Source organism: Curtobacterium sp. MCBD17_019 (assembly GCF_003234555.1).
GTDB lineage: Bacteria > Actinomycetota > Actinomycetes > Actinomycetales > Microbacteriaceae > Curtobacterium.
The window spans coordinates 1-112423 of record NZ_QKTT01000005.1 but is presented as its reverse complement, the minus strand read 5'-3'; the positions used below and the strand labels follow the sequence as shown (position 1 = coordinate 112423).

115 protein-coding genes, 1 tRNA gene and 1 riboswitch (1 of these 117 cut by a window edge) are annotated in these 112423 nt (G+C 72.5%); of the genes, 69 read left to right on the top strand and 47 right to left on the bottom strand.

Annotated features, from left to right (window positions below; translation table 11 throughout):
* The 3 genes from DEI82_RS06650 to DEI82_RS06640 all read left to right on the top strand — a co-directional run.
* Positions 1–510: the 3' portion of a hypothetical protein gene (locus DEI82_RS06650; protein WP_111036214.1), read on the top strand. The gene continues 378 nt to the left of window position 1, outside the view; only the last 510 of its 888 coding nucleotides appear in the window; the start codon falls outside the window, past its left edge; it ends in the stop codon at positions 508–510.
* Between the two features lie 114 nt (positions 511–624).
* Positions 625–1566 carry a sugar phosphate isomerase/epimerase gene (locus DEI82_RS06645; protein WP_111010637.1) on the top strand — a complete coding sequence of 314 codons (942 nt, stop codon included), beginning with the start codon at positions 625–627 and terminating at the stop codon, positions 1564–1566.
* A 104-nt stretch (positions 1567–1670) separates the two neighbouring features.
* Positions 1671–1865: a hypothetical protein gene (locus tag DEI82_RS06640; RefSeq protein ID WP_111010638.1), complete on the top strand. Its 195-nt coding sequence runs from the start codon at positions 1671–1673 to the stop codon at positions 1863–1865.
* Between the two features lie 4 nt (positions 1866–1869).
* On the opposite strand, the gene DEI82_RS06635 is transcribed toward DEI82_RS06640, so the two are convergent.
* Both DEI82_RS06635 and DEI82_RS06630 read right to left on the bottom strand, forming a co-directional pair.
* Positions 1870–4416: an ATP-dependent DNA ligase gene (locus DEI82_RS06635; protein ID WP_111036212.1), complete on the bottom strand. Its 2547-nt coding sequence runs from the start codon at positions 4414–4416 to the stop codon at positions 1870–1872.
* Positions 4417–4418: 2 nt separating this feature from the next.
* The gene (locus DEI82_RS06630; protein WP_111036211.1) at positions 4419–5309 is read right to left on the bottom strand and encodes an SDR family oxidoreductase; all 891 of its coding nucleotides are present in this window, start codon (positions 5307–5309) and stop codon (positions 4419–4421) included.
* A 135-nt stretch (positions 5310–5444) separates the two neighbouring features.
* Here DEI82_RS06630 and DEI82_RS06625 point away from each other — a divergent pair, with 135 nt between their 5' ends.
* Positions 5445–6185: a S9 family peptidase gene (locus DEI82_RS06625; protein WP_146242850.1), complete on the top strand. Its 741-nt coding sequence runs from the start codon at positions 5445–5447 to the stop codon at positions 6183–6185.
* 203 nt (positions 6186–6388) lie between these two features.
* A complete protein-coding gene (locus DEI82_RS06620; protein WP_111036207.1) occupies positions 6389–6643 on the top strand; it encodes a hypothetical protein in 255 nt (84 codons plus the stop codon).
* Positions 6644–6656: 13 nt separating this feature from the next.
* Here the strand turns inward: DEI82_RS06620 and DEI82_RS06615 are convergent, their stop codons facing one another.
* Together DEI82_RS06615 and DEI82_RS06610 are read right to left on the bottom strand one after the other, a co-directional pair.
* Positions 6657–8018, bottom strand: a complete 1362-nt coding sequence (locus DEI82_RS06615; protein WP_111036205.1) for an MFS transporter — start codon at positions 8016–8018, stop codon at positions 6657–6659.
* Positions 8015–8638, bottom strand: coding sequence for a helix-turn-helix domain-containing protein (locus tag DEI82_RS06610; RefSeq protein WP_181434744.1), 624 nt, complete (start codon positions 8636–8638; stop codon positions 8015–8017). The genes DEI82_RS06615 and DEI82_RS06610 overlap by 4 nt, the downstream gene beginning before the upstream one ends.
* 141 nt (positions 8639–8779) lie before the next feature.
* Here DEI82_RS06610 and DEI82_RS06605 point away from each other — a divergent pair, with 141 nt between their 5' ends.
* Positions 8780–9787 carry a Ku protein gene (locus tag DEI82_RS06605; RefSeq protein ID WP_111036202.1) on the top strand — a complete coding sequence of 336 codons (1008 nt, stop codon included), beginning with the start codon at positions 8780–8782 and terminating at the stop codon, positions 9785–9787.
* 116 nt (positions 9788–9903) lie between these two features.
* Positions 9904–10671 (top strand): SDR family NAD(P)-dependent oxidoreductase, encoded by a 768-nt coding sequence (locus tag DEI82_RS06600; protein WP_111036200.1) that lies wholly within the window; start codon positions 9904–9906, stop codon positions 10669–10671.
* A 45-nt stretch (positions 10672–10716) separates the two neighbouring features.
* Here DEI82_RS06600 and DEI82_RS06595 read toward each other — a convergent pair whose 3' ends face one another.
* Positions 10717–11238, bottom strand: coding sequence for a DUF6328 family protein (locus DEI82_RS06595; protein ID WP_111013012.1), 522 nt, complete (start codon positions 11236–11238; stop codon positions 10717–10719).
* A 65-nt stretch (positions 11239–11303) separates the two neighbouring features.
* Positions 11304–12272 carry a glycosyltransferase family 9 protein gene (locus DEI82_RS06590; protein WP_111036198.1) on the bottom strand — a complete coding sequence of 323 codons (969 nt, stop codon included), beginning with the start codon at positions 12270–12272 and terminating at the stop codon, positions 11304–11306.
* A 102-nt stretch (positions 12273–12374) separates the two neighbouring features.
* On the opposite strand from DEI82_RS06590, the gene DEI82_RS06585 reads away from it, so the two are divergent.
* The 8 genes from DEI82_RS06585 (at position 12375) to DEI82_RS06550 (ending at position 20217) form a co-directional block, all read left to right on the top strand.
* Positions 12375–13043: an HAD-IIIA family hydrolase gene (locus tag DEI82_RS06585; RefSeq protein ID WP_111013014.1), complete on the top strand. Its 669-nt coding sequence runs from the start codon at positions 12375–12377 to the stop codon at positions 13041–13043.
* Positions 13040–14098 carry a glycosyltransferase family 9 protein gene (locus DEI82_RS06580; RefSeq protein ID WP_111036196.1) on the top strand — a complete coding sequence of 353 codons (1059 nt, stop codon included), beginning with the start codon at positions 13040–13042 and terminating at the stop codon, positions 14096–14098. Before DEI82_RS06585 ends, DEI82_RS06580 begins: the two co-directional genes overlap by 4 nt.
* Before the next feature lie 97 nt (positions 14099–14195).
* Positions 14196–15263: a glycosyltransferase gene (locus DEI82_RS06575; RefSeq protein ID WP_111036194.1), complete on the top strand. Its 1068-nt coding sequence runs from the start codon at positions 14196–14198 to the stop codon at positions 15261–15263.
* Positions 15260–16570, top strand: a complete 1311-nt coding sequence (locus DEI82_RS06570; RefSeq protein ID WP_111036192.1) for a glycosyltransferase — start codon at positions 15260–15262, stop codon at positions 16568–16570. Before DEI82_RS06575 ends, DEI82_RS06570 begins: the two co-directional genes overlap by 4 nt.
* On the top strand, positions 16567–17205 hold the full coding sequence (locus DEI82_RS06565; protein WP_111013017.1) for an SIS domain-containing protein: 639 nt from the start codon (positions 16567–16569) through the stop codon (positions 17203–17205). The genes DEI82_RS06570 and DEI82_RS06565 overlap by 4 nt, the downstream gene beginning before the upstream one ends.
* Positions 17202–18590 (top strand): PfkB family carbohydrate kinase, encoded by a 1389-nt coding sequence (locus DEI82_RS06560; protein WP_111036190.1) that lies wholly within the window; start codon positions 17202–17204, stop codon positions 18588–18590. The genes DEI82_RS06565 and DEI82_RS06560 overlap by 4 nt, the downstream gene beginning before the upstream one ends.
* Positions 18591–18687: 97 nt before the next feature.
* On the top strand, positions 18688–19392 hold the full coding sequence (locus DEI82_RS06555) for an SDR family oxidoreductase (protein ID WP_111010658.1): 705 nt from the start codon (positions 18688–18690) through the stop codon (positions 19390–19392).
* A 225-nt stretch (positions 19393–19617) separates the two neighbouring features.
* On the top strand, positions 19618–20217 hold the full coding sequence (locus tag DEI82_RS06550; protein ID WP_111036335.1) for an antibiotic biosynthesis monooxygenase: 600 nt from the start codon (positions 19618–19620) through the stop codon (positions 20215–20217).
* On the opposite strand, the gene DEI82_RS06545 is transcribed toward DEI82_RS06550, so the two are convergent.
* On the bottom strand, positions 20183–21364 hold the full coding sequence (locus DEI82_RS06545; RefSeq protein ID WP_258371990.1) for a glycosyltransferase family 9 protein: 1182 nt from the start codon (positions 21362–21364) through the stop codon (positions 20183–20185). The two genes, DEI82_RS06550 and DEI82_RS06545, sit on opposite strands and share 35 nt — an antisense overlap.
* A gap of 199 nt (positions 21365–21563) precedes the next feature.
* Positions 21564–22148, bottom strand: coding sequence for a TetR/AcrR family transcriptional regulator (locus DEI82_RS06540; RefSeq protein WP_111036188.1), 585 nt, complete (start codon positions 22146–22148; stop codon positions 21564–21566).
* 78 nt (positions 22149–22226) lie between these two features.
* Here DEI82_RS06540 and DEI82_RS06535 point away from each other — a divergent pair, with 78 nt between their 5' ends.
* Positions 22227–23129, top strand: a complete 903-nt coding sequence (locus tag DEI82_RS06535) for an aldo/keto reductase (protein ID WP_111036333.1) — start codon at positions 22227–22229, stop codon at positions 23127–23129.
* Positions 23130–23176: 47 nt separating this feature from the next.
* Here DEI82_RS06535 and DEI82_RS06530 read toward each other — a convergent pair whose 3' ends face one another.
* Positions 23177–24631 carry a cation:proton antiporter gene (locus DEI82_RS06530; RefSeq protein ID WP_220037241.1) on the bottom strand — a complete coding sequence of 485 codons (1455 nt, stop codon included), beginning with the start codon at positions 24629–24631 and terminating at the stop codon, positions 23177–23179.
* 325 nt (positions 24632–24956) lie between these two features.
* Between DEI82_RS06530 and DEI82_RS06525 the strand changes: the two genes are divergently transcribed.
* From DEI82_RS06525 to DEI82_RS06460, 16 genes are all read left to right on the top strand, one after another.
* The gene (locus DEI82_RS06525) at positions 24957–26384 is read left to right on the top strand and encodes an aldehyde dehydrogenase family protein (RefSeq protein WP_375334613.1); all 1428 of its coding nucleotides are present in this window, start codon (positions 24957–24959) and stop codon (positions 26382–26384) included.
* On the top strand, positions 26381–27934 hold the full coding sequence (rfaE2, locus tag DEI82_RS06520; protein WP_111036183.1) for a D-glycero-beta-D-manno-heptose 1-phosphate adenylyltransferase: 1554 nt from the start codon (positions 26381–26383) through the stop codon (positions 27932–27934). The genes DEI82_RS06525 and rfaE2 overlap by 4 nt, the downstream gene beginning before the upstream one ends.
* Positions 27931–28836, top strand: coding sequence for a glycosyltransferase family 2 protein (locus DEI82_RS06515; RefSeq protein WP_111010664.1), 906 nt, complete (start codon positions 27931–27933; stop codon positions 28834–28836). Before rfaE2 ends, DEI82_RS06515 begins: the two co-directional genes overlap by 4 nt.
* A 77-nt stretch (positions 28837–28913) precedes the next feature.
* Entirely contained in the window at positions 28914–29108 is a 195-nt protein-coding gene (locus tag DEI82_RS06510; RefSeq protein WP_111010710.1) for a DUF2795 domain-containing protein, read from the top strand.
* Between the two features lie 141 nt (positions 29109–29249).
* Positions 29250–29690, top strand: a complete 441-nt coding sequence (locus tag DEI82_RS06505; RefSeq protein WP_111036181.1) for a MarR family winged helix-turn-helix transcriptional regulator — start codon at positions 29250–29252, stop codon at positions 29688–29690.
* Positions 29691–29836: 146 nt separating this feature from the next.
* Positions 29837–30481, top strand: a complete 645-nt coding sequence (locus DEI82_RS06500; RefSeq protein ID WP_111036179.1) for an MBL fold metallo-hydrolase — start codon at positions 29837–29839, stop codon at positions 30479–30481.
* Positions 30482–30545: 64 nt separating this feature from the next.
* Positions 30546–31223 carry an HAD family hydrolase gene (locus DEI82_RS06495; protein WP_111010670.1) on the top strand — a complete coding sequence of 226 codons (678 nt, stop codon included), beginning with the start codon at positions 30546–30548 and terminating at the stop codon, positions 31221–31223.
* A 4-nt stretch (positions 31224–31227) separates the two neighbouring features.
* On the top strand, positions 31228–31710 hold the full coding sequence (locus DEI82_RS06490; protein WP_181435125.1) for a DUF2382 domain-containing protein: 483 nt from the start codon (positions 31228–31230) through the stop codon (positions 31708–31710).
* 49 nt (positions 31711–31759) lie between these two features.
* Positions 31760–32248 (top strand): GNAT family N-acetyltransferase, encoded by a 489-nt coding sequence (locus DEI82_RS06485; RefSeq protein WP_258371988.1) that lies wholly within the window; start codon positions 31760–31762, stop codon positions 32246–32248.
* Positions 32249–32256: 8 nt separating this feature from the next.
* Positions 32257–33246, top strand: a complete 990-nt coding sequence (locus DEI82_RS06480; protein ID WP_111036176.1) for a nucleoside hydrolase — start codon at positions 32257–32259, stop codon at positions 33244–33246.
* A gap of 59 nt (positions 33247–33305) precedes the next feature.
* The gene (locus DEI82_RS06475; RefSeq protein WP_111036331.1) at positions 33306–34238 is read left to right on the top strand and encodes a ribokinase; all 933 of its coding nucleotides are present in this window, start codon (positions 33306–33308) and stop codon (positions 34236–34238) included.
* A gap of 58 nt (positions 34239–34296) precedes the next feature.
* Positions 34297–35259 carry an SDR family NAD(P)-dependent oxidoreductase gene (locus tag DEI82_RS06470; protein ID WP_111036175.1) on the top strand — a complete coding sequence of 321 codons (963 nt, stop codon included), beginning with the start codon at positions 34297–34299 and terminating at the stop codon, positions 35257–35259.
* A 332-nt stretch (positions 35260–35591) separates the two neighbouring features.
* Entirely contained in the window at positions 35592–39857 is a 4266-nt protein-coding gene (locus tag DEI82_RS06465; protein ID WP_146242849.1) for an RHS repeat-associated core domain-containing protein, read from the top strand.
* Between the two features lie 759 nt (positions 39858–40616).
* Positions 40617–40901, top strand: a complete 285-nt coding sequence (locus DEI82_RS15960; RefSeq protein ID WP_146242848.1) for a hypothetical protein — start codon at positions 40617–40619, stop codon at positions 40899–40901.
* Positions 40902–41108: 207 nt separating this feature from the next.
* The gene (locus DEI82_RS16185; RefSeq protein WP_181435124.1) at positions 41109–41285 is read left to right on the top strand and encodes a hypothetical protein; all 177 of its coding nucleotides are present in this window, start codon (positions 41109–41111) and stop codon (positions 41283–41285) included.
* 182 nt (positions 41286–41467) lie between these two features.
* A complete protein-coding gene (locus DEI82_RS06460; protein WP_111036173.1) occupies positions 41468–41716 on the top strand; it encodes a hypothetical protein in 249 nt (82 codons plus the stop codon).
* 121 nt (positions 41717–41837) lie between these two features.
* Here the strand turns inward: DEI82_RS06460 and DEI82_RS06455 are convergent, their stop codons facing one another.
* On the bottom strand, positions 41838–42053 hold the full coding sequence (locus DEI82_RS06455; RefSeq protein ID WP_111036172.1) for a hypothetical protein: 216 nt from the start codon (positions 42051–42053) through the stop codon (positions 41838–41840).
* A 24-nt stretch (positions 42054–42077) separates the two neighbouring features.
* Here DEI82_RS06455 and DEI82_RS06450 point away from each other — a divergent pair, with 24 nt between their 5' ends.
* Entirely contained in the window at positions 42078–42278 is a 201-nt protein-coding gene (locus DEI82_RS06450; RefSeq protein WP_111036171.1) for a hypothetical protein, read from the top strand.
* A 1403-nt stretch (positions 42279–43681) separates the two neighbouring features.
* Here DEI82_RS06450 and DEI82_RS16485 read toward each other — a convergent pair.
* Genes DEI82_RS16485 through DEI82_RS06440 form a run of 3 tightly spaced genes read right to left on the bottom strand, consistent with a single transcriptional unit; the run spans position 43682 to position 45672 of the window.
* On the bottom strand, positions 43682–43804 hold the full coding sequence (locus DEI82_RS16485) for a hypothetical protein (protein WP_258370120.1): 123 nt from the start codon (positions 43802–43804) through the stop codon (positions 43682–43684).
* A 42-nt stretch (positions 43805–43846) separates the two neighbouring features.
* Positions 43847–44731 (bottom strand): glycosyltransferase, encoded by an 885-nt coding sequence (locus DEI82_RS06445; RefSeq protein ID WP_111036330.1) that lies wholly within the window; start codon positions 44729–44731, stop codon positions 43847–43849.
* 59 nt (positions 44732–44790) lie between these two features.
* Positions 44791–45672 carry a manganese catalase family protein gene (locus DEI82_RS06440; RefSeq protein WP_111010678.1) on the bottom strand — a complete coding sequence of 294 codons (882 nt, stop codon included), beginning with the start codon at positions 45670–45672 and terminating at the stop codon, positions 44791–44793.
* Between the two features lie 374 nt (positions 45673–46046).
* Between DEI82_RS06440 and DEI82_RS06435 the strand changes: the two genes are divergently transcribed.
* From DEI82_RS06435 to DEI82_RS06425, 3 genes are read left to right on the top strand one after another with little or no spacing between them, the layout of a single operon-like run.
* A complete protein-coding gene (locus DEI82_RS06435) occupies positions 46047–46898 on the top strand; it encodes a hypothetical protein (protein ID WP_111010679.1) in 852 nt (283 codons plus the stop codon).
* Positions 46895–47389 carry a phage holin family protein gene (locus tag DEI82_RS06430; protein ID WP_111010680.1) on the top strand — a complete coding sequence of 165 codons (495 nt, stop codon included), beginning with the start codon at positions 46895–46897 and terminating at the stop codon, positions 47387–47389. Before DEI82_RS06435 ends, DEI82_RS06430 begins: the two co-directional genes overlap by 4 nt.
* Positions 47386–47979 carry a DUF3618 domain-containing protein gene (locus DEI82_RS06425; RefSeq protein ID WP_111010681.1) on the top strand — a complete coding sequence of 198 codons (594 nt, stop codon included), beginning with the start codon at positions 47386–47388 and terminating at the stop codon, positions 47977–47979. Before DEI82_RS06430 ends, DEI82_RS06425 begins: the two co-directional genes overlap by 4 nt.
* On the opposite strand, the gene DEI82_RS06420 is transcribed toward DEI82_RS06425, so the two are convergent.
* On the bottom strand, positions 47933–48379 hold the full coding sequence (locus DEI82_RS06420; RefSeq protein WP_181435123.1) for a PqqD family protein: 447 nt from the start codon (positions 48377–48379) through the stop codon (positions 47933–47935). The two genes, DEI82_RS06425 and DEI82_RS06420, sit on opposite strands and share 47 nt — an antisense overlap.
* A gap of 259 nt (positions 48380–48638) precedes the next feature.
* Here DEI82_RS06420 and DEI82_RS06415 point away from each other — a divergent pair, with 259 nt between their 5' ends.
* The 9 genes from DEI82_RS06415 (at position 48639) to DEI82_RS06375 (ending at position 62605) form a co-directional block, all read left to right on the top strand.
* Positions 48639–49262 (top strand): hypothetical protein, encoded by a 624-nt coding sequence (locus DEI82_RS06415; RefSeq protein WP_111036169.1) that lies wholly within the window; start codon positions 48639–48641, stop codon positions 49260–49262.
* A complete protein-coding gene (locus tag DEI82_RS06410; protein ID WP_111036168.1) occupies positions 49255–50250 on the top strand; it encodes an LCP family protein in 996 nt (331 codons plus the stop codon). Before DEI82_RS06415 ends, DEI82_RS06410 begins: the two co-directional genes overlap by 8 nt.
* A gap of 1 nt (position 50251) precedes the next feature.
* Entirely contained in the window at positions 50252–51718 is a 1467-nt protein-coding gene (locus DEI82_RS06405) for a sugar transferase (protein WP_111036167.1), read from the top strand.
* Complete coding sequence (locus DEI82_RS06400; RefSeq protein ID WP_111036166.1) at positions 51718–52512, top strand: WecB/TagA/CpsF family glycosyltransferase; 795 nt, start codon at positions 51718–51720, stop codon at positions 52510–52512. The genes DEI82_RS06405 and DEI82_RS06400 overlap by 1 nt, the downstream gene beginning before the upstream one ends.
* Positions 52509–53561, top strand: a complete 1053-nt coding sequence (locus tag DEI82_RS06395) for a glycosyltransferase (RefSeq protein ID WP_111036165.1) — start codon at positions 52509–52511, stop codon at positions 53559–53561. The genes DEI82_RS06400 and DEI82_RS06395 overlap by 4 nt, the downstream gene beginning before the upstream one ends.
* Before the next feature lie 141 nt (positions 53562–53702).
* Positions 53703–55379, top strand: a complete 1677-nt coding sequence (locus DEI82_RS06390; RefSeq protein WP_111036164.1) for a polysaccharide biosynthesis tyrosine autokinase — start codon at positions 53703–53705, stop codon at positions 55377–55379.
* Positions 55376–56287: a nucleotidyltransferase family protein gene (locus tag DEI82_RS06385; protein ID WP_111036163.1), complete on the top strand. Its 912-nt coding sequence runs from the start codon at positions 55376–55378 to the stop codon at positions 56285–56287. The genes DEI82_RS06390 and DEI82_RS06385 overlap by 4 nt, the downstream gene beginning before the upstream one ends.
* Before the next feature lie 1615 nt (positions 56288–57902).
* A complete protein-coding gene (locus tag DEI82_RS06380; protein ID WP_146242846.1) occupies positions 57903–61361 on the top strand; it encodes an acyltransferase family protein in 3459 nt (1152 codons plus the stop codon).
* Complete coding sequence (locus DEI82_RS06375) at positions 61358–62605, top strand: PqqD family protein (RefSeq protein ID WP_111036161.1); 1248 nt, start codon at positions 61358–61360, stop codon at positions 62603–62605. The genes DEI82_RS06380 and DEI82_RS06375 overlap by 4 nt, the downstream gene beginning before the upstream one ends.
* Here the strand turns inward: DEI82_RS06375 and DEI82_RS06370 are convergent.
* Both DEI82_RS06370 and DEI82_RS06365 read right to left on the bottom strand, forming a co-directional pair.
* Entirely contained in the window at positions 62565–63446 is an 882-nt protein-coding gene (locus tag DEI82_RS06370; protein WP_111036160.1) for an NAD(P)H-hydrate dehydratase, read from the bottom strand. The two genes, DEI82_RS06375 and DEI82_RS06370, sit on opposite strands and share 41 nt — an antisense overlap.
* Complete coding sequence (locus DEI82_RS06365) at positions 63433–64194, bottom strand: histidine phosphatase family protein (protein WP_111036159.1); 762 nt, start codon at positions 64192–64194, stop codon at positions 63433–63435. Before DEI82_RS06365 ends, DEI82_RS06370 begins: the two co-directional genes overlap by 14 nt.
* A 130-nt stretch (positions 64195–64324) precedes the next feature.
* Here DEI82_RS06365 and DEI82_RS06360 point away from each other — a divergent pair, with 130 nt between their 5' ends.
* Genes DEI82_RS06360 through DEI82_RS06350 form a run of 3 tightly spaced genes read left to right on the top strand, consistent with a single transcriptional unit; the run spans position 64325 to position 65840 of the window.
* On the top strand, positions 64325–64909 hold the full coding sequence (locus tag DEI82_RS06360) for an RNA polymerase sigma factor (protein ID WP_111010693.1): 585 nt from the start codon (positions 64325–64327) through the stop codon (positions 64907–64909).
* A complete protein-coding gene (locus DEI82_RS06355; RefSeq protein WP_146242845.1) occupies positions 64906–65529 on the top strand; it encodes a hypothetical protein in 624 nt (207 codons plus the stop codon). The genes DEI82_RS06360 and DEI82_RS06355 overlap by 4 nt, the downstream gene beginning before the upstream one ends.
* Positions 65526–65840, top strand: a complete 315-nt coding sequence (locus DEI82_RS06350; protein WP_111013048.1) for a hypothetical protein — start codon at positions 65526–65528, stop codon at positions 65838–65840. The genes DEI82_RS06355 and DEI82_RS06350 overlap by 4 nt, the downstream gene beginning before the upstream one ends.
* A 21-nt stretch (positions 65841–65861) precedes the next feature.
* On the opposite strand, the gene DEI82_RS16480 is transcribed toward DEI82_RS06350, so the two are convergent.
* The 7 genes from DEI82_RS16480 to DEI82_RS06320 form a co-directional block, all read right to left on the bottom strand.
* Positions 65862–65993, bottom strand: a complete 132-nt coding sequence (locus DEI82_RS16480; RefSeq protein WP_258370121.1) for a hypothetical protein — start codon at positions 65991–65993, stop codon at positions 65862–65864.
* 19 nt (positions 65994–66012) lie between these two features.
* On the bottom strand, positions 66013–66639 hold the full coding sequence (locus DEI82_RS06345; protein ID WP_111036157.1) for a hypothetical protein: 627 nt from the start codon (positions 66637–66639) through the stop codon (positions 66013–66015).
* A complete protein-coding gene (locus DEI82_RS06340) occupies positions 66636–67214 on the bottom strand; it encodes a DUF6286 domain-containing protein (protein ID WP_111013050.1) in 579 nt (192 codons plus the stop codon). The genes DEI82_RS06345 and DEI82_RS06340 overlap by 4 nt, the downstream gene beginning before the upstream one ends.
* Positions 67211–67600: a hypothetical protein gene (locus DEI82_RS06335; protein ID WP_111036156.1), complete on the bottom strand. Its 390-nt coding sequence runs from the start codon at positions 67598–67600 to the stop codon at positions 67211–67213. Before DEI82_RS06335 ends, DEI82_RS06340 begins: the two co-directional genes overlap by 4 nt.
* Positions 67597–67788, bottom strand: a complete 192-nt coding sequence (locus DEI82_RS06330; RefSeq protein ID WP_111010714.1) for a hypothetical protein — start codon at positions 67786–67788, stop codon at positions 67597–67599. Before DEI82_RS06330 ends, DEI82_RS06335 begins: the two co-directional genes overlap by 4 nt.
* A 2-nt stretch (positions 67789–67790) precedes the next feature.
* On the bottom strand, positions 67791–68231 hold the full coding sequence (locus DEI82_RS06325) for an Asp23/Gls24 family envelope stress response protein (protein WP_111036155.1): 441 nt from the start codon (positions 68229–68231) through the stop codon (positions 67791–67793).
* A 155-nt stretch (positions 68232–68386) separates the two neighbouring features.
* Positions 68387–69091: a phosphonatase-like hydrolase gene (locus DEI82_RS06320; protein WP_258371987.1), complete on the bottom strand. Its 705-nt coding sequence runs from the start codon at positions 69089–69091 to the stop codon at positions 68387–68389.
* A 142-nt stretch (positions 69092–69233) separates the two neighbouring features.
* Here DEI82_RS06320 and DEI82_RS06315 point away from each other — a divergent pair, with 142 nt between their 5' ends.
* The 7 genes from DEI82_RS06315 to DEI82_RS06285 all read left to right on the top strand — a co-directional run bounded on the left by DEI82_RS06315 (position 69234) and on the right by DEI82_RS06285 (position 76793).
* Entirely contained in the window at positions 69234–70418 is a 1185-nt protein-coding gene (locus DEI82_RS06315) for a TIGR03364 family FAD-dependent oxidoreductase (protein WP_258371986.1), read from the top strand.
* A 172-nt stretch (positions 70419–70590) separates the two neighbouring features.
* Positions 70591–71751 carry an ABC transporter substrate-binding protein gene (locus DEI82_RS06310; RefSeq protein WP_111036152.1) on the top strand — a complete coding sequence of 387 codons (1161 nt, stop codon included), beginning with the start codon at positions 70591–70593 and terminating at the stop codon, positions 71749–71751.
* A 3-nt stretch (positions 71752–71754) separates the two neighbouring features.
* The gene (locus DEI82_RS06305; protein ID WP_111036151.1) at positions 71755–72705 is read left to right on the top strand and encodes an ABC transporter permease subunit; all 951 of its coding nucleotides are present in this window, start codon (positions 71755–71757) and stop codon (positions 72703–72705) included.
* Positions 72702–73649 carry an ABC transporter permease gene (locus DEI82_RS06300; protein ID WP_111010717.1) on the top strand — a complete coding sequence of 316 codons (948 nt, stop codon included), beginning with the start codon at positions 72702–72704 and terminating at the stop codon, positions 73647–73649. The genes DEI82_RS06305 and DEI82_RS06300 overlap by 4 nt, the downstream gene beginning before the upstream one ends.
* Complete coding sequence (locus DEI82_RS06295; protein ID WP_111036150.1) at positions 73646–74719, top strand: ABC transporter ATP-binding protein; 1074 nt, start codon at positions 73646–73648, stop codon at positions 74717–74719. Before DEI82_RS06300 ends, DEI82_RS06295 begins: the two co-directional genes overlap by 4 nt.
* A gap of 254 nt (positions 74720–74973) precedes the next feature.
* Positions 74974–75270, top strand: a complete 297-nt coding sequence (locus DEI82_RS06290) for a HigA family addiction module antitoxin (RefSeq protein WP_111036149.1) — start codon at positions 74974–74976, stop codon at positions 75268–75270.
* A 119-nt stretch (positions 75271–75389) separates the two neighbouring features.
* Positions 75390–76793, top strand: a complete 1404-nt coding sequence (locus DEI82_RS06285) for an MFS transporter (protein WP_181435122.1) — start codon at positions 75390–75392, stop codon at positions 76791–76793.
* Between the two features lie 3 nt (positions 76794–76796).
* Here the strand turns inward: DEI82_RS06285 and DEI82_RS06280 are convergent, their stop codons facing one another.
* On the bottom strand, positions 76797–77276 hold the full coding sequence (locus DEI82_RS06280) for an NUDIX domain-containing protein (protein ID WP_111036147.1): 480 nt from the start codon (positions 77274–77276) through the stop codon (positions 76797–76799).
* A 142-nt stretch (positions 77277–77418) separates the two neighbouring features.
* On the bottom strand, positions 77419–78960 hold the full coding sequence (locus DEI82_RS06275; RefSeq protein ID WP_111036146.1) for a hypothetical protein: 1542 nt from the start codon (positions 78958–78960) through the stop codon (positions 77419–77421).
* 224 nt (positions 78961–79184) lie between these two features.
* Here DEI82_RS06275 and nagB point away from each other — a divergent pair, with 224 nt between their 5' ends.
* On the top strand, positions 79185–79985 hold the full coding sequence (gene nagB / locus DEI82_RS06270; protein WP_111013060.1) for a glucosamine-6-phosphate deaminase: 801 nt from the start codon (positions 79185–79187) through the stop codon (positions 79983–79985).
* A 69-nt stretch (positions 79986–80054) separates the two neighbouring features.
* Here nagB and DEI82_RS06265 read toward each other — a convergent pair whose 3' ends face one another.
* Both DEI82_RS06265 and DEI82_RS06260 read right to left on the bottom strand, forming a co-directional pair.
* Positions 80055–80477 carry an organic hydroperoxide resistance protein gene (locus DEI82_RS06265; protein WP_111011529.1) on the bottom strand — a complete coding sequence of 141 codons (423 nt, stop codon included), beginning with the start codon at positions 80475–80477 and terminating at the stop codon, positions 80055–80057.
* Positions 80478–80558: 81 nt separating this feature from the next.
* Positions 80559–81005 carry a MarR family winged helix-turn-helix transcriptional regulator gene (locus DEI82_RS06260; protein ID WP_258370124.1) on the bottom strand — a complete coding sequence of 149 codons (447 nt, stop codon included), beginning with the start codon at positions 81003–81005 and terminating at the stop codon, positions 80559–80561.
* Between the two features lie 215 nt (positions 81006–81220).
* Between DEI82_RS06260 and DEI82_RS06255 the strand changes: the two genes are divergently transcribed.
* A complete protein-coding gene (locus DEI82_RS06255) occupies positions 81221–81901 on the top strand; it encodes a hypothetical protein (protein WP_111013061.1) in 681 nt (226 codons plus the stop codon).
* A gap of 75 nt (positions 81902–81976) precedes the next feature.
* On the opposite strand, the gene DEI82_RS16595 is transcribed toward DEI82_RS06255, so the two are convergent.
* From DEI82_RS16595 to DEI82_RS06235, 5 genes are read right to left on the bottom strand one after another with little or no spacing between them, the layout of a single operon-like run.
* Positions 81977–82462 carry a hypothetical protein gene (locus tag DEI82_RS16595; RefSeq protein WP_309146640.1) on the bottom strand — a complete coding sequence of 162 codons (486 nt, stop codon included), beginning with the start codon at positions 82460–82462 and terminating at the stop codon, positions 81977–81979.
* Entirely contained in the window at positions 82459–83172 is a 714-nt protein-coding gene (locus tag DEI82_RS16590) for an aminotransferase class I/II-fold pyridoxal phosphate-dependent enzyme (protein ID WP_309146639.1), read from the bottom strand. Before DEI82_RS16590 ends, DEI82_RS16595 begins: the two co-directional genes overlap by 4 nt.
* Positions 83173–83199: 27 nt before the next feature.
* On the bottom strand, positions 83200–83994 hold the full coding sequence (locus DEI82_RS06245; protein ID WP_258371985.1) for a copper homeostasis protein CutC: 795 nt from the start codon (positions 83992–83994) through the stop codon (positions 83200–83202).
* Positions 83991–85571, bottom strand: coding sequence for a M81 family metallopeptidase (locus DEI82_RS06240; RefSeq protein ID WP_111036145.1), 1581 nt, complete (start codon positions 85569–85571; stop codon positions 83991–83993). The genes DEI82_RS06245 and DEI82_RS06240 overlap by 4 nt, the downstream gene beginning before the upstream one ends.
* Complete coding sequence (locus DEI82_RS06235; RefSeq protein WP_220037240.1) at positions 85561–86742, bottom strand: ROK family transcriptional regulator; 1182 nt, start codon at positions 86740–86742, stop codon at positions 85561–85563. Before DEI82_RS06235 ends, DEI82_RS06240 begins: the two co-directional genes overlap by 11 nt.
* A 245-nt stretch (positions 86743–86987) precedes the next feature.
* On the opposite strand from DEI82_RS06235, the gene DEI82_RS06230 reads away from it, so the two are divergent.
* From DEI82_RS06230 to DEI82_RS06210, 5 genes are read left to right on the top strand one after another with little or no spacing between them, the layout of a single operon-like run.
* On the top strand, positions 86988–88802 hold the full coding sequence (locus DEI82_RS06230) for a peptide ABC transporter substrate-binding protein (protein ID WP_111036143.1): 1815 nt from the start codon (positions 86988–86990) through the stop codon (positions 88800–88802).
* Entirely contained in the window at positions 88799–89758 is a 960-nt protein-coding gene (locus DEI82_RS06225) for an ABC transporter permease (protein ID WP_111011523.1), read from the top strand. Before DEI82_RS06230 ends, DEI82_RS06225 begins: the two co-directional genes overlap by 4 nt.
* 43 nt (positions 89759–89801) lie before the next feature.
* Complete coding sequence (locus DEI82_RS06220; RefSeq protein WP_111011522.1) at positions 89802–90722, top strand: ABC transporter permease; 921 nt, start codon at positions 89802–89804, stop codon at positions 90720–90722.
* Positions 90722–92443, top strand: coding sequence for an ABC transporter ATP-binding protein (locus tag DEI82_RS06215; RefSeq protein WP_111036142.1), 1722 nt, complete (start codon positions 90722–90724; stop codon positions 92441–92443). Before DEI82_RS06220 ends, DEI82_RS06215 begins: the two co-directional genes overlap by 1 nt.
* Positions 92440–93396 carry an ROK family protein gene (locus DEI82_RS06210; protein ID WP_220037239.1) on the top strand — a complete coding sequence of 319 codons (957 nt, stop codon included), beginning with the start codon at positions 92440–92442 and terminating at the stop codon, positions 93394–93396. Before DEI82_RS06215 ends, DEI82_RS06210 begins: the two co-directional genes overlap by 4 nt.
* 3 nt (positions 93397–93399) lie before the next feature.
* Here DEI82_RS06210 and DEI82_RS06205 read toward each other — a convergent pair whose 3' ends face one another.
* From DEI82_RS06205 to clpS, 7 genes are all read right to left on the bottom strand, one after another.
* On the bottom strand, positions 93400–94566 hold the full coding sequence (locus tag DEI82_RS06205; protein ID WP_111036141.1) for an N-acetylglucosamine-6-phosphate deacetylase: 1167 nt from the start codon (positions 94564–94566) through the stop codon (positions 93400–93402).
* A complete protein-coding gene (locus DEI82_RS06200; RefSeq protein ID WP_258371994.1) occupies positions 94563–95051 on the bottom strand; it encodes a YrdB family protein in 489 nt (162 codons plus the stop codon). The genes DEI82_RS06205 and DEI82_RS06200 overlap by 4 nt, the downstream gene beginning before the upstream one ends.
* 5 nt (positions 95052–95056) lie before the next feature.
* Positions 95057–95914, bottom strand: coding sequence for a formyltetrahydrofolate deformylase (gene purU / locus DEI82_RS06195; protein WP_111036139.1), 858 nt, complete (start codon positions 95912–95914; stop codon positions 95057–95059).
* Between the two features lie 60 nt (positions 95915–95974).
* Positions 95975–97312 (bottom strand): MFS transporter, encoded by a 1338-nt coding sequence (locus tag DEI82_RS06190; protein ID WP_111036138.1) that lies wholly within the window; start codon positions 97310–97312, stop codon positions 95975–95977.
* Positions 97313–97510: 198 nt separating this feature from the next.
* Positions 97511–97942 (bottom strand): MarR family winged helix-turn-helix transcriptional regulator, encoded by a 432-nt coding sequence (locus tag DEI82_RS06185; RefSeq protein ID WP_111036137.1) that lies wholly within the window; start codon positions 97940–97942, stop codon positions 97511–97513.
* A gap of 56 nt (positions 97943–97998) precedes the next feature.
* Positions 97999–98487 (bottom strand): DUF2017 family protein, encoded by a 489-nt coding sequence (locus tag DEI82_RS06180; RefSeq protein WP_111036136.1) that lies wholly within the window; start codon positions 98485–98487, stop codon positions 97999–98001.
* Positions 98484–98762, bottom strand: a complete 279-nt coding sequence (gene clpS / locus DEI82_RS06175; protein ID WP_111036327.1) for an ATP-dependent Clp protease adapter ClpS — start codon at positions 98760–98762, stop codon at positions 98484–98486. Before clpS ends, DEI82_RS06180 begins: the two co-directional genes overlap by 4 nt.
* A gap of 93 nt (positions 98763–98855) precedes the next feature.
* Positions 98856–98941: riboswitch (ZMP/ZTP riboswitch) on the top strand.
* A 35-nt stretch (positions 98942–98976) separates the two neighbouring features.
* On the opposite strand from clpS, the gene glyA reads away from it, so the two are divergent.
* Positions 98977–100275, top strand: a complete 1299-nt coding sequence (glyA, locus tag DEI82_RS06170) for a serine hydroxymethyltransferase (protein WP_284183573.1) — start codon at positions 98977–98979, stop codon at positions 100273–100275.
* Positions 100276–100304: 29 nt separating this feature from the next.
* Positions 100305–101225: a bifunctional methylenetetrahydrofolate dehydrogenase/methenyltetrahydrofolate cyclohydrolase gene (locus DEI82_RS06165; RefSeq protein WP_111036326.1), complete on the top strand. Its 921-nt coding sequence runs from the start codon at positions 100305–100307 to the stop codon at positions 101223–101225.
* Positions 101226–101359: 134 nt separating this feature from the next.
* On the opposite strand, the gene galK is transcribed toward DEI82_RS06165, so the two are convergent.
* Together galK and galT are read right to left on the bottom strand one after the other, a co-directional pair.
* A complete protein-coding gene (galK, locus tag DEI82_RS06160; RefSeq protein WP_111036135.1) occupies positions 101360–102505 on the bottom strand; it encodes a galactokinase in 1146 nt (381 codons plus the stop codon).
* Positions 102502–103605 carry a galactose-1-phosphate uridylyltransferase gene (galT, locus tag DEI82_RS06155; protein WP_111011513.1) on the bottom strand — a complete coding sequence of 368 codons (1104 nt, stop codon included), beginning with the start codon at positions 103603–103605 and terminating at the stop codon, positions 102502–102504. The genes galK and galT overlap by 4 nt, the downstream gene beginning before the upstream one ends.
* Before the next feature lie 89 nt (positions 103606–103694).
* Here galT and DEI82_RS06150 point away from each other — a divergent pair, with 89 nt between their 5' ends.
* Positions 103695–104543: a DeoR/GlpR family DNA-binding transcription regulator gene (locus tag DEI82_RS06150; protein ID WP_111036325.1), complete on the top strand. Its 849-nt coding sequence runs from the start codon at positions 103695–103697 to the stop codon at positions 104541–104543.
* Entirely contained in the window at positions 104540–105475 is a 936-nt protein-coding gene (locus DEI82_RS06145; protein ID WP_111036134.1) for an aldose 1-epimerase family protein, read from the top strand. Before DEI82_RS06150 ends, DEI82_RS06145 begins: the two co-directional genes overlap by 4 nt.
* Before the next feature lie 48 nt (positions 105476–105523).
* Here the strand turns inward: DEI82_RS06145 and DEI82_RS06140 are convergent, their stop codons facing one another.
* The 3 genes from DEI82_RS06140 to DEI82_RS06130 form a co-directional block, all read right to left on the bottom strand.
* Positions 105524–105841, bottom strand: coding sequence for a hypothetical protein (locus tag DEI82_RS06140; RefSeq protein WP_111036133.1), 318 nt, complete (start codon positions 105839–105841; stop codon positions 105524–105526).
* A 283-nt stretch (positions 105842–106124) separates the two neighbouring features.
* Positions 106125–106328 (bottom strand): cold-shock protein, encoded by a 204-nt coding sequence (locus tag DEI82_RS06135; protein WP_111011681.1) that lies wholly within the window; start codon positions 106326–106328, stop codon positions 106125–106127.
* Positions 106329–106540: 212 nt separating this feature from the next.
* A tRNA-Lys gene (locus tag DEI82_RS06130) sits at positions 106541–106613 on the bottom strand.
* Positions 106614–106691: 78 nt separating this feature from the next.
* On the opposite strand from DEI82_RS06130, the gene DEI82_RS06125 reads away from it, so the two are divergent.
* The 3 genes from DEI82_RS06125 (at position 106692) to DEI82_RS06115 (ending at position 109427) form a co-directional block, all read left to right on the top strand.
* Entirely contained in the window at positions 106692–107321 is a 630-nt protein-coding gene (locus DEI82_RS06125) for a DNA-directed RNA polymerase subunit beta (RefSeq protein WP_111011682.1), read from the top strand.
* Positions 107322–107937: 616 nt separating this feature from the next.
* Positions 107938–108540 carry an ECF RNA polymerase sigma factor SigK gene (gene sigK, locus DEI82_RS06120; RefSeq protein ID WP_111011683.1) on the top strand — a complete coding sequence of 201 codons (603 nt, stop codon included), beginning with the start codon at positions 107938–107940 and terminating at the stop codon, positions 108538–108540.
* Positions 108537–109427: an anti-sigma factor gene (locus DEI82_RS06115; protein ID WP_111036132.1), complete on the top strand. Its 891-nt coding sequence runs from the start codon at positions 108537–108539 to the stop codon at positions 109425–109427. Before sigK ends, DEI82_RS06115 begins: the two co-directional genes overlap by 4 nt.
* Positions 109428–109520: 93 nt before the next feature.
* Here the strand turns inward: DEI82_RS06115 and pstB are convergent, their stop codons facing one another.
* From pstB to pstC, 3 genes are read right to left on the bottom strand one after another with little or no spacing between them, the layout of a single operon-like run.
* Complete coding sequence (gene pstB / locus DEI82_RS06110; protein ID WP_111013078.1) at positions 109521–110300, bottom strand: phosphate ABC transporter ATP-binding protein PstB; 780 nt, start codon at positions 110298–110300, stop codon at positions 109521–109523.
* 50 nt (positions 110301–110350) lie between these two features.
* Positions 110351–111430 carry a phosphate ABC transporter permease PstA gene (pstA, locus tag DEI82_RS06105; protein WP_111011686.1) on the bottom strand — a complete coding sequence of 360 codons (1080 nt, stop codon included), beginning with the start codon at positions 111428–111430 and terminating at the stop codon, positions 110351–110353.
* A gap of 16 nt (positions 111431–111446) precedes the next feature.
* Complete coding sequence (gene pstC, locus DEI82_RS06100) at positions 111447–112397, bottom strand: phosphate ABC transporter permease subunit PstC (RefSeq protein WP_111036131.1); 951 nt, start codon at positions 112395–112397, stop codon at positions 111447–111449.
* Positions 112398–112423 lie beyond the last annotated feature (26 nt).

Sequence of the window (112423 nt, the reverse complement as noted above, 5' to 3'; positions counted from 1 at the left end):
GGACTCGGCGCGGGGACCGTGCCCGGCGTCTTCGCGGTCGTCGGACGGCACACGGCGTCCGGCTCGACCGGTCGGGGCGTGTTCACGGTGGTCGAACCGCCGCGCCCGCGCCCGTTCGTGCTCCGCGACGACGCGAACGGCGTCCACGTCGCGATCGGGCCCGACGGCGTCGTCGCCGCGCGGGGTCCCCTCGCGGACGCTCTGGCGGCAGCGGCGTGCTTCCGGTTCCCGTTCGACCCGGGGCCGGTCGCCGACGCGATCGGGTCGATCCACGACGACGCCGGACGCTGCCTCACGCGCATCCGCCCGTCGAGCCCGTGGGCGGACCCGGTCGTCGACCTGCGGGACCCGGACGGCAGCGCGGACCAGACCTGGCACGTCGGCGCCGACCGGACCGCGTCGATCGGTGCTCCCGGCGTCGACGAGGTGTTCCTCGCGGACGCGGGCGGCGTGCGACTGACGGTCGTGCCGGCGGGTCGACCCGGCGTGCTCCGCATCGTGCTGCCGTGAGGCGCCTTCCCCGTCGTCTCCGGCCGCCCCAGCGGGTCCGGCTCCTGGGGGTGCTCCCGAGGCGTGGGGAGTAGCAAGGCCACGACGCCGGAGGCGCACGGACGGAGGGTCGACATGGAGGAACACGACCTGCTCGCGCGGTGCTGGGCACCCGCGGTCGCGGACGCGCGCTCGGGGACGGACGCGCTCGGCGCGCTCCCCGTCGCCGAGCGCATCCGGGCGGTCGCCCGGGCCGGGTTCTCCGGCATCGGGTTGGGACTCGAGGACCTCCACGAGACGCGCGTCACGATCGGCCTGGAGGCACTGCGCCGGGTCCTCGACGACGTCGGCCTGGTCTGGGTCCAGCTCGGGACGCTCGAGGACTGGTGGACGACGGGGGACCGACGCGCCCTGAGCGACCTGGACCGGATGGTCGTGCTCGAGGCGGCGGCCGCGCTCGGGGCGGCGCAGATCGTCGTCGCCGCGGACACGACGACGCCCATGACCTCCCCCACCACGATGGCCGACGACTGGCTCGCCCTCGCCGCACAGGCGGAGCAGGTCGGGGCGCAGGTCGTGCTGTCGGCAGCCCCGACGTCGAACCTCGGCACCACGGAACGTGCGGCGCGGTTCGTCCAGCAGGCGGGGCACCCGAACGGTGGCCTCGTGCTCGACATCGCCCACGCCGTCGCCGGCGGCTCCACCGTCGCGTCCCTCCGCGCCGCCATCGACCCCGCGTTCCTGTTCGCCGTCGAGCTCTCGGACGCCGCCGGCCCCGATTCGGTGTCGACACGGGCCGGAGACCGACGCGCGCTCCCCGGTGGCGGCCTGGGGGACCTCCCCGCGTTCGTGCACGTCGCCCGCGAGCTCGGCCACGGTGAGCCCTGGGGCGTCGAGGTCCGGACCGCGGTGACCGACGGCATGTCCGCGGCGGACGCCCTGCGGACGGCGGCCGCGGCGAGCCGGGCGGTCCTCGACGCGGCCGACGCGATCGGGGCGCCCGCCGCGCCACCGATGCCCTCGTCGTCCGCGCCCGCCTCGGCGGTGGACGCCGACCTGCCGTACACACCGATCTGACGCGGGCGCGCTCGTCCGACGCGCCCGAGCGCGCCGACACGGGCACGGCCGTGTCGGCCCGCGTAGCGTCGACGGGGATCCAGACCGACGATCAGGAGGCCCACATGAGCGACGACCAGCACCCCGCCGAGCAGGCCGACGAGCGCCCGCTGCAGCGGAGCCAGGACGCCATCGACGACGCGAAGCACTTCGTCGCCGAACGGCTGGAGCCCACCGAGGACGACCAGACCGGCGACGACTCGGGACTGCCGGTGACCGGTGGCGGTGCCGCTGCGGAGGAACCCGCTCCCGGCGCCTGACCCGTCAGGACTCGCGGACCACGTCCCCGGGGTCCTTGTCCGTCCGCCATCCCCGCCACGAGGGCTGCCGCAGCCGGTCGCCGTTCGTCCACTCCGCGAACTCGACCTCGCCGACCCGGACGGGATCGACCCATCGCGCATCCCGGGCGTCCGCCCGGGGCACGTCGGCGAAGGGCGGGTCGGCGCGGGCCAGGGGGCCGAGGACCGCCTCGATCTCGTCGAGGTCGCGGTCCCGGAACCCGGTGCCCACCTTGCCGACGTAGCGCAGGCGGTCCCCGTCGGGGATCCCGAGGAGGAGCGAACCCACCCCGCCCGCGCGGCGTCCGGTGCCGGGCTTCCAACCGCCGACCACGACCTCCTGCGTGGCGTGGTGCTTGATCTTCACCCAGGCATCGGAGCGGCGGCCGGTCGAGTAGCGGGAGTCGCGTCGCTTGGCGACCACGCCCTCCAGGCCGCGGCGACGGCTCTCGTCCATGGCGTCGTCGAGCGTTCCGTCGACGGCCGGGGGGACGTCGATCGGGCCCCCGGGCTCGACGACGGTGGCCAGTGCCTCCCGGCGGTGGTCGTACGGAACGCGCGTCAGGTCGTGCCCGTCCGCCTCGAGCACGTCGAACACCTCGAACCGCACCGGGGTGGTGCGCATCCCGTGCTCGACGTCCCGGGCGCGCGACAGCCCCATGCGGTTCTGGAGGTCGCTGAAGTCCGGACGGCCACGGTCGTCCAGTGCGACGATCTCGCCGTCGAGGACCGCGTCGACCCCGACCTGGTCGGCGAGGGCACGGAGTTCGGGGTACTGGCTCGTCAGGTCGTTCCCGTTCCGGCTGGTCAGGCGGACGTGTCCGTCGCGGACCTCGGCGGTCGCACGGATGCCGTCCCACTTCATCTCGAAGGCCCACCGGTCCGGCGTGAGCGCGCCCGGGGTCTTCGCCGGGCTCGCGAGCATCGGACGGAACCGCTCGGTCGCGTCGGTGTCCGCTGGCGGCGCCGTCGCCGCGGGCGGTCGGGAGGACCGGGGGGACTCCGGCGCGGACGTCGCCCCCACCTCGGCGTCGCCGTGGTCGAGCCCCTCGGGCTGCTGCTTCGTCCGGTGGATCAGCCAGTTCCGTTCGTCCCCGCCGCGCCCGCGGGTGTGCAGAAGCGCGAGTCGGCGGGTCCCGCGGCCGACGCCGTGCAGGGTGACGATGACCTCCTGGCCCTCGCGCCACTTCTCGAGCTCGTACGTGCCGTGGTCCCAGATGGTGACGCTGCCGCCGCCGTACTCGCCCTTCGGGATCGTGCCCTCGAAGCCCCCGTACTCGAGCGGGTGGTCCTCGGTCTGCACGGCCAGGTGGTTCTGGCCCGGGTCCTCGGGCTCGCCCTTCGGCAGGGACCAGCTGACGAGCACGCCGTCGTGCTCGAGTCGGAAGTCGTAGTGGAGCCGGCTCGCGTGGTGTTCCTGGATGACGAACGTCGGCCGACCGTCGGTGCGGACGGTCGGGGCGCCCTGCGGCACGGGCTCCGGCGTCCGGGAGGCGTCGCGCATCGAGCGGTAGGTGGCGAGGCGGTCCGGTGCCGCGCCTCCCGGCTGCTCGGTCCGGTGCGCGCGGTTCGGCTCGTCCTCCTTGAACGAGCCGTCCGGGTTCCGGTTGCTCTCCCAGTGGCCGTGGTCGGGCCTCCCGACCGCGAGTGCGGCGGCGGCGACCGGGTGCAGGGGGTCGCCGATGGTGTGGAGGCGCTCGACGACCTCGGCCATCGTCAGGTGCCGGAGGTCGGGGTCGTCGAGCTCGTCCCAGGTGCGGGGCGCGGCCACCGTCGGCTGGGCGCGACCACGGAGCGAGTACGGGGCGATGGTGGTCTTGTTGCCGTTGTTCTGCGACCAGTCGACGAACACCTTGCCGTTCCGGGCGGCGCGGGACATCTGCGACAGCACGAGGTCCGGCATGTCCTGTTCGAGTGCGCGGGCGAGTTCGTGCGCCACCTCACTGACCTGCGCGGACGTCGACGAGCCGTCGAGCGCCGCGTACAGGTGGATCCCCTTGCTGCCGCTCGTGACGGGCATCGGTTCGAGGCCGGCACCGTGCAGGAGCTCCCGGGCCGCGTGCGCCACCTCGACGCATTCGCGGAGGCCCACACCCTCGCCCGGGTCGAGGTCGAGGACCAGCCGGTCCGGGCGCATGGGCGTGCCGTCGGCGTCGAATCGCCACTGCGGCACGTGGAGTTCGAGGGCGGCCTGCTGGGCGACCCAGGTCAGGGTCGCGACGTCGTCGAGCAGCGGGTACTCGATGTCGTGGTCCTTGTGGTGGACGACCCGGTGGCGGATCCAGTCCGGGGCGCTGTCAGGCAGGTTCTTCTCGAAGAACACGGAGCCCTCGACGCCGTTCGCCCAGCGCTTCCGGGTCAGTGGGCGGTCCTTCGCGTGCGGGATCATCCACGGCGCCACCTCGACGTAGTAGGCGATGACGTCGCCCTTCGTCGTCCCCGTCTCCGGGTAGAGCACCTTGTCCAGGTTCGTCAGCGTGATGCGGCGGTCGCCGACCGTGATCGTCCGGCCGCGCGTCGTCGTCCCGGCCATCGCTACAGCGCCATGCCCGTCGCCCCCGCGATCGTCAGCGTCGACCCGGACGTGTAGCTCGACTCGGGGCCGGCCAGGTGCACGTACGCCGCTCCGAGCTCGACCGGTTGGCCCGGCCGCCCGAACGGTGTGCCCTCGCCGTAGTGCTCGATCTCGGCGCTGTCGTACGACGCGGGCTGCAACGGGGTCCAGATCGGCCCGGGGACGATGCAGTTCGCGCGGATGCCCTTGCTCGCGAGCTGACCGGCGAGGCCGTTCGTGAAGGTGATGATGCCGGCCTTGGTCATGCCGTAGTCGAGGAGCCGGGTCTGCGGCTGGTACGCCGCGACGGAGGCGGTGGTGACGATGGTCGAGCCGGGGGCCATGTGTGGGACCGCGGCCCGGCAGAGCCAGAACATGGCGTAGAGGTTCACCTTGACCGTCAGGTCGAAGTCCTCGGTGCTCGTCGTCGTGATGTCCTCGTTGACCTTCTGGTGGCCGGCCACGAGCACGAGCGAGTCGAGGCCTCCGAGGATGCTGACCGCCTCGGCCACGATCCGCTCACACGTGGCCTCGTCGGTGAGGTCCCCGGGCAGGATCACCGCCTTGCGTCCGAGGTCGCCGATGACGTCGCGGACCTCCTCGAGGTCCTCCTGCTCCTCGGGCAGCGCGTTCAGGGCGACGTCCGCGCCCTCCTTCGCCATCGCGATCGCCGCGGCCCGGCCGATGCCCGAGTCGGCACCGGTCACGAGCACTCGGTAGCCGGGCATCCGGCCGGTGCCGACGTAGCTGGTCTCGCCGTGGTCCGGCTTCGGGTCCATCGCGTTCGTGCCGCCCGGGAGCTCCTGCGACTGCGGCGGGTACGGGGGCTGGGGGAACTGTGTCCGGGGGTCCTGCTTGTCGAGCTGGCTCATGCGGCCATCGAACACGCCGGATGTGGTCGCTGCTCGGAGCCTCCGGCGCGATCGGTCGCACGACGGGGAGCGGGTGGCGCTCCGGCGTGTGCAGGACCGGTGGGGAGAGGGCGCGCCCCGAGTACCGTCGTGTCCATGCCAGAGCGTTCCGAGTACGGCGACGATCCCATGCAGTACGGCGTGTTCCACGTCGCCGAGGCCCCGGCACGCGGGACGGTCATCCTGATCCACGGCGGCTTCTGGCGGGGCACTCCGGAGTACTTCGACGGACCCGTCCCGCTCGCCGAGGCCCTCGTGGGCCGGGGCTGGAACGTGTGGCGGATCGAGTACCGGCAGCTGCCGAACGGTGGCGGCTGGCCGGGCACGCTCGACGACACCGCGGCCGCGATCGAGCACCTCGTCGTCGTCGCCGCGTCACTGGCCGTCGACCCGGGACCGGTCCTGACGGTCGGCCACAGCGCGGGCGGTCACCTCGCGGTGTGGGCGCTGTCCCGCCCGGACGCCGTGCTGCCGCTCGAGGGCGCCGTCAGCCTGGCCGGCGCGCTCGACCTGCGGCTCGGCGAAGCGGACCGCATCGGCGGTGGCGCGGTGGTGGACTTCCTCGGCGGCACGTCCGCGGCCCACCCCGACCGGTACGCGGCGGCCGACCCGGCGACGCGGGTCGTCCCGGAGCTGCCGGTCCGCATCGTCCACGGCGACCGCGATGACGTCGTCCCCATGAACCAGTCCGACGCGTACGTCGCCGCGGCGCGAGCGGCCGGACAGGACGCCTCGGTCCGCGTGGTCCCCGGTGACCACATGGACGTCATCGACCCCGCGCACCCGGCCTTCGCCGCGCTGCTGGCGGCGCTCGAGGAGATCCGCGCGGCAGCCTGACGCGGGCGGAGCGATCCGGTTCCTCACCAGTGAAGTCTCTGCAGCAGCTGTCCACACCGCGGTGGAATGTGATGTGTCGGCATCGGCAACGGCCGTAGATAGCCTGGTGCCGAAACCCCAGAAGGACCGCGACGTGGCCCGGTTCCTCCGGGAGCACGGGCGAGTGCCGTCGGGGTGGCGCTGGGCGAAGGAGGAGGAACGACATGACGATCGCGGCGCATCCGGTCCGTGTCCTGCGGGCCATCGCTCGGCCCGACGGGGCGTGGTGGACCGTGGAACTCGCGGAGTTGACGTCGCCGAGCCCGCTGGGAGGCGAGCCGATCATCGCGCTGGGCCAGGTGGAGCGGGACGGCGACGTCGCGGCCGCAGCGCTCGACATCGCCGCCGTCTGGCTCGACGTCGACGAGTCGACGCTCGAGGTGCGCGTGGAGTTCGGCCGCCCGCTGACGGGCGACTGACCCCCGCGTCCGGTCAACGCTCCCTGCGGGTGACGTCGGCACCCGGGGGGAGCGTCACGAACCCGAGCGCCATCGCGAGCACGTACACGCCGGCCTGGACCTCGAGCAACGGCATCGTGCCGACGACGGCCTGGAGCGCTCCAGCCGCGAGCAGGCCGACGCCCTGCCCGACCGCGACGCCGAGACCGAGCGCGGCGAACACGGCAGGCCGTGCCGCGGCCGACGCGCCCAGCTGCAGCAGGCTCGTGAGCCCGGACCCCATGACGACCCCCGGAGCACCGACCAGGGCGAAGAGCACGACGTACAGCCAGAGCGCGTGCGTCGCGAACGACGCGTTCCAGGCGACGACGGTGAGTCCGGCGAACCCGACGAGCCCGAGCAGTGCGATCCGACGGACGCGGACCCGACCGGCGATCGCGGCGAGCACGAGGCCCGCGCCGATCGCACCGACTGCCTGGACACCCCGGAGCAGGCCGACGTCGGCGTCCGAGCCGCCGAGCCGGTCGCGCACGAAGAACACGAAGAGGACGACGAACATCCCCTGGGCGATGGATGCGGTCGTGACGACGGCGAGTGCGCCGCGCGTGGCGGGGTCGCGGAATGCGCGGAGGAGGCCCTGCGGACGACGCCGGGACGCGGACGACGTCGGGACGCGGACCGCCGTCTCCGCCGCGCCGGCCGCCTCCGCCGCGCCGGCCGCCTCCGCCGCGCGGACGGCGTGGTCCGTCGTCGCCACTGCCGGCCCGGGTCGCGGGAGCCCCGCCAGCACGACGGCCGACACGACGTACGTGGCGAGGTCCACGCCCGCGACGAGCGGCAGGTCCCCGACGACGAGGAGCACGCCGCCGAGCGGCCCGCCGACCAGCCGGCCGACGTCCTGGTTCAGCCCGACGAGCGCGTTGGCGGACACCACGCGGTCGGGACCGACGAGCGTCGGGAGCAGTGTGTTCTTCGCGGGCTCGAACACCGCACTGCACACCGCCTGCAGCACGATCACCGCGCACACGACGGTCAGCGCGGTGCCGGCCGGCAGGCCCTTCCCACCCACCAGGAGCAGCGGCACCAGCCCGCAGGCCTGGACGACGTTCACGGTCACCATCAGCCGCCGGGGGTCCGTCCGGGCGAGGATCCGTGGCACCACCGGTGCCAGGAGGATCGGTGGGAGCAGTTCGAGGAGGAACGCGACGGACGTCGTCAGCGCCGAGCCGCTGAGCCGGAGGACGACGAGCGGCAGCGCGATGAACAGGAGCCAGTCTCCGCCGTCGGACACGACGCCCGCGGTCCACAGGCGTCGGAACGCGGGGACCGCGAGCGCGGAGCCCGCGAGGCGGCCTGGTGCCGGGCCTCCCGGCCGGGGCGCGGTGCGCGTGGTCATGCGGCGGGGCCGGACCGTGCGGCGGCTGGGTCGAAGCCGGGCCGCGGGAAGGCGGTGAGTGTCAGGTGGACGTGCGCGGCGTCGTCGGGCGCGACGTCGCGGATCGGCGCGATGTACGGGCGCACGATCGCGTCGATCCTGGCGACGACGTCGGCGAGTTCGTCGGGGGTGATCCGGAGTCCGTACTGGGCGTGCACGTCCGCCGACCGCCAGACCTCGGGGAGTGTGTCCCGGGTGCGGAGGTGCTCGCGCGCCAGCTGGTGGTCGAGCTGGAGCGCCGCGGCGAGCATCGCGTCGAGGCCGACACGGTCGGCGGGGTCGGTGTCGTCGTTCGTGAACCCGGTGATCGTCGCGCGCCAGGGGCGGGTCCGGCCGTCGGTGGCGTGCGCAGGCTCGACGAGTCCGTGCGCGGCGAGGACGCGGAGGTGGTAGCTGCAGTTCGAGGGCGAGTCCCCGACCGCACGAGCGCACTCCGAGGCGGTCGCGGGTCCGGCGGACATGAGGTAGGCGAGGACGTCGAGGCGCACGGGGTGAGCGAGTGCGTCGAGGACGGCGGGGTCGCTGATGTCCGGGCGGTGTTCCGCCCTCGGGGTCCGGTCGGCCTGCTCGTGCTCGTCCACGTGTGCTCCGTCCTGGTCTGAAAGAGGCTTTCGGATCGTACGGTCCATCTCGCTGATCTGCAAGGGCCTTTCAGATCCCCTCCCGCTGGTGGTCCGCGGAGAACCGGTGCGCCCTGACCCGAGCACGGGCATCATGGCCCCATGAGGTCGATCTGGAAGGGCTCCATCGCGTTCGGGCTGGTCAACGTGCCGATCAAGGTGTACGCGGCGACGGAGACCCACGACATCGCGCTGCACCAGGTCCACGACGAGGACAACGGCCGCATCCGGTACAAGCGCGTGTGCGAGCTCGGTCACGACGTCGACTACGAGCACATCCAGCGCGCCTACGACGACGGCGACAAGACGGTCGTGCTCACCGCGGACGACCTGAAGACGCTGCCCGAGGAGCAGTCCCACGAGATCGAGGTGCTCGAGTTCGTGCCGAGCGACCAGGTGGACCCGATCTCGTACGAGAAGTCCTACTACCTCGAGCCGGACTCGCGGTCGCCCAAGGCGTACGTCCTGCTCCGCGAGACCCTCGACCGAACCGACCGGACCGCCATCGTGCAGTTCACGCTCCGGCAGAAGACCCGGCTCGGTGCCCTTCGGGTGCACGACGACGTCCTCGTCTTGCAGGGGCTGCTCTGGGGGGACGAGGTCCGCGCAGCCGACTTCAAGGCCCTCGACACGGACGTCAAGGTCTCGGCGAACGAGCTGAAGATGTCGTCGTCACTCGTCGACAGCATGTCCACCGACTACGACCCGAGCAAGTACACCGACGAGTACCAGGAGCAACTGCAGCAGCTCATCGACGCGAAGCTCGAAGCGGGCGACGACGTCGACACCGCCGCGACCTTCGGTGAGCAGCCGGACGAGGACGAGGGCGACGGCGGTGACGTCATCGACCTCATGGCGGCGTTGCGCGCGTCGGTCGACCGGAACCGCGCCTCCCGGTCGAGCCGGCGTGGTCGATCGGCCGATGACGACGCGGCGGACGACGACGCGGCCGAGGACGACCCCGAGCCGCGGCGCAAGGCACCGGCCGGGAAGGCGGCCTCGAAGGCGTCGCCGAAGACGTCCGCCGCGAAGGCGTCGTCGTCGACCGCCGGTGCGAAGGGCGAGAAGAAGGCCCCTGCCGCTCGGTCCCGCTCGAAGAAGGCCAGCTGAGCGGTCCTTCACCCGACCGTCCCTCGCCCGAGGTCGGGCGGCAGCGCTCCGCGCGTACGTTCGGCGGCGCTGGTCCGAGCGTCTGCTCGACAGCTCGACGGAACGAGGAGACCGAGATGTTGCTGGACGGAACGACGATCGTGGTCACGGGTGGCAACAGCGGGATCGGCGAGCAGATCTGCCTCGCCGCGGCCGCCGAGGGGGCCAACATCGTCATCGACTACGTCGTGCACCCCGAGGCGACGGACGCCCTCATCGCGAAGATCGAGCAGGCCGGTGGCAAGGCCGTCGGCGTCGAGGCGGACATCACGAAGGCCGACGACCTGCACCGCATGGTGCAGACCGCGGTCGACACCTACGGGCGGCTCGACGTGCTCGTGAACAACGCGGGTGTCGAGGACCGCAAGTCCCTGCTCGAGGAGACCGAGGAGGGCTACGACCGCGTCATGGCGATCAACATGAAGAGCGCGTTCTTCGGCTCGCAGGCGGCGGCGAAGCAGTTCGTGGCGCAGGGCGGCGGCGGGCTCATCCTCAACATCTCGAGCGTGCACGAGGACTGGCCGATGCCGGGCAACCTCGCCTACTGCGTCGCCAAGGGCGGCATGCGGATGCTCGCCCGGAGCGGTGGCGTCGAGCTCGGGCCCCACGGCATCCGCATGGTGAACATCGCGCCGGGTGCCGTGGACACGCCGATCAACACCGCGACCACCTCGGACGCCGACAAGCTCAAGCAGCTCGACGCCGCGATCCCGCTCGGTCGGCTCGCCGAGCCGAAGGAGATCGCCGAGGTCGTCGTCTTCCTCGCGTCCGGCAAGGCCGGGTACATGACGAGCACCACCGTCACCGTCGACGGCGGGATCTCGCAGGGCAGCGTCGGGCTCTGACCGCGGGGCTCTGACCGTGGGGCTCTGACCGCGAATCCGCCGCGATCAGCTCCGAGGCACCTCGCCGTCCTCCTGGTCGTCCTGGCGAGTCCGCCGGGCCGCCAGGGGCACACCGATCCAGAGCACCGCGGTCGCGACGAACACGACGACGCCGCCGATCACACCCATCGTGTGTCCCAGGACGACGTCGAACACGAACAGGACCGTGCCGGCGAACAGCAGCGCGCTCATGACGAGACAGGCGATGAGGATCCGGTTGCCGAAGCGCACGAGGTCGTGCTTCTGCCGCTGCCCGAACAGGAGGCGGTGGGTCGAGACCGCGCCCAGCGCCAGGATCGTGATGCCGGCCGCGAGGATGACGAGCACGAGGTAGATCGCGACCTCGCCGTCGTCGAGGATGCTGAAGCGCTGTTGGAACGGCAGCGTGAGCAGGAACCCGGCGAGGATCTGCGTGCCCGTCTGCACGATCCGCAGCTCCTGCTGCATGTCGCGCCAGTTCCGGTCGTACCGCTCCGACCGGGTCTCGTTGCGTGCCCGATCCGCGGCTCCGTCGTCGGTCGTGCTCATGGCCGACCAGGGTAGCCGAGAGGGAGCCCGCACCGGACGCAGCTGTGGGCGGTGCCGACCCGCGGTCAGGACGCGACGCGCGCCGTGACCTCCGCCACCGCCTCCAGGACGTCGTCGACCGTGACCGCCAGGAGGGCCGGATCGGGCTCCGTCGCGAACACGTCACCCCGGCGGACGCTCGCGTCCGTCAGCACGACGTGCGGACCGGAGGCCGGCGGGCCCCACTCCTCCGGCGGCGCCGGGCCGAACAGCACGACGCTCGGCACGTGGTACGCCGACGCCAGGTGCGCGGCGCCCGTGTCGACGGTCACGACGACGTGCGCGGCGGCGATGACCGCGGCGAACTCCTGCAGGTCGAGCCGGCCCGCCAGCACGGCGGCCGGTGCCAGGCCGGCCCCCTCGGCGACGGCGGTGGCGCGGTCGACGTCGTCCGCGCCTCCCGTCACGACGACGTCGAGTCCCTGGGCCGCGAGCGCACGGGCGACCGAGGCGAACCGCTCGACCGGCCAGTGCCGCGCGCCGTAGAACGCGCCGACGTGCACGACGGCGGCGTCCCGGACCGCGGGCTCGAGGTCCGGCACGCGGATGTCGACCTCGTCCGGGTCGCCCTCGATCCCGAAGGCGCGGACGAGGCGGATCCACCGCTCCCGCTCGTGCATGCCGTCGAGCCAGGGCAACCCGTCCTCGCCGTGCGCGGCGTGCTTGATGGTGTGCCGGGCCTCCAGGTGCGCGATGATCGCGCGGGACTCCCCGCCGGAGCCGTGCAGGTTCACCGCAACGTCGACCGTCCCGGGCGCGATCGGCATGTCGTGGTCGAGGCCCTGCTGTGCCAGGTGCACGTCGACCCCCGGCAGCAGCTCGACGATCGGGGCGAGCCACGCGGTGGTCGCGAGCGTCATGCGGTGCTCCGGGTAGGCGCGGCGCAGGGCGTGCAGCGCGGGCACGGCGATGAGGATGTCACCGAGCTTGATCGCGCGGAGCACGACGAGCTCGGGGCGGCCGTCCGACGGCGGCAGGGCGGGGAGTGCGGGCACGGGTCGACGCTACCGGGCGTGACGGGCACCCGCCCGCGCCCCGCCTCGCTCGACGCGCCGGGCACGTGACGGGGACCGGCCGGACCGGGTACGAATCGGTGCATGAGCCTGCGCACGCACCGCCCCCCTCGCGCTGTCCTCTTCGACCGCGACGGCACCCTCGTGGTCGACGTGCCCTACAACACGGACCCGGACCTCGTGGAGCCGGTGCCGGGGGCCCGCCGCGCGGTCCAAGCGCTCCGTGCCGCGGGGGTCGCGGTCGGTGTCGTGACGAACCAGTCGGCGATCGCCCGGGGGACCGCCACCCGCGACCAGGTCGACGCGGTGAACGCCCGGGTGGACGAGCTCATCGGTCCGTTCGACGTGTGGGAGGTCTGCCCGCACGGTCCGGACGACGACTGCGACTGCCGGAAGCCCCGTCCGGGGATGGTCGTCAACGCCGCGGAACGCCTCGGCGTCGCGCCCGAGGAGTGCGTCGTCATCGGGGACATCGGCGCGGACATGGGCGCGGCGCGCAACGCGGGAGCGGCCGGCATCCTCGTTCCCACCGAGGTCACCCGGGCCGAGGAGATCGACGAGGCGGACGTCGCCACGGAGTCGCTCGTCGACGCGGTCGCGCTCGTGCTCCACTCGCTGCGCCACGGCCGCCAGGGTGACCTCGCCGCACGGGCGGAGCGCGCCGGGGCGGAGCGCGCGGCGGCAGAGCGTGCGGCGGCGGAGCGCGCCGGGGCGGAGCGCGCGGCGGCGGAACGCGCCGGGACCGGGCGGTGACGCGCCGGGTCCTCGTCGTCCGGCTCGACAGCTTCGGGGACGTCCTCGTCGGCGGACCCGCGGTCCGGGCCGTCGCGGCGGCTCCGGACACCGAGGTGTGGATGCTCTGCGGCCCGCAGGGGGCTCCCGCGGGGCGGCTCCTGCCGGGCGTGGACGAACTCCGGGTCTGGGCCTGTCCCTGGATCACCGAGACCGACCGGCCGGTCGACGCCGCGATGCTCGCCGAGTTCGACGCGATCGTCCAGGAGGCCCGGCCCGACGAGGCCATCGTCCTCACCTCGTTCCACCAGTCGCCCCTCCCGGTCGCGCTCCTCCTCCGCCTGGCGGGGGTCGCGAGGATCACCGGGGCGTCGGTCGACCACGCGGGGGCACTGCTCGACGTGCGACTCCGGCCCGGCGAGGACTTCCCCGAGGACCAGCCCGAACCCGAGCGTGCGCTGGAGATCGCCCGAGCGGCGGGGTACGCGCTGCCGGACGGGGACGACGGTCGGCTCGCGGTCGTCCACGACCCGGCGGACCTGCCCCCGGAGCTCGACGGGCTCGGACCGTACGTCGTGGTCCACCCCGGCGCGAGCGTCCCGGCGCGGTCGTGGCCGGTCGACCTGCACGCCGCGCTTGTGGAGCGGCTCGCCGCCCTCGGACACACCGTGGTCGTGACCGGCAGCCCGGGCGAGCGTGACCTCACGGCCGCCGCCGCAGGGGCCTCGGGCATCGACCTCGGGGGCCGGACGAGCCCGGCGGCACTGGCGTCGGTGCTCGCGGGCGCCGAGGTCGTCGTCGTCGGGAACACGGGTCCGGCCCACCTCGCCGCGGCCGTCGGGGTCCCGATCGTCAGTCTGTTCTCGCCGGTGGTGCCCGCGGTCCGGTGGGCGCCCTACGGCGTGCCCGTGGAACTGCTCGGCGACCAGCAGGCGCCCTGCCGACTGAGCCGCGCCCGCGAGTGTCCGGTGCCGGGACACCCGTGCCTCCGCTCCGTCCGCCCGGAGGCCGTGGTCGCCGCGTGCGCGCGCCTCGCTGGCTGGGAACGGGGCACGTCCGGGGTACAACACTCCTGAGAAGCAGTCCCACCGGGAGGCGAGCAGCAGGAGGAGTGCGTATCGTCCGAATTCCCGGCGTTCCCTCAGCCGGGGACGGACGAGCAGGAGGTATGGCGTGCGGATCCTGGTGTGGCACGTGCACGGCGGCTGGATGGACGCGTTCGTCCGGGGTCAGCACGACTACCTCGTCCCCACCACCCCCGCCCGTGACGCCTGGGGCCTCGGTCGCGCCGACCGGCTCTGGCCCGAGAACGTCGTCGAGATCGCGCCGGAGGCCGTGCGCGACGCCGACGTCGACGTCGTCGTCCTGCAGCGCACCGAAGAGCTCGCCGAGGCCGAACGCCTGCTCGGTGCCCGTCTCGGCCGCGACGTCCCGGCGGTCTTCGTCGAGCACAACGCCCCCCGGGTCGACGTCCCCGCGTCCCTGCACCCGCTGCGCGACCGGGACGACGTCCTCATCGCGCACGTCACGCACTTCAACGCCCTCATGTGGGACTGCGGCACGACCGCCACGACGGTGATCGAACACGGCGTCGTCGACCCCGGTCCGCGGTACACCGGCACGCTCGCGCGGTTCGGGGTCGTGGTCAACGAGCCCGTCCGCCGGACGCGCGTCGCCGGGACCGACCTCGTGCCGCGGTTCGCGGCGGTCGCCCCCGTCGACGCGTTCGGGATGGGCACCGACCAGCTCCCGGACGCCCTCGGACTCGGTCCGGACCGGCTCGGCGTGATGGGGGACGTCAAGCCCGACCCGATGCACACGCAGCTCGCCGAGCGCCGCGCCTACCTGCACCTCAACCGCTGGACGTCGCTCGGGCTGTCCCTGCTCGAGGCGATGCACATGGCGATGCCGGTGGTCGTCCTCGGCACGACCGAGGCGGCCCGTGCGGTCCCCGCCGAGGCCGGCGCGATCTCGACCGACGTGGAAGACCTCGTCGCCACCGCCCGACACCTCGTCGCCGACCCCGACGAGGCGCGTCGCCGCGGCCTCGTCGCCCGGGAGGCCGTGCTCGCGCGCCACTCCCTGGAGCGGTTCCTCGGCGACTGGGACGACCTCCTCAACGGCGTGCAGGAGCGTCACCTCGCAGCACACCACCGATCCGCACCGGCCCCGGCACCGCTCACCGACCTGGTCGGCGCAGCCCCGGTCGCCGATGGCACCGACGGAAGGAACCGCGCATGAAGATCGCCATGGTCTCGGAGCACGCCAGCCCGCTGGCCACGCTCGGGGGCGTCGACGCCGGCGGCCAGAACGTCCACGTCGCAGCCCTGTCCGGGGCGCTCGCCGAGCGCGGGCACCAGGTGACGGTCTACACGCGGCGCGACGATGCGACCCTGCCGCGCCGGGTGTCGCTCCGCCCCGGTGTGGACGTCGTGCACGTCGACGCCGGGCCGGCCGAACGCCTGCCGAAGGACGACCTGCTCCAGTACATGGGGCAGTTCGCCTCGTTCCTCGTCGCCGCGTGGACCGTCGACCGCCCCGACATCGTGCACAGCCACTTCTGGATGTCGGGGCTCGCGGCCCTCGACGCAGCACAGCAGCTCGGTGCCCACAGCGACGGACCGCGCATCCCCGTCGTGCACACCTACCACGCGCTCGGCGTCGTGAAGCGCCGCCACCAGGGCTCGGCCGACACCAGCCCGAACGAGCGCGAGTGGCTCGAACCGGAGGTCGGGCGCCGCGCCGACCAGGTCATCGCGACGTGCTCCGACGAGGCGTTCGAGCTCAAGGCCCTCGGCATCCCGAACCGCAGCATCTCGGTGGTGCCCTGCGGGGTCGACGTCGACGCGTTCACGCCGGACGGCCTGACCGAGGTCCGCAGCCGGCGGCACCGGGTCGTCACGGCCTCCCGGCTCGTGCAGCGCAAGGGCGTCGGCACGACGATCGACGCGCTCGCCCGCCTCGTGCACGCGGGCCGCGACGTCGAACTCGTCATCGTGGGTGGGGCGGGGACCGCCGGGGCCGACCTCGTGGACGACCCGGAGTACCAGCGCCTCGACGCCCTGGCCACCCGGCTCGGCGTGCGGGACCACGTGACCTTCCGCGGCCAGCTGTCCCAGCGCGAGATCCCGACCGTCCTCCGGAGCGCCGACGTCGTCGTGTGCGCCCCGTGGTACGAGCCGTTCGGGATCGTGCCGCTCGAGGCCATGGCCTGCGGCGTCCCGGTCGTCGCGTCGAGCGTCGGCGGCCTCATCGACACCGTCGTCGAGGACGCCACCGGCCTGCACGTGCCGCCGCGGGACGCCGCCGCGGTCGCCGAGGCCGTCGCCGCGATCCTCGACGACCCCGACCGTCGCGTGGCGTTCGGCCGCGCCGGCCGCGAGCGGGTCGAGTCCCGCTACTCGTGGGCGCGCATCGCCACCGACTCCGAGCGGGTGTACGACCGCATCACCGGTCGCCGTTCCACCCGTCCCGGACGTCGCCGTGCCGGTGCCGTCCCCACGCTCGACCCCGCCCCCCTGGGCACCGCCGGAAGGACCCTCCGATGACCATCGACCTGCCCGCCACCACCGCTCGGCCGACGTCGGACGAGCCGGCCTCGAGCGCGTCGCTCGTCCTCGACCACATCGCCGCGTCCGTCCCGGTCATCGCGTCCCTCGCCGAGCACGGCGACCACATCGCGGCGTGGGCCGACGACCTCGCGTCGCGGCTCGGCCGGGGCCAGCGGCTCCTCGCGGCCGGCAACGGCGGCTCCGCGGCGGAGGCGCAGCACCTGACGAGCGAGCTCGTCGGCCGGTTCGACGGGGACCGTCCCGCCTTCAGTGCGATCTCGTTGCACGCCGAGTCCTCCGCGGTCACCGCGATCGGGAACGACTACGGCTACGAGCACGTCTTCGCCCGCCAGGTGCACGCGCACGCCCGCGCCGGCGACGTCCTCGTGCTGCTCTCGACGAGCGGCAAGAGCGAGAACCTGCTCAACGCAGCCCGTGCCGCCCGCTCGATCGGCGTCCGCACCTGGGCGATGACCGGGTCGCGCCCGAACCCCCTCGCCGAGGTCGTCGACGACGCGATCTGCATCGACGGGCCCTCCGCCAACGTGCAGGAGGCCCAGCTCGTCCTCGTGCACGCACTCTGCCGGGCCATGGAGCCCGCGCTCAAGGGACTCCGGGGAGGCCGCCGATGAACGCCCGCACGGACACCACCCGCACGCGGATCGTCGTCGTCGGCGACACCCTGCTCGACGTCGACGTCACCGGGACCTCGGAGCGCCTCAGCCCCGACGCGCCCGTGCCCGTGCTCGACGTGCAGGACGAGGTCCGCCGCGCCGGTGGTGCCGGGCTCGTCGCGACCATGCTCGCGCGCGACGGCCACGACGTCACGCTCGTCACCGTCCTCGGCCAGGACGACCGGGGCGCCGAGCTCCGGGACGGCATGCCCGGCGTCCGCGTCGTCGCCGGGGACTCCGGCGTCGCGACCCCCGTCAAGACCCGCGTGCGTGTCGGCGACCACGCGCTCGTCCGCATCGACGAGGCCTGCGCGACGCCGCCCGTGCCGGATGTGACCGCGGACATGACCGCCGCGCTCGAGGGCGCCGACGCGATCGTCGTCGCCGACTACGGCCGTGGCCTCGCCGCCGCTCCCGCGCTCCGGGAGGCCCTGACCCGCGTCGCCGAGACCACCCCCGTCGTGTGGGACCCGCACCCGAAGGGCGCGCAGCCGGTCCCGGGCATCGCGGTCGCCACCCCGAACTCCGCGGAGGCCCGGGGCTTCTCCGGCGCGACCGGCTCCGGCGTGCCCTTCGCCACGGTCGCCGGCGAGCAGCTCGTCGCCGACTGGTCCGCCCACGCGGTCGCCGTCACGATGGGCGAGAAGGGCGCGTTGCTCCGCACCGACGCCGGCGACTCCCGCTTCGTCCCCGCGCCCTCCGTCACCGCGGGCGACCCCTGTGGCGCCGGTGATCGGCTCGCGGCCGGCGTCGCCGTCGCGCTCGCGCAGGGCGCCTCGACCGAGGACGCCGTCGCGGCGGGTGTCGCCGACGCCTCCGCCTACCTGGCCGCGGGCGGCGTCGCGTCGCTCCTCGCGCCTCCCGCACCGGTCACCGTGCCGGGCAGTGACCGGGACGCCATCCGGGTCGCCCACGACGTCCGCGCCGCGGGCGGCACCGTGGTCGCGACCGGTGGCTGCTTCGACCTGCTCCACGCCGGCCACGCCCGCACCCTGTCGGCCGCCCGAGCGCTGGGCGACTGCCTCGTGGTCTGCCTCAACTCGGACAGCTCCGTCCGCGGGCTCAAGGGCCCCGACCGGCCGATCATGACGCAGGAGGACCGCGTCGAGCTCCTCCTCGCGCTCGACTGCGTCGACGCCGTCATCGTGTTCGACGAGTCGACGCCCGACGAGGCCCTCCGCCGCTTCCAGCCCGACGTCTGGGCGAAGGGCGGTGACTACTCCGCCGACGAGCTCCCGGAGTCCCGGACCCTCGCCGAGTGGGGTGGTCGCGTCGTCACCGTGCCGTTCCACCCGGGACGCTCGACCACGCGGCTCGCCGCCGCCCTCGAACGCGTCGGGTAGCGCGAGCGCGCACCATCCCGACCACGTCCGGCCGGGAGGCGCGGCAGCCGTCCGCCGTCGCGCCTCCCGTCCGACCGCAGAACCGAAAGGAACACCCATGCCCATCCCCACCACGCCCATCGGCCGCGTGCTCGTCACCGGCGGTGCGAGCGGCCTCGGTGCCGCCGTCGCCGCCGCCGTCGCCGAGGCGGGCGGCACCCCGATCGTGCTCGACCTGAAGACCGACGCGGTCCCGAGCGAGTGGGACAGCGTGGCCGTCGACGTCACCGACACCGCCGCCACCGAGCAGGCCGTGCGTGACGCCGCCGAGCGTCACGGTGGCCTCGACGCCGTCGTCACCGCCGCGGGCATCGACAAGCCGGCCCCGATCGGCGGCATCTCGTCCGGCGACTGGGAGCGCATCGTCGGCGTCAACCTGCTCGGCACCGCCGCGACCGTGCGGGCTGCCCTGCCCGCGCTCGAGGCCTCGAACGGCCGCGTCGTCATCATCTCGTCCTCGCTGGCGCTCAAGGGCGTCGGCGACGGCACCGCGTACTCCGCGTCGAAGTTCGGCGTCCGCGGGTTCTCCCAGGCGCTCGCGGCCGAGACCCGGGGCGTCGTCGGCGTGACGAACATCATCCCCGCGGGCATGCGCACCGCGTTCTTCGAGGGCCGCACCGAGCAGTACAAGCCGGGGCCGGACGCCAAGCTCATCGAGCCGGAGTACGTCGCGAACGCGATCATCTTCGCCCTGAGCCAGCCCGCCGGGTGCGAGATCCGCGAGCTCGCGATCATGCCGGCCGAGGAGCCCAGCTGGCCGTAGGCCCCCGGCCCGGCCTCCGGCCTCCGGCCTCGGCCTCCGGTTCCGCCGAGATCGCAGAACACGCCGTTCACCTTCCGAGGTGAGCGGCGTGTTCTGCGATCTCGACGGGGATCGTCGCGCTCGTGCCGAGGCGTTCTTCCGCGCGGAGGTCGAGCGCGTGCACTGACGGCGCGGTGCCTGGTCGACGTCACGTGCGGGAAACACGGGCGCGGAATGATCGTCGTCATGACTCCAGCCGAGCCTGGGGACGCCATCACGCCACAAGCGACCATCGGCCTCCCCGTCACCGTGTCCATCACCCGCCTCGTCGAACCCGCCCGCATCCCCGAGGTCACCCGCTGGGTCCAGTCGGGCGTGAACCTCGCGAACCGCTACCCGGGGTTCCTCGGGTCGGGATGGGTCCGCTCGCACGCGACCTCGCGCGAGTGGCACATGCTCTACCGGTTCGCCGACCACACGACGCTGGCCACGTGGGAGAACTCGGACGACCGCCTCCGGTGGCTCGACGAGGGCCGGGACCTCGTCGTGGAGTCCCGGGTGGAGAAGCGCACGGGGATCGAGGGGTGGTTCGACGTGCCGCGCGGTGCGCCGTCGGACAGCGCACCGCCCCGGTGGAAGCAGGCGGTGTCGATCTGGCTCGGGTTCTTCCCGGTGAACCTCGTGTTCACGCTGCTCGTGACCGCGTTCGTGCCGTTCTGGCCGACGTTCCCGACCGTGCCGAAGGTCCTGCTGACGACGCTCGTCCTCACGCCGGTCATGACGTTCTGGGTGCTGCCGTTCGTGACGCGGCTCATCCGCCCCTGGTTGCTCGCGCCGCGGCGCTGACGGCCGCCGCGTGATCGGGTGCGGTCGCCAGCAGGTCCGCGACGTCGGCGAGCACCACCTCGACCCCGACCTCGGCCACGAACGACGGGTCGTGCTCGCAGCGCTCCGCGGTCCAGCCGACCTGGGTGACGTCGACGCCGCACACGGGGCAGTGCGTCGTGAAGCTCATCTCGACCCGGTGGCGCCCCCGGTCGAACGGCGCCGCGTTGACGACGTTGCCGAACCAGAAGATCCCGACCGTGCGGGTGCCGACCGCGACCGCGAGGTGCCGCGGCCCCGAGTCGTCGGCGACCATGACGTCCGCGATCGCGAGTGTCCCCGGGAGCTCCCCGAGGCCGAGCACCCCCGCGAGGTCGACGATCTGCCCGGGGCTGTCCGGACCCGCGATGTCGGTGGCCGAGCGCGCGATGGTGATCGCGGCCTCCCGGTCCGACTCGTCGCCGACGACGATGACGACGTCGCCCTGGGCCATGCGGGCGGCCGCCACCGCGGCGAAGCGTTCCTCGGGCCAACGGCGCCGGGGGTCCGTCGCGCCGGGGTGGACCGCGACGACCCGGCGCCCGGCGAGCGGTGCGCCGATCGCGTCCTCGATCCGGGCGACGGCGGCCGCGCGCTCGTCGTCGGACACGTGGACGACGGGATCGAGCACGACGGGTGCGGCACCGGCGAGCCCGGCGACCTCGAGCGCCCGGAGCACCTCGTGCTGGTAGTAGACGTAGCGGACCCAGCGCTCGAGGACCTCGGCGTCCTCGGTCGCGGTGCCGACGGTGTGTCGTGCGCCGAGGCGCAGCAGGAACGGATTGGAGTTCCGGCCGCCGCCGTGCACCTGGACGGCGAGGTCGAAGCGCCCGTGCAGTCGGGCGGTGAACGCGTCGACCTCGGCGGGGTCGGACTCCTGCCCGGCGACCTCGCGGACACCCGGCGCCACGGGGAGCACCTCGACGGCGTCGATCGACGAGGGCCGGTCGGCGAGCAGCGCGGCGGCCATGGGCGTGCCGAGGAGGGTGATGCGGGCCTCCGGGTACGCGGCGGCGAGCGCGTCGATCGCCGGCATGGCGAACAGCAGGTCCCCGAGTCCGCCGCCGCGCAGGACCGCGATCTCGCGGACGTCCTCGAACGCGGGCTGTGCTTGACCGATCGGGAACACCGGGCCTCCTCGTGGTGCGGCACGCCGAACGGCGCGCGGGTGCGTCCTCCTGTCTACCGGGAGGCGCTGGGTGGCGTTCCGCGCGCCGCGGTCACGTCGCCGGCGGGCGCCGCTTCCTGATCGAACCGCCCGATGCCGGTCGAACACCCGTGTTCCGCGGTTCGAACGGACGGGGCCGGTTCGAAGTGGCGCCGCGCGGTCAGGGCCGGAGGCCCGACACGAGCAGGTCGAGCAACCGCCCGACCTGCTCCTGGTCCTCCACGCCCGCGGTCGCGAGGAACACCCCGACCAGCGCGGCGGTGACGTCGTCGGCGGGGACCGCCGGGCGCAGGACGCCGAGGGCCGCCCCCGCGGCGAGGATCGTGGCGATCGCGGCGTTGACGCGCTCGCGGGTCCGGGCGCTCCCGACGGCATCGCGGAAGGCCCCGGCACGGAGGGTCTCGGCCATCCCGCGCTTCGTGACGACGAACGCGGCGTACCGGTCCATGAAGGTCCGCAGGGCGACGTCGGGCGTGTGGCGGGCGAGGAGTGGCTCGACGGTGGCGAGGACCGATGTGAGCTCGGTGTCGTAGACCGCGGCGACCAGGTCCTCGCGGGTCGGGAAGTGGCGGTAGAGCGTGCCGATCCCGACGCCGGCGGCGCGCGCGATCCCCTCGAGCGACGCGTCCTGGCCGGTGTCGGTGAAGGACGCGCGTGCGACCTCGACGATCCTGGCGCGGTTGCGCGCGGCATCGGCGCGCGGACGACGCGCGGGCGGGGGAGCGGGCGGGGGAGCGGACGACAAAGCGGAGGTACCTCCGGACCAGTGGTAGCGTCGCGGAGAGCGGAGGGTCCTCCGTTTCCGACGACGACAGGAGCCATGATGGCAGACCACACGACGATCCCCGGAGGGACGGCGACGCTCGCCGGGCGCGCGATCGCTCGCATCGGGTACGGCGCGATGGCGCTCGAACGGTTCGACGACGACCGGGAGGCCGGGGCAGCGTTCCTCCGTCACGCCGTCGAGCTCGGGGTGGACCACATCGACACTGCCGAGTTCTACGGCGACGGGGTCGCGAACGACGTCATCCGTCGGGCGATCGGGTCCTCGGACGCCGTGGCGGTCGTCAGCAAGGTGGGAGCGGTCCGCGTCGACGCGCCGATCCCGCTCGTGCTGGCGCAGCGACCGGAGGAACTCCGTGCACAGGTCGAGGCGAACCTCCGCACGCTCGGACGCGATCGACTCGACGTCGTCAACCTCCGCCGCCCCGAGATCGGCCCCGGTCTCACCGTGCCGGACGAGGACCTCGTTGACCTCGACGACCAGCTGGCCGAGATGACCGCGATGCGCGACGAGGGGCTGATCGGCGGGATCGGGCTCAGCGCGGTGCGGATCGAGAGCCTCCGGCGGGCGCTCCCGGTCGGCGTGGTCTGCGTGCAGAACGCGTACTCCCTCGTCGCCCGCGAGTTCGAGGCGATGCTCACACTCTGCGTCGCCGAGGACATCGCCTGGGTGCCGTTCTTCCCGCTCGGCAGGGGTTTCCCCGGTCTGCCGAAGGTGACGGACGAACCCGCGGTGCAGCGGATCGCGGCCGAGCTGGGGGCCTCCCCGGCGCAGGTCGGCCTGGCCTGGCTGCTCGGGCACGCGCCGAACACGCTGCTGATCCCCGGAACAGCGAACGCCGACCACCTCGCGGAGAACCTGGCGGCGGGCGCGGTGGAGCTCACGGCCGAGCAGACCGCTGCCCTCGATGCGCTGGCGCCCGCGGCCGGCGCGCAGCGCTGACCGGACTCACGGGCGCGCGGCCGCACCGTGCGCGGGTGGTCTCCCGCTCAGGGCGCGTCGAACAGCCGATCCAGACCGCCCTCGTCGTCCGCGAGGGCGAGGACCTCGTCACCCTCGTGCAGGACGGTGTCCCGCCGCAGCCGGATGAGCCGACCCTGCCGACGCACGACGCTGATCCAGCCGTCCTCGCCGTCGAGGAGCTCGTCGACGCGGCGACCGTCCGCCTCGGACCCGTGCTGGACGACATGGCGGTGCAGTCCCTCCGGTTCCGCCGTCAGACGCATGCCGACCGCGAAGGGCTCCGGCTCGCGCACCCGCATCGGGATGTAGAAGCGCCGGGCGAAGAACGGGACGAGACCGCCCTGCAGCACCACCGAGCACACCACCACGACGAAGATGATGCCGAACAGCCGGTCCGCGTGTGCCACGCCCGAGGCGAGGATCGAGAGTCCGAGCAGGATCGGCACGGCCCCCTTGAGTCCCGCCCACAGCACGAATGCGCGCTCACCCCACCGCAGGCGCAGGGGGAGGGTCAGCGCACCGACGAACAGCGGCCGGACGACGAGGATCAACAGGGCCGCGATGAGGAGCCCCGGCAGGAGGACATCGGGTCGGACGACCGCGGCCACGTCGGTGCTCAGGCCGAGCAGGGTGAACACGACGATCTCCGCCAGGTTCGAGAACCCCGAGCTGAACCGGTCTATCTCGCGCTTGAACGGCGCGCGGACGTCGCCGATCAGGATGCCGGCGAGGAACACGGCGAGGAACCCGGACCCGTGCAGGAGCGTGCCCACCGCGTAGAGCACGACCGCGAATGCGAGTGTCCAGATCGAGTGCAGCGCCTCGTTCGGCAACGCGAGGCGCTGCAGGGCCCACCGGAGCGTCAGGCCGCCGAGGACGCCCACGGCCGTGCCGATCAGGAGTTGCAGCACGAACGTCAGGAGGCCCTGGGTCACCGCGTCGAGGCCGGCACCGGTCGCGGCGAGCAGGCTGACCATCAACGCGATGCCGACCGGGTCGTTCGCGCCGGACTCACCCTCGAGGATCGTGCCGGAGCGGCCCGAGATCTCGCGCTTGCCGAGCACGGAGAACACGACCGCGGGATCGGTGGGGGCGAGTGCGGCCCCGAGCAGCAACGACTGCTGCCACGGGAGCTCGAGCAGGAGGTGTCCAGCGAGCGCGACCCCCGCCGCGGTCACGGCGGTCCCCGCGACCCCGAGCCAGGTGATGGGGCCGAGCGAGTTCCGGAACCGGGACCAGCCGATGTGCATGCCGCCGTCGAAGAGGATGAAGACCAGCGCGACGCTGACGACGTGTTCGTCGAGCACGCGCGGAACGGTCTCGAGCACGGGGAAGAAGGACGACGCCGCGACCGCGGCGATGAGGAACAGCGCGGGCGACGGGACGCGGATGAGCGTGCTGAGGCGACTCGAGACGACGGCCGCGACCGCGGCGAGCCCGGCGAGCCCGACCGCCAGGGTGAACGCGTCGTCCGCGCTCACGGGCAGCGCTCGGCTCGTGGGGCGAGTGACATGGGATCTCCTCGGGAGGGTCGGTCGACGGATCGCCGACCAGTCTTCCCGGCACACCTCACGCGAACGCCCGTCCACCGTACTCCTCGCCCGCGCACCCGCCGGATGCGGACTCCAGGGCGGGCCGTGGTCGGGGGACAGGCGAGCCGAAGGGAGGCCGCGATGGCGGACAGTCCCGGGACGGAGGAGCAGTGTGGGTACGTGCGGACCGATGCCCGCGCGCGTCGACGATGACGGAACGCCCATGACCGTGCCCTCGGCCGGTCGTCCCCCTGACAGAGGAGCACCCTTGGCCCTGGACACCGCGATCGCCCCCTCCGAGCCCACCGTCGAGGACAGCCTCGCGCCCCGCGTGATCGAGGTGACCAACCCGCGCGACGGCAGCACCGCCTCCCGGGTCGAGGTCGCGAGCCCGGCGGAGATCGAGCAGGCGGTCGTGCGGGCGCGGACGGCGTTCGCGACCTGGTCCCGCACGGCGCCGGGGCAGCGTGGGGCGGTCCTCAAGGCCGCAGCGCTGCACCTGCAGGAGCGTGCCGAGGAACTCGCGGCGCTCAACACCCGCGAGACCGGCAAGGTCCCCGGTGACGCCCTCGGCGGTGTCCAGGCCGGCATCGACACGCTGATCCAGTACGCGGAGCTCGGCCCGCTGCACCGTGGCGAGGTCCTGCGGGGCTCGTTCGGCGCGACGGACACCGCCAAGCCGCACCCCCGCGGCGTGGTCCTCGCGCTGACGCCCTGGAACGACCCGGTCGCCGTCGCGTGCGGGATCCTCGGTGCCGCGATCGTCTCCGGTGACACCGTCGTGCACAAGGGGAGCGAGCGCTGCCCGGCCACGGCGGCCCTCCTCAACGAGATCCTGGCCGAGGCGCTGCCCGAGGGCGTCCTCGTCGGCATCACGGGTGACGCGGCGACGGGGGAGGCGCTGCTCGCCGAGCCCGGCATCGACGTCTACGCGCACGTCGGCTCGACCGCGACGGGTGACGTCCTCGCCGAGATGGCCCTGCGCACCCGTGCCCACGTCATCCGCGAGAACGGCGGGAACGACGCGCTCGTGGTCGACGACGACGTCGACCCGGCGTGGGCCGCCGGTCAGGCCGCGCTCGGCGCGTTCGCCAACACCGGCCAGATCTGCACGAGCGTCGAGCGCGTGTACGTCCTCCGCGAGGTCGCGGACGCGTTCGTCACCGCGCTCGTCGCCGAGGCCGAGGCGAAGACCGCCGCTGACGCCGACGGCTACGGCCCCCTGGTCGACAAGCGGATGCGCAACGTGGTCCAGTCGCACGTCGACGACGCGGTCGCCAAGGGCGCCCGGGTCCTCACCGGCGGCAGCATCCCCGACGGCGCCGGCACGTTCTACCCCGCGACGGTGCTCGTCGACTGCACGCCCGACATGCTCGTCATGCACGAGGAGACCTTCGGCCCGATCGCGCCCGTGCAGGTCGTTGACGACTTCGACGAGGCACTGCGCCTCGCCGCCGACGACCGCTACGGCCTCGCCGCGACGGTCCTGACGAACGACATGGAGCACGCGCTCCGCGCCGGCGACGAGCTCCCGGTCGGCACCGTCAAGGTGAACGCCGTGTTCGGAGGCGCTCCGGGCGGCAGCGCCCAGCCGCGCGGTGCGTCGGGTGCCGGCTTCGGGTACGGCCCGCACCTGCTCGACGAGATGACGACGACCACGGTCGTGCACCTCGAATCGGCGCCGCGCCGGAGCGACCGGTGAGTGGGGACCTCCGCGTCGTCCGGGAGGTCGTGGACCGCACCCGGGACCGGCGACCGCTCGTCGTCGTGGTCGGGGACGTCATCCTCGACCGCTGGAGCGTCGGTGAGGCCGAGCGGGTGAGCCGGGAGGCCCCGGCCCCCGTCGTGCGCGTCACCGAGGTCATCGACGTGCCCGGTGGTGCCGCGAACACCGCCGTGAACGCGCGGGCGCTCGGCGCGGAGGTCCGCATGGTCGGCCTGATCGGCGACGACGAGGCCGGGAGGATCCTCCGCGCCCGGCTGGCGGCCGACGGTGTCGACGTGTCCGGTCTGGTGCCCGTCTCGCATGGCGTCACGACCTCGAAGGCCCGGGTCGTCGGCGGCGACCGGATCCTCGTCCGCGTCGACGAGATCGCCGATCCCCCGACCGAGCAGGACACGATCGCCCTCGCCCGGGCCGTGACCGCCGGCATCCGCGGTGCCGACGCGGTCGTGGTGTGCGACTACGGGCTCGGGACGACCCCGGAGGCCGTGGTCCCCGCGGTGCTGCGCGACCGTCCGGCCGCCGTGGTCGTCGACGCGCACGACCTCGGCCGCTGGCACGACCTGCACCCCGACCTCGTGACGCCGAACTGTGGCGAGGCCGAGCAGCTCCTCGGCCGTTCCCTCGGGCAGGGGTCCGCACGCCCCGCGGTCGTCGAGGGCCTCCGCGACGCCGTCCTCGCCGTGAGCGGTGCCCGGAACGCCATCGTCACGCTCGACAAGGACGGCACCGTGCTGTTGCCCGGCGACACCGCCGCTGACACCACCCCGGTCCGCACCCGCGCGACGCCGGCGTCCGAGCAGCAGGCGTCCGGCGCCGGCGACACGTTCTGTGCGGCCGTGTCCGTCGCGCTCGCCACGGGGACGCCCCTCGCCGACGCCGCCCGGTTCGCCCAGGCCGCCGCCGACGTCGTCGTCCGCGAGGCCGGCACCTCGATCTGCACCGCCGAGGCCCTGGTCGCCTCGGTCTCCGCCCCGGCCGACACGATCGTCGACCACGACGACCTGGCCGACGCCGTCGCCGCCGCCCGGGCCGCGGGCCGCCGCGTCGTGTTCACGAACGGCTGCTTCGACGTCGTGCACCGCGGTCACACCTCGTACCTGCGGCAGGCCCGTGAGCTCGGCGACCTGCTCGTCGTCGCGGTGAACGACGACGACTCGGTCCGCCGGCTCAAGGGGCCGGAGCGGCCGATCAACACGGCGGAGGACCGTGCGGGCGTCCTCGCGGCCCTCGCGTCGGTCGACCTGGTCACCGTGTTCCCGACCGACACCCCCGTGCCGCTCATCGAGCGCTTGCAGCCCGACGTCTACGTCAAGGGCGGCGACTACTCGCCCGAGATGCTCACCGAGACCGAGGTCGTCCGTGCCTACGGTGGCGAGGTCGTCATGGTCGACTACGTCGCCGAGCACTCGACGACCGACGTCGTCCGCCGCATCCGCGAGTCCGCGCGAGCGGCCGCCGAGCGCGCCGCGGCCGAGACGGTCACCGACGCGGACGACGCCACCACGGCGACGGAGGCGACCCCGTGACGGCCGCACGCTGGTCGGGCGAGTGGGGACGGGCCTCCCGGCCGGCACCGGAGCCCGTGGTCGACGTGCTCGTGCCGACCGCCGGACGGGTCACCGAGCTCGCCACGACGCTCGCCGGGCTCGCCGGGCAGGACGAGCCGACGTTCCGGCTCGTCCTCAGCGACCAGTCGGTCGACGGTGCGCCGCTCGCCGACCCGAGCGTGCAGGCGATGCTCCGCGTCCTGGAGGCCCAGGGCCGCCAGCCGCTCGTCCTGCGGCACCCCGAGCGGCACGGGCTCGCCGAGCACCGGCAGTTCCTGCTCGAGCACGCGACCGCGCCGTACGTGCTGTTCCTCGACGACGACGTGTGGCTCGAGCGCGACTCGATCGCCCGCATGCTGGACGCGATCCGGCAGCTCGGCTGCGGGTTCGTCGGGTCCGCGGTGCAGGGGCTGTCGTACCTCGACGACCGGCGACCGCACCAGCAGACGACGTTCGAGCGGTGGGACGGGCCGGTCGTGCCGGAGGTCATCCGGCGCGGCACGCCCGGCCACGATCGCTGGCAGCTCCACAACGCCGCGAACCTCGCCCACATCGCCGCGGACCTCGACGTCCCGCACGGCGGATGGGTGCCCTACCGGGTCGCGTGGGTGGGTGCGTGCGTGCTGTACGACCGCGCGGTGCTCCTCGACGCGGGCGGCTTCGACTTCTGGCGGGAACTCCCGACGGGCCACGCGGGCGAGGACGTCGTCGCGCAGTGGCGCGTGATGGAGCGCGCGGGCGGCGTCGGCATCGTGCCGTCGGGCGCCGTGCACCTCGAGTCCCCGACGACCGTGACGGACCGGTCGGTCGACGCGCCGGACGTCCTCCTCCCTCCGATCGACGCCGAGCAGGCGCTCGGTGTCGGACGACGGGAGCCCTGAGCCGCACCCGGTCCCTCCCGGGTGACGAACGGGTGGTCGTCCGACCATCCGGTGGAACGAACGACGAGGAGAACCCCATGGCAACGCCGAACCCGATCCAGATCCAGAAGTTCCTGAGCGGGATCGACTACCCCGCCTCGAAGGACACCATCGTCTCGACGGCCGAGAAGGAGGGCGCCGACGACGACGTGCTCAACGCCCTCAAGCAGATCCCGGACCAGGAGTACGACGCGCCGACCGCCGTGTCGAGCGCGGTGTCGGACGTCGACTGAGGCCGGTCCGCTCCGCGAGGGTGCACGACGCGCCGCTGCCGCTCATGGCGTGCGGCGGGTCGTGCACCCTCGTCGTTGCGGTGGCGGCGGGTCGTGCACCCTCGTCGCGCCGTGGTCGTCGGGCGCAGTACCGTCGGACCCATGGACCGGACCGACGACCGCACCGAGGAGCTCGCGGAGCGCCTCCGGGCGGCGATCGGGACCCTTGTCCGCATCGGTCGGGGTCGCGCCGACACGCTCTCGCCGGCCCACGCGGCCACCCTCGGTCACCTCGACCGTGAGGGTCCGATGACGACGGCCGACCTGGCGCGGCGCCGCGGCGTCCGCCACCAGGGCCAGAGCCGTACCGTCATCGAACTGGAGGCCCTGGGTCACGTCGTGCGCACCGCCAGCGCGACCGATGCGCGTGCGTCGGTCATCGGCATCACGGAAGCCGGACGGCTCGCGCTCACCGCGGACCGTCGGGCACGGACGTCGTGGATGGCGCGGGCGATCGACGCCGAGCTCGACCCGGACGAGCGGGCTGCGCTCGAGCGGATGCCCGAACTCCTCGCCCGCATCGCGCAGCACACCGACGGCTGACCCGGCGGCCCCGTCCGCCTCCCCTCTGCGAGATCGCAGTCGTCGCCGCTTGGACGGTTGCCAGAACGGCGACGACTGCGATCTCGCGGGAGGAAGGTGTACAACCTGGTTGTACACTTGACCGACGCCAACGACCAGGAGGACCCATGCGGCTCACGAAGTACAACCACGCGACCGTCGTGCTCGAGCAGGACGACGTGACGATCGTCATCGATCCCGGGACGTTCACGCCCGAGTCCGCCGAGCTCGTGCGCGGCGCGACGGCGGTGCTCGTCACGCACGAGCACTTCGACCACCTCGACACCGACGCCCTCCGTGCCGGACTCGACGCCGCCCCGGAGCTCCGCGCCTACGTGCCCGAGGGTGTCGCGGACCAGATCGGCGGCGACCACGACGGCCGGGTCGTGACGGTCGGCGCGGGCGACACGTTCACCGTGGGCACCGTCGAGGTGCGGGTGTTCGGCGAGACCCACGCCGTCATCCACCCGGACATCCCGACGATCCCGAACGTCGGGTACCTCGTCGACGGCATCGTCTTCCACCCGGGCGACGCCTACCTCGTGCCCGGGGTCGCCGTGCCGACGCTGCTCATGCCGACGAGCGGCCCGTGGTCGCACATGCAGGAGGCCGTCGACTACGTCCGCGAGGTCCGTCCCGAGCGCGCCATCCAGATCCACGAGCTGCTCCTCAGCGAGCCCGGGCAGCAGTCGACCGTGCAGTTCCTCGGTGCGGACGGCCTCGGCGGCGTGCCGATGTCGATCCTCCCGGTCGGCGAGTCGGTCGAACTCTGACCGGGGGACGACGAGCCTGAGGACACTGACGACGGGGACGACGGTCGAGGAGTTGGCTCGGAGCATGACCGACGACCCCACGACCGCCGTCCTCTTCGACATCGACGGCACGCTCGCCGACTCGAACTACCCCCACGTGGACGCCTGGTGGCGTGCCTTCCACGCCGCGGGGCAGCCCGTCGACGCCTGGCGCATCCACCGCTGCATCGGCATGGACTCGTCGAGCCTCCTCGAAGAGCTCGTGGGCTCCGCGGACTCGGACGTCGCGAAGCAGGCGAAGGAGTTCCACACGGCGTACTACCGGGAGCACTTCCAGGAGCTCCACATCCTGCCCGGCGTGCACGATCTGCTCGAGGAGGTCGCCCGCCGCGGGCACAAGGTCGTCCTCGCGACGAGCGCGCCCGAGGCCGAGCTCGCCATCCTCCGCGAGCTCCTGCAGATCGAGGACACGATCGAGGTCGTGACGAGCGGCGGTGACGTCGAGCAGGCGAAGCCGGACCCCGGGATCATCCAGCTCGCGCTCGAGCGCTCCGGGGCCGATCCCGACCACGCCATCATGGTCGGTGACTCCAAGTGGGACGTCATCGCCGCGGGCCGGGCCGGCGTCGCCGCGATCGGCGTGCTGTCCGGCGGCATCTCCGAGGCGGAGCTCCGTGAGGCCGGGGCCGTGGCCGTGTTCGACGACCCGGCCGCGATCCTCGCCGGGATCGACGACAGCCCCATCGGACAGCTGGGAGCGTGACGACGTGACCGATGTCGACGCAACGCCGTACCCGGACGACCAGGACTCCATCGACGCGACCTCCCTCGCGGGACGTGCGGACCGCATCCTCGACCCGGGCGCTGACGACGTCGCCGTGACCCGGTCGGAGGAGCGACTCGTCGTGCGCACGGATGCCGTGCCGGTGCGCCGCGTGCGGATCCGGAAGGTGATCGTGTCCGAGGAGCGGACCGTCACCGTCACCGTGCGGCGTGAGGAACTCCGTGTGGAGGAGGAGCCGCTCGACGGGATCGACGTCGTCGACCCGGGCACGGTCCTCCCGATCGGCTCCGCCGACGCGATCGAGCTGGTGTTGCACGAGGAGCAGGTGGAGGTCGTCACCCGCGTCGTCCCCGTGGAGCGCGTGCGCGTGGTCACGGACGTGGTGACCGAGCAGCGGTCGATCACCGAGACCGTCGGGCACGAGGAGGTCGACGTCGTCGACGAGGACCTGACCGACCGGCAGTGAGCGGCGTGCGGGTCGGGAGGGCCGCCCGCACCTGCGAGGATGGTCCGTCGTGATCACCATCGAACGCGTCGCGTGGGAGGACCCGCGGGCCGTCGCGCTCCGCGCCGCCATGGACGACGACATGCACGCCCGGTACGGGGTCGGTGACGGCACCGAGGACCCGGCGCGCGCCGCCGAGCGGGAGCGTGCCCTCCACGTCGACCCAGAGACGGTCGTCGCGGCGATCCTCGCGGTCGACGAGCGCGGCGAGGCCGTCGGGCACATCGCGGTGCGGTGGCTCGGGGACGAGCTCGAGCTCAAGCGCTTGATCGTGCTCGCGGCGGCGCGCGGGCAGGGTGCCGCCACGGCCCTCCTGGCCGAGTCGGAGGCCGTCGGACGCGAGGTCGGCGCACACCGGCTCGTCCTGCAGACCGGTGACAAGCAGCCCGAGGCCGTCGCCCTGTACGACAAGACCGGCTGGCGTCGGATCCCGATCTACTGGGGTCCGTACGCGCGCACGATGCCGTTCTCGATCTGCTTCGACAAGCAGCTGGACTGAGGACGGCCATGCCCCAGAAGATCATCCTCGACTGCGACCCGGGCCACGACGACGCCGTGGCGATCCTGCTCGCCCACGGCAGCCCCGAGATCGAGCTGCTCGCCGTGACCACCGTCGTCGGCAACCAGACGCTCGCCAAGGTGACGCGGAACGCGCTCGCCGTCGCGCGGATCGCCGGGATCACCGACGTGCCGTTCGCGGCGGGCGCGGACCGGCCGCTCGTCCGGACCATCGAGCACGCCGCGGACATCCACGGGGAGTCCGGGCTCGACGGGCCCGTCCTCCCCGAACCGTCGATCGAGCTCGACCCCCGGCACGCCGTCGATCTCATCATCGACACCGTCATGGCGCACGAGCCGGGCACGATCACGCTCGTGCCGGTCGGTGGTCTGACGAACATCGCGCTCGCCGTCCGCAAGGAGCCGCGGATCGTCGAGCGGGTCCAGCGGGTCGTCCTCATGGGCGGCGGCGTCCACGTCGGCAACATGACCCCCGTCGCCGAGTTCAACATCGCGATCGACCCCGAGGCCGCGCAGATCGTGTTCACGGCGGGCTGGGACGTCGTCATGGTCGGGCTCGACCTCACCCACCAGGCGCTCGCGACCCCCGACGTCGTCGCGCGCATCGCGGCACTCGGCACCGGGCCGGCTCGGTTCGTCGACGAGCTCATGGGGTTCTTCGCCGACGCGTACCGCGACGTGCAGGGGTTCGACGCCCCACCCGTGCACGACCCCTGCGCGGTCGCGCACGTCATCGACCCGACGATCGTCCGGGCCGTGCGGATGCCCATCGCCGTCGAGACCACCGGCACCCTGACCACCGGCATGACCGTCGCCGACCTGCGAGCGCCGGCGCCCGAGGACTGCCGGACCTCCGCCGCGCTCGAGCTCGACCGCGACCGGTTCTGGGACCTCGTCGTCGACGCACTCGAGCGGATCGGCGAGGGCGGCGTGGGGGCCGCGGACCCGGTCGGCGTCGCCGACGGGATGGACGCGTGACGGGCCTCCCGGCCGACGGGGCGGACACGGTCGGCACCGCTGCTCCGGATCGGGACGTCCTGGAGGCCCGCGGCCGCGTCGTCGTGGTCGGCTCGCTCAACGCGGACCTGGTCGTCCGGACCGCGCGGTTCCCCCGCGCGGGCGAGACCCTCCACGGCGAGGACCTGCGGATCCTGCCCGGCGGCAAGAGCGCCAACCAGGCCGTCGCGGCCGGTCGGCTCGGCGGCGACGTCGCCCTCGTCGGCGCCGTGGGCGACGACGCGAACGGCCAGCTCCTGCGCGGTGCCGTGGCCGACGCCGGCGTGGACGTCGCCGGTGTGCGCGTGCTCGAGGGCAGCGCGACCGGCACCGCGGTCATCACCGTGGACGCCGCCGGCGAGAACACCATCGTCGTCTCGCCCGGGGCGAACGGGCGGCTGTCCGCCGCCGACGTCGACGCCGCCCACGGGGCGTTCGCGGGCGCGGCCGTGCTCGGACTCTGCCTCGAGGTCGACATGGAGGTCGTACTCGCGGCCGCCCGCCGTGCCCACGCCGCTGGGACCACGGTCGTGACGAACCTGTCGCCGTTCGGGCCCGTGCCCGAGGAACTCCTCGCGCTGACCGACGTGCTGCTCGTCAACGAGCACGAGGCCGCGCAGCTCGTGGCGCCGGCGGGAGGCGCCGCGGCGGACGTCGGGCGGCTCGCGGGCCTCCTGGCCGATCGCGGGGTCGACCGCGCAGTCGTGACCACCGGGAGTGCCGGGTGCGTCGTGCTCGACCGCGGCGCGGAACCCGTCCGCGTGCCGTCCGTCCGCGTCGACCCCGTCGACACGACGGGCTGTGGCGACGCGTTCACCGGCGCACTGGCGATGCGGCTGGCGGCCGGAGACGACCTCGTGACCGCTGCTCGGTTCGCGGTCGTGGTCGGCGCGTTCGCCGCCACCCGGCTCGGCGCGCAGTCGTCCTACCCGACACCGGAGGAGCTCGACACGTTCCTGGCCGATCACGCCTGAGGCCGCGTTGTCCCCCGGGCGCTCAGGCGACCCCAGCCGGCTCGCGTAGACGTGCGGCATGACATCCAGGTTCCGGGGACAGGTCGTCGTGATCACCGGGGCGTCGAGCGGCATCGGCCGCGCGACCGCCCACGCCTTCGCCGAGGCCGGCGCACACGTCGTGCTCGCCGCCCGGGGACGCGAGAGCCTGGAGGCCGCGGCCGAGGAGTGCCGGGCCCGCGGAGCCGAGGCGCTCGCCGTGCCCACCGACGTGTCCGACGCCGAGCAGGTCCGGGCGCTCGTCGCGGCGACCATCGCCCGGTTCGGGCAGATCGACGTGTTCGTCGGGAACGCCGCGCTGTTCGCGTACGGCCTGTTCGAGCAGGTGCCGGACGACGCGTTCCGCCGGGTGGTCGAGACGAACCTGTTCGGGCACGTCAACGGGATCCGGGCGGTGCTCCCGCACTTCAAGGAGCGCGGACGGGGGACCTACGTGCTCGTCGGGTCGATCCAGTCGCTCCTGTCCGCGCCCTACCAGTCGGCGTACGTGACGAGCAAGCACGCGGCGCTCGGCCTGGCGGACGTCCTCGGCGACGAGTTCCGCGGGACCGACATCCACTTCCCGATGGTGCTGCCCTCGACGATCGACACCCCGATCTACCAGCACGGCGCGAACTACACGAACCAGAACTCGCACCCCATGCCGCCGGTCGTCAGCCCGCAGCGCGTGGCCAAGGCGATCATGCGGGCCGTCGTGCGCCCGAAGCGGAACACCTACGTCGGGCTCGCGCAGGCAGCCCTCGTGCCGCTCGAGTTCGCGCTGCCGCCGCTGTTCCACGCGATCACGCGTCCGGCCGTCGAGATCTTCGCGCTCCGCGGGCACGGCGCCCCGAGCGACGGCAACCTCTACGGTCCCGATGACGCTTCGAACGCGACCGACGGCGGGTGGCGCGCGAGTGCCCGGCGGAAGTGGGTGCCCGTCGTGCTCGGCGCCGCTGCCGTCGGGGTCGTCGCGCTCGCGGGCGGTCGTTCGCGGCGCTGACCGCGGGGCCCCGCCTGGTTCGACGCTGGTAGACCCTGACCCCCGGAATGGGGGGTCATGACGATCGTTCATGTACCCGTACTGTTCGGAATGTTCTCGCTGGGACGCGCGGGGCTTGAAGGACGCGTTCGGCGATCGGGGTTCTGCCGATGGGGGCAGCCATGCGTGCGTTCGGGTCGTTGTCTGTTCGGGGTCGGTTCGGCGCAGCGTTGGCGGTGCTCATCGCGTTGGTCGCGGCGCTGTTGGTGGCGGTGACGCCCCCGGCTCCGGCACACGCGGATGCGACGGACACGGGGACTGGTGGTCGGTTCGTGGCGGCGTCGGGCCGGATCTTGGACACGCGGAGCGGGACGGGTGGGTACTCGACGGCGATGCCGGCGGGTGGGTACCGGTCGATCCAGGTGGGTGGCAAGGCGGGTGTGCCGACGTCTGGGGTGGGTGCGGTCGTGGTGAACGTCACGGCGGTGAACATGAGCCAGCAGGGTGAGGTGCGTGGCCGGCCGGATGGTTCGACGGCGTCGGCGCTGATGCTCGTCTTCGATGGCGGTGGGTTGGGGACGACGTCGAACACGGCAACGATCGCGGTCGGTGACGACGGGACGATCCAGGTCGCATCGGACGTGGTGACGGACCTCGTGATCGACGTGCAGGGCTACTACACGGCGAATGACGACGGCACCGCGGCGGGCGGGTTCGTGCCGGTTCCGGGTACGCGGATCGTGGATACGCGGAACGGGACCGGGGCGTCGAAGGCGCAGATCGCGGCGGGTAGCTCGCTGACGATCCAGGTCACCGGCAACGGTGGTGTGCCGGCGGGTGCGTCGGCGGTGGTGGCGAACTTCATCGCGATCGCGAGCGGGTCTGGTGGGTACATCACGCCCTATCCGGCGGGGACGAGCAAGCCGCAGCGGTCGCTGCAGTACGCCGCGGGAACGGCGACGTCGTTGACGGCGCAGGTCGCGCTCAGCAGCGACGGGAAGGTGACCATCGCCAATGACGTGAACGCGGTGGACGTGGCGGTGGACGTGCAGGGGTACTTCACCGCGACGAACGGCGGCGGGAGCGTGTTCACGCCCGCCGCAGGGACGATCTACGACACGCGGGTCAGCCCGAACACGGCGCTCGGTGCGCAGGAGACGCGGGCGATCCCGGTGTCGGGACAGGCCGGGGTGCCCTCGGTCGGTGCGGGTATCACGGCGGTCGCGCTGACGCTGACCGCGCTCCACGCCGCGAACAGCACCGGGAACGCGACCGTGTACGCGGACGGCGCGGCGAAGCCGGGCACCACCTCGATCAACTTCACCGGTGATTCGATCCGCTCGAACACGGTGATCGTCGTGGTCGGGTCGAACGGCAAGATCGATCTCGGCAACTACAGCGGGGACAGCACGGACTACACCATCGAGCTGCAGGGCTGGTACAACGCCTTGCCCACGGGGCCGAGCAAGACGGGCTTGACCGGTAAGCGGCCTTCGGCGACGAACCTGAGTTTCCCGATCGACGACCAGACGAGCGCGCAGGTCGACGTCGCCACCGGCAACCTCCTCATCGCCAACACCGCCCTGACCCTGCCCGGCGTGAAAGCGCCGACCAGCATCGGTGCGGCATACAACTCGCGCGGCTGGCAGAGCTCGAGCAGCGTCAGCATCGACGCGAACCGGTGGGAGTACGCACTCGACGGCGCCGGGTCGCTCTCGGCCGGCAGCACCGGCGTCATCTACACCGGCGCCGACGGCTCTACGTGGCAGTTCGCGGCGAACAGCGACGGCACTTACATCTCCGTCGCGGGCCTGCAGGCCACGCTGGTCAAGAAGTCGACCGAGTACCAGCTGACGTTCTGGACGTCGGCGCAGGTGGACCACTTCAACCTCAACGGGCAGCCCACGAGCGTCGTTGACAGCAACGGCAACACCGTGAAGATGACCTACAACGGTGCGACGCTCACCGGTGTCGTCACCAGCGCCGGGCCGAGCCTCGCACGTACCGCCGCCGTGTCCTACAGCAACGGCACCACGACGTTCACTCAGACCAACGGTTCCGCCACCCGCTCCTTGCACTACAGCAAGGACGGCAACGGGAACATCACCAGCTACACCGACGCCGACGGCGCCGTCACCAGCTTCGGCTACACCGGTCAGGACCTGACCTCGATCACGGCGCCGACCGGGGCGGTCACGACGATCACGTACGACAGCTCCGACCGCGTCACCGAGGTCGACCAGCAGAACACCTCGGCCGGTTCGCCCGGTACGTCGACGACGCGGCTGACGTACCCGTCGAGCTCGCAGACGCTGGTCGCCGGTCCGGACACGGACACGACGCAAGCGGTGTCCGCGGTGCCGCACACGACCTACACCGTGGACAGCACCAACCACCTCGTCACGACCGCGGTTGACGCGGCGGGCCGCAGCCGCTCCGCGCAGTACAGCTCCGCGAACATGGCGCCGACGAGCTCCACGGTCGGCACCGGCTCAGGCGCGGGCACCAGCAACTACCAGTACAACGCCAACAGCGGGCAGTCGCTGACGCAGGCGCAGTCGCCCGGCGGCTCGTCGAGCTCCGCGACCTACCACAACACCGGCGCGACCGCCTACCTCCCGGACACGGTCACGGACGGCGCGGGGAACACGCAGAACCTCACGTACGACGGCCAGGGCAACATCAAGACCAGCAGCTCCGGTAGCGGCAGCGATGCGGCGACCGCCACCCTGACCTACAACAGCAACGGCACGGTCGCGACCGCCCTCGCACCCGGGAACGGCTCGAACACCACGAAGTACGGGTACACCAAGCCGGACGGGACGACCGACAACCAGCTCACCACCATCACCCCCGTCACGGGCGTCGGCCTCGGCACGAAGACGTACACCTACGACGCGTACGGTCGCCTCGCGACCGCAAGCGACGGTGCCACCGGCAGCAACGGCACCGCCCGCACCCAGACGTACACGTACGACAACGACGACCGGCTCCTGAGCACCGCCTACTCGGACAGCACCCCGACCGTGACCAACCGCTACGACGGGAACGGCAACCTCCTCACCGTCACTGCGCAGTCCGGCACCCAGACCAACACCTGGGACCAGCTGAACCACATGCTGCGGACGGTGAACACCGCCGGCGGCGGAGCCGAGAACTACAGCTACGACAAGGCCGGCAACGAACTCACCTCGAGCGACTCGTTCGGCACCTACACGAACACATTCGACGCGTCCGGCGTGCTCACCAAGACCACCTACCCCGCCAACGGCGGCACGCAGGCGATCAACTACAAGACCGACCCGGAGGGACGCCGCACCGACACCTGGCTAAACGCCAACGCGGACAACAGCACCTGGGGGGTGCACCAGCAGCAGGTCTACGACACCTCTGGTCGCGTCAGCGAGATCAAGGTCTACACGGGCACCGGGAACAACGACAACAACCTCATCGAGGACACCCAGTACTGCTACAACACCGCTACCGACACCAGCTCCTGCTCCACAGCGACGAGCACCGACAACGCGAAGCTGCAGTGGACGAAGGACCTCACCGACCCCGGCCAGATGACCAAGTACAAGTACGACACCGCGGGTCGACTGCTCTCCGCGGCCGAGTCCGGCGGCAGCAACGGCAACCTGACGAACACGTACACCTACGACAGCCGCGGTAACCGCCTCTCCGACGTGCACAGCGGCGACAACACGGATGAGCAGCACCAGACGTTCAACGCCGCGAACGAAACCACCAACACCGGGTGGACGTACGACGGCGCGGGGAACCGCACCGCCACCGACTCGGGTACGTACACGTACAACGCGGCCGAGCAGATGACACAGAGCGACTTCCGCGGCACCACGACCACGTACACCTACGGCGGGTCCGACCAGAACGAGCTCCTGTCGGAGGCCACCGCCGGTGGCGACACGGCCAGCATCACCTACGGCAGGACCGATCCGCAGGGCCAGCCGGAGATCACCCAGTACGCCAAGGACTACGGCTCCGGGCACGTGTTCTCCGACCCGGTCACGGGTCAGCCGCTGCTGCTGACGAGCTCCCGCGGATCGAACAGCCTGTACCTGTACGACGGGCTCGGGAACCCGACCGCCGTGATCGCGTCCGACCCCAACAGCATCACGCCGGCGACGTACTCCTACGACCCGTACGGGCTCTACACCCTCACCGGCAGCGAAGCGGGGGCGCCGGAGGTGTACGAGAACCCCTACACGTTCAAGGGCGGCATCACCGACGACACCACCGGCCTGACGAAGTTCGGCGCCCGCTGGTACGACGACTACTACGGCACCTGGACCCAGGAAGACACCCTCGACCAGCCCCTCGACCCGAGCAACGCCAACCGGTACGCCTACGCTGGCGACGACCCCATCAATGGGACAGACCCGACCGGAGCAGCCGGCATCCCCATGAGTGGCTGCACGGCAAGTCTGCTGGGCCTAGGATTCGGTGCCATCGGGCTCGCGGGCGTCGCCGTGGCGGACGCGGCTGCAATTGTCGGGGGAGTAACGGCGCCAGCAGCAATAGGTATAACCTCTGCAGAGGTTGCGGGCGTAGGCGGTTGGGAAGTGTCGTACAACACTTGGCTTCAGAAGTGTGGCTGAAAGGAGCCCGATGCGTACAACCCTTCACGTAGCGCTGTATGTAGCGGTGGTTGCGTTCATTGGTGCTGCAGTTTTATCGCTGATAACTAGGCAAACGGTGGGGTCCATTGGATTTGGACTAGCGGCCGTTCTGCTTATCGCCTCTGAAATTTGGATTCGTAGTTCGAGGCGCAGCTGATTTCCATAGCTCAGCTGCCAATCGCAAGCCGAAGGCTGCTAGTGCTCAAGCTGAAACTCCAAAATCAGGGAATAGGCACACGCGGACCAATTGTGGAGAGACCTCTTTGCTGTCTCGGGATTTTGCGTCATGGTCGCTAGCGCTGTCTGGTATTTACGTCAAGATTCCTAAGGGTGATGGTGGCGTTGTGAGGAATCCCGTAATCGTCTTCGTCGCCGATGTCATGATCCTGGCTGCTGGATTGGCGGTACCGTGACTCAACCCTTACGCCGGCCGCTGAGAGGCTTGTAGACCTCGGCTGCGCTGGGGTTGAGGTTGGTGCGGGTTCGTTGAGTTTCTCGGAGAGCGCTTGTGTTCGCAGCGGGGCTGGACCATCAGTGGTGGGTTCTCAAAGCGTTACCAGTGGCGGCCGCCATAGGTTCGTCCATCAATATCTGGCGCAGGAAGAACAAGTCCTGAAGTCCGCAGAGCGCCCGACACTTGTCTTCCGTCCCAACCCAGTGTCGAGGTACGGAATGAGCGTTTGTTCATTCCTTGTGGCCGCGATAGGCGTGTTCACAGTCGTGGCGGACCGTCAACTCGTGGTGCTCGCCCTTGTGATGCTCATCCTCGGCGGCTGGGGTGGCAGCGCTTTCCTGTTCGCTCGAGTACGGTTGTTCTCGCGATACGCTCGATCAGTGGGATTCACCGGAGTCCGGACTATCCCCCGTGAAGCTGTTGTCGACGTGCAGGCGCTTCCCTTCATCGATTGGGTAGATGCAAAAGGCGTCCCGCGGCGATCCTGGCTCCTCACGTTCTTCGGCACGCCATCGGACGGATCGTCCAAGCAACAGCGCAGGACTGCCATCAGAGAATTCGAGGAATGACGGACGCATGAGTAGGTTGCTCGTCGTGACCCCTGACGAGAGGCGATCCTGATCGAAGCGGCACCGAGCAGCGCCTCCGCAGACCATCGAGGGCTGGCTCGCGGGGCCCGCCCCTCCTCGCAAAGAGGCGTGGCGCGTGTCCCGACAGGTGCCCGGTTGCCGATTGGTACACGGAGGCCCGTGCGTCCAGCGTCCACCAGGATCCGGGTGCACCGACGACAGTCTCTCGAGTTCCTTCTCATCGCGCTTGTTGTTGTGGCGGCCGTGGGCCTCGGTTGGATGATCGCTCCTCTGGCGATTCCCCTTCAGGCGGGGATGTTCACCTGCTATGCGTTCGGATCGCTGCCGGGCATCATCGTCCTGTTCATGCCAGTTCCGCGCTGAGATGATCCAGACCGTCGGGTGGAGTAGACGCCCTAGGGCAAACGGACCGTGGTCAGCGGTGGCACGTCCCCGTGGTCCGAGTACCTGCCCTTCGGATACTCCTACGTCGTCACACAGTACTGTTCTCAGTACGACTGACTGCCGGTCTCCCTCGAGCGCCCTGTGAGTACAGGACTGTGGCAATGAACAAATTCGTCGAAGTCTCCTTCCGTTACATAGCCCCCTTGCTCATCGCCAGCATGTCGACGATCTTCTTGTTCTCGTCCATCCGAGATATGCAGAATCATACCGGGGTGAAAAGCACTGAAGCGGCCGACGAGTGTGTTGTATGCTGCGTGGCGTTGGCCTTGTCAGTGGCGCTGTTCTTGATTGCGAATTTCACAAAGGCGCGTCATCAATGGCGACCACCGGTCGATGACGAGGAAGGGTGATCGGCGATCGTTCCGTCAACGTGCCGGTGGGGACCGCTATGGATGATCGCGAGCGCCGTCACAGGTGCTCTCTCACCCGCGTCGCTTCGAGCACTTCGCCGTACATTCACGTCGGCGCGGATCAGAACGAGCTGCCCAGCCAGACCACGCCGGGTGCGGACTCGTACACGTACGTGTACGGCATGAGCGGGCAGCTGCAGTCCCAGACCGGCAGCGCGCAGACGTCGTTCTTCTTCGACGATCCGACCGCGGGGCAGGTCCTCGACGCGATCAGCCCGGACCTGCAGGTGGGGTTGTACCTGGTGGACGGGATCGGGAATCCGGTCGGGATCCTCACCGCCGACGGCCAACGCGCCTACACGTGTCGTTCGACCCGTACGGGAACCGGACCGTCGTCAGCGGTGGCACGTCGCCGTGGTTCGAGTACCTGCTCTTCGGCTACAGGTTCGGGATCCGGATCACCGGCGACGGGCTCGTGAAGTTCGGTCTCCGCTGGTACCTTCCATCGCGGGCGGGTGGACGCAGGAGGAACAGTCGAGGGGCTGACAACTGGAGCTATTGACGGTGATCGCGGCGGTCAGTTGGCCAGGGACGCTGCCGATGGAGCAGAAACAGGAACGGTGACCGGTTTGCTTGGACCTGCCGGAAGAATCCTCCCGGAGTTCATCCGGGCATTCAAGTAGGAGTAGAACTTGAACCGTATTGCCGGCATCTACGGGATCATTAGTTTCGTCCTGCTAGCGTTAGTTCCAGTAGCGACGCCACGACCTTTATCATACGGGCCGTACTTTTGGGTCGGGGCAGTCCTATGCCTCGCTCTCGGAATCTTCTTCCTGCTGCGAGATCGAAAACTCAAGAGACGAAAATGACGCTCTTTTGGAGCGATGCGTCGCTGGAGCGGCGCGCCGCCATATCCTTTTGCGGGTGATGACCCCATCAATGCTATGGACCTGACTGGAAGATACAGCTTGCAGCACGCTCTGGTCGTTGCGAGCGCGACTGCGGTAGGTGCTGCACTTGGCGGTTGCGTAGCAAGATCCGCCGTAAGCATCTTCTCTGCGGAGGTGGCGGGATTACCTGATGTGACGGTGTTGCGCTCGTTCATCTGGGTCGGTGGAACCGCCTCCGCGGATCACGCGCCGCGGACGGGCGCGATGTGATGCCGGGCGGAGCGGGCATCGGCCTCAGCGTCGCCCCGTGGATGAGGGACGGCCGAGGCCCCGGATCCGTCCGGGGCCTCGTACTGCGCTCGGTCAGATCGTGGGCGAGTCCTCGTCCAGGTCCTCACCCTCGGCCTGCGAGGGCGCGTCCATGCCACCGTCAACGCTGGTACCTCCCCGTCGCGGGCGGGTGGAAGCAGGAAGACACCTTCGACGCACCCCTCGACCCCGGCAACGCCAACCGATACGCGTTTGTCGGCTGCGATCCCATCAACGGCTCGGCTCCCACCGGTCGTGTTTCGCAGTGCGGCCATGCCGTCACCGGTCCCGCGTTCTCGAGCCTCGGGCTCATCGCCTCCGGTGTCGGTATTGTTGGATCGGTTGCCGCTGAGATCCCGTCCCTCGGATGGTCGCCGGCGCTGGGAGTAGCCGGCGTCATTGGATTTGGAGCGTCAGCATACGGAGTGGCAGATGGGATCGGATCGGTGGCCAGTGCCTGCTAACGGAAGTAAGCGCTATAACTCAATCGTGTGCGCAATCCTCACGCCAGTTCTCGTGATCCTCGCAGTTTTCACCATTACCTCTGTACCCACTGGGTGGGGTTCATGGGTTGGGTTTCTTACGGCGACGGTCGCGGTGGGAGCGGGGCTGACGTTCCTCCTCGTATTCGGGCCGGCGCAACTGAGGCGACGACGTTAGGCCAGAGTCCCAAGCTGCAGCAGTCCCCGTTCGGTTGCGGCTTCAACTCGGACCGACACGTACGAGGCCCCGGATCCGTTCGGACCCGGGGCCTCGTGCTGCTCGGTCAGATCGTGGGCGAGTCCTCGTCCAGGTCCTCACCCTCGGCCTGCGAGGGCGCGTCCATGCCACCGTGCGTGGTGGCGTCCGCCTCGTCCTCGCCGCCGGCTTCCGATGTCGTGCGGGCCATGTCGGCCTCCTTCCGTGTGACGGGACCTGTGCCCGTCGAGGGTCACTGCGACGCGGCCGTGGGGGCCGCGTCACCACCCCGATCATGGCCTGGAGCGGTGCCGGTGCCCCGCAGTCTCGGCTCGTGCTCAGGGAGGCCAGGAGCCGAGGGGGTCTGACCAGCGGCGACTGGTGAGCCCGGCCACCCGACCGCGCGGCTCGGGACCGCGGGTGCGCGGAGCATCGTGAACCCGCGCCGGAACCACCGGTACCAGGGGAGTCCCGCGCGGCCGTGGGACCCGAGCGTGTGGAGCGCCTTGCGCGTGCGGACCACCAGCCCGCGGCGGTCCCGGAGCGGGTCGCTCGAGATCTCGGCGCGCAGTCCCGGATCGACGACGACGCGCCACGCCGGGTCGAGGTGGAGGCTCAGGTCGACGTCGTCGTGGAGCGCCGGGTCACGACGGTCCACCCGTGCGGACACACGGGTCCAGGCCGCGCGCGTGAACGCGGTGTTCGAGCCGAAGACCGGCGGTCGTGCGAGCGCGAGCCACATGAGCACGAAGTACGCCCGCATGTACGCGAGCTGCCAGAACGCGCGCGGGATCGGGCCGAGGTCCCGGAACCGCCCTGGTCCGGTCACCGCGACCACGCGCGGGTCCTCGAAGGCCCGGAGCGCACGGTCGACCCAGTCGGGTGGCAGCACCGAGTCGGCGTCGACGCGGGCGATCACGTCGCCGGAGGCCGCGTCGTACCCGCACGACGCGGCAGCCGCGATCCCCCGGACCGGCTCGTGGAGCACGGTGGCACCGGCCGCGAGGGCGACGGCGACGCTGTCGTCGGTGCTGCCGTTGTCGACGACGATGACCTCGTCGACGGGCACGGTCTGCACCGCGACGGACGCGAGGCACCGTCGGAGCACGGAGGCGTCATCGAGGACGGGGACCACCATCGACACGTGAGGTCGACGGTGGTCCCCGTCACGGCGGCGGCGTCGGCCGCCGGAGCGCGTCACTCCTTGTTTCGCCGGTCCTGCGACAGGGCGGCCTTCTGCTCGACCTTGTTCGGGGTCGGGGTGGTGCCGTAGTAGCGAGCGTCGACCAGCGTGGGCGGGGGCATCGGCACCGAGGTGGTGGGCCCGTCGTGGTAGGTGTACTCGCCCTTGCCGTCGAACGAGGGGCCGCTCGCCCAGCGTCCCTCGGCCGCGGCGGCGCCGTCGGAGAAGTTGAGGTACTGGTAGTTGACCTCCTGGTCCTCCTTCTTCTGCGCGAAGTTGCTCGGGACCGGGAAGTCCTCGTAGCCCTCTTCGCGGAGCTCGGCGGCGGCGGTCGCCCACATGTTCTGGTGCATGGTGTCGCGGGCGATGAGGAACGACAGCAGGTCGCGGATCCCGTGGTCGTCCGTCATGTGGTAGAGCCGGGCGGCCTGGATGCGCCCCTGCATCTCCGCGTTCTCGTTCGCCGTGAAGTCGGCGAGGAGGTTGCCACTCGCCGTGATGTACGAGCCCTGCCACGGGTTCCCGTTGCTGTCGACCGGGCGTGCCCCGGCGCCGGCGACGATCGCGTGCTGGACGTCCATGCCTCCGATGACGGCGGCGACGGTCGGGTCGTCCTGCACGGCCTCCTTGGTGATGCCGAGCGGGGCCTTCTCGAGCAGCTGGGCGATCATCGTCGCGAGCATCTCGACGTGACCGAGCTCCTCGGCGCCGATCCCGAAGACGAGGTCCCGGTACTTGCCGGGGATGTGCATGTTCCAGGCCTGGAACTGGTACTGCAGCGCGACCGAGATCTCGCCGTACTGGCCACCGAGGACCTCCTGCAGCTTCCGCGCGTAGACGGCGTCGGGCTTGCTCGGCGTGGACTTGAACTGCAATTCCTGCTTGTGGAAGTACATCCTGTGTCTCTCCTTCAGCTCGCGTCGGTGCCGGGCGGGTCCCGGCGCTCACGACGCGTGGTCTGGACCGTAGGCCGCGTTCCCTCGCCACCCATGCAGGTTGTCCCCCGTCGGACGGGAGGCGCGGTGCGGCCCCGCCCCGGCCATCCCGTCCGGATTTCCGGGAGTCAGCGAGGCCCACCTGGGCGTCCGGGGGACGAATGGTGCGTCATCCGGCCGCCTCGTGGCGGCGGGATGGGCCCAGAACGGGGGACAAGATCCCTGTCCCACCCCTGAGAGTCCGAACGCTCCCAGGCGAGAACGCGCACGGTGGGTGACACGCCAGACCGGGATGACGCCTGTCCTCCCGGACCCGCGAACAGGGAAGGAACGTCATGAGCACATACCCACCGGAGAACGACATCCCGAACGACACCCCGATCTACGACCGGGCCGTGCCGACCGGGTCGCTCGCCGACGACGACCTCATCGACGACGAGCTCGTCGTCGACGACACGACGGACACCACCTACTCCGGCGTCCACGTCCCGTCCTACGGAACGGACAGCGCGAGCGACTCCGGCGGCTCCGGCAAGGCCGACGCCGCCAAGGGCGCAGCCCAGAACGTCGCCGGTGACGCCAAGCAGTCGGCCGCGCAGGTCGCGGGCGTCGCCAAGGAGCAGGCGTCCCGAGTCGCCTCGGAGGCCACGGACCACGCCAAGGAACTCCTCGGCCAGGCGACGTCGAGCCTCAAGGACCAGGCGGGCCAGCAGCAGCAGCGCGCCGCCGGCGGACTCCGCACGATCAGCGACCAGCTCTCGTCGATGGCCGAGAACGCCGACGACGGCATCGCGGGCAAGGTCGTCCGCGACCTCTCGAACCGCGCCGGCAGCGTCGCGGGCTACCTCGAGGGTCGCGACCCGGGCTCGCTGATCGACGAGGTCCGCTCCTTCGCGGCCCGTCGTCCGGGCACCTTCATCGCCATCGCCGCCGGAGCGGGCATCCTCGCCGGTCGCCTCACCAAGGCGCTGACGACGGAGATCAAGCACGAGAAGGAAGCCGAGGCCTTCGGTGGCGCCACCGGCGGCGACTCGTCCTCGTACGACGCCACGTCGACGAGCACCTACTCGACCGTCACCGACACGGACTACGGCACGACCGGCGCTGCGTACGGCACGACGGACCCGGTCGAGACCGAGTACGACCGCGGCACGGGTGCCGGGTACGGCACCGGAGGCGTGGCATGAGCCAGACCACCCCGGGTGGCGTCCCGGGCGGTGTGCCCGGCGCGGGCTACACCGCCGGCGCCACCGCCGCGTCGCGGCCGAACGAAGCCGCCGAGGAGCGCGCCGCCACGACGCCGCTCGGTGAGCTGCTGACGGACGTCTCGAAGGACCTGTCGAACCTGTTCCGCCAGGAGGTCGCGCTCGCCAAGGCCGAGCTGACCGAGTCGGCGAAGAAGGCCGGCAAGGGCGCTGGGATGTTCGGTGGAGCCGGTCTGACCGCGCTCTTCGCCCTCCTCTTCATCTCCATCGCCGCGTGGTGGGCCCTCGGGTTCCTCGTGAACAACGCCTGGTCGGCGCTCATCATCGCGGTGATCTACGGCATCATCGCCGCGATCCTCGCGATGCAGGGCCGCAAGTCGATGAAGGAGATCCAGGGCGCCCCGCAGACGGTCGAGACCGCCAAGGAGATCCCCGACACCCTCAAGCCGCACACCAACGGGAGGAACGCATGAGCACCCCAGACGAGATCCGCGCCGAGATCGAGCGCACCCGTGGCAACCTCGGGTCGGACGTCGATGCACTCGCCGACAAGGTGAGCCCGTCGTCGATCGCCCACCGCCAGACCGAGAAGGTGCGCGAGCGCATCGGCTCCGTCCGCGACAGCGTGATGGGCACGGTCGACGCCGCCAAGAGCAAGGTCCAGTCCGGCACGAGCAGCGCCTCGGGCTCCGTCTCGGGCGCCTCCGACTCCGCCAAGGGCGCTGCCCGTTCGGCCGTCGGCAAGGCCAAGGGCAACCCGCTCGCCGTCGGCCTCATCGCCTTCGGTGCGGGCTGGCTCGCCTCGTCCCTCATCCCGGCCTCCTCGAAGGAAGAGGACCTCGCCGGCCAGCTGAAGGACCAGGCCGCACCGCTCGTGGACAAGGCCAAGGGCGTCGGGCAGGACATCGCCTCCGACCTCAAGGACACCGCGCAGGAGCACGTGCAGGACCTCAAGGGCACGGCGCAGGACGCCGCGTCGACGGTCAAGGACGAGGCGCAGTCCTCGGCCTCGGACGTCAAGGACAGCGCCCAGAGCGCCAAGGACGACGTCCAGAACGCGTAGTCGTCCCGACGCTCCACCCCCACGGACCGGCCCGGGTGCCGTGGTCAGACCGGATGGTCTCGACCACGGCCCCGGGCCGGTCCGTTCGTGTGTCCGGGACGGGCTCGACCTCGACGAGCCCCGCGGCGGCGAGTTCCCCGAGGAACGCCGCCACCTGCCCCGCCACCGTCTCCGGGTCGACGTCCGGGTACCACCGCGCCACCCGGGTGGCCACGTCCTCGACGGTCGTGCCCTCGTCCAGCTCGGACCAGACGACCGCAGCGCTGCCGGCGAGCACGTGCAGGTCGCACCGCGCGGGATCGGTGACCACCACCCGCTCGGCGTCGCCGACCGCCGCGACCCGCGCCCGTCGGCGGACCCAGCGACGGGGCGGCCCTGCCGTCCGTTCGTCGTCGTCCATGCGGACCTCCTCCTCGGCTGCGCATGCTAGCGCCGACCTCCCGGTCAGCCGTGGGCGCGCTCCGGGGGGTGAGTCCGCGCGCCGGACCCTCATCACGGCCGCTCCGGTGAGCGGACGACGGCACCCGCGCCGCGGGACGTGAACTGACGGGTGACCCGGTGCCGGGCCTCCCGGACGCCCACCGCGCACGCCCCTGATCGAGCCGCGTCGTGACCGTACGGTCACCGCGACCGACCCGATCGAGGAGGGGATCGTCGCGATGACCACACCGCCGTCCACATGCACACGGCCGTCGCCGTGGGAGCGTGCCGCGCCGCCCGAGCCGAGCGACGGGCGGACGCGTGTCGTCGTGGTGTGCGCGGCGAACCTCGCGCGCTCCCCACTCGTCGAGCGTCTGCTGCAGGCCGAGCTCGACGCCCGGGCCCCCGGGCGCTTCGCGGTCTCGAGCTGCGGGGTGCGGGTGCTCGAGCGCGGCGCGATGGTGCCGGGTGTGCGTCGGATGTTGCGCGACCGGGGGCTGGACGCGTCCGGCCATCGGGCATCACCGCTCCAGGCGACCCGGCTCCGGGGTGCGACACTCGTGCTCACGGCCGAGGAGGCCCACTCCGTCGCCGTGCTCGAGCGCGTGCCGGCGCTGCTCAACCGGACGTTCACCGTGCTCGAGTTCGCGGCGATCGCGCGTCACCACCGCGCGCGCGGGTCCGACCCGGCGGGGCTCCTCCAGCGAGCGGGCTCCCTGCGGGCCGCGGTGACGGCGGAGGGCGGCGATCGCGATCTCATCGACCCGGTCGGTCCGGACCCGGCGCGTCTCGGGGCGCTCGAGGCACAACTCGGTGACGCCGTCACGGTGATCGCGGACGCGCTGGCGGCGACCCGTGGCTGAGCGGCGGCGGGTCCTGCGCCGGGTGTCGTTCGCGGTCGTGATCCTCGTCGTGCTGCCGCTCGTCGCGGCGGCCGCGGTCGTGCTGCTGGTGCAGACCGGGTACCGGTCCGACGTCCGGACCCTCGACACCGATCCGTTCCCGAGAGGGGAGCGTCCGGCGGCGTCCCGGGCCTCCGAGAACGTGCTGCTCATCGGCTCGGACACCCGCGGACGCCTCGGCGACATCGCGGGCGGCGGTCCGACCGGGCAGCGCTCGGACACGCTCATGCTCGTCCACCTCCCGGCCGACGGCGACGACGTCCAGGTCATGTCGATCATGCGCGACCTCTGGGTGCCGATCCCCGGGCACGGCGAGGGCAAGGTGAACGCCGCGTTCTCCCTCGGCGGGGTCCCGCTGACGATCCGCACCGTGGAGGCGCTCCTCGACGTCCGCATCGACCACGTCGCGGTCGTCGACTTCGCCGGATTCGCGGCCATGTCGTCGACGCTCGGTGGTGTCGACGTCGTGTCGCCCAAGGCCTTCACGAGCCGGAACATGCCGGGCTACCGGTTCACGGCCGGCGTCAACCACGTGGCCGGGCAGCGCGCGCTCGCCTTCGTGCGCGAACGGTACGCGTTCCCCGACGCGGACCACCAGCGCGTGCGCAACCAACAGTCGTTCCTCCGCGGTGTCCTCGACCGCCTGGCCGACCGGGACGGCCTGCACGACCTCGGCCGGGTGCGGGCGTTCCTGGGTGCGACGGGACGGTCCGTGACGGTGGACCCCGGCCTCACGTTCACCCGCGCGGTGCGCATCGGCTGGCGACTCCGATCGGTCCGACCGGACGACGTGGCCTTCTTCACGCTGCCGACGCTCGGCAGCGGGACGAGCGCGGACGGTCAGTCGATCGTGCTGCAGGACCGGACCGCGGTCGCCGAGATCGGCAGCGCTCTGCGGCACGACACCCTCGGCGACTGGGTCGACCACCACCACACCGAGGAGCGGTGACGTGGCGCACACGATCGCGACGGCCGCGGTCGGCGGACACCGGGAGGCGCGACCCGGCACCGCGACACCGCTCCCGACCCGGACGATGGCCGCCACCGAGGCCGTGAGTCTGCTCGCCGCGACCCTCGGATCGCAGTTCCTCCGGTTCGGGTTCGACGGGAACGGCGTGCAGATCGGGTTCGTCGGGCTCGACTACACCGAGTTCTCGGTGCTCCTGTCGGGGCTGTGGTTCGTCCTCCTCCTCGTCGTCCGGGCCGGGCGGTCCCCCGAGGACCGCTTCGTGTCGTCACCCGGCGCGTTCCGCGACCTCACCCGCACCACCGTCGTCGTCGTGCTCGTGCTCGCCGTGTCCTCCGCGATCACGCAGACGGAGATCTCGCGGGGGTACCTGCTCGTGGCCGTCCCGCTCGGCCTCGTCGCGCTCGTCGCCGACCGGGTGGCCTGGCGCGCGTGGGTCCGTCGTGTGCGCGAGCGCGGCCGGATGTGCCGCTCGACACTCGTCATCGGTCCGTCCGACTCGGTGGCGGCCGTCCGTGACCTGGTCGACCGCGACCCGGGTGCCGGGCTCCGCGTCGTCCGGACGTTGGTCACCGACGGCCCCGTCGGGGCGAGTGCGCGCCGCGCCGGACCCGAGGCGCTGCACGCGCGCGTCGAGCAGCTCGTCGACGAGCTCGGCCCGGACGCGGTGCTCGTCGTCGGCGGGCACGGTGACGAGTTCGCGCGGGAGCTCTCCTGGGCCCTCGAGGCCGACGGTGTCCAGCTGCTCGTTGCGCCGCAGGTCGGACCGGTCGCGACGCAGCGCCTCCAGACGGTCACGCTCGCCGGGCACGCCCTGATCGCCGTCGAACCGCCCCCGCGGTCCGGCCTCCCGCACGTGGCGAAGCGGGCGTTCGACGTCGTGGCGAGTGCCCTGGGGCTGGTCCTCGCTGCGCCCTTCATCGTGCTCGTCGCCCTCGCGGTACGACTCGACAGTCCGGGGCCCGCGTTCTTCACCCAGCAGCGCGTCGGCCAGGGCGGACGGCCGTTCACGATCGTCAAGTTCCGGACGATGGTGCCGGGCGCGGACCGACTGCAGGGCGACCTCCGCGCCGAGAACGAACACGGCTCCGGACCGCTGTTCAAGATGCGGGACGACCCGCGCGTGACCCGGCTCGGCCGCTTCCTCCGGCGCTGGTCGGTGGACGAGGTCCCACAGCTCGTCAACGTCCTGCTCGGTCACATGAGCCTCGTGGGGCCGCGGCCACCACTGCCGTCCGAGGTGGCGACGTACGGGGACCGGGCACGACGGCGCCTCCTGACGAAGCCGGGGCTGACGGGCCCGTGGCAGGTCGGGGGTCGCTCGGACCTCCCGTGGGAGGACGGCCTCCACCTCGACCTCCTGTACGTCGAGAACTGGTCCCTCATGGGCGACCTGGTCGTCCTGGCCCGGACGGTCGGTGCCGTCCTCCGCGCACGGGGAGCCTACTGATGGCGTCGGGACGCACACCGCTCCTCCGGGTCGCGCCCGACGCCGTCCTGCTCGCCGACGAGCCGCTGTTCCGGGGGGACGTGCGCGACCTCCTCGACGAGGTCGACCGGCGGCGGGGCACCGGTCGGACGCTCGTGACGACACCGAACGTCGACCAGGTGCTCGTGCTGCGGAACGACGAGGCGGCGCGCCGTGCGCACGCGCGGGCGGACCTGCGGACGGTCGACGGCCTCCCGATCGTCGCGTTGGCGCGACTGCTCGGCGACCACACCGTGCGTCGGGTCACCGGGGCGGACCTCCTCGTCGCGTGCAGCGCGGCCTCCGCCGAGCGGGGGTGGCGGATCGTCGTCACCGGTGGAGCACCGGGCACGGCCGTCCGCGCGGCGGAGCGACTCCGGACGCAGCACCCCGGCGCAGACGTCCAGGACGTGCCGTTCCCGGACCTCGCGGGCGGCGAGGACGGCGGCACGGTCGTCGAGCGGCTCCGGGCGATCCGCCCCGACGTCGTCTTCCTCTGCCTCGGGTCGCCGAAGCAGGAGGCGTGGTTCCTCCGGTGGGAGGACGCACTGCCCGACGCGGTCTACGTCGGCGCCGGCGCGGCGGTCGACTTCGCCGCCGGCGCCCGGCGCCGTGCACCCGTGCTCGTCCAGCGCCTCGGTCTGGAGTGGTCCTGGCGGCTGCTGCAGGAACCGCGCCGCCTCGCTCACCGCTACCTGGTCCGGGGCCCGGCGTTCCTGCTCGTGGTCGCGCGGTCGCTCCTGGCCGCACGCGAGCGTCGACCGGACCGGGCATGAGCGCTCGACCCAGGGACGCCGTGCCCGACGTGACCGTCGTCGCCGCGCTGTTCCGGCCCGGTCGGTTGCTCGACGGGTTCCTCGACCGGGCCGCGGCCCTCCTCACCGCGGGCGTCGAGCTCGTCCTGGTCGACGACGGGTCCGGTGACGGCACCGCCGAGCGCCTCCGTCGGTGGGCGGTCGACCGCCCCGACGTGCAGGTGCTCGAGAACGCGACGAACTCCGGGGTGGCCGCGAGCCGCAACCGCGCGGTCCGGCTCGCCCGCGGTACGTGGGTGTGGTTCGTCGACCACGACGACCGGTGGGAGCCCGGAGCACCGACGCGGCTCCTCGACGCGGCGACCGACGACGTCGACCTCGTCGTGTGTCGGGCCGACTTCCGCACCGACCCGCTCCGCCCCGGCCGGATCGTCGACGGTGTCCCCGTGCCGCGCGTCGCGACCGGTCCCGAGGCGCTCGTCATGCTGCTCGAGGGCACCATCGACGGCTTCCTGTGGTCGAAGCTCGTCCGCCGCTCGGTCCTCGGGGACGCCCCCTTCCCGCACCTGCCGTCGCAGAGCGACGTCGCGGGTCTCGCCCCGGTGCTCGCCGCCGCGCGACGGGTCCGGTTCGTCCCGGACGTGCTCTACCACTGGGTCCACCGTCCCGGCTCGGTCTCGCGGTCCAGGACGCCCGCGCTCGACGCCCTGGAGGCCGCCCACGCCGCCGTCGTCGCGGCCGCGGACTCCGTGGCGCCGGTCGACGCACCGGCGCTCGCCGACCCGGCACGCCGCGAGGAGCTCCTGACCTGGTTCACGTGCTGGTTCCGGTGCCGCGCGCTCGTCGTCACGCCGGGGCGCCAGCACGCGCCCTGGTCGGTCCGGCGCGCCGGGGTGCGTCGCGCCCGACGAGCCCTGCACGGTCGTCGGCTCGGTGGCGTCCATCCGCGGTCGACCTCGGTGTGGCTCCTCATGTGGGCGGTCCGCGTCGCACCGCTCCTGGTGGTCGGCGTGCTGCCCCTGCTCTTCGCGGTGCACGACGCCCGGGTGGCCGGACGGCCCCGCGGGTGAGGCCGCGTCCAAGGCGGGTGAGGCCGTGGGGGATCCCACCGCCCGGCGATCGCCGGGAACGTGCGTGCGCCCGGGCGGGCCACCCACGCCGGGACGGAGACTGCCCTGATCCCGCCCCGACCACGACCCGGAGGACCACGCATGGCTCCCGACGCACGTCCCGACGAGCGGACCTCCCGGACCCTGGCCGACTACGTGCGCATGTTCCGGACGTACTGGTTCGGCGCGGTGCTCATCGTCCTGGCCTGCGTCGCCGCGGCCGGTGCGTGGACGCTCACGCAACCGCGGGTGTACACCTCCGAGGCCTCCGGTTTCGTGCGGGTCGCGGGCAACGGCGACGCCAACCTCGACTACGCCGCCGACCAGTTGTCGAAGTCCCAGGCCGAGACGTACGTCGAGCTCGGTGGTTCGCTGGCGGTCGCGAAACGGGTGGTCCGGGCGACCGGCACCAGTGCATCTCCGCAGGAGCTGCTCGGCCGCGTGCAGACCCGCCTGCCGGAGGGCACGGCGATCATCGACGTCACCGCGAGCGGCGCGACCCCGCGCGAGTCCGCCGACCTCGCGGACGCGTGGATCGCGGGCATGGGGCGGCAGATCGCCGCGATCCAGTCGTCGGGGGAGGCGCTCGCCTCGGCGACGACGAAGCTCGTCCCGTTGGCCTCCGCCACCGTCCCGACGTCGCCGACGTCGCCGGACGTGCGCGCGGCGGTGACGCTCGGGGTGCTCGTCGGCCTGCTCCTGGCGTCGGTGTACGTCCTCGTGCGGCAGGCCCTCGACCGGCGCATCCGCTCGGCCGCAGCGATCGAGGCCGCGTTCGGTGTCCCCGTGCTCGGGACCATCCCGCTCAACCCCGCCCTGACCGACCACCGGCAACTCGTCGACGCCCTGCCGAACCGCACCCCCGAGGAGCGACGGGTCAACTTCGCGACGTCCGAGGCCCTCCGCGAGCTGCGCACCAACCTGTCCTACGTCCACGTCGACGAGCGCCCGAAGGTCCTCGTCGTCACGAGTCCGCTCCCGGGCGACGGCAAGTCGACGATCGCGGCGAACCTCGCCCGGTCCCTCGCCGTGACGTCCACCGGGCGGGTCGTGCTCATCGACTGCGATCTCCGGCGACCCGTGCTGTCGGCGGTCTTCGGCGTGGCCCGGGGCGCGGGCCTCACCGACGTGCTGTCCGGACGCGCGGACCTCGCCGACGTCATGCAGCAGACCGACGACGTCGGCAACCTGTGGATCGTCGGGTCCGGCCGCGTTCCACCGAACCCGAGCGAGCTGCTCGGGTCGCGGATGTTCCGGGACATCCTCGCCTCGCTCGGGGAACACGCGACGGTGGTCCTCGACGCGCCGCCGATCCTCGCCGTCACCGACGCCGTCGTGCTCGCGGCCGGTGCGGACGGCCTCGTGGTGACGGTCTCGGCGCAGGGCACCACGATCGACCAGCTCGGACGGGCGCTGCAGCTCGTGGCCCGGGGTGGGGGGACCGTGCTGGGTGCGGTGCTCAACCGGGTCCCGACGCGCGGGCAGGACGCGCGCGACTACGGCTACTACGGCGGCGCGTACTACGCGGGGGACGACGACGGGTCGGAGTCCGCTCCCGGCACGGACGGCGGCGGGGAACACGGCACGGACGGCGACGCGGAAGCGCGCGCAGCCCGCGCGTCCGGCGGGTCTCGGCTCACGCCCTCCCTGCCCGACCGGGACGCCTCGGTCCCACGCTCGCCCGTGGTGTCCCCGTACGATCCGTCCCTCGAGCTCCCCTCGCGCCGGAGCCGGCGGCGGGCGGCGGCGGTCGGTGGGACCGACGACACCCGGCCGTGACGGCCGCAGCACGGCTGGACGCGCGTGCCACCGTCGAGCTGGCGCACGCCGTCGTGGCGGACGCCGCGGCCGTCGCCGGTGTCCCGTTCCTGGTCCTCAAGGGCCTCGGCGCTCAGCACCACGGCCTCCAGGACCGACACCGGGTCCCGGCGGACGTCGACGTCCTCGTGCCACCGCGCGGCGTTCCGGTGATGACCGCCGAGCTCGAGCGCCGTGGGTGGCGCCGACGGCCCGCGGACGCGGACGACGTGACGTTCAGCCGCCACTCCGTCACGCTGTTCCGCAGCGGGTGGAGCTGCGACCTGGACGTGCACGACCGGTTCCCGGGCTTCGGGACGGACACCGACGCGGTGTTCGCCCGGCTCTGGAGGACCCGGTGTACGCTCGTCGTCGCCGGGGCGTCCGTCCCGGTCCCGGACCTGCCCGAGGCGGTCCTCGTGCAGGCGCTGCACTGCCTCCGGAGCATCACCGTCCCCCGTCACGCGGAGGAGTACGCGCACCTCGTCGAGCGGACGGCCGGCGACGGGACCCCGGCCCTGCTCGCGCCGACCGTCCTCGACGCGGCCCGCGCGCTCGGAGCAGTGCCCGCGGCGCGGCCGTTCCTCACCGACGCGTTCGGCATCGAGCTCGACGACTGGGGTGTGCCCGACCTGCGGTGGCGCCTGCTGACGGCCGCGTCGTCACCCCACGCGCGGCGGCTGCTCGCGCTCGTCGAGGCGCCGTGGCGCGAGCGACTCCGCGTGGTCCGGGTCGCCCTGCTCCCACCACGGGAGACGCTGGAGAAACGGGGACTCGGAGGGCTCGACCGCCTCGGCCTGCTCGCGGCCTACGCCCGCCGACTGTGGCGTGGCGTGCGGTTCCTGCCGTCCGCGGCCCGGGAGGCCCGACGCGCGCGGGACCGCGGCTGACGGTCCGGCGCCGGCCTGCTCGGGCACCGCGTCCAGGCCGCCTCTGCCCGGCCCGTCGGCACGGTCGAAGCGGGGCAACGCGAGCGTGAACGTCAGGAGGATCCCGGCCTGCAACCACACGAGGAGGTCGAACGAGAACCCCATCCCGAACCAGAGCAGGACGAGGGCCCGGCCCTGCGCGTCCGCCCGGACGGCCACGACGACGACCACGGCGAGGAACACGGCCAGGCCGGCGACGCCGGTGGTGCCGAGCAGGTACACCGGGAGGTCGTCCACCACCTGCAGCCCGTACGTCGTCTCGATGAGGTGGTCGGCGAACAGCCGGGTCTCGCTGCCGAACCCGGTGCCCCAGAGCGACTCGGCCAGGGGACGGGCGAGCAACCGGGGGACCGCGGAGATCGAGGTCGAGCGGTGGATCCAGGAGCCGGAGGACAGGAGCTCGGTCGTGACCGTGGAGATCCCGAAGTCGAGCACGGCCACGATGCCCCCGACGATCGCCGTGAGGACCACGTTCCTGGCCCACCGGCCGATCCCGCGCCCGTGGACCGCGTGCAGGAGGACCCCGAGGACGGCGCAGAGGACCGCGCTGCGGGTACCGGAGAGGAACACGCCGACCGCGGCGACGAGGAGCGCGACGCTCCGGACGGCGCCGGACATGCCGATGCGGTTGCTCCACGCCACCACGACCGCGATCGCCTCGAACGTCCCGAACACGATCGGCTGCCCCATCGACCCCTGGCCGCGTTCCCACACGTCGCCCGTCAGGGGGTTCGGGCGGGAGACCCCACCACGCTGACCCCAGATGGGCGTGGCACCCGTGACCAGGTCGACGGCGGTCCACGCGACCTCGACGGCGGCGATGACGAGCACGGCGATGAGGACGATGCGGAGGCCGCGGGCGTCGAGGTGCGCCGTGACGAGGGCGACCACCACGGCGGTGCCGAAGTACACCGTGAGACGCGAGGTCGAGTACGACCCCGCGAGGAGGGCGCCGACGCCGATCCACACCCAGAGGGCGGTCGGGACGAGGAAGCGCGGCGCGGTCAGGTCCGACACCGCCCCGACTCGGGCGACGGCGACGAGCAGGACGACCGCGCAGAGCGCGAAGGCCGGCACCCAGACGGTGCGCGGCGCACTGTTGTTGCCGACCACGGCCGTGACCGCGAGCGTGAGCACGAGTGCCCAGGCGCGCACGGTGGCCGCCGGCACGAGCACGAGGAACGCGACGACGACCAGGAGCCCGGCGGACGCGGCCAGGGCGAGGACGGTGACGGGTGGCACACCGTTTCCTATCGCCCCGGGAGCGCCGCACTCGCGCCCTCCCGAGGGCCAGCGGCCGTCCGGGAGGCCCGGATCACCGCCTCGGTCACCCTCCCGCCGCCGGCATGGTCCGGGCCCTCACCGGCACGCCGCGGGTGGCACCGAGGCGGCGCACCGGGTGACGCGGCGCGCCGCCGGGTGAGTCCGCCCCGGGGACGGGTGACCGCGGAGGCGAACCGGGACCGGCGGAGTCCCGGACAGCCGTGGCCGTGCCCCTCGGGACCGGGCGCGGGGACCGATCATCGGCGGGGTGCGACCGGCAGCGGGGTCGCCCGGGACGAGGGACGGGGACGCGGTGACGGATCGACCAGGGAAGCGACGCGACGTCGAGGGACTCCGGGCGGTCGCGGTGCTCGCCGTCGTGGCGGACCACACGCTCCACGCACCGCGCGGCGGCTTCGTCGGGGTCGACGTCTTCTTCGTGATCAGCGGGTTCCTCATCACCGGGTTGCTCCTGCGTGAGCACGGACGGACCGGGACGATCTCGATCGTCGGCTTCACCCGACACCGCATCCGGCGCATCCTGCCGGCGGCGGTCCTCGTGCTCGCCGTGACCGCCGCCGCGACGGCCCTGGTCCTCGGTCCGGCACGGTGGGACACGGTGCGGTGGGACGCACTCGCGGCGGCCGTCCTCGTCGCGAACTGGCACTTCGCCGCCACGGGGACCGACTACTTCCAGGCAGACGGGCCGACCTCGCCGCTGCAGCACTTCTGGTCCCTGTCGGTCGAGGAGCAGTTCTACCTCGTGTGGCCGTGGGTGCTCCTCGGTGTGCTGACCCTCGCCGCGCGTCGGCGACGGGGCGTCGGCACCGGCCGGACCGCGGTGCCGGCGGCCGTGGCGGTCGCGGTGCTCGGCGCCGCGTCGGTCGCCTGGTCGGCGTACGAGACGGCAGCGTCCCCCACGGTCGCCTACTTCTCGACGCCCTCCCGGGCGTGGGAGCTGCTCCTCGGGGCGGCTCTCGCGGTCGTCGCGCCCGCACTCGAGCACCTGCCGACGGCCGTCCGGCACGTCCTGGCGTGGGCCGGACTCGCCGCGATCGCGACCGCGCTCGCCCTCACCGACGCGGACCGGGGATTCCCGATGCCCGGCGCCGTCCTGCCCGTGCTCGGTGCCGTCGCGGTCCTCGCCGCCGGGATCGGGCGGGACCGTCGGCGGTGGGCACCGCTCACCGATCGGGTGTCCGGGTCCCTCGGCGACCTGTCGTACTCGATCTACCTCTGGCACTTCCCCGTCGTCGTCGTGTTCGGGCCGTACCTGCTGTTCGTGCTCGGCGAGGACCGGCCGGACGTCCGGTGGGTCGCGGGCGTGCTCGCGCTCACCGCGGTGACGTCGGTGCTCGGGTACCACCTGGTCGAGCGGCCGGTGCTCCGGAGCGAGTGGCTCGCCGACCGGGCGGCGTCCCGGCGACGGCGGCGGCCCTCCCGGCTCGTCTGGTCGGCGACGGCGATCGCGATCACCGGTGCCGTGGTGCTCAGCGCCGTGACCCTGAACGGCGCCCAGGGTGCGGTCGACGTCCGCACGGACGGTGCGGGCGCGGCTGCGGCCGACGGCGGATCGTCCGGCACCGCGTCCGGCGGGTCGTCCGGTGCGCAGGCCGCGCTCAGCCGCGCGATCACCGCCGCACTGCGGGCCCGGTCCTGGCCGGCCGACCTGACGCCCTCGGTGTCCCGTGCCGCCGACGAGACCCTGCCCGGCAACACGGCGCGCTGCGGCTCGGCCGCTTGGCTCCCGGCCGCCGACTGCACGTTCGGCGACCCCGCTGCGCCGCACCACGCCGTGCTCGTGGGGGACTCCATCGCCCAGGCCTACGTCCCGGCGCTCGCCGCGATCCTCGGGACGGGGGACTGGTCGCTCCGGATCACGTCGATGTACGCCTGCCCGTTCATCGACCGCGAGGTCGGCAACGTCGCGAAGCAGACCGCCATCTGCGCCGACCGACGGGCGAAGGAGGTCCAGGTCGTCCGGGACACCGAGCCGGACCTCGTCGTCGTCGCGAACACGGTCGTCCGCGGAGCCGACCGCAGCACGGGCTCGACGACGAGCGCGGTCGCCTGGAACGAGGCGTTCCGCGCGGAGTTGGAGCAGATCCTCCCCGCTGCGGACCACGTCGTCGTGCTCGCCCCGCCGCCGCCCGACAAGGACATCGAGGACTGCTACAGCAACTTCGCCGGCCCGAGCGCCTGCGTGAGCTCGGTGTCGGCATCCTCCTGGTTGTCCATGGCCTCGGACCAGATCGTGCTGATGAAGGCGCTGCACGGGTCGTTCGTCGACACGCGCCCGTGGTTCTGCGACGACGACGGCGCATGCCCGGCGTTCGTCGGGAACCTGCTCGTCAAGAAGGACCAGGCGCACCCCACCGCGGCGTACGTCGAACACCTCACACCCGTCATCCGCGCCGCGCTCGAGCACGCGGGCGTCCTCGAGACCCCCGCGTCGTCGTCGCCCTCACCGTCGGCCACGACCGCCGGAGCGTCCACGCCTGCCCCGGGTGACGACACGCGGGATGCGGACCGCGGGGACGCGACGCCCGGGGTGAACGCCAGGGACCCGCGGGCGACCGACGTCCGGTCCAGCCGCGGTGGCGCACTCCGTCGGTCGTACCGTCCCGCCATGACCACCACCGGCACGGCTCCCCACCGGCTGCTCCCGCGCGGCGCCGACCCGGGCACTGACCCCGGCGCGCACCACGGCCCGGACGCGGACCGGCGGCTCCGCGTGCTCCACGTCCTCGACGCCTTCACCGCGGGCGGCGCGCAGCGCGTCGCGCTCGACCTGGCCGCCTGGACGGGACGGCGCGGCGTCGAGAGCGCCTTCGTCGGCCGTCCGGGGCCCCTGGTCGACCGCGTTCCGCCGCGCGCCGACGTCCACGTCGTGACGGGCGCCGGCCCGCTCGCCGAACTGCTCGGCATCCGCCGCGCGGTGGCGTCCGTCCGACCGGACGTCGTGCACGCGCACCAACGCCGGGGCGCGCTGCTCGCGCGGATCGCGGTGGCCGGCACCGGCGCGCGCGTGGTCGAGCACGCGCACACCTGCCTGCCCCGCGCACGGATGCGGCACCTCTCGTTCCGGAGCGAACGGGTCTTCGCCGTCAGTGAGCAGGTCCGCCGGATGGTGCTCGACCTCGGCACGCCGGCGGACCGCGTCACGTTCGTCGGCAACGTGCCCTCCGCGCTGGTGGACGCGCCGGTGCGTCCCTGGGACGTCCACGCCCCGCTCCGGGTCCTCGGCGTCGGTCGCCTCACCGAGCAGAAGGACCCCCGCCGCTTCGTCCGGGTGGTCGCGGCCCTGGCCCGGCACCGTCCGGTCCGGGCGACGTGGCTCGGCACCGGTCCGCTCCGCGACGACGTGGTGTGGCTGGCGCAGGTGCTCGGCGCACCGGTCGCGTTCCCGGGTGCCGTCGACGACGTCACGGCGGCCCTGGACGCATCCGACGTGCTCCTCATGACCTCGGCTTGGGAGGGCCTGCCGCTCGTCGTGCTCGAGGCCTTCGCCCGCCGTCGGCCCGTGGTCGCGACCGCCGCGGTCGGGTCCCCCGGGGTCCTCGACGACGGCCGCGCGGTCGTGGTGCCCGATGACGCCGACGACGAGACCGTCGCCCACCGGGTGCTCGCCGCGATCGACGACCCAGCCGAGATCCACCGCACCCTCGCGGCGGCGGCCCGACATCTCGACACCGCCGCCCGGCCCGAGCAGGTGTTCGGCCCCGTGCTGTCCGCGTACCGCGCGCTCGCCGGGGCGGGAGACCGGCGGTGACCGGGCCCACCCTCGGGGCGCTCAGCGTCGCGACCGTCGACGAGCCGATCGTCCTCGACGTCCTCGGCGCCCGGGTGGCGCTCCGCCTGCACGGACTCGACGAGGACGGCCGCGATCGCGTCCTCGCGGACTGGTCCTGGTGCCGGACCCCGCACCGCGCGTCGGCGACGTCGACGACGGTGCACGCCGTGCTCGCGGCACCGGCGCCCGCCCCCGGTGCCGCCGCGGTCCCGGACGGCACCTCCGGGGCCCCGGACGGGCCCGGATCGATCGTCGTCCGGGCCGCGGACGTGGACACGCTCCGTGACCGGCTCGCGCGGGCGCTCACCCTGCACGCGATCGACGCCCGTGCCGCGGACCTCCTGCTGCTGCACGCCGCCGCGGTGTGTGATCCCGTGACCGGCGCGACGGTGGCGCTCGTCGGACGCTCCGGCAGCGGCAAGACGACGGCCGCGCAGGTACTCGGGCGCACCTTCGCGTACGTGACGGACGAGACGCTCGGCGTGCAGGACGACGGGACGGTCGTGCCGTACCCCAAGCCGTTGTCGGTGGTGCGGGCCGGATCGCCGAAGGCGCAGGTCGGGCCGGACGTCGCCGGTCTCGTCCGGTCGGCGGGACCGGCGCCCTGGCTCGCCGCCGTGCTGCTGCTCGATCGCGATCCGTCCCTGCCGTCGGCGCTGCTCGAACCCGTGCGCGTCACCGAGGTCGTCGAGCCGCTCTTCGGGCAGATCAGCTACCTGTCCCGCCGCGGACGTCCGCTGGCGCGGCTCCGGCGCCTCGTCGACGCGACCGGCGGCCTGCGGGTGCTCCGGTACGCGGAGGCCCGGGACCTCGCGCCGGTCGTCGGTGGCGTCCTCGCCGGCGTGTCGGGGCGTCCGGCGGCCACGCTCGGGGCGGTCCGTACGGTCACCGAGGCGTCATCGTCCGGACTCGCCGATCCCGGGGCGTCCGTCCGCCGCGCCGCCGTCACGGACTGGGTCGGCGACGGGGACGACGTGCTCGTCCTGCACGCGGACCGGCTCCACGTCCTGCAGGCCGTCGGTGCCGCGGTGTGGACCGCGCTCGCCCGGCCCCGGTCCCTGGACGCCCTGGTGCGGCACGCGGTCGAACGGTTCGGCACCCCCGAGGGCGCGGACCCGTCGCTCCTCGTCGCCCGGGTCGTCGAGGAACTCCGGGCGTCCGGGCTCGTGGAGACCGGTCCTGCTACGCCCCGTGCTCCACGAGCACCCGCGGCAGCTCGGTGACGAGTTCGCTCGCCAGGTAGCCCATCGGACCGACCTGCACCGCGAGCCGGTCCCCGGCCGCCGCGTGCACGTGGGTCGCCCACACGGCCGCCTGGACGGGGGTCGCCCCCCGTGCCGCGAGGCCCGCGATCGCGCCGGACAGCACGTCGCCGCTCCCGCTCGTGCCGAGACCTCCGGTGCCGGTCCCCATGGCCCAGGTCGTGCCTCCCGGTTCGGCGATGACGCTCTGGCAGGAGACGACGGCGCCGAACCGATCGGCGATCTCGGCGAGGTCGGAGGCCAGGTCGTCCTTGTCGACGTCGCGGCCGAGCAGGCGCCCGGCCTCCGATGTGTTCGGGGTCATGACGAGCCGCCCCCGGAGCGGCGCGAGGTCCTCGGCGACCGACGGGGCGACCCCGAGCGCGAACGCGTCGAGCACGACCACCGTGTCGTCACCGACCAGGCCCGGGAGGCGCCGCACGAGTTCCCGGGTCCCGTCCGGCTCGTCGAGTCCCGGCCCGAGCAGCACGGCGTCCGCGGCGGACAGGTCGTCGCCCGCGCCGTCGAGCGCGTCCCCGCGGACGTGGCCGTCGTCGTCCTCGACGAGCGGGACCACCCCGGACTCCGGGATGGCGACGGCGACGTGGGGTGCGACCGACTCCGCGATGGCGAGGGTGAGCCTCCCGGCCCCGACGCGGAGCGCGGCGAGCGCGGAGAGCATGGCGGCGCCGGGCGTGCGCGCGGCCCCGCCGACGACGACCACCTGGCCGCGGCCGTACTTCGAGCCGCCCGGAGCGGGCAGCGGCCAGTCGCGCAGGACGTTCGGGGTGACGATCTTCGATGAGCGGTCAGTGGCCGGCATGGGCGTCCTCGCTTCCGCGGTTGGGGATCGAGCCCTCGTGCTCGGTGACGGGCGTGTCCAGGTCGTCGAGGTGGTCGACGGCGGAGAACTCCTCGAGCCGCCAGGGGGCGCCGACGCGGTCCCTGGTCAGGCGCGTGAGCGACGCGTTCGCGACGGTGTGGGTCCGGGCGAAGTCGAGGAGGGCGGCCTCGTCCATCCCCGTGCAGATCGCGACCGTGAGCATGACGACCGCGTCGTGGGCGGCCAGGACGAGTCGCTGCACGTCGTGCTGCGCGTCGACGTCGTGCAGGACGGAGCGGAGTCGGAGCATCACGTCCACCCAGGACTCACCGCCCGCGGGCCGGTGGTAGTACTTGCCGAGCCAGCGTCGCCGCTCCGCCTCGTCCGGGAACAGGTGGCGCACGCCGGTGCTCGTGAGCAGGTCGAGCACGCCGAGCTCGCGGTCGCGGAGTCGTTCGTCCACCTGCAGGACCGCGGGCACCTCGGCGGTGTCGAGGGCGATCCGGATCGTCTCCTGCGCGCGGTGGTACGACGACACCCAGACCGCGAACGGAACGCTGTCGACCTGCCGGTCGGTCAGCCCCGCCCCGAGCGCCCGTGCCTGCCGCTCGCCGAGCGAACTGAGCGGCACGTCGGCGTCCCGGTGGTCCACGACGATGCGGTCCTGCCCGGCCCGCTCGGCCTCCGCCGCCGCGACGTTCGCCGTCGACTCGCCGTGCCGTACCAACCAGAGCTCCGTGACGTCCATGCGTCCCACCGTAGGCCGCGACGTCCGCCGGGGTTCCCGGCGCCCGGACAACCCGCCGGACGGGTGGCAGCATCGGCCGGGAGGCGCGGCACCGGTCCGTCGTCCCCCTCACCACCGGAAGCGGGTGTGCATGGCCGACGCCCTCGATCCCGTCGCACCCGTGACCCGCCCGGTGGTCCTCGAGGACGTCGACGACGGACTCCTCGCCGAACGTGCGGGCGACGGGGACGTCCGCGCGTTCGAGGTCCTGGTCCGTCGGCACGGACCGCTCCTCCGAGCGGTCGCGTTCCGCGCGCTCGGCCGGACGGACGAGGTGGACGACGTCGTGCAGGACGCCTTCGTGGCCGCCTGGCGGCAGCTGCCCACGATGACGGACCCGTCCGCGATCCGTGCGTGGTTGCTCCGGGTCGTGGCGCGCCGCGCGGCGGACCGGCACCGGGCCTCCCGACCGCACGGCGAGCTCGACGACGACGTCGCGGCCGAGGAGCACGCGACCCCGCACCGGATCGTCGAGGCGCGGTCGGCGACCGAGGCGATGGCCGCGGTGCTCGCCGACCTGCCGGAACGGCAGCAGCGGTGCTGGCTCCTCAAGGAGGTCGTGGGCGAGTCGTACGAGGAGATCGCGGAGGACCTGGGCGTCCCGGTGTCGACCGTCCGAGGGCTACTCTCGCGGGCACGGAGGACCATGATGAGCCGGATGGAGGCGTGGCGATGACCGATGCAGCACCGCCCGACGACCCCGCCGTCCTGGCGCTCGAGCCGGACCAGCTCGACGGCCACAGCGTCGACGAGCTCGTCGACTACCTCGATCGCGGCATGGAGCCGCCGGAGCCGACGATCGACGGCTCCCCCGCGTGCCAGAACGCGCTCGCGGCGATCGCGCGCCTCCGTGCGGTGTCGACCGCGCTCCTCGAGCAGGAGGGCCGGGTCGCGTCCGACCACGACGACGCGTGGGTCGGGAACGTGATCGCCGCCATCACGACGGAGGCCCAGGCCGGTCGCGACGTCCCGCTCGCCCCCATGGCGCCCACCGAACACGCCGCCCTCACCGAGGGTGCGATCCGTGCGCTCGTCCGTCGCGCCGCGGACGGGGTGGACGGGTTGGTCGTCGGACGGTGCTCCCTGCTGGGCGACGTCACCGAACTCGACGCTCCCGTGACCGTCAGCGTCACCGCGTCGCTCGTCTGGGGGCGGTCTGTCCGCACGGCCGTGACGGCCCTGCGCCGGGCGGTCGCCCGGGAACTCGCCGCGCACACCGAACTGCGGGTGGCCGGGATCGACGTCGTCGTGCGCGACGTCCACGTCCCTCGGGACGGCCAGGAGGAGGACCGATGACCGGCAGCGGACGACCGGACCTCGAAGCCGAACTCGCGACCCTGGTGGGTGCGGTGCCCGGCGTCGAGCAGGTCTACCGTCGCGGCGTCGTCCGTGCGGCGGCGGCCGGTGCACGTCGACTGGTGGGCGCGGGGGCCACGGACGCACTGGTCGAGGTCAGCCGCGACGGAGTGACCATGACGATCGCCGTCGACGGGATCCGGCCGACCGTCGAGGTCGTCCACGCGGTCCACGACGCGGTCATGGAGCATCTGACGCAGGTCGGCCTCGCGGTCCCCGTGATCGTCGTGCGGGTCGGCCGGATCGGGTGAACGGACGACCCGCAGGGCGGGTCAGCGGCGGCGTCGGGACGCCGCAGCGCGGCGCTGCTTCGCCTTCGCCAGCGCGCGCTGGACCTGGGGGTCACGCCGCGCGTGGCGGACGATCCCGACGATGACCGGCAGGTACCGGAGCAATGCGAACACGGGGGCCTCGTTCCTCGGGTCAGTCGACCCGTGTGGTCGCGGCGGCCATGCGTGCGCGGAAGCCGCCGGTGAGTTCGATGAGCGCGGGGACCTCGTGGCCGACCGCGCGGTCGAGCCGACGGAGTGCCGACTCGATGACGGCCTGCGCGTCGGTCGGGGCGACCCCGCGCCGGCACGTCGCCGCGATCCGCAGCACCGGAGTGCGTCGGACCCGGTACGTGGTGACGCTACTCGTGACGAGTTCCGGGCGTCCGGACAGCGCGTCGCCGAGCAGGTCGCGAGCGACCGCGGTGTCGATGACGATCCGGTCGCCCTCCTGCCCGGATGCCACCGCCTCGCCGCGGGTCTCGAGCAGCACCGACGTGTGGCCGCCGCCCTGACGGACGATGAACACGACGAGCAGCGCGACGACCACTGCGAGGGCGACGAGCACCGCGATCCCGATCCAGTCGGCGCGGGTCCCGGGGATCGTCGTCGCGGCGAACGCCTGGTCCAGGCCCCGCCGGACCCCGGGTGCGTCACCGCTCCAGGCGTGCGTGACGGCCGGGACCGCGCCGAGCAGGACCCCGACGAGCCCGAGCGCGACGAGCACGATGCCGACGACGAGGAGGAACAGCCGGTTGGCCGCGCGGTTCGTGGCGTTCATGCGCCCACCTTCCCGGTGCGTTCGATGGTGGTGCGCGACCGGAGGGGCGGACGCGCGTCGGAGCGGGCGATCTCGTCGTCGACGGCGGTGACCACGGCCTCCCGGTCGACCGGCAGACCGCTCGTGGGCGTGAGTCGGACCTCGGCGGTCCGGCGCCCGACGGTGACGAGGGTCGCGTCGGGGTCGACGCCCGCGGCGTCGGCGGCGCGGCGCGCGAGCGCCGAGGCGATCACGCGGTCGTCGACGACCACGACGGTGCGGTCGGAGTGGAGCGTGCGTCGCGGACGCCGGGAGGCCCGGAGTGCGACGACGACGAGAAGGACCCCGATGAGGGCCACCACCACGCCGCCGACGATGAGCCAGGCGGCGGCCACCGTGCTCGCGGCGACGAGGGCGGCGCCCATGTCACCCGGGGCGGCGAGCAGCGGCCGCATCCCGAGCATCGCCAGGACGACCTCCGTGCCGGCGTACGCGCAGGCCAGGATGACCAGCACGGCGGTGACGACGGCGGGGACGGCCTTGGACGAGTGCGTCTCGCGGCGGGCGACCCGTCGGAGCAGGTGGTCGGTGCTCATCGGACCCGCCGTTCTGTGCGGATGACCGCGCCGGTCAGATGGAGCGTGACCTGCGCGAGGTGCCGGCCGGTCAGCGCGGGGACACGGTCGCGCAGCGTGCGCTGCGCGGCGGAGCAGCGCTCGACGAGGCTCGGGGCGTCGTCGTCGGCGTCGAGCCCGCGGACGCCGATCGGCGTCCGCAGGATCGCGGCGAGGGCACCCTCTCGGTCCTCGAGGTCCACGTGGACGTGGTCGGCGTCCACGTCGAGCTCCTCCGCCGTCAGCGCGGCGACGACCCGGGACAGGGCGCGCGCGGTGACCCGGGTCCGCCCCGGCGTGTCGGTGCGGTCGGGTCGGACCCCGGTCGAGGTCCGACCCGCCGCGGCCGTGGCGGTGGCGGTCGTCACGAGGACGACCGCTTCCCGCGGACGGCGTCGCTCAGGGCACGGACGTCGAGCTTGCCCTCGGTGATCCGCCCGACGACGGCACCGATGGCCATCGCGGCCGCGACACCGATGAAGGGCCAGAACCCGGCCCAGATCCACACGATCGCCAGTGTCGCCGCGACGAGGATGCCGAAACGCGTTGCGGTCATCGTCACGCCTGCTGCTCGTCGTCGGCCGTCGGGATGTGCACGTCGGTGACCTTGACGTTCACCTCGGTGACCTGGAGCCCGACGTAGTCCTCGATGGCCCCGGCCACGGCGGTACGGACACCGTCGGCGACGGCCTGCAGGTCGGTCGGGTACTCCGCGACGATGACGACGTCGGCCGCGACCTGGGTCTCGCCGACCTGGACGCTGATGCCCTGGCTGAGGTCGGTGTTGTTCGCCAGGCCGCGGATCGCGCCGATGGCACGGGCCGCTCCGCCGCCGAGCGCGAAGACGCCCGGGACCTCACGGGCCGCGATGCCGGCGATCTTCGCGACGACCGCGTTGTCGATGTCGGTCTTGCCGCCGACCGCGCCGGTGCCCGTCGAGCTCAATGTGGTCGCCGTCGCGGCCGTGGCGGGTGTGGTGGCGCTCGCAGTGGTGGCCATGGTGTTCCTCCCTGTCGTGGGTCCGGACGGACCCGCACTCCGTGGTGCTGCAGGGGAGTCGTGTCGACCGGGCCGATCGTCACGTCCGGAGGGCTGGGAGATCGCTCACGGATCGGGGGACGTCGTGGGTCCGGACCACTGCGGGACCGGGGTGTTCAGGCCACGCCGACCCGGGCCTCCCGGCCGGCGAGCAGCGCGGGCACGTCCGCGACGCCGTCGAGCACGTGGTCGTGGGGTTCGGCCTCGAGCTCCGCGCGGGACAGGGCGCCGGTGCACACGCCGACGGCGACCACGCCCGCGTTCCGCGCAGCGCGGACGTCGACGACGGTGTCGCCGGCGGCCAGGACCTGGCGCACGTCCTCCACGCCGAGCAGCTCCATGGCGTGGTGGATCATGTACGGCGCAGGGCGGCCGGCCCGGACGTCGGACGTCGTCACGACCGCGTCGACGGTGTGTGCCGGGCCCCGGCCGACGGTCCAGCCGAGCGAGGCGAGGAGCGACCCCACGACGGGTTCGTCGAACCCCGTGGTGAGCGCGACCCGGACGCCCCGCGCCCGGAGGTCCGCCAGCGCGGCCTCGACGCCGGCCATCGGGACGGGCGGGTCGGCGCGGTACAGGTCGTCGAGGGTCGCGCGGAAGGCGCGGAAGGTCGCGGACACGATCGACGGCGTCGGCTGCACGCCCCCGAGCTCGAGGAGGGCCGTGATCGCCTCCTCCTTGTCGGTGCCCATCCACCGTTGCAGGTCCGCGTCCGCGACGGGAGCGCCCGCCTCCTCCACGGCGGATCGCAGGGCTCGGTACACCGCGCCCCGGTCGTCGATCGTCGTCCCGGCCATGTCGAACACCACTGCGCTGATCACGGGCAGAGCGTAGGGGAGCGCTGCGGCGCGGCGACGTCGCGCGCGTGAACGGCAGCCGAACGCGCCAGGGCCGGGATGAACCGTCGGTGAACGCCGCCGCGGACGGTCCTGCGATGTGGGCGCTCGCGGACAGGATCGGGCCGTGGACACGACGACGCCCGACCTGCACGACACCGCCTCCACCGCCTCGGGCGGCCGGCCCGACCGGTACGACGTGGTGGTCGTCGGGGCCGGGGTCATCGGCCTCGCGCACGCCGCCGAGGCCGTCGACCGGGGGCTCCGGGTGCTCGTCGTGGAGCGCGACCACCGGGCCACCGGCGCCTCGGTCCGCAACTTCGGGCACGCGTGCGTGACGGCGCAGTCGGGCGACATGCTCGAGCTGGCGCTCGCCGCCCGTGAGCGGTGGCTCCGGCACGCCCACGACGGCCGCTTCCCCGCGGTCGCATCCGGCGCGGTGGCCGTCGCGCGGAGCCGGGCCGAACTCGCGGTCCTGGAGGAGCTGGCCGCGTCGCGCGAGTCGGGTCAGGTCCGGCTCCTCGCCGCTCCGGAGACCGTCGACCGGATCGGTGGGGTCGGCGACCCGACGATCGTCGGCGGGGCGTTCCTCCGTGACGACGTCCGCGTCGACCCGCGCGCTGCCGTCGCGGGGCTCGCCGCACTGCTCGCGTCGTGCGGTGTCACGTTCCGGTGGGGCACCGCCTACCTCGGATGGGAGGACGGCCTCGTCCGCACCTCGCGCGGCACGGTCCGGGCGGACCGCACGATCGTCTGCGTGGGGCACGACGTCGACCAGCTGTACCCGGACCTCGCCGAGCAGCACGGGATCCGTCGCTGCGGCCTGCAGATGGCACTCGTGGAACCGCCCACCGGGCTGTCGATCACCCCGGCCGTGCTCACCGGCACGAGCATGCTCCGCTACCCCGCGTTCGCCGAGACCGCCGCGGCGACCGTGCTCCGGCAGGAGATCACCCGCGATCGACCGGACCTCGTCGCCATGGACGCGAACGTCATGCTGACGCAGCGGCCGGACGGCAGCCTGGTCGTCGGGGACAGTCACCGGTACGACGTCACGCTCGACCCGTTCCTCGACGAGGGCGTCAGCGCGACCCTGCTCCAGGACGTCGCGACGCTGCTCGGGGTCGGAGGGTTCCGGGTGCGGCAGCGCTGGATGGGCGTCTACGCGCACGCGCCCGAGCCGTACCTCGTCGCCCACCCCGCGCCCGGGCTCACGGTCGTCAGCGTGACGAGTGGCGTGGGCATGACGATCTCGCACGGGCTCGCGGCCCGCACGTGGGCCGGCCTGGAGGCGCTTCCCGCGCCCGTCTGACGGCCGCGGTCCCCGACACGCACGCGCTGTTCCCCATCCGTTCACGGACGGGGCACGAGTGCGTCACCGCCCCGGGTCACGATGACGTTCGTCCAGCGGCCGGTACCCCACGTTCCGACTCCCACACCCGTCCCACAGTGAACGGCCGGTCGCCCCCAGGAAGGGAACACCCGTGCTCTCCAAGCGCTCATCCGCCGGCATCGCGCTGGCCGCCGCGGCACTCGCCGCCCTGACCGGTTGCTCCACCACGAGCAGCGCCGCGACCACCGACTCGTCCGGATCCGCCTCGGCCTCCGGTGACTGGTCGACGGCGACGTCCGCGTCGTCGAACGGTGGCATGGACGCCCTCGTCACGGCGGCCGACAAGGAGGGACAGCTCAACGTCATCACGCTGCCGCCCTCGTGGGCCAACTACGGCAAGATCATCGCCGGGTTCGAGAAGAAGTACCCGGGCATCACGATCAACTCCGCGAACCCGAACGGCTCGAGCGCCGACGAGGTCGCCGCGGCGAAGTCGCAGAAGGGCCAGTCCACCGCCCCCGACGTCTTCGACATCGGCACCGCGGTCCTCAGCCAGAACCTCGACCTCGTCGCGCCGTACAAGGTCGCGAACTGGGCGGACATCCCCACCGCGGACAAGGCCGCCGACGGCGGGTGGTACTACGACTACACCGGCCTCATGTCGATCGGGTACGACTCGTCCGTCATCAAGACCGCCCCGAAGAGCATGAAGTCGCTGCTCGGCTCCGCCTACAAGGGCAAGGTCGCGATCAAGGGCGACCCGACGCAGGCGAACGAGGCCGCCAGCGCCGTCTACCTCGCCGCGCTCGAGAACGGCGGCTCGGCGAAGGACATCCAGCCGGGCATCGACTACTTCGGCAAGCTCAAGGCCGCGGGCAACATGCTCAACGTCCTGCCGACGCAGGCCACCGTCAACTCGGGTGAGACCCCGGTGGTCGTGCAGTGGTCGTACAACAACCTCGCATGGGGCGCCGCAGGCGGATCCGCCGGCAACCCGAACTGGAAGACGGTGATCCCGAAGGGCACCGCGCTCGGCAGCTACTACAACCAGGCGATCAACGTCGACGCGCCGCACCCGGCAGCCGCGCGCCTCTGGGAGGAGTACATCTACAGCCCGAAGGTGCAGAACCTGTACCTGGCATCCGGCGCGTACCCCGCCACGCTCGCCGCGATGGAGAAGAACGGCACGGTCGACAAGGCCGTCCTGGCGAAGGTCGGCGACGCACCGAAGAGCCTCGTCCAGCTGTCGAGCACGGAGGCGGCGACCGCGGCCACCCTGCTGACCAGCACGTGGTCCTCGACGGTCCGCTGACCCATGGCCACCGCTGACGCGACCACGACCGCCACGCCGCCCCGTGCGGTGCAGGCGCACGGGGCCGCGCGGGGGCTGACCACCGCAGGCCGCGGCGCCGGGGGAGGACCCCGGCGCCGCGGCGTCGCGTGGCTCGGTCTCACCCCGTTCGCGCTCTACGTGCTCCTCTTCCTCGCCGTTCCCGCGGTCATCGCGGTCGCCAGCGGGTTCTCCACCGCCGCGGGCGTCCCCACGCTCGCGAACCTCCGGGCGTTCACCGATCCGTCGGTCCTGCAGGCCTTCGCCGGTTCGGCCGGGCTGTCCGCAGCGTCGGCGGTACTCGGCACGGCCATCGGCGCCGTTGTGTGCTGGGCGCTGACGACGCTCCGCCCCGACGGGCTCGTCCGGTCCATGGTCGACGCCGCGTCGAGCGTCCTGGCCCAGTTCGGCGGGGTCATGCTGGCCTTCGCGTTCATCGCCACGATCGGCGTCCAGGGCATCGTGACCGTCTGGCTCCGCGGCATCGGGATCGACATCAACGCGAACGGCCCGTTCCTCTACACGGTGGCTGGACTCGTCGTCCCGTACCTCTACTTCCAGGTGCCGCTCATGGTCTTGACGTTCATGCCGGCGCTCGAGGGCCTCGGCGTGCAGTGGGGCGAGGCGGCGGCGACGCTCGGGGCCTCCCGGTCCGTGTACTGGCGCCGGATCGCGATCCCCGTGCTCGCACCCGCGTTCTGGGGCAGCCTGCTGCTCCTGTTCGCCAACGCGTTCTCGTCGTACGCCACGGCCGAGGCGCTCATCGCCCAGGGCGGCATCGTGCCGCTGACGATCCGCCAGGAACTCACGAGCGAGACCATCGTCGGCGTGCAGAACGTCGCCGGGGTGCTGGCGCTCGGCATGGTCGTGGTCATGGTCGCCGTGATGGCGGGGTACTCCGCGCTCGAGCGTCGCGCCTCGCGGTGGCAGCGATGAGCTCGGCACGCGGGTACGGCCCCGCACCCTCGAAGACGGTCGGTACCGTCGTCCTGGTCGTCGTCGGGCTCGTGTTCGCGGTGCCGATCGTCGCGCTGGCGCAGTTCACCCTCCGGCAGGGTGCGGGGGCCGGGCTGACACTGTCGCACTACACGGCGCTCGCGGATCCGGTCAACCGGGCCACGTACCAGCCCCTGTTCGACGGCCTCGTGAACTCGCTCGTCATCGCGGCGATCACCGTCGGCATCGTCCTGTTCGTGCTCCTGCCCGCCCAGATCGTCACGACACTCCGGTACCCCCGGCTTCGGCGCGCGCTCGAGTTCGTGTGCATCCTGCCGATCACCGTGCCGACCGTCGTGCTTGTCGTCGGGTTCGTCCCCGTGTACCAGGTGATCGCGCAGGTCCTCGGGTCGGGTGCGTGGACGCTCGCCTTCGCGATCGGGGTGATCAGCCTGCCGTTCGCGTTCCGGCCCATCGCCACCGCACTCACCACGGTCGACGTCGTCGTGCTCGCCGAGGCCGCTCGATCACTCGGGGCAGGCTGGGCGACGGTCGTCATGCGGGTGCTCCTGCCGAACCTGCGCCGCGGCATCCTCGCCGCGTGCTTCCTCACCGTCACGGTCGTGCTCGGCGAGTACACGCTCGCGTCGTTCCTGTCGCGGACGACCTTCCAGACGGCGCTCGTGCTCATCCAGCAGACGGACCCGTTCGTCGCGGCGATCTTCTCGCTCGCCGCGCTCGTGTTCGGGTTCGTCCTGCTCGTCGTGATCGGCCGCGTCGGGTCGGCCCGACCTGGCGCGCGCCGCATCCGTCGTGGAGCAGGCGGCGCGTCCGGTGCCGGGAGCACGGGCACCGGGTCCAGTGGCCCGGCCGACGCCGCCCTGCGCTCGCACGTCCTCGACGGTGTCGCCGTCGCCGCCCCCACCTCCCAGGAGCCCGCATGAGCCGCACCGCCCAGCCCACCGCCACGACGGCGAACCGCAGTGGGGCCACCGTCGAGCTCGACGGTGTCGTGAAGTCCTACGGCGCCCACACCGCGCTCACCGGGTTCTCGCTCCGACTCGAGCCGGGGGAGTTCGTCTCGCTGCTCGGACCGTCGGGGTGCGGCAAGACCACCGCACTCCGGGCACTCGCGGGTCTCGAGGTGATCGACGCCGGCGCCATCCGCATCGACGGCCAGGACGTCGCGGCCGTGCCGGTGGAGCGACGGGACATCGGGATGGTGTTCCAGCAGTACTCGCTGTTCCCGCACATGACCGTCCGGCAGAACGTCGCCTTCGGGCTCGAGATGCGGAAGGTCCCCGCGGACGACCGGCGCCGCCGTGTGGTCGAGGCCCTCGACATGGTGCACCTCGCGGACCTCACCGACCGCTATCCGCACCAGCTCAGCGGCGGGCAGCAACAGCGCGTCGCGCTCGCCCGAGCGCTCGTCACGCGGCCCCGGGTGCTCCTGCTCGACGAGCCGTTGTCAGCGCTCGACGCCAAGGTGCGGGTGACGCTCCGCGACGAGATCCGTCGCATCCAGACCGAACTCGGCATCACGACGCTGTTCGTCACCCACGACCAAGAGGAGGCGCTCGCCGTCTCGGACCGGATCGCCGTGATGCACGGGGGCGGGATCGAACAGATCGGGACGCCGGAGCAGCTGTACATGCGGCCCGCGACGGCGTTCACTGCGGACTTCGTGGGTCAGTCGAACCGGCTCCGCGGGGACCTCCGCGGAGGCGACGTGTTCACGTACGGGTTCTCGCTGCCGAGCATCGACCGCACCCTCGACGACGGGCCCGTGACCGCCTACGTCCGCCCCGAGGACGTCGTGCTCGCCCCGGACGGCGGCCTGTCCGGCGCCGTTCTCACGTCGAGCTTCCTCGGCTCGGTCCGCCGCACGACCCTCCGACTCGATGACGGCACGGCGCTCGTCGTCCAGCACGACGTCGCGCAGCGGCCGGTTCCCGGCGACGAGGTCCACGTCCGCCTGCTCGGGACGCCGGTCGCGGTGGCGCCGCTCGGTTGAACTGCGCCCGGGAGGCGCGGTGTCATCGGGTGCGGCGCCTCCCGTCCGCTGTGCTGCGGGCCATCGACGCCGTACCGCCGGAGCGCCCTGTGTCGGCGAGAGAGTCCGCGATCACGTGCTCCTGTTGGACGTCATCGACCGCGAGGGGCAGTGTTCGATCCGCGTCAACGATCAGTACCGGATCTGTTTCGTCTGGACGGCCGCAGGACCCTCCGATGTCCACATCGCCGACTACCACGAGCGAAGGAACACTGATGTCGAAAGCACATGACCCGATCACACCCGGGGAGATCCTGCGGACCGAGTTCCTCGAGCCACTCGGCATCACGGCGTACCGACTCGCGCAGGCGACCGGGCTCCCGCAGACGCGGCTGAGCGAGGTCATCCGGGGGAAGCGCCGTATCACCACCGACACTGCGCTCCGGCTGTCGCAGCCGTTCGGGCTGTCCGAGCGATTCTGGCTCAACATCCAGAACGACTACGACATCGAAGTCGAGCACGACGAGCACGACGACGAACTCGCCCGGGTCGAACGGCTCATCCCGGCGTGACGTCGGAGGTCGTACCGCTCGTGGAGATCATGCCGAGCTGGAGGACCGGGCGATCCGCGGTGGGTGAGGACCTTCCGTAGCTGACGATCCAGATAGTTCGCAAAGCTAAACTAGCGACGGTGACCTCCTCCGCTGCCGCGCCCACCCTCAGCGCCCGGCGGCGGACCCTGGCCCTCGTCTCGATCCTCCTGTCGACGCTCACCGGCACCATCGACACCTCGATCGTCAACGTCGCCCTGCCGAAGCTCGCGACCGATCTCCACGTGGCGCCGTCCGAGACCGTGTGGGTCGCGACCGCGTTCCTCCTGGCCGTCGCCTGCTCGGTCCCGGCCACGAGTGCGCTCGGCGACCAGATCGGTCGCCGCCGGTTGTACCTGATCGGCGTCCCCGTGTTCACGTTGGCGTCCCTGGGCTGCGCGCTCGCGCCGACGCTCGCGGTCCTCGTCGCGTTCCGCGTCGTCCAGGGCATCGGGTCCGCGGTGGTCCTCGCCGTGGCGATCCCGCTGATCCGGCGCCTGTTCCCGCCGGAGCGCCTCGGGCAGACGCTCGGGCTCAACGCGATGACGGTCGCCATCGGGACGTCGGCCGGACCGACGCTCGGAGGGTTGATCCTCGCCGCACTCCCGTGGCCGTGGCTCTTCCTCATCAACGTGCCGATCGGTGTCGCGTCGTTCGTGCTCGCGCTCGTCGTCCTGCCGAAGGGCGTGCCCGAGCGGGGCGACTACGACTGGCCCGGTGCCGTCTGGGCCGCGGGAGCGATCGCCGCGCTGCTCGTCGGCGTCCGACAGCTCGCCGCGGTCACGACCCTCTGGCACGCGCTGGTGCTCCTCGTCGTGTGTGCCGTGTGCGCGGTGCTGTTCGTGCGTCGTGAGCGGATGGCCGCCCGGCCGCTCATCCCGCTCGGCTTGTTCACCGGCCCGTTCAGTCTCACGGTCGGCACCGCGTGGGCGTCGTTCCTGGGGCAGGGCATCGCGTTCGTCGCCCTGCCGTTCCTGTTCCAGACCGCGTACGGGGCGAGCCCGCTCGAGTCGGCGCTCCTGTTCACGCCGTGGCCGCTCGTGATCGTCGTCGTGGCACCGCTGTCCGGGCGGATCGCCGACCGGGTCCGTCCGGCGGTGTTGGCCCTCACGGGCCTCGTCGTCCTGACGATCGGCCTCGTCATGCTCGCGCTGCTCGGGTCCGCGCCGCCGATCTGGCTCGTGCTCCTGTCCACCGCCGTGTGCGGCCTCGGGTACGGCACGTTCCAGAGCCCGAACAACCGGGACATGATGGCCGCCGCTCCCCTTCGCTACGCCGCGAGCGCATCGGCCGTCCTCAACACGAACCGAACCGTCGGACAGTCCGCCGGGTCGGCCGTCGTCAGCATCGCACTCGTGGTCAGTGGTGCCGCAGCCGGGTCGATGGCAGCGCAGTCGTCCGCCGCCAGCGCCGTGCTGTGGGTCGCCGTGGTGGCGGCGGCCGCTGCGACGATCCTGTCCGCCGTCAAGCTCCGGGTGACCGCGGCCGTGTCGCTCGGACGCTGAGACTCAGGTCCGGAACACCGCGGCGGGATCGTCGCGCAGCGCGGCTGCCACCCGACTCCGCATGTCGTCCGACATGGCCGGGAGGTCCGACACTGGCGCCCAGGCAGCTTCCGTGTTCTCGCCGTCCGCCGGGAACGGCACGCCCGACACCCACCGGAACCGGAACACGATGTCGATGTACTGCGCGCGATCGCCGTTCGGGTAGGTCATCGGAGCGAGGGTCTGCACCATCGCCAGTCGCTCCGGCACGGCGACGACGTCGGCTTCCTCCAGGACCTCGCGCGCGGCGGCGACCGCGGGTTCCTCGCCGGGGTCGATGATCCCGGTCACCGGTGTCCAGGCTCCGGTGTCGGCACGGCGGACGACGAGGACCTGCTGCTCGTCGCCGTCGCCCCGCAGCACGACGGCGGTCACGCCCGTGAGCCAGAGCAGGTCGGTCCCGACCTTCTCGCGGAGCGCCAGGACGAACTCGGGAGTGGGCATGCCCCCACCGTAACGACCAGGGTGGCAGCGGGCGGGCGTCCCGGACGGCCTGTGGACGACGAAGGGCCCGCCGTCCGATGCGGACGACGGGCCCCGCGTCGTGCCTCCCGTCTCGCGGCGGACCGCGGGACGGGAGGACCGACTAGCGTTGCGTGCGCCGGCGAGCGATCCGGAGACCGGTCACGCCGAGGCCGGCCATGAGCAGACCGAGGGCCCACGGCAGGGCCCGGGTCGTCTCGGAGCCCGTGAACGCGAGCTCACCCGTGGCGGTCGTGGCCGTGGGGGTGATCGCCGCGACGGTCGCCGCGTTCGGGACGACCTCGACGGGGAACGCCGTGCTGAACGCGTCGGCCGAGACGGTGAGGTGGTGGGTCGAGGCGTGCGGGAACGTGACGTCAGTGCCACCGAGGTCGTCGTCCGCCTTGACCACGTCGGAGGCGTAGTCCGACGTGACGGTCGGCTCGACGAAGGTGCCGTCTGCCTCGTCGACCTCGTTGCCGTACTGGTCGACGAGGCCACCCGCGACGACGAGGGTGCCGCCCTGGTGGATCGTCGGCGTACCGCCGTCGGTGATCGTGCCGACCGCCCAGGTGCTGCCGTCCGGGTCCTGCTCCACGACCGTGTCGACCTCGGTCGAGATGTGGCCGTCCGGGTCGATGATCCACGAGGTCGTGGTGTCGTCGTCGATCTTCCCCTTGTCGGTCGTGTAGACCTCGACGCCGTACGCTGCGGCGGCCTCGACGTTGACCTCGACGTACTCGGTCGACGCACCGCTGCCGTTGTCCGCCACGACGGTGAAGTCGTAGGTGGTGGCGAACTCCGGCGTGCCGCTGAGCGTGCCGTCCGCTGACAGGGTGGTGTGGTCGGGAAGCTGCGTGTCCGGGGTGTAGGTCGGGTCGTCAGCGGCGGCGTCGGCGTCGTCCTGGTAGAACCAACCGACGCTGTAGGTCGGGTTGGGGTCGCCAGCGGCGCTGAAGACGTGGGACAGGCTCTGGCCTGCGACGACGGACAGCTCGAGCGGGTCGCTCTGCGAGGTGTGCTCGGAGAACTCGGCGGGGTCGGTGACCGCCGCTGAGGTCACGGTCGCGCTGTCCCCGTCGGTGTCCTCTGCCGTGACGGTGATCGTCGTGCCGTTCTCGGCCGCCGACGGCACGAAGGAGGCCGAGGTCCCGGTCTGGAGCGTCGTGCCCGCAGTGTTCTTCCACGTGAACGTGGGGGTGCCGCTGAAGCCGGTCACGGTCGCGGTCAGGGGCTTCCCCACCGTGGGGGCCGTGGTGCTCAGCGTCACCGTCGGGGCGGCGACCGGGGTCGGCACGGCCGGGCTCGCGGTGCTGCTCGGGTCCGTCGCGCGCGGTGCGCTCGGCGTGGCCGCGGGGTGGTGGCTCGGGGTGCTCGAGGGAGCCGGAGCGGCCGTCCCCGCCGTCGCGGTCGGGGCGTTGGTCGGCGTGGCCGAGGCCGTCGGCGACGCGGAGCTGCTCGGCGACAGCTGGTCCGTGCCCGGCGTGCCCGGCGTGCTCGGCGTGGCCGGAGCGGTCGCGGCAGCGGTCGCGGTCGTCGTGTCGGTGAGCGTGTCGGCCGAGGCCGCCTGGACGCCGAAGACGCCGAGGCCGGTGGTGAGCCCCACGAGGGCGATGGTGGTGCCGACGGCGCAGGCGCGTCGGGTGCCGGAGGTGCTGCGGTGCACGGGTGTTCCCCCAGTTTTCGGTCCGCTGATGCGGACATGTGAATCGACCGAGAATGTCGGGCGTGCTCGGAGCGTAGCGGTATGGGGCCGCTGGCGGAACATCCGTCCAGCCATGCACCCGTTCTGGGGTCAGGACCCGCCGCGGGCAGCGCTGCTCGGTCGCGGGCGACGCTCCCCGATGGACCGCGTCATGGGAGGATCAGGCCGCATAGGCTGGGCCCGTCATGGAGATCATCATCCTGCCCACAGCGGTCGAGGTCGGCCGGATGGCCGCTGCGAAGATCGCGTCCGTCGTGTCCCGCAAGCCGTCCGCCGTGATCGGGTTGGCCACCGGGTCGAGTCCGCAGGACATCTACGCCGACCTCGCCCGGCGGGTGCAGGGCGGGGAGATCTCGTTCGCGCAGGCCCGCGGGTTCGCGCTCGACGAGTACGTCGGGATCCCGCTGGAGCATCCGGAGAGCTACGCCAGTGTCATCGCCCGCGACGTCGTCGGCCCGCTCGGGTTCGACCCCGCGCGGGTCCGGGTCCCCGATGGTCGTGCGGCGGACCTGGAGTTCGCGGCGAAGGAGTACGACGCCGCGATCCGCGCGGCCGGGGGCATCGACGTGCAGATCCTGGGGATCGGCGCGAACGGGCACATCGGGTTCAACGAGCCGACGTCCTCGTTCGCGTCCCGCACGCGCATCAAGACGCTCGCGCCGGCGACGCGCGCGGCCAACGCGCGGTTCTTCGACTCGGTGGAGGAGGTGCCGATGCACTGCATGACGCAGGGGTTGGGCACGATCCTCGAGGCGCGGGAGCTGGTGCTCGTGGCGCAGGGCGAGGGCAAGGCCGCCGCCGTCGCCGGCGCGGTCGAGGGTCCGGTCAGTTCGTTCGTGCCGGGGAGCGCCCTGCAGTTGCACGAACACGCGACGGTCATCGTCGACGAGGCCGCCGCCGCACAGCTGCAGCTCGCCGACTACTACCGCCACGTGTTCGCGAACAAGCCGGCGTGGCAGCGCTTCGACGAGACGCCAACACGCTGATCCGCAGCGGTCCGCTCCCCACCGCGGCTCGTGGCGGTGGGGAGCGGACCGTGCGGCGTCGACGTGGGGTCAGTCGTCCGAGACGCTGATCGTGACCTCGATGTTGCCACGCGTCGCGTTCGAGTAGGGGCAGACCTGGTGCGCCGCGTCCGCGAGGGCCTGTGCTGCGTCGTGCTCCATCCCGGGGATGACGACCTCGAGGTGGACTGCCAGCTGGAACCCGCCCTGCCCGTTCGCGCCGATCTGCACCCGGCCGCCGACGGTGGTGTCGGTGATGGAGACCTTCTGTGCCCGGGCGACGCCCTGGAGCGCGGAGTGGAAGCAGGCGGCGTACCCGGCGGCGAACAGCTGCTCGGGGTTCGCGCCGGCGCCCGAGCCGCCCATCTCCTTCGGGATCGCCATGTCGAGGTCGAGCGTGCCGTCGGTGGTCCGGACGTGGCCGTTGCGGCCTTCGCCGGTCGAGAGGGCTTCTGCGGTGTAGAGGGCGTCCATGGTGTCTCCTGTTCGTGGTCGTCACGCGGCGCGTGACGGGGGTGGGTGGGGCCTCCCGGCCGGGCCGGACGGGAGGCGCGGCTAGCGTGCGCCGGCCGTGGTCGCCTGCATCCCCGCCGTGACGCGGTGCAGGGTGTCGATGAGTCCACGTGCCGTGTCGAGGTCGATCGCCATCCCGCCTGCGATGCACCCGGGCACGTGGGCGAGGTCGGACTGCAGGGCCCGGCCGTGGTCGGTCAGCGCGATCTCGACGACCCGTTCGTCGGCGCGGCTGCGTTCACGCGTGACGAGGTCCGCGTCCGCCATGCGCCGCAGCAACGGTGAGAGCGTGCCCGAGTCGAGGTCGAGGTGGTCGCCGAGCGCGCCGACCGTCAGGGGGCCGCGGTCCCAGAGGAGGACGAGCACGAGGTACTGCGGGTACGTGAGGCCCCAGGGGGCGAGGAGTGCGCGGTACGCCTGGGTCGTCGCCCGGGCGGCGTCGTAGATCGCGAAGCAGACCATCTCGTCGACGGGGGCAGGCGTGTCCATGCAGCAAGTATTGCACGCAATACAGTTGCGAGCGTCCGAACCCCATCCGAGCGATCGGAGAATTGCTCCGAGGCCGACCAATCCACCTCCGTGGGGGCGCCGAACTACCTGCACAGACCGAGCAAATGCTCGAAGCGCTCACCGGCCACCTGCGGCTGGTTCTCCACCCTCAGTCAGGGTGTGTTCGGCGTGCCCACAGCAAGGGAGAAGTCATCATGCGTGGATTCACCAAGACCACCGTCACCATCGCCACCGCTGGAGCGCTCGTCGCCGGGCTCGGCGGCTTCGGCGTCAGCGCCGCGAACGCCGCGGCCCCCGCCGTGCACCTCGCCGCGTCGTCGTCGTCGAAGATCCCCGCCCCGGCCGCAGCCGTCCCCGAGATCAAGGGCGGCGACACCGCGGTCGCGCTCGACAGCGGCTTCATGAGCGCGCTGACCTCGCTGAAGCTCACCCCGGGCGTCAGCGGCTCGGCGAAGCTGTCCGGGTCGACCGTCTCCTTCCCGATCACCGGTGGCAGCGTCGTCTACTGGTCGCCGAAGAGCGACTACCGCCCCTACGTGCAGGGCCTCATCGAGCACGACGGCTCGGGCCTGACCCTCAAGGGCGGCTCGACCACCGTGACGCTCGAGAACTTCACCGTCAACCCCGGCAGCTCGAAGCTCTACGGTGACGTGCTCGTCAACGGCAAGCCCGCCGCGACGCAGGCCTACCTGTTCGCCCTGCACGGTGGGACGCTCAAGCCGCTGAAGCTCCAGGGCGACGACGCGATCCTGACCGGCACCACCGTGCACGTGTCGTCGGACGCCGCCGCGCTGCTCAACAAGACGTTCGGCACGACCGCCGTCAAGAGCAACCTCCTCGTGGGTGTCGCGACCATCACGGCGCAGATCAAGTAACACTCCCGGTCCTCCGGCGCATGGACGACGACGGGCCCGGTGCACACGCACCGGGCCCGTCGTCGTGTCCGAGGGTCAGCGCGCGGCGCGGGTCGTCGCGTCGCCGATCCGGCGGAGGGCCTCGCGCAGCGTCTCCTCGGAGCACCCGAAGTTGAGCCGGGCGTGCCCGATGCCGGGCGTGCCGAACTCCGGTCCGTGGCCCAGTGCGACCCGTGCCGCGTCGACGAGCGGCGTCGCGGGGTCGTCACCCCACGGCGTGCCGCGGAGGTCCAGCCACGCCAGGTACGACGCCTGCGGTTGCCGGTAGCGCGCCCCCGGCACCACCTCGGGCAGGAGCTCGGCGAGCAGACGACGGTTCGCGACGAGTTCGCCGAGCAGGGTCTCGAGCCACGGCTCGCCGTCACGGTAGGCCGCCGTGCTGGCGAGGTACCCGAGGATGCTCGTCCGCCACTCGACCTCGCGCGGCAGGGCGTCGAACCACGCAGCGGCCCGGTCCGAGGCGCCGATCATCATGGCGCACTTGGTCCCCGCGATGTTCCATCCCTTGCTCGCCGCGGTCACCGTGACCCCGACGCGGGCCGCGTCGTCCGAGGCTGCGAGGAACGGCGTGAAGACCGCGTCGCGCTGTGCACGAGCGGCGCGTGGATCTCGTCGCTCACCACGACCGCGTCCCACTCCGCGGCGAGCGCGGCCAACGCGGCGAGGGCCTCCCGGCTGTGCACGAGACCGAGCGGGTTGTGCGGATTGCAGAGCAGCACCGTGCGCGCCCCGTCGGCGAACGCGCGGCGCACCCCGTCCAGGTCGATCCGCCAGCCGGCGGTCGTCGGGAACGGCGTCGCGTCGTCGTCGGCGTCCGACGGCGGCAGGAGCGGGACCTCGACCGCGACGCATCCGGCCTCGTCCACGAACTCCCAGAACGGCGGGTACACGGGCGGCATGACGACGACGCCGTCACCGGGCTCCGTCACCTGCCGGAGCACCTCGACCGCTGCGACGGACACATCGGTGGTCGTGTGCACGAGGTCCGGCTCGACGCGCCACCCCCACCGCCGCTCGGCGAAGTCCGCGAACGCGTCCGGCAGTTCCCGAGAGGACCCCAGGTACCCGGTGTCGCCACCCTGCACGGCCGCGATCATGGCGTCGCGGACGGGCTCGGCGAGCGTGCAGTCCATCTCGGCGACGAACATCGGGATCACGTCCGGCGGGAAGTCGGTGTACTTGCCACTGGTGCGGGTCGCTCGCGCGTCGAAGGGCGAGATCATCAGGCTCATGCCCACAGCCTGGCAGGAACCCCGGCGTCAGCGCACCGCGTCGACCGCGGCCCGCGCCGCCGCCACGACGGCCGGGTCCGTGACCAGGTGGGTGTCCTCGCCCGCGACGCCCATGGGCACGCGACTCCCTCGCGTCCCACGCCCGGCCACGAGCCGCTTCGCGGAGAGGTGCACGGCCGCCACACCCGCGTTCGCGAACGCGGGGACGTCCTGCGGTGCCACGCCGCTCCCCGCCATCACCTGCACCGGACCGGCCGCGGCGACCATCCGCGTGATGGTCGCGAGGCCCTGCGGCGCGGTCGCGGCACCACCCGACGTCAACACCCGCGTGACGCCGAGCGTCGGCAGGGTCGCGGCGGCGGCGATCGGGTCCGCGGCGTGGTCGATCGCGCGGTGCACCGTGACCTCGACATCGGCCCGGACGTCCCGAGCCGCGCTCCGGAGCCGCGCGATCGTCGCGATGTCGAGCATCCCGTCCGGCCCGAGCGCCCCGACGACGACGCCCCGCGCGCCGGAGGCCACGACCGCCCGGACCTCGCGGATCATCGTGGCGATCTCGTCCTCGTCGTACACGAAGTCACCCGGCCGACACCGCACGAGCACGTGCGCGGGGATCCCGACGGTGACCACGGCCTCCACGAGTCCCTGCGCGGGGGTGACGCCGCCGAGCTCGAGCGCCGCGCAGAGCTCGACGCGGTCCGCGCCGCCATCGCGCGCGACGACCGCACCCGCGGCGGACGTGACCGCGATCTCGAGCGCTGGTCGGGCCTCCCGGCCGGGAGGCCCGACCACGGCTGCGGACGTCGGCTGCCGGTCGTTCACTCGTCCGGCCCGGTGAGCGGCACGTCCGAGGCCGGCAGGATGCGCGCCGACAGGTCCGGCTCGGCGGGGAAGGCCCGGTCGAACGGGAACATCGGGCGGCGGATGCGCCGGTGGCCGAGTCGCTCGAGGTCCTGGTCCACGCCGCCGGGGGTGAGGCCGAGCATCCAGTCGGCCGCCATGTCGTACAGCTCGGGCTCGAGGTACCCGATCTTGACGATGACGACGTCAGCCGACCGCGGGTCGAGGTCGAGGTCGGTGAAGTCGTGCTCGTGGTGGTACGGCTTCCGGAGCTCCGTGAGGATCGCGAACACGCTGCCCACCTGCAGGACGACCTCGGTGACGGCGTCCGGATCGCCGTGTCGGACGGCGTGCACCCGCCCGGTCATGGTCAGGGGTCCGGCGTGCCGGTCGTCGACCTCGGCCCCGGCCGTGACGGTCACGGTGGCGCCGACGCCGGCCGCGACGGCGGTACGGATCGCCTCCGGTCCGGGGACGCTGGCGTAGATGACGGTCGGACCGCTCGGTTCGGCGAACTCGGGTCGGGCGAGCAGCTCGGTGAGGCCCCACGTCATGTCGCCCGCGCCACCGGCGGTCGGGTTGTCGCCCGAGTCGGAGATGAAGTACGGGCGGGCGTCGGAGGCCAGCGCGGCGTCGAGGCACTCGGCGAACGAGCCGGTGGGCGCGACGAACGCGAAGTCCTCGCGGGCCTCCCAGAAGCTCCGGGCCAGGCGTTCGGCGCCCGCGGTGACGGCGTCCTCGTCCCATCCGGTGACCACGACGACGGCGCGGTTCCGTGGCTCGTCGGCCCACGCGTACCCGACCCAGATTGCGGCGTCGACGACGCCGTCGGTGGCCTCGACCTCCGGCACGCCGGCGTAGATGTGCGCGGCGGGCTCGATCCGCGTCGAGGTCTGCTCGCCGGGGAGCAGCACCGGCACCGGCACCCACGCCTTCACGGGACGGACGCGCGGGGCGGCCCCGCCGTCGGCGGCGTCGGTGGCGGACGGCAGGGTCGGCTGCGCGGCCAGCAGGTCGACCAGGTTGCGGACCGCCCGCTCCTTCGTGTCGAGGGCGTCCTCGTGCGGCGCCATCCGGTAGCACGTGATGAGGTCGGAGGCGTGGGCCAGCTCCCGCGACACGTTGCCGTGCAGGTCCATCGACGTCGACACGATCACGTCCGGGCCCACGACCTCACGGATCCGTGCGAGCAGCACCGCCTCGGCGTCGTCGAGGCCCTCGACGGTCATCGCGCCGTGGATGTCGTACCAGAGGCCGTCGATCGCCCCGCTGCCGACGATGGCGTCGAGCCGGGTGGTGATCTCGCCGGCGAGCTCCTCGAACGCGTCCCGCGTGACGATCCCGCCGGGCAGTGCCTTGCCGACGAGCGCACCGCGCCACCGGGCGGCCTCGCGGAGCGGCTGCCCGGCGCGGAGGAACGGGTACCGGTCCATGATCTCGTCGCCGCGGAGCGGGTGGAACGCCGGGGCCAGCGTCCGGGCCGGTGAGAACGTCGACGACTCGATGCCGAGTCCGGCGACGGCGATGACCGGGAGGGACGGGCTGGGTTCAGGGGACACGGATCCTCCGGTGGTGGTTGGTGATGGATGCGCCGGCGACGGCGTCGAGGGTGGCGGTGAGGGCGCGTTGCAGGGCGAACTGCCCGGCGCCGACGAGGCCGGCGTCGGCCCCGAGCGATGCCCGCTCGATGGTGAGGTGCTGGGTGACGAGCGGGTGACACCCCTCGTACAGCTGGCTGCGCACGGCCGCGACGAAGGGTTCGACGGTCGAGAGGATGCCACCGAGGTACACCGCGTCGGGGTTGAAGAAGTTGACGTTGGCGGAGAGCACCTCGCCGAGGTACTTGCCCGCACGGCGGACGGCGCGGGTCGCGGCCGGGTGGGCGTCGGTCGCGAGCGCGACGACGTCCTGCGTGGTGGCCACGTCGACGTCGGACTCCTGCAGGATGCGCACGAGGGCCGCGCCCGACGCCACGGTCTCGAGACACCCGGTGTTGCCGCACGAGCACGGGGTGTCGCCGGCCGCGTCGATGCGCACGTGCGTGATGTCCCCGGCCGCTCCGGTCGCACCCCGGTAGAGCCGGCCGTCGGCGATGATCCCCGCACCGATGGCCGAGCCCGCCTTCACCATGATCGCCTGGCGACGCTCCGGCGGCTGCACCGCGTGCTCGCCGACGGCCATGCAGTTCGCGTCGTTGTCGACGGCCGCCGTGACCCCGAACCGCTCGGCCAGCCAGGCGGCGACGGGGAACCCGTTCCAGCCCGGCATGCGGCTCGGCAGGTCGACGACGCCCGCCTCGACGTCGACGGGGCCCGGGAGGCTCAGCCCGACGCCGCGGAGCGCGCTCCGGCCCCGGCGTGTGGCCAGTTCCTCGAGCACCTCCGCCAGGCGTTCGAGCCCGGGGCGCGGCCCGTCGACCATGGCGAAGGGGATCGTGCGGACGTCACTGAGGCCACCGCCCGGCAGGACGACGCCGACCCGGGCGTGCGTGCCGCCGAGGTCCGCCGCGAGCGCGTACTCGTCGACGCCCCCGAGGCGGAGCACCTTCCGGGGGCGTCCGCCGGTCGACGAGCGGGTGCCCTCCTCGGCCACGAGGCCGTTCGCGATGAGCTGCCCGACGGTGAGCGACACGGTCGACGGCGCGGCGCCGAGGTGCGTGGCGATCTCGGTGCGGCTGGTCGCCTGTCCCGAGGCGATGAGCTCGAGCACGCGGGCAGTGAGCTCAGCCACGGGACCGGTCCCGGGGACTTTCTCCAGACATGGTCGAACTATCTCCATCGCGGGTGGGGTGGTGGCGAGTGTACGGCCTTGCGCTGTCGCCCTGGCTTTCCGCAGTTCCGCAGAAACGCAGTTTTTACACGGCGGGACTTCTTTCTCCACCTCGTCAGGCCCTTGACTGTGCAGCAGCACGCGCCACCCCTCCGCTCCGCCTTCCACCCCTGGTGCCGACCGGCCCCGTTCGAAGGAGAACAGCAATGTCCACAGCACGCACCGGGCGTCCCCGCCGCCCCTGGGCGCTCGTCGCGGGAGTCGCCGTCGCGGCGTCCGCACTGCTCGCCGGCTGCGCCGGTTCCGGCGGATCGAGCGGGTCGTCGGGTTCCGACACCATCGACTACGCCCTGCCCGCGAACTTCACGCCGAACTGGATCCTGCCGATCGGGACCGCGGCGCACCTCAACACGAACAACGGGTCGATCGCGTCGTCGCTCTGGGAGCCCCTCATCGCGTACGACGGCTCGACGGGCAAGATCGCCTGGAACAAGGCCGGCTCGATCGCCACGGCCGCGGACTTCGCCTCGGACGGCAGGAGCGTCACGATCACCCTCGGCGACCGCCACTGGAGCGACGGCAAGGCGATCACCTCGCGCGACGTCGAGTTCTGGTTCAACGTGATCAAGGCGAACAAGGCCGACTGGGCGAGCTACAACGAGGGCAAGGCGCCCGACAACTGGACGTCCCTGAAGACGATCGACGACCGACACTTCACGATCACGTTCGACAAGGCCTACAACGAGCAGTGGATGCTCGCGAACGAGCTGAGCCTCATCACCCCGCTCCCGCAGCACGCCTGGGACAAGACGAGCGCGAACGGCTCGGTGGGTGACGCCGACCGCACGACCGCGGGTGCGAAGCAGGTGTGGAAGTTCCTCAACGCCGCGGCGAAGGACATCTCCGGGTACGACTCGAACAAGCTCTGGACCACGATCTCCGGCCCGTACGCGATCGACTCGTTCTCGACCTCGGGCAAGGTCGTCCTGATCGCGAACAAGAAGTACGACGGCGGCGAGAAGCCCTCGATCACGACGGTCGACCTGCTGCCGTTCACCACGAGCGACGCCGAGACGAACGCGCTCCGCTCGGGCTCCGTCGACTACGGCTACATCAGTCCCTCGGACATCGACCAGAAGGCCTCGTTCACGTCCAAGGGCTACTCGGTCGAGCCGTGGAACGGATGGGCGATCACGTACATGCCGTACAACTTCCACAACCCGACCATGGGTCCGGTGTTCCAGCAGCTGTACGCCCGTCAGGCCGTGCAGATGTCGATCAACCAGCCGCAGCTGTCCAAGGTCGTGTTCAACGGCACCGCGACGCCGGGCTACGGGCCGGTCCCGCAGGCGCAGAAGTCCGACTTCGTCTCGTCGACCCAGACGGACAACCCGTACCCGTACTCCAGCAGCAAGGCGAAGGCCCTGCTCACGAGCCACGGCTGGACCGAGCAGAACGGCACGATGGTCTGCACCGACGCCGGGTCCGGGAGCTCGCAGTGCGGTGCCGGCGTCGCCAAGGGCACGAAGTTCCAGATGCAGGTGCTGTCGCAGTCCGGCTCGACCGTGACGGACAACATGATGAGCGCGATCCAGTCCTCGCTCGCCAAGACCGGCATCGGGTTCTCGATCAAGACCGCTCCGGTCAACACGGTCCTGTCGCAGACGCCGCAGTGCACCGCCGACCAGGACATCTGCAAGTGGCAGCTGTCGTTCTTCGGGACCGCCGGGAGCTGGTACTTCAACGCGTACCCGACCGGTGACTCGCTGTTCCAGACCGCCGGCAGCGCGAACTTCGGGAACTACTCGAACAAGCAGGTGGACCAGCTCATCTCGGCCAGCACCACGTCGACCGACTCGAGCGCGGTGCAGGACTACAGCGCGACGGTCGCGAAGGACCTGCCGGTGATCTGGCTGCCGAGCCCCGACTACCAGATCTCGGTCGTCAAGAAGGGCCTGACCGGGTTCGACCAGGACTCCCTGGCGAACTTCCACCCCGCGCAGTGGAAGTGGAGCAAGTGACCACTGCGCTCTACATCGCCCGGCGTGTGCTGCAGGCCGTGATCGTGGTGTTCATCGTCACCGTGATCGTGTTCTGCCTGCTGCACACGCTCCCCGGGGGTCCCGCTCGCGGGATCCTCGGGGCGAAGGCCACGAGCCTGCAGATCGCGCAGTTCAACCGCGAGCAGGGCCTCGACAAGCCCCTCGTCGTGCAGTACGTCTACTACCTCGGTACCTTGCTCCGCGGCGACCTCGGCTCCTCGTACACGCTGAACGAGCCGGTCACGCAGCTCATCGTCGAGCGACTGCCGAAGACCCTGGTGCTGACGATCCTGTCGGCCGTCGTGGCGCTCGCCGTGGCGATCCCGCTCGGCATGTGGCAGGCCGTCCGGCGGAACAAGCCGGTCGACTACGTCGTCACGACCCTCGCGTTCGTGGCGTACTCCACCCCCGTGTTCTTCCTCGGGCTCGTCGTCATCGTGGTGTTCAGCCAGGTCCTGCCGTGGTTCCCCTCGCAGGCCCCGAACGGCAACACGCTCGCCGAGGTCTTCGCCGACCCGGCCGGTCTCGTCCTCCCGGTGGTGACCGGTGCCGCCGCCATGGTCGCCGTGTTCAGTCGGTACATGCGGTCGTCGACGCTCGAGAACCTCCAGGAGGACTACGTGCGCACCGCGCGGGCCGGCGGCGCACGACAGGGTGCGATCCTCCGACGGCACGTCCTCCGCAACTCGCTCACGCCGGTGATCGCGATGCTCGGGTACTACGTCCCGGTGCTCTTCGGCGGATCGCTCGTCGTCGAGCAGCTCTTCAACTACCCGGGCATGGGCCTGCTGTTCTGGAGTGCCGCGCAGTCGTCCGACTACCCGGTGCTCCTCGGCTGCGTCCTCGTCATCTCCGTGGCCACCGTCGTCGGCACGCTCCTGGCCGACGTCATCCAGTCGATCGTCGACCCCCGCGTCAGGGCGGCGACGGCATGACCGGCGACCGGTCCCCGAACCCCCGAAGCAAGGCAGGTCCCGCATGAGCGCCGTCCTCCAACCCGGGCAGACGCCACTGAGCCCGGACTCCGCCGCCGGGCCCGCCGTCGAGGTCGTCGGTGCCACCGGCTTCCGGATCGCGCTGCGCCGGTTCCTCCGCAACCGGCTCGCGGTCGTCGGCCTCGTCGTGGTCGTCCTGTTCGTGCTGTTCTGCTTCGTGGGCCCACTCGTGTACCCGACCGACCAGACGCACACCACGCTGTCGCAGGCGAACCTCCGGCCCGGCGGCGCACACCTGCTCGGCACCGACGCCGTCGGCCACGACGAGCTCGGTCGCCTGATGTACGGCGGGACCGTGTCGCTCCTCGTCGGTCTCGCCGCCGGGCTGCTCGCCACGGTCATCGGCACGCTCTGGGGTGCGATCGCCGGGTACGCGGGCGGATGGGTCGACGCGGTCATGATGCGCGTCGTCGACGCCGGCATCGCCATCCCCGCGCTGTTCATCCTGCTCGTCATCTCGGCGATCTCCACGCCGGACGTCCTCGGGCTCATCGTGATCCTCGGCCTCGTGTCGTGGCTCGTGCCGTCGCGCCTCATCCGAGCCGAGACCCTGACGCTCAAGAACCGCGACTACGTCCTGACGCTCCGGGCGATCGGCGGCACGCACGCCCGCGCCGTCATGCGTCACGTGCTCCCGAACTCCGTGTCGACGATCGTCGTCGCCGCGACGTTCCAGGTGGCCGACGCGATCCTCCTCGTCGCCTACGTGTCCTACCTCGGCCTCGGCGTGCAGCCACCCGCGACCGACTGGGGTGGCATGCTCTCGGCGGGCCTCACCGCCGCGTACTCGGGCCGGTGGTGGCTCATCCTGCCGCCCGGCCTCGCCGTGATCCTCGTCGTCTGCGCGTTCAACGCGATCGGCGACGGGCTCCGGGACGCCTTCGACGCGAGAGGACGCGGCTGATGCCGACGACCACCCAGACGACCGTGCCGATCCTCGACGTCGAGGACCTCGACGTCACCTTCGCCACCGAGACCGGCGCCGTGCCCGCGGTGCGCGGGGTGTCCCTCCAGGTCCGGCCGGGCGAGACGCTCGCTCTCGTCGGCGAGTCCGGATCGGGCAAGTCCACGATCGCGCTCGCCGCGATGGGCCTGCTCGCCCCGAACGCCACGCCGAGCGGCCGAGCCGCGGTCGGCGGGACCGACGTCGTCGGCGCGTCCGAGCCGTCGCTCGCGGCACTCCGTGGCCGGACGGTGTCGATGGTCTTCCAGGAACCCGCGACCGCACTCGACCCGCTCACCCGGATCGGCGCCCAGATCGCCGAGGTGATCCGCAACCACCGGCAGGTCACGGCGGCCGACGCCGCTCGCGAGGCCGTCGACCTGCTCCGCCGCGTCGGCATCCCCGACCCCGAGCAGCGCGCCTCCGCGTTCCCGTTCCAGTTGTCGGGCGGCCAGCGGCAGCGCGTCGTCATCGCGATGGCCATCGCGAACGAACCGCGGCTCCTCATCGCCGACGAACCGACCACCGCACTCGACGTGACCGTCCAGGCCGAGATCCTGGAACTGCTCCGCCGCCTCGCCGTCGACACCGGCACCGGGGTGCTGCTCGTCACGCACAACATGGGTGTCGTCGCCGACTTCGCCGACCGCGTCGCCGTCATGCTCCACGGCGAGATCGTCGAGACCGGCAGCGTCGAGGACGTCCTCCTCCGACCGGAGCACGAGTACACGAAGCGGCTCCTCGCCGCTGTGCCGCGGCTCCTCGTGGCGGATCCGGACCGGCCCGCGCCCGTCCCGGACGACCCGTCGACGGTCGGGAGGGACGGCACGCCTCCGGTGGTCGACCTGCGGGACGTCGGGGTCGCCTTCGGTCGTGGCCGCCGCGCCGTGCAGGCCCTCGCCGGGGTCGACATCCGCGTGCACGCCGGGGAGACCGTGGGCCTCGTCGGCGAGTCCGGGTCGGGCAAGTCGACCGCGGCGCGGGTGGCGCTCGGCCTCGTGCTGCCCACCTCCGGGACCGTCGCGCTCTTCGGCCAGGACCTCCGCCGGACGCGAGGGCGTGCACGACGGGCCCTCCAGGGCGGGATCGGGGTGGTCCTCCAGGACCCGGTCGCGTCGCTCGACGCCCGGATGGCGGTCGGCGAGTGCATCGCCGAGCCGCTCCGAGTCCACCGCCGGGGCATGGGGGGTGCCGAACGGGACCGCCTCGTCGCCGAGGCCCTGGACGCCGTCCGGCTGCCCCGTGCCCTGGCCGGACGCGCGCCGCGCGAGCTCTCGGGAGGGCAACGGCAACGCGTCAGTCTCGCCCGGGCCCTCGTGCTCGGGCCGAAGCTCCTCGTGGCCGACGAACCGACGAGTGCCCTCGACGTCAGCGTGCAGGAGGCCGTGCTCGAGGTCATCACCGACCTGCAGCACGACCTCGGGTTCGCGTGCCTGTTCGTGTCGCACGACCTCGCCGTCGTGCAGCACTTCGCCGCACGGGTCGTCGTCATGCGCGGCGGGCGGATCGAGGAGCAGGGCCCCACCGGCCGGACGCTGCTGCACCCCGAGACCGACTACACGCGCCGGCTCCTCGCGGCCGTGCCGGTCCCGGACCCCGTGCTCCAGCGCCGCCGACGGTCGGAGCGACAGGCGGCGCTCGCCGCCGGCTCCGGAGGACCGGTCCCGGGGGAACGCGCGTGAGCCGCACGGACACCGCGGCCCCGGCCCTCCCGACCGATGCACCACGTCGCCTGCTCGCCGGGATCGACGTCGGCGGCACGAACACGAAGGTGCTGCTGTGCACCGAGGACCTCGTGGTGCTCGACCGGACCGACGTCCCGACACCGGCGCACGACGGCGGCGCTGCGATCGTCCGCGCGGCGGTCGCGGCGGTGGGCGCCTTGCTCTCGCGGCAGCACGGCACGCTCATCGGCGTCGGGGTGGGCGCGGCCGGTGTCGTCGACGCGGCGAGCGGCACCGTGCTCGTGACCGGCGACTCGTTCACCGGCTGGGCCGGCTTCGGGGTGACCGCAGCGATCGAGGCCGCGCTCGGCGTCCCGGGGACCCTCGACAACGACGTGAACGCGTTCCTCCGCGGCGAGGTCTCGGCCGGCGCCGTGGCGGGGGAGCGGGACGTGCTCGGCATGACGCTCGGCACCGGGGTCGGCGGCGCACTCATCCTGGCGGGCGAGCTGTACGACGGGCCCGGTGGTGCCGCCGGCGAGATCGGTCACGTCCCGGGGTTCGGCGACGCCCGGTGCACCTGCGGGCAGCGCGGGCACCTCGAGACCCTGGCGTCCGCGCGGAGCATCAGCGCTCGCTACGCCGAGCGCACGGGCCGGACCCGCCACGCGCACGAGGTCGCCGCCGCTGCCGAGGCCGGCGACGCCGACGCCCGTGCGGTGTTCGACGCCGCCGGGTGGGGGCTCGCGCGGGCGATCCTCCTGACCGCGGGGATCCTCGACGTCCGGACCGTCGTCATCGGCGGCGGGGTGTCCGCCGCGTGGGCGTTGCTCGAGCCGCCGATGCGCCGGGCGCTCGAGGCCGAACCCCCCGTCAGCGGTGCCGTCGTCCGGGTCGAGCGGGCCCGGCTGGGCAGCGACGCGGTGGCGCTCGGTGCGGCGTCGCGCGCCCGGGCACTCCTGGCCGGCTGACCGTCAGTCGGCGGAGGCCCCGGCCACCGGCACCCCCGCAGCCCACACCCCCGCGACGGTCCAGTCCCCGCGGAACGCGACGACGTCGGCCGCGTACCCGGGTGCCAGTCGGCCCAGGCGCTCCCCCTCGCCGATGGCACCCGCGGGGACGGCCGTGAGCGCCGCGACGGCATCGACGAGCGACACGTCGGTCTGCGTCAGCGCGATGCGGAGGGCCGCGTCCTGCGTCAACGTCGAGCCGGCGATGGTGTCCGAGCCGGCCACGTGCGCGACGCCGTCGGTCACCCGCACCCCCAGGTCGCCGAGCATGTAGTCGCCGTCGGGGGAGCCGGCGGCCGCCATCGCGTCGGTGATCAGGGCGACACGGCCGGGGGCGGCGCGGAGCAGGATCCGCGCGACCGCCGGCGCGACGTGGACGCCGTCGAGGATGAGCTCGAGCGTGACGCGGTCGTCGGCGATCGCGGCCGAGATCGGCCCGGGGGCGCGGTGGTGGATCCCCGGCATGGCGTTGAACGCGTGGGTGAGCATCGAGGCACCGAGGTCGAAGGCCCGCTGCGCGGTTCCGTGGTCCGCCGTGGTGTGCCCGACCGCGGCGACGACCCCGGCCTCCACGACGGCGGGGATCGCCCGCTCGGCGCCGGGCAGTTCCGGCGCGATCGTGATCTGGCGCAGGACCCCCTCGCCCGCGGTGAGCAGCGCGGCGACGGCGTCCGGCTCCGGGGGGACCAGGTACGCGGGGTGGTGTGCGCCGCGGTTGTCGGGCGACAGGAACGGTCCCTCGAGGTGCGCGCCGAGCACGAGTGGGTCCCGGGCGGCGAGCGCGCGGATCGCGGTGAGGTGGTCGACGAGCACCGGCACGGGGTTCGCCACGAGGCTGATCACCGACCGTGTCGTGCCGTGTGCACGGTGGACGGCGAGTCCCGTCGGGATCTGGTCCGGGTGGTCGTAGGCGCCGCCGCCCCCACCGTGCCCGTGGAGGTCGACGAACCCGGGCGTGATCGTGGCCGTGCCGAGGTCGATCACCTCCTCCGCTGCGGGGGCGTCCGGCCCGCTGCCCGTCGCTCGGATCGTGTCGCCGTCGAGCAGCAGCCACGGGTCCTCGACGATCCCGGACACGTCGACCGCGCGAGCGGCGCGGAGGAGCGTGGTCCGGGCCTCCCCGCCGGTCACGGTGCGGTCTCCCGGCGACCGACGACGATGCCCGACACCGCGGCGACGACGATGAACACGAGTCCGACCCACGGCCGGCCGATGGAGAGCCAGGCGCCGCCCGCGGCGACGATGAGCGCGACCTCGACGATCGTCTTGCCGACCGCGTCCGTCGGGATCGGGGACCGCGGCGAGCGGAAGAAGAACCAGACGAGTGCGGCGAACACCGGCGCGCCGACCATGAACACGACGGCGGGGCTCGGGAAGGCCCACGAGATGTAGCCCCAGTACGCGAGCGAGAACAGGCCGAACACCATGACGGCCACCCGGACGACCGTCCAGACGTCGACGCGGCGGCGCGGCCGGGAGGCTCGGGGAGCCCCCGCCGCCGACGTGCGGCCCACGGCGGGTGCGGCGCGGCCTGGAGCGGGGGCGGCGTGGCCCGCGCCGGCTGCGGGCGGTGGGACGTCCTCCCAGTCGACGGGGGACTGCGGCGGGTTCGACATGTCGCTCACCGGAAGATGATCGTGCGGGAGCCGCCGTCGAGGAGCACGCGGTCCTCGGCGATCCAGCGGACGGCCTGGGTCAGCGTGCGCGACTCCTCGTCCTGTCCGATGGACACGAGCTGCTGCGGCGTGCGGGAGTGGTCGACCCGGACGACGTTCTGCTCGATGATCGGCCCCTCGTCGAGGTCGCTCGTCACGAAGTGCGCCGTCGCCCCGATGAGCTTGACGCCCCGCGCGTGGGCCTGCCGGTACGGGTTGGCGCCCTTGAACCCGGGCAGGAACGAGTGGTGGATGTTCACCGCGCGGCCGGCGAGCGCCGCGCACAGCTCGGGCGAGAGGATCTGCATGTAGCGGGCGAGCACGACGAGCTCGATGTCGTGCTCCTCGACGGCCTGGAGGACTCGCGCTTCCATGGCACGCTTGCTGGCCTCGTCGACGACCGCACGGTGCTCGAACGGCACGGAGTAGAACGCGGCGAGTTCGCCGAGGTCCGGGTGGTTCGACAGCACCAGGGGCACCTCGATCGGGAGCTGTCCGTTCCGCTGCCGGTACAGCAGGTCGTTCATGCAGTGACCGGCCTTCGACACGAGCACGAGCGTGCGCAGGGGGCGCCCGACGACGTCGAGCTGCACGGTCATGTCGTACCGCTCGACCACGGGGGCGAGCGCGGCCTCGAACGCCGCACGCGAGACGGGTGCGAGCACCTGCAGCCGCATGAAGAACGTGTTCGTGTCCTCGCTCGAGAACTGCTGCGACTCGGTGATGTTCCCCTCGGCCGCGACGACGGCGCCGCTCACCGCGTGGACGATCCCGGGGCGGTCCTGGCAGACGAGGGTGAGTGTCCAGTGGGTCGGGTCGGTCACCCGCTCAGCGTATCGGGGCGAGCGGACGGCCCGGGAGGCGCGGCGCACGTCCGCTCCGCGTCAGCCCGCGGCGCTGCGATCCGCCCGCCGCAGTGCCCGGTCGAGGATCGTCAGTGCGGACAGCAGCAGTGCGACGCCGACGATCACCCATCCGAGCAGGTGCAGGTCCGGCGTGGTGGGGCGCTCGCCGAAGACACCGCCGATGAGGGACGACGCCGCGATCGCCCCGATGTACACGCTCGTCCGGGACAGACCCGCCGCGGTGCCGATGTACGACGAGGGCACCTGCCGGTACAGCGCCGCCTGGTTCGAGACCGACGCCAGCCCCTGCGGCACCCCGAACATGGTCGGCACGAGGGCGATGAGCCAGACCGGGCTGTCGGCGTGGAGGCCGAGGAGCAGCAGCCCGCCGACGACCGGGACCGTGGCTGCGATCACGAGCGGCGTCCGGACGCGGGTCCGTCGCGCCACGAGGAACGACACGACGCCCGCGATCACGGCGGAGGGCAGCTGGATGTACCCGGCCTGGTCGCTCGAGTAGCCGGCGACGTCCTGCACCCACTGCGAGAACCCGTACGTCATCGTGTACGCGACCATGTAGACGAGGAACAACCGGATGTACGTGCGGCTCAGCGCCCGGTTCGTGACGAGGAGCCGGACGTCGATGAACGGCTTGACCGCCCGGAGCTCACGGAGCACGAGGGCCACGAGCAGCGCGACGGCGACCCCGAGCAGCCACCAGAGGCCGTCGGACAGGTCGAGCAGGAACACGAGCAGCGCGGACACGGTCCCGGTCATGAGGAGCATGCCGGCGGGGTCGAGCGCGGTGAGCACCGGCACTCCGTCGTCGCGGCGGGGCCGCGACGCGTCGGACGGCAGCCACAGCCCCGCGACGACGAACCCGAAGGCGGCGAGTGGCACGTTGACGAGGAAGATCGCGTGCCACCCGAAGGCGGCGATGAGTGCGCCCCCGAGCGGTGGCCCGGCGGCCGCGGAGACCAGGGACGTGATCGAGAGCGCGCCGAGCACGAGCGGCGGGGTCGGCTTGCCGATGCGCTCGGACTGCTGGCGGAGTGTGGTCAGGGCGGCCGGGTAGGCGGACGAGGTCCCGATGCCGATGAGCACGCGAGCGGTGACGGCACCCCCGAACCCGGTGAGGAACTCGGGCACGAACCCGGCGACGCCGACGATGACGAGCCCCGTGAGGAACACCTTCTTCGGCCCGAACCGGTCAGCGAGCTTCCCCATCGACGGCTGGGCGACGGCGCTCGCGAGGTACAGCGCCGCGACGAGCCAGATCGCCTGCGCGGACCCGATGCCCAGGTCGCGGGAGATCGGCGCGAGCGCGACGGACACCATCGTGGTGTTGATCGGGTTGAGGAGCGGCCCGACGAGCACCGGGACGAGGAGCTTCGGGCCGAAACCGGGGTGGCGCTGCCGTGCGGGGCCGGTGGTGGGGACGGATGCGGTGGACGCGGACGTGACGGCGGCTTTCGGTCGGTGCGGCGAGCGGGAGGTGCGGCGAGCTGGAGGTGCGGCGAGCGAGCGGGCGGGGTGGCGGTGGAGCCACGGCGGGAGCGCGGTGCGGCGCCCGCGTCAGGGGTCGACGAGCGACCCGAGCACGTCGATCGCGCGCTCGACGGCGGCGCGGTCCTCGGCCGGGAGGCCCGCGAGCCGGTCCGCGACGAGGCGCGTGCGGCTCGCGTGGGAACCGGCACGGGCCTCCCGGCCGACGGTGGTGAGCTGGACGAGCGCTCGCCGACCGTCCGTGGGATGCGGCTCACGGACGGCGAGACCGAGTTCGACGAGACCCGCGATCGTGGCACCCATCGACTGCGGGCGCACGCCCTCGGCGCGGGCGAGGTCCGCGGTGGTCTGCGGGCCGTCGCGGAGCAGGCGGCCGATCACGGCGGACTGGGTCGGCGAGATCTCGTCGGTCTTGGCGACGAGGAGCGTGCGACGGAACCGGCCGTGCACGGCGATGAGCGCCTCGGCGAGGTCGATGTCGGGTGCGCTGCGCTCGGTCACGCGACGACGCTACGCCTGGGAAGCCAGCCTTGCAAGGCAGGCTTCCATTGTGGGGCTCAGTCCCCGTGCCCCTGCAGGGTGACGACGAGGTGTTCCTGCACGTAGCCGAGCCAGTCGTAGACGTCGCGGAGTCCGATCTCGCTCCCGACACCGTCCGGATCGGCGTCGGGGTCGTCCGGGTCGTGGTCGGCGATCCCGAGCCGCTCCGCGACGGTGAGCCGCAGGTCGGTGAGGCAGCGGAGCCACGCCTGTTCGGCCTCCCGGTCGAAGGGTCCCGACACGCGGCCGGTCAACCAGTCGTGCACGATGCGGGCGTTCTCGGCCTTCTGCGTCTGCAGGTCGACGATCGTGTAGCGGCGGAACTCCGCGGACGCCTCGGGGTCGTCCGGGTACGCGACGGGGAACAGCCGCAGCGCGACCGGATCACCGGCCAGGTCCCCCTGCAGGATCTGCATGAGCTGCGCCGTCAGGCTCTCGAGCACGCTGCGCTCGCCCCTCGACAGCGTCAGGTGCACGCCGTCGCGACGTCGGACGAACGGGATCACGTGGCGTCCCTGCCGACCGTCGCCTGTAGGCCGAACCCGTGCATGGCCTCGACGTGGCGCTCCATCTCCTCGCGCAGACCGCGCGCGACGACCGCCCTGCCCTCGTCGTTCACCTGTCGCATGAGCCGTTCGGCCTTCTGTCGCGGGAAGCCGAAGTAGGTCTGGAACACGTACGTCACGTACGACATGAGGTTGACCGGGTCGTCCCACACGACCGCGACCCAGGGCGCGTCCGAGCGCGTGCGCTGCCGGACGTCCAGGTCGGGCTCGAGCATCGTCACCCCTCCAGGGTCGCACGCGCCCGGTCGCTTCGCCCACTGCTCGTGCAGGCTCGGCCCTCGCGCCCGGGAGGCCTGCCTTGGTACGATCCCTGCTGTCGCGACTGGCGTTGGATGGGTCACCATCGGGGAGCGGCAACAGACACGGATCGCGGCCGTACGCCTGGGCCACGAGACCCGACCGTTCCGTGAACGACCACGAGGAGCCACCGTGTCCATCTCCGAGCCCAGCGCCGCCACGTCCGACCGCCTGCCGTCCACCTTCAACGCCCCGCTCGCCGAGGTCGACCCGGAGATCGCCCGGGTCCTCGAGCTCGAGCTCGGGCGCCAGCGCGATTACCTCGAGATGATCGCGTCCGAGAACTTCGTGCCCCGCGCGGTGCTCGAGTCGCAGGGCTCCGTCCTGACGAACAAGTACGCCGAGGGCTACCCGGGCAAGCGCTACTACGGCGGATGCGAGTTCGTCGACATCGCCGAGCAGCTGGCGATCGACCGGGCGAAGGCACTGTTCGGCGCCGCGTACGCGAACGTCCAGCCGCACTCCGGCGCCCAGGCGAACGCGGCCGTGCTGCACGCGCTCGCCTCCGCCGGGGACACCATCCTCGGGCTCGAGCTCGCGCACGGCGGGCACCTCACCCACGGCATGAAGCTCAACTTCTCGGGGCGGCTCTACAACGCCGTGGCCTACGGCGTCGACCCGGAGACCTTCGAGGTCGACTACGACGACATCCGCGCGAAGGCGCTCGAGCACCGGCCGAAGGTCATCATCGCCGGGTGGTCGGCGTACCCGCGGCAGCTCGACTTCGCGACGTTCCGGGCGATCGCCGACGAGGTCGACGCCAAGCTCTGGGTCGACATGGCGCACTTCGCCGGGCTCGTCGCCGCGGGCCTCCACCCGTCGCCGCTGCCGCACGCGCACGTCGTGTCCTCGACCGTCCACAAGACCCTCGCCGGGCCGCGGTCGGGCGTGATCCTGTCGAACGACGAATCGCTGTTCAAGAAGCTCAACTCGGCCGTGTTCCCCGGGCAGCAGGGCGGGCCGCTCATGCACGTCATCGCGGCGAAGGCCACGGCGTTCAAGCTCGCGGCCGAGCCCGAGTTCAAGGACCGCCAGGAGCGCACCGTCCGCGGCGCCAAGATCCTCGCCGAGCGCCTGACGCAGCCCGACGCCAAGGCAGCGGGCATCGACGTCCTGACCGGCGGGACCGACGTGCACCTCGTGCTCGTCGACCTGCGCGCGTCCGAGGTCGACGGCAAGCAGGCCGAGGACCTCCTCCACGAGGTCGGCATCACCGTGAACCGCAACAGCGTGCCGTTCGACCCGCGGCCGCCGATGGTGACCTCGGGCGTCCGGATCGGCACGCCCGCCCTCGCCACCCGCGGGTTCGGCGACGCGGAGTTCACCGAGGTCGCGGACGTCATCGCGGCCACGCTCATGCCGGAGCCGGACATCGCCGCGCTCTCGGCCCGGGTGAAGGCCCTGACCGCCGCGTTCCCGCTGTACGCGTGAGCGACACCGGCACGGCGGCGGAGCACGAGCTGCCGCCGCTCCCGCGCGACCGCTTCGACGCCGACGGCACGGCGATCCGGGTCGACGGCGCCGCGTTGGCCGCTCGCGTTCGGGGCGAACTCCGGACCCGCGTGGCACGACTGCACGAGCACGGCGTGCGCCCCGGACTCGGGACGATCCTGGTGGGCGAGAACCCCGGTTCGCTGTCCTACGTGGCCGGCAAGCACCGTGACTCGGCCGAGATCGGCATCGAGTCGGTGCGGATCGACCTGCCCGCGACGGCGTCGGCGGCCGACATCCGCGCGGCGATCCTGCAGATGAACGACGACCCCGCGGTCACCGCGTTCATCGTGCAGCTCCCGCTGCCCGAGGGCATCGACCCGACGCCGATGCTCGAGCTCATGGACCCGCACAAGGACGCCGACGGCCTCCACCCGACGAACCTCGGTGAGCTCGTGCTCGCGGTGCCGGGAGGCGCGGGGACGATCGACGCGCCGCTCCCGTGCACGCCGCGCGCCATCGTCGAGATGCTCCGCGCGTACGACGTCCCGATCCGAGGACAGCACGTCACGATCATCGGGCAGGGGCTGACCGTCGGACGACCCCTCGGGCTCCTCCTCACCCGGCTCGAGGCGACGGCCACGCTGACGCACTCGCTCACGTCCGACGTCGCGGCGGAGACCCGACGGGCGGACATCGTCGTCGCGGCCGCTGGTGTCGCGGGTCTGGTGCAGCCCGACTGGGTGCGCCCTGGTGCGGCGGTCATCGACGTCGGGATCACCCGCGTCGTCGACCCCGAGACGGGTCGGGCGAAGCTCCGTGGCGACGTCGACCCCGCCGTGGCGTCCGTGGCCGGGTTCCTGTCGCCGGTGCCGGGCGGCGTCGGGCCGATGACCCGGGCGATGCTCATGAAGAACGTCGTCGAGGCCGCCGAGCGCCACCGGCACTGAGCTCGCCGCGCCGGCCGTCGGCGTCGAACACGCCGATGCCGTTCGAACACCGGGATCCCCGTGTTCGAGCGGCATCACGCGGTTCGATCTCGCTGCTGGTCGGCGCCGTGGGAGCGTCGTCCCGACCGCCGGCGCTACGCGTCGTGCCGGGCACCCTCGTCGGCGTGCACGGTGAACACGGTGGGCGCCGTGTGCCCGGCCGCGGCGAAGGCGGCGGTGACCGCGTCCGCGATCGTGTCCCGGGCCTCCCGGTCGACGAGCGCGATGGCGGCGCCACCGAACCCGCCCCCCGTCATGCGGGCACCGACGGCGCCGTGCTCGAGCGCGGTCTCCACCGCGAGGTCGAGTTCGGCGACCGAGATCTCGAAGTCGTCGCGCATCGACGCGTGCGACGCGACGAGCAGGTCGCCGATCGCGCGTGGACCCTGCTCGCGCAGCGTGCGGACGGTGTCGAGGACACGCTGGTCCTCGGTGACGACGTGCCGGACGCGGCGGAAGGTCTCGTCATCGAGGAGCTCCTGCGCGCGGGGGAGGTCGTCGACGGACAGGTCGCGGAGCGCGGACACGCCCATCACCGAGGCCCCCCGCTCGCAGGACGCCCGACGTGCGGCGTAGCCCCCGGTGGCGTGGGCGTGCTGGACGTGCGTGTCGATGACGAGCAGCTCGAGCCCCGCGGCGTCGAAGCCGAGGTCGACGACCTCTGCCTCGAGCGATCGACAGTCGAGGAACACGGCCGCGTCCTGGCGGCCGAGCAGCGACGCCGATTGGTCCATGATGCCCGTGGGTGCCCCGACCGCCTTGTTCTCGGCCCACTGCCCGACGCGCGCGAGCTCCTGCCGGTCGAGGCCGAGGCCCCACAGCTCGTCGAACGCCAGCGCGACGCCGCACTCGATCGCGGCGCTCGACGACAACCCCGCCCCGACCGGGACCTCGGAGTGGATGAAGACGTCGAGCCCTGTCGCGCCGGACAGGTCCGCCCCCCGGTCCTGCAGGGCCCAGGCGATCCCGAACACGTACGCCGACCAGCCGTCCATGTCGGCAGGGTCGAGCGCGTCGAGTGAGCGCTCCTGCACGCCGCCCTCCGGGTCGAACGACGACGCGACGCGGAGCAGCCGGTCGTCGCGCACGCGGATGTCGGCGACGGTGCGGCGGTCGATCGCGAACGGCAGGACGTACCCGTCGTTGTAGTCGGTGTGCTCGCCGATCAGGTTCACCCGGCCCGGTGCCGAGTACCGCGTGGTCGGCTCCGCGCCGAAGACGCTCTGGAAGTCGGTGGTCATACGCGTTCGATCCCTCCTCGGATGAACTCGGCCTGGGCCTCGGGCACGACGTCGCCGATCCAGGCGCCCATCGCGGCCTCGCTGCCGGCCAGGTACTTGAGCTTCGTCTCCGCACGCCGGGGCGACGTGATCTGCAGCATCAACCGGACGGCGTCGCGGCCGATCGACACCGGCGCCTGGTGCCACGCCGCGATGTAGGGCGTGGGGGAGTCGTAGAGGGCGTCGAGGGCCCGTGTCAGGCGCAGGTGCATGTGCGCGAGCTCGTCCTTCTCGGCGTCGGTGAGGCCGGCGAAGTCGGGGACGTGCCGGTGCGGCAGCATGTGGATCTCGAGCGGCCATCGAGCGGCGAAGGGCACGAACGCCGTGAAGTGCTCGCCCGCGAGGACCACCCGGTCCGACGCCCGCTCGTTCGCCAGGTGCTGCTCGAACAGGTCCGGTCCGAAGCGCTCGATCGACGCCAGGAGGCGCTGCGTGCGCGGTGTCACGTACGGGTAGGCGTAGATCTGCCCGTGGGGGTGGTGCAGCGTGACCCCGATCGCCTCGCCGCGGTTCTCGAACGGGAACACCTGCTCGATGCCCGGCATGGCGGACAGTGCGGCCGTGCGGTCGGCCCACGCCTCGACGACGGTCCGGGCGCGGGACTCGGTGATCGACGCGAACGAGCCGCTCGTCTCCGGGCTGAAGCAGACGACCTCGCAGCGCCCGACGGACCGGTACGTGCGGTTGAGGCCGACCTCGGACAGCGCGGCCACCGACGGTGGCGCGTCGTCGGCCTCGAGGTCGGGACCGAACGAGGGTGACTTGTTCTCGAAGACGGCGACGTCGTACCGGCTCGGGATCTCCGACGGGTTCTCGTCCGTCTGGGGCGCGAGCGGGTCGAGGTTGGCCGGCGGCAGGAAGGCGCGGTTCTGTCGAGCCGAGGCGATCGACACCCACTCGCCCGTCAGGACGTCCTGCCGCATGTGCGCCGTGGCGGGACGGGGGTCGAGCACGCGCTCGTCGATGCGACGCTCGGCGGGCAGCTGCGTGTCCGCGTCGTCGAAGTAGATGAGGTCACGACCGTCCGCGAGGGTCGTCGCCCGCTTGGTGATCCCGCTCACTGGTGTTCCTTCCCATCGGTGGACACCGGGCAACCCTACTCCCGGACGAAGGATTGCGAAACGGAACGGAAGCAGACGAAACTGGTGTGATGACCGACCTGTCGCAGCGGGACCCCGACGCGGCGGAGCCGAGCGCGCTGCCGGCCGTCCTGCGCCACGACCGCATCGTCGAACTCATCGAGGAGGCACCGGGCCTCGTCCGGACCGCCGACCTCGCCGCCGCCGTGGGGACCAGTGCGGTGACCGTCCGCGCCGACCTCGCGACCCTCGATGCCGCCGGCCGGATCCGACGTGTGCACGGTGGTGCCCTGCGCCCGGCGCAGCCCGGGCGCGACGAACGCCCCTACGAGGAGACCGCGGTCGAGCACGCCGCCGCGAAGCGGGCGATCGGCCGGGCCGCCGCTGCCCTCGTCCGGTCGGGGGAGTGCGTCGTGCTCGACGTCGGCACCACGCCCGCCGCCGTCGCCGAGGAACTCGTCGCCCGCCGCGACCTCGTCGACGTCACCGTCGTCACGAACTCCCTGACGAACGCGCTCGTGCTCGAGCGGGCCGTGCCCCGGTTCACGGTCGTCGTGACCGGCGGCACGCTGCGTCCCCTGCAGCACTCGCTCGTCTCCCCGTTCGTCGGCACGGTCCTCCCGATGATCGCCGCCGACCTGGCGATCATCGGCTGCACGGGCGTGTCGGTCGAACGCGGCGTCACGAACGTCAACCTGCCGGAGACCGAGGTCAAGCGCCTGCTCGCCGGAGCGGCTCGGCGTACTGTCGTCGTTGCCGACGGGGCGAAGCTCGGTCGGTCCCACATCGGTGTGGTCGGTGCCCTCGACAGCGTCGACGTCCTCGTGACCGCCGGCGTGCGCGGGTTCGACCTCGCCCCCATCCGTGCCGCGGGCGTCCAGGTGCTCGTGGCGGACGATCCCGAGGAGGACCACGCATGAGCGGAGCACCCACCGGCGGCCAGTACCACCTGCGGCACGCCGGACCCGACGGTGTCGTCGAGGCCGACATCACCCAGGTCGCGGCCGGCATCCGGCAGCTCAGCGTGAACGGATTCGCGCTCACCGAGTCGTTCGGTCCGCACGAGATGCCCGCGGGAGCGTGCGGGATCGTCCTCGCCCCGTGGCCGAACCGCGTCGCCGGGGCGACGTGGCAGCTCGACGGCACGACCCAGCAGCTCGACGTCACCGAGCCGAAGTACGGCAACGCCAGCCACGGGCTCCTGCGCTACGCGCCCTACCGCGTCGTCGAGCAGACCGAGTCGACGCTGGTGCAGGAGGCGACGGTGTACCCGCAGCACGGGTGGCCGTTCCTGCTCGAGACCCGCGTGCATCACGAACTCGTCGACGACGGCCTGCGCGTCACGCACGAGATCGTGAATCGGTCCGATCGCCGTGCGCCGTTCGCCGTCGGCAACCACCCGTACCTGCGGGCAGGGGACGCCCCCGTCGAGGAGCTCACCGTCACCCTGGACGCCGCGACCCGGTTCACGACCGACGAGCACAAGGTGCCGGACGGCTCCGAGCCGGTCGACGGGACCCCGTTCGACCTCCGGGGTGGCCGCGTCGTGGGCGAGAGCGACCTCGACACCGCGTACACGGACGTCGCCGCCGACGCCGAGGGCGTGCGACGGACCACCGTCCGGGCGGCCGACGGCGACGGCGTCGAACTCTGGCAGGACGCCTCGTTCCCCTACGTGCAGGTGTTCACCTCGCGCGAGTTCCCCCGCGGCGACGGTGTCGGGCTCGCGCTCGCGGTCGAGCCGATGACCGCGCCCGCGAACGCCCTCAACAGCGGCGAGGGGCTGCGCTGGCTCGAACCGGACGAAGCGTGGACCGGCAGCTGGGGCATCCGCCGGGTCTGGTCGCGGTAGCGGGAGCGGTAGCGCTCGCGGACGCGGGGGAGCGGGCGCGGGGGCGGCTCAGGCGCGGCGCATGCGGAGGGCCTCGACCGCGAGGGACTCGGACGGGTAGCGGCCGATCTCGTCGGCCCAGGCGGGGTCGTCCCCGCGGAGCGCCACGAAGGACTTGCGCTGCCCCTTGACGTACCCGAGCACGCGCGTGGGCGTGTGGACCTCGACGAAGTCCGCGCGGATCCGCCGCGTCGAGACCCGCGCGTTGCGGCGGAGCTCGTCGAGCAGGCGGTCATCGGAGAGCGCGAGGCGCCCCGTGGCCGGGGCCATCGCCCGTCGCGCTGCGCCGGTGGTGCTGGTGTGCGTGTCGTGGATGGGTTCGGTCACGGTGTACCCCGTTCGTCGTTGCTGGTGGTGCCGGTGTCGGGACCCACGTGGTGGATCCGCGAACGACGCTATCGGCGCCTCCCCCTCGAACCACTGAGCGGCAGCTGAACAGTGGACAAGATCAGCCGTGACAGCGCTGAGGAGCGCGTGTACCCCGCTGCGCCCGCCTCGGGCGCGTCGCCCGAGGCGCGGGGACGCCGACCGTGCCCCCGAGCGGACGCCCCGGGAACGACGAAGCGCGGGCCCCGATGAGGGACCCGCGCTCCGAACAGAGACCGGGAGGTCAGATGACGCGGATGTTCTCCGCCTGGAGCCCCTTCGGGCTGGTCGCGACGTCGAACTCGACGCGCTGGTTCTCCTCCAGCGAGCGGTAGCCGCCCGTCTGGATGGCGGAGTAGTGAGCGAAGAGGTCGCCGCTGCCGTCGTCGGCAGCGATGAAGCCGAAACCCTTCTCGGCGTTGAACCACTTGACGATGCCTGTAGCCATGACTGCGTTGTTTCCTTGTTCTGCTGGTGCGGTACGCGTCTGTTCTGCGCATCGACTGTCCGCCCAACCTACGGCATCCGGCCTGACAACGCGACGGTGGATCCGATGGATGTGCGTATTTCATCTGCGGGTCACGGTCCCGTCACCCGGACGGAGACCCGCGCCGCTGCCGCCACCACTCGGAGGGGCGCCCCGGATCGCGTTCGCGACGGTGGGCCCCGTGGGGCTCGAACCCACGACCCTCGGATTAAAAGTCCGGTGCTCTACCGACTGAGCTAGAGGCCCTCGCCCTCCAGCGTATCGGCCGACGGAGCGCCGTCCCACCTGACCACCGTGTTACCGGTCCCGCCTACACTGACGCCGATGCCACGCGACTACCACCGACCCGTGCAGTTCACCGCCGCCGAGTTCGAGGCCATCCAGGGCGGTAACGACCCGGCGCTCATCAACCGTGTCGCGCACGAGACCGCGACGGCGTTGGTGCACCGCGTCCGCACCGATCCGGACCCCGCCGTCGTCGAGCGCCTCGTGACCTACACGGACGTGCACGGGATCGACGCCCTCGCAGAGCTCTGGGCACGGGTCGGCGCACACACCCTGCCCGGCGCGCTCTGGCGGATCTACCTCGTCCGCACCCTGATCCGGCAGAACCCGGACGAGGTCGCGTACCTCTTCGAGCGCGGCACCGAGGCCGTCTCGACGATCGACCAGGCCGTCGCGGGCGCGGAGCAACCGACCGGACCGGCCGAGATCGTCACCCTGGCGGACGAGATCCTCCGCGGCCTGTACACCGGCGACTTCGCGGTCGCGCTCGAGCGCGGAGCGGCGTTCTGCCGCCTGACGGCCGCCGGAGCGACGAGCGTCGCGGACGACGCCGACCTCACGGCGGAGGACCGAGCCAGCGAGCTCACCCGTCGTGCGTTGCGCCTGTCCGAACTCGCCGAGGACCTCGCTGCGGCCGCCGGGTTGTGGCGCCGCGACAGCCTCGACTGACCGCGCCGACGCGCCCGGGGCGCGCGCACGTCCTCTCTGCGTGAACACCCGACGGTGGCCAGGGCGCCTTCGCTACACTCGTCCACGTCGGGCCGCAGTAACCCCGGGCTCCAAAATTCGCCGCTCCGAGCGGCCTCGCGCCGAGAGGCGTTTCTGCGGTCCGGCGTCCACGTCACGACGGGCCCGGCGGTTCCCTCCGCCGGGCCCGTCGTCGTTCCCGCGACCCGGATCATCGGGCGTCCGGTGTCGACGACGGGTCCGCTGGAGCCTGGTGCGGGTGCGGGTGCGGGCGCAGGTGTCGACGGGGCCGCTGTCGTTCGACCTACGCACTGTCGTGTCCGCCGCCCCGGACCTTCTGCCGCCCCGGACCTTCCGCGGCACCCCGCCGGAAGCCCGCCCAATCCGATCCGCGGGGGACGCCGAATCCCTGCTGTGACGGCGGGACGGCCGCTCACCACCGGAACCACCCCGTGCGACCCGGGCCGACGGCCCATTCCCTGCGGGTCGCACGGGGTCCGGTGCCGTCGCCGTCCAGCCGTCATCGACGTACCCGGAACCACCAGCGCGTCGTGGACAACGGCTGCGCTCCGACGCCCTGTGAGGAGGAAAACCTGCGATGCTGACTCTCGTGGAACGCGACACGAACGGCTACGAGGCCCCCTCGTCCCCACTCGTTGCGTCGCCTGACGAACTCCTCACACGCGTCGCCGCTGGCGATCAAGAGGCGTTCGGAGCCCTGTACGACCAGCTCTCGGGCCGCGTCATGGGGCTCATCACGCGGCTGCTCCGAGATCATGCCCAGTCCGAAGAGGTGACGCAAGAGGTCTTCCTCGAGGTCTGGCAGAACGCCAGCCGGTTCGACGCCGCGCGCGGTTCGGCCCCGAGCTGGATCCTGACGATGGCGCACCGACGCGCGGTCGACCGCGTGCGGGCCGCACAGTCCTCGCGTGACCGGGACACGAAGGTGGGCATCCGCGACTTCGAGACGGACTTCGACTCGGTGACCGAGTCGGTCGAGATCCGCATCGAGCACGAGCGGGTGAGCCGGGCGCTCGCCCGCCTCACCGAGTTCCAACGCCAGGCCGTCACCATGGCCTACTACGGCGGCTACTCGCACAGCGAGATGGCCGCGATCCTCGGTGTCCCGATCGGCACCGTGAAGACCCGTCTCCGTGACGGGATGATCCGACTCCGCGACGAGATGGGGGTGAGGTCATGACCATCCGACCCGACGACGTGGCGCTCATGACGGGTTCCTACGCGACCGATGCGGTCGACGCCGTCGAGCGCGCTGCGGTCGACGCGGCGATGGCCGCATCCGACCCGGTGCGTGCCGAGGTGGACTCGCTCCATGAGACCGCACTGCTGCTGGCCTACGCGGTCGAGCCGGTCGAGCCGCCGCGCGACCTCCGGGCCGCGCTCATGGCGAAGATCGCCACGACGCCCCAGCTCCCGGCGCTGCCGGTCGAGGACGCACAGGGCGGCTCGTCCGTGGGTGACCTCGCCGCCGCCGCGCCCGGCTCCGCACAGTCCGTCGCGCCGCAGCCGGTCGCCCGGGAGGCCCGGCACGCGGCCGTCGCGGACGTCACCGCCGCCCCCGCCGGCACGGCGTCGGGGAACGCGCGGGTCCGCTGGTTCCAGCGTCCGGCTCGCGTGGTCCTGGCCGCCGCCGCGGTGGCCGTGATCGCCGGCGGCACCCTCGGGATCCAGTCGCTCGCCGAGCACGAGACCGGACCCGGACAGGGGCAGGTCCAGGCCTCGACGAAGCTCGACCAGATCTACGCCGCCGCGGACTTCCAGCGGGCGTCGACGACGGTCAAGGGTGGAGGCACGGCCACGGTCGTGTGGTCCGACCAGCTCCGCAAGTCCGCCGTGATCTTCAAGGGCGTCAAGGCCGCGCCCGCCGGCAAGACGTACGAACTCTGGTACATCGGGTCCTCGATCACGCCGGCGGGACTCGTCGGCTCGGTCGACGGTGGCACGACGAGCGCGGTGCTCTCCGGCGCCAAGGCGGCGGGCGACACCATCGGCATCACGGTCGAACCCGCCGGGGGCTCGAAGCAGCCGACCACGAAGCCGATCGTGGCGGTACCCACGAGCGCCTGACGACCAGGTCCAGGACGGACGGGAGGCGGTGCACCTGCTGGTGCACCGCCTCCCGTCATCCGCTCTGCCCCGCGGCGCGCGTGGCCGGTGGGATCACCCGAAGCGGCCCGAGACGTAGTCCTCGGTGGCCTGCACGGTCGGGTTCGAGAAGATGTTCGCCGTCTCGCCGTACTCGATGAGGTGACCGGGCTGGCCGGTGCCCGCGATGTTGAAGAACGCGGTCTTGTCGCTGACTCGTGACGCCTGCTGCATGTTGTGCGTCACGATGACGATCGTGTAGTCCTGCTTCAGCTCCTCGATGAGATCCTCGATCGCCAGGGTCGAGATCGGGTCGAGCGCCGAGCAGGGTTCGTCCATGAGCAGGACGTCGGGCTGTACCGCGATCGCCCGAGCGATGCACAGGCGCTGCTGCTGCCCACCGGACAGGCCCATGCCGGGCTTGTCGAGGCGGTCCTTGACCTCGTTCCACAGGTTCGCGCCCTGCAGGGACTTCTCGACGATGTCGTCGGACTCCGAGCGGCTGATGCGCTTGTTGTTGAGCTTGACGCCGGCGAGGACGTTGTCCTTGATCGACATCGTCGGGAACGGGTTGGCGCGCTGGAAGACCATGCCGACCTGTCGACGTACGAGCACCGGGTCGACGCCGGGCGCGTAGAGGTCGTCGCCGTCGATGCGGACCTCGCCCTGCACCGTCGCGCCGGGGATGACCTCGTGCATGCGGTTCAGGGTGCGGAGGAACGTCGACTTGCCACAGCCGGACGGGCCGATGAAGGCGGTGACCGTCCGCGGCTCGATCGTCATCGAGACGTCCTCGACGGCCTTGAACTTGTTGTAGTAGACGTTGAGGCCGGAGACCTCGATGCGCTTGGACACGCTGGTTCCTTCTGGGGTGGGTGGTCGGGTGCCGGTGGCCGGGGGAGTGGCTACCGACCGATCTTGGGTGCGAAGACGCGGGCGATCAAGCGGGCGATGAGGTTGAGCAGCATGACGATGAGGATGAGCACGAGCGCTGCGGTCCAGGCGCGGTCGACGAACGGCACGGGGTTCGCGCCCTGCTGCGAGTACTGCGTGTACGCGAACACGGGCAGCGTCATCATCGGGTTGCCGAACAGGTCGTAGTTCATGCTCGTCGTGAAGCCGGCGGTGACGAGCAGGGGGGCGGTCTCGCCGATGACGCGGGCGATCGCCAGCATGACGCCGGTGGTGATGCCCGCGAGGCTCGTGGGCAGCACGACCTTGACGATGGTGAGCCACTTCGGCACACCGAGGGCGTACGAGGCCTCGCGGAGGTCCATCGGGACGATCTTCAGGACCTCCTCGGTCGACCGGACGACGACGGGGATCATGAGGACCGACAGTGCGACCGACCCGATCGCGCCCGTGCGGGTGCCCGGCCCGACGATGAGCGCGAACAGCGAGTAGGCGAACAGGCCGGCGACGATCGAGGGGATCCCGGTCATGACGTCGACGAAGAACGTGATGCCACGGGCGAGCCAGCCGCGGCCGTACTCGACGAGGTAGATCGAGGTGAGGAGCCCGATCGGCACGCTGATGAGCGTCGCGAGCAGGGTGATCTCGACGGTGCCGACGATGGCGTGCAGTGCGCCGCCGCCCACGGTGATGACGTTGCGCATCGAGTACGTGAAGAACTCGGCGTCGAAGCGGTGCAGCCCCTGGGCGATGACGGTCCAGAGCAGCGACACGAGCGGCAGCACGGCGACGATGAACGCGGTCGCGACGAGCGAGGTGACGAGCCGGTCGATCGCCTTGCGGCCACCCTCGACGATCCGCGAGATCACGACGATGAGGACGTCGAACAGGACGGTCCCGAGGAACAGTGCGCCGACGACGTTGAAGTCCGCGACGGTACCGCCCGCGTTGAGCAGGGCGAAGACGAGGCCGAAGGCGATCCAGCTGCCGGCGAGCAGGATCCAGGGGAACGGCTTCGGGAGCTTGCCCGACGCGTAGACGTTGCCGCGGGCGGGGCGGAGCGCGATGGTCATGGTTCTGGCCTTCCCGTCAGACGACGCGCTTGCGGACGATGAACCGCGCGGCGATGTTGATCACGAGGGTGATGGCGAACAGGATCAGGCCCGATGCGACGAGCGCGTTGAGCCGGACGCCGGACGCCTCGCTGAACTGCAGCGCGATGTTCGCGGCGATGGTGCTCGGGTTGAGCGAGGTGAGCACCTTCGGCGTGACGCTGTTCGACACGGACAGCACGATGGCGACCGCGAGTGTCTCGCCCAGCGCGCGCCCGAGGCCGAGCATGATCGCCGAGACCATGCCGGACCGGGCGAACGGGAACACCGACAGCCGGATCATCTCCCAGCGCGTGGCACCGAGGGCCAGGGCGGCCTCCTCGTTGAGGCGCGGCGCCTGCAGGAAGATCTCGCGCATGACCGCGGTCATGATCGGGATCGTCATGACCGCGAGCACGATCGCCGCCGTCAGGATCGTGCGACCCGTGCCGGACACCTGTCCGGAGAACAGCGGGAACCAGCCGAGGGAGTGGTTGAGGAAGACGTAGAAGGGCTGCACGAAGCGAGCCAGGACCAGGACGCCCCACAGGCCGAACACGACGCTCGGTACGGCGGCGAGCAGGTCGATCACGTACCCGAGCAGGGCGGCCATCCGTCGCGGCGCGTAGTGCGAGATGAAGAGGGCGATGCCGATGGAGATCGGCGTCGCCATGACGAGCGCGAGGAGCGCCGCCCAGACGGTCCCGAAGACGAGGGGACCGACGTAGTCCCAGAAGCCCGTCGCGTCGTTCGGCAGGTCCCCGGGCTTGGCGGAGAACGCCGGGATGCTCTGCCAGACGAGGAACAGGGCGACGAGGGCGAGGACGAGGAGGATGAGCCCGCCGGCCAGGACGGTCGCGGTGGAGAACATGCGGTCGCCGATGCGGACGGTCGCACGCGGCTTCGGGGGCTGCACGGCCTGCGGCTGCGGTGCCGGGGCTGCGGACATGGGGCTCCTGTCGGGGAGGGCGCCGG

What these genes read in the sequence shown, in the direction of transcription:
- pstC (WP_111036131.1), bottom strand. Translation starts at nt 112,397, where the DNA reads ATGTCCGCAGCCCCGGCACCGCAGCCGCAGGCCGTGCAGCCCCCGAAG.
- DEI82_RS06645 (WP_111010637.1), top strand. Translation starts at nt 625, where the DNA reads ATGGAGGAACACGACCTGCTCGCGCGGTGCTGGGCACCCGCGGTCGCG.
- DEI82_RS06600 (WP_111036200.1), top strand. Translation starts at nt 9,904, where the DNA reads ATGTTGCTGGACGGAACGACGATCGTGGTCACGGGTGGCAACAGCGGG.
- DEI82_RS06570 (WP_111036192.1), top strand. Translation starts at nt 15,260, where the DNA reads ATGAAGATCGCCATGGTCTCGGAGCACGCCAGCCCGCTGGCCACGCTC.
- DEI82_RS06435 (WP_111010679.1), top strand. Translation starts at nt 46,047, where the DNA reads ATGAGCACATACCCACCGGAGAACGACATCCCGAACGACACCCCGATC.
- DEI82_RS06330 (WP_111010714.1), bottom strand. Translation starts at nt 67,788, where the DNA reads ATGACCGCAACGCGTTTCGGCATCCTCGTCGCGGCGACACTGGCGATC.
- DEI82_RS06550 (WP_111036335.1), top strand. Translation starts at nt 19,618, where the DNA reads ATGACTCCAGCCGAGCCTGGGGACGCCATCACGCCACAAGCGACCATC.
- DEI82_RS06445 (WP_111036330.1), bottom strand. Translation starts at nt 44,731, where the DNA reads ATGGTGGTCCCCGTCCTCGATGACGCCTCCGTGCTCCGACGGTGCCTC.
- DEI82_RS06145 (WP_111036134.1), top strand. Translation starts at nt 104,540, where the DNA reads ATGAGCGGAGCACCCACCGGCGGCCAGTACCACCTGCGGCACGCCGGA.
- DEI82_RS06555 (WP_111010658.1), top strand. Translation starts at nt 18,688, where the DNA reads ATGCCCATCCCCACCACGCCCATCGGCCGCGTGCTCGTCACCGGCGGT.
- DEI82_RS06150 (WP_111036325.1), top strand. Translation starts at nt 103,695, where the DNA reads ATGACCGACCTGTCGCAGCGGGACCCCGACGCGGCGGAGCCGAGCGCG.
- DEI82_RS06345 (WP_111036157.1), bottom strand. Translation starts at nt 66,639, where the DNA reads ATGAACGCCACGAACCGCGCGGCCAACCGGCTGTTCCTCCTCGTCGTC.
- DEI82_RS06355 (WP_146242845.1), top strand. Translation starts at nt 64,906, where the DNA reads ATGACCGATGCAGCACCGCCCGACGACCCCGCCGTCCTGGCGCTCGAG.
- clpS (WP_111036327.1), bottom strand. Translation starts at nt 98,762, where the DNA reads ATGCTCGAGCCCGACCTGGACGTCCGGCAGCGCACGCGCTCGGACGCG.
- DEI82_RS06480 (WP_111036176.1), top strand. Translation starts at nt 32,257, where the DNA reads ATGCCCCAGAAGATCATCCTCGACTGCGACCCGGGCCACGACGACGCC.
- DEI82_RS06470 (WP_111036175.1), top strand. Translation starts at nt 34,297, where the DNA reads ATGACATCCAGGTTCCGGGGACAGGTCGTCGTGATCACCGGGGCGTCG.
- DEI82_RS06595 (WP_111013012.1), bottom strand. Translation starts at nt 11,238, where the DNA reads ATGAGCACGACCGACGACGGAGCCGCGGATCGGGCACGCAACGAGACC.
- DEI82_RS06510 (WP_111010710.1), top strand. Translation starts at nt 28,914, where the DNA reads ATGGCAACGCCGAACCCGATCCAGATCCAGAAGTTCCTGAGCGGGATC.
- DEI82_RS06340 (WP_111013050.1), bottom strand. Translation starts at nt 67,214, where the DNA reads ATGAGCACCGACCACCTGCTCCGACGGGTCGCCCGCCGCGAGACGCAC.
- DEI82_RS06365 (WP_111036159.1), bottom strand. Translation starts at nt 64,194, where the DNA reads ATGGACGTCACGGAGCTCTGGTTGGTACGGCACGGCGAGTCGACGGCG.
- DEI82_RS06500 (WP_111036179.1), top strand. Translation starts at nt 29,837, where the DNA reads ATGCGGCTCACGAAGTACAACCACGCGACCGTCGTGCTCGAGCAGGAC.
- DEI82_RS06565 (WP_111013017.1), top strand. Translation starts at nt 16,567, where the DNA reads ATGACCATCGACCTGCCCGCCACCACCGCTCGGCCGACGTCGGACGAG.
- DEI82_RS16590 (WP_309146639.1), bottom strand. Translation starts at nt 83,172, where the DNA reads ATGAGCCTGATGATCTCGCCCTTCGACGCGCGAGCGACCCGCACCAGT.
- DEI82_RS06535 (WP_111036333.1), top strand. Translation starts at nt 22,227, where the DNA reads ATGGCAGACCACACGACGATCCCCGGAGGGACGGCGACGCTCGCCGGG.
- pstA (WP_111011686.1), bottom strand. Translation starts at nt 111,430, where the DNA reads ATGACCATCGCGCTCCGCCCCGCCCGCGGCAACGTCTACGCGTCGGGC.
- DEI82_RS06290 (WP_111036149.1), top strand. Translation starts at nt 74,974, where the DNA reads ATGTCGAAAGCACATGACCCGATCACACCCGGGGAGATCCTGCGGACC.
- DEI82_RS06125 (WP_111011682.1), top strand. Translation starts at nt 106,692, where the DNA reads ATGCCACGCGACTACCACCGACCCGTGCAGTTCACCGCCGCCGAGTTC.
- DEI82_RS06200 (WP_258371994.1), bottom strand. Translation starts at nt 95,051, where the DNA reads ATGTCGAACCCGCCGCAGTCCCCCGTCGACTGGGAGGACGTCCCACCG.
- DEI82_RS06215 (WP_111036142.1), top strand. Translation starts at nt 90,722, where the DNA reads ATGCCGACGACCACCCAGACGACCGTGCCGATCCTCGACGTCGAGGAC.
- DEI82_RS06635 (WP_111036212.1), bottom strand. Translation starts at nt 4,416, where the DNA reads ATGGCCGGGACGACGACGCGCGGCCGGACGATCACGGTCGGCGACCGC.
- DEI82_RS06420 (WP_181435123.1), bottom strand. Translation starts at nt 48,379, where the DNA reads ATGGACGACGACGAACGGACGGCAGGGCCGCCCCGTCGCTGGGTCCGC.
- DEI82_RS06370 (WP_111036160.1), bottom strand. Translation starts at nt 63,446, where the DNA reads ATGCCGGCCACTGACCGCTCATCGAAGATCGTCACCCCGAACGTCCTG.
- DEI82_RS06295 (WP_111036150.1), top strand. Translation starts at nt 73,646, where the DNA reads ATGAGCCGCACCGCCCAGCCCACCGCCACGACGGCGAACCGCAGTGGG.
- nagB (WP_111013060.1), top strand. Translation starts at nt 79,185, where the DNA reads ATGGAGATCATCATCCTGCCCACAGCGGTCGAGGTCGGCCGGATGGCC.
- DEI82_RS06640 (WP_111010638.1), top strand. Translation starts at nt 1,671, where the DNA reads ATGAGCGACGACCAGCACCCCGCCGAGCAGGCCGACGAGCGCCCGCTG.
- DEI82_RS06255 (WP_111013061.1), top strand. Translation starts at nt 81,221, where the DNA reads ATGCGTGGATTCACCAAGACCACCGTCACCATCGCCACCGCTGGAGCG.
- DEI82_RS16485 (WP_258370120.1), bottom strand. Translation starts at nt 43,804, where the DNA reads ATGGCCCGCACGACATCGGAAGCCGGCGGCGAGGACGAGGCGGACGCC.
- DEI82_RS06440 (WP_111010678.1), bottom strand. Translation starts at nt 45,672, where the DNA reads ATGTACTTCCACAAGCAGGAATTGCAGTTCAAGTCCACGCCGAGCAAG.
- DEI82_RS06220 (WP_111011522.1), top strand. Translation starts at nt 89,802, where the DNA reads ATGAGCGCCGTCCTCCAACCCGGGCAGACGCCACTGAGCCCGGACTCC.
- DEI82_RS06630 (WP_111036211.1), bottom strand. Translation starts at nt 5,309, where the DNA reads ATGAGCCAGCTCGACAAGCAGGACCCCCGGACACAGTTCCCCCAGCCC.
- DEI82_RS06400 (WP_111036166.1), top strand. Translation starts at nt 51,718, where the DNA reads ATGGCGTCGGGACGCACACCGCTCCTCCGGGTCGCGCCCGACGCCGTC.
- DEI82_RS06560 (WP_111036190.1), top strand. Translation starts at nt 17,202, where the DNA reads ATGAACGCCCGCACGGACACCACCCGCACGCGGATCGTCGTCGTCGGC.
- DEI82_RS06425 (WP_111010681.1), top strand. Translation starts at nt 47,386, where the DNA reads ATGAGCACCCCAGACGAGATCCGCGCCGAGATCGAGCGCACCCGTGGC.
- DEI82_RS06415 (WP_111036169.1), top strand. Translation starts at nt 48,639, where the DNA reads ATGACCACACCGCCGTCCACATGCACACGGCCGTCGCCGTGGGAGCGT.
- DEI82_RS06430 (WP_111010680.1), top strand. Translation starts at nt 46,895, where the DNA reads ATGAGCCAGACCACCCCGGGTGGCGTCCCGGGCGGTGTGCCCGGCGCG.
- DEI82_RS06625 (WP_146242850.1), top strand. Translation starts at nt 5,445, where the DNA reads ATGCCAGAGCGTTCCGAGTACGGCGACGATCCCATGCAGTACGGCGTG.
- DEI82_RS06390 (WP_111036164.1), top strand. Translation starts at nt 53,703, where the DNA reads ATGGCTCCCGACGCACGTCCCGACGAGCGGACCTCCCGGACCCTGGCC.
- DEI82_RS06115 (WP_111036132.1), top strand. Translation starts at nt 108,537, where the DNA reads ATGACCATCCGACCCGACGACGTGGCGCTCATGACGGGTTCCTACGCG.
- sigK (WP_111011683.1), top strand. Translation starts at nt 107,938, where the DNA reads ATGCTGACTCTCGTGGAACGCGACACGAACGGCTACGAGGCCCCCTCG.
- DEI82_RS06280 (WP_111036147.1), bottom strand. Translation starts at nt 77,276, where the DNA reads ATGCCCACTCCCGAGTTCGTCCTGGCGCTCCGCGAGAAGGTCGGGACC.
- DEI82_RS06300 (WP_111010717.1), top strand. Translation starts at nt 72,702, where the DNA reads ATGAGCTCGGCACGCGGGTACGGCCCCGCACCCTCGAAGACGGTCGGT.
- DEI82_RS06585 (WP_111013014.1), top strand. Translation starts at nt 12,375, where the DNA reads ATGAGCCTGCGCACGCACCGCCCCCCTCGCGCTGTCCTCTTCGACCGC.
- DEI82_RS06360 (WP_111010693.1), top strand. Translation starts at nt 64,325, where the DNA reads ATGGCCGACGCCCTCGATCCCGTCGCACCCGTGACCCGCCCGGTGGTC.
- DEI82_RS06460 (WP_111036173.1), top strand. Translation starts at nt 41,468, where the DNA reads ATGAACAAATTCGTCGAAGTCTCCTTCCGTTACATAGCCCCCTTGCTC.
- DEI82_RS06615 (WP_111036205.1), bottom strand. Translation starts at nt 8,018, where the DNA reads ATGACCACGCGCACCGCGCCCCGGCCGGGAGGCCCGGCACCAGGCCGC.
- galK (WP_111036135.1), bottom strand. Translation starts at nt 102,505, where the DNA reads ATGACCACCGACTTCCAGAGCGTCTTCGGCGCGGAGCCGACCACGCGG.
- DEI82_RS06395 (WP_111036165.1), top strand. Translation starts at nt 52,509, where the DNA reads ATGAGCGCTCGACCCAGGGACGCCGTGCCCGACGTGACCGTCGTCGCC.
- DEI82_RS06135 (WP_111011681.1), bottom strand. Translation starts at nt 106,328, where the DNA reads ATGGCTACAGGCATCGTCAAGTGGTTCAACGCCGAGAAGGGTTTCGGC.
- DEI82_RS06325 (WP_111036155.1), bottom strand. Translation starts at nt 68,231, where the DNA reads ATGGCCACCACTGCGAGCGCCACCACACCCGCCACGGCCGCGACGGCG.
- DEI82_RS06265 (WP_111011529.1), bottom strand. Translation starts at nt 80,477, where the DNA reads ATGGACGCCCTCTACACCGCAGAAGCCCTCTCGACCGGCGAAGGCCGC.
- DEI82_RS06605 (WP_111036202.1), top strand. Translation starts at nt 8,780, where the DNA reads ATGAGGTCGATCTGGAAGGGCTCCATCGCGTTCGGGCTGGTCAACGTG.
- DEI82_RS06505 (WP_111036181.1), top strand. Translation starts at nt 29,250, where the DNA reads ATGGACCGGACCGACGACCGCACCGAGGAGCTCGCGGAGCGCCTCCGG.
- DEI82_RS06260 (WP_258370124.1), bottom strand. Translation starts at nt 81,005, where the DNA reads ATGGACACGCCTGCCCCCGTCGACGAGATGGTCTGCTTCGCGATCTAC.
- DEI82_RS06305 (WP_111036151.1), top strand. Translation starts at nt 71,755, where the DNA reads ATGGCCACCGCTGACGCGACCACGACCGCCACGCCGCCCCGTGCGGTG.
- DEI82_RS06495 (WP_111010670.1), top strand. Translation starts at nt 30,546, where the DNA reads ATGACCGACGACCCCACGACCGCCGTCCTCTTCGACATCGACGGCACG.
- DEI82_RS06620 (WP_111036207.1), top strand. Translation starts at nt 6,389, where the DNA reads ATGACGATCGCGGCGCATCCGGTCCGTGTCCTGCGGGCCATCGCTCGG.
- DEI82_RS06230 (WP_111036143.1), top strand. Translation starts at nt 86,988, where the DNA reads ATGTCCACAGCACGCACCGGGCGTCCCCGCCGCCCCTGGGCGCTCGTC.
- DEI82_RS06350 (WP_111013048.1), top strand. Translation starts at nt 65,526, where the DNA reads ATGACCGGCAGCGGACGACCGGACCTCGAAGCCGAACTCGCGACCCTG.